This is a genomic window from Octadecabacter ascidiaceicola, from assembly GCF_900185015.1.
Taxonomy (GTDB): domain Bacteria; phylum Pseudomonadota; class Alphaproteobacteria; order Rhodobacterales; family Rhodobacteraceae; genus Octadecabacter; species Octadecabacter ascidiaceicola.
In genome coordinates this window covers 56,041-168,055 of record NZ_FXYD01000002.1, presented here as the reverse complement: position 1 = coordinate 168,055, position 112,015 = coordinate 56,041, and the positions used below count along the sequence as shown (strand labels likewise).

Here is a 112,015-nt window from a genome sequence, read left to right as displayed (position 1 = left end):
TGAAGCAAATCCGCGGTATCGGCAACGACATGGCGCTCGACCCCGGCATCGGCAACTGCGGCAAGGCGGGGCAATGGGTGCCCGTTGGCGTTGGCCAGCCAAGCCTGATGATCGGCGGTCTAACCGTCGGCGGAGCTGCCACATGACCACGTTGCGTCACGCAGAAACAGTCGACCTTGAGTTTTCGGCGCCAACGTCATGACCCCTCGCAGCGCTTTGCCCGAAGACATCAAACCAACAGCGCAACTTTGGTATGATGCTTGGCACGAAACTCAAGCGCCGCATGTTCCAGACACACTGATAGAACAGCGCACTTTGGCCAGCTTTGAAAGCCGCCTCATTAAAATGGGCGACCTTTTGCGTGTCGCAGGTCCCGTTGGAGCCCCGATAGGAATGTGTGCTATCCGCGGGTGCGAGCTGCATCAGTTGTTTGTCGCCCCTGCTGGTCGCGGCACCGGCGTGGCGGCCGCCCTTCTTTCGGACGCAGAACACCGCATGACAATTGCGGGTGAAACCAGCGCTTTCCTTGATTGCCTCATTGAAAACGAACCAGCCAAGCGTTTTTACACGCGCAACGGCTGGGTCGAGCAAGGTGTCGAAGTCGCGCATCTCGACGCACAAAATGGTCCGTTTGAGCTGCCTTGTCTGATTTTCCGAAAATCCCTGAACTATTCATCACCTTAATAACCTTCCGTTAACCTGCCTCATCTAGACCTGATCTAGCAACAGGCGGAGAACAGGATGACTCGGAGCAATAGTTCTTCCACTCACCCCCCACTCCCACCCACCACGGAAGATGATCGCGTTGACCATCTCCGTCTGTTGCGCTCTCGTCGTGTCGGCCCCGTAACATACCGCCGATTGCTGGCTGAACATGGCTCTGCCGCCGCCGCGCTTGAGGCATTGCCCAGTATAGCGCGCGATGCTGGTGTTTCTGACTATAGGGTGTGCCCCGAAGGGGTCATACACGCTGAACTCAAGGCCGGGCGCGCGGCCAAAGCGCGGCTTGTCTTCGCGGGGGAGGATAGTTTTCCCGCTGCATTGGCCGAAATTGAAGATGCGCCAGTTATGCTTTGGATGATCGGCAATCCGGATATCTTAAAGCGTCCAATGGTTGCCCTCGTTGGCGCGCGTAATGCTTCGTCCCTTGGAACACGGATGGCTCGCAAACTCGCGCAGGAACTCAGCGCTGCGGGTTTTACGGTTGTGTCGGGACTTGCACGGGGCGTTGATACGGCGGCCCATGACGGATCGCTTAGTTCAGGTACCATTGCTGTTGTGGCTGGCGGTGTCGATGTGATCTATCCGGCTGAAAACGCAAATCTTGCGCAAAAAATTGGAAAGCAAGGGTTACGTATTTCGGACCAACCGATAGGAATGCATCCGCACCCGCGCCATTTTGTCGCTCGCAACCGCATTATTTCGGGCATATCCCTAGCGACAGTCGTTGTCGAAGCCGCTGCTAAGTCGGGCAGCATGATCACAGCACGGACAGCCCTAGATCAAGGCCGCGATGTGCTGGCTGTACCCGGCCATCCATTCGACGCCCGTGCCGCAGGTTGCAACATGCTGATCCGTGATGGCGCCGTTTTGGTACGTGGCGTGAAAGACATTTTGGACCACCTCGGCGACCCAACAACACAGGCTCCCGAGCTCCCGCTCGACACCCCCGAACAACCGCGTACACTGCGCGAAACCGCGCTACTGCACACCGACATCCTCGAACGCCTGAGCCCTGCGCCGATGGCCGAAGACCAATTGATGCGCAGCCTGTCCGCGCCCGCAACGGCCGTCGCGCCGCTTCTGGTGGATCTCGAACTTGAAGGAAAAGTCGTGCGTCAAGCAGGCGGAATGCTGGCGCGTGCCATCTAATTTCGCAAAGCGAAAAGCACTCATTTACAGTTGGTCGAAGATGCTGCATTGACAATCCCTCAAGCCCACCCACATTTTGCCCAACCATTACCGAAGTGTGTTTTGAAAGGATTCCCATGCCTGTTGTTGTCGTCGAGTCTCCGGCTAAGGCCAAGACAATCAACAAGTATTTGGGGCCTGACTACACAGTCTTAGCCTCATACGGGCACGTTCGGGACCTGCCACCGAAAGACGGCTCCGTTGATCCGGACAACAACTTCGACATGCTTTGGGAGGTCGCAAGCGACTCGAAAAAGCACATCAAGGCCATCGCAGACGCGCTTGCGAACGACAACGAACTCATCCTCGCGACCGACCCCGACCGCGAAGGGGAAGCTATTTCTTGGCACCTTGAAGAGGCCTTGCGCAAACGCAAGTCGATTAAGAAAGACACGCCCGTTTCGCGGGTGGTGTTCAACGCCATCACCAAGGCGGCCGTGACCGAGGCCATGAAAAACCCACGCGTTGTTGACCAACCCTTGGTTGACGCCTACCTCGCGCGGCGGGCCTTGGACTACCTCGTTGGTTTCAAGCTCAGCCCCGTTTTGTGGCGCCGCCTGCCCGGTGCAAAATCCGCCGGCCGCGTGCAGTCCGTCACGTTGCGCATCATCGTTGAGCGTGAGATGGAAATCGAGGCGTTCAACAACCGCGAATACTGGTCCGTTAAGGCGAAACTACAGACGCCGCGCAACCAAAGTGTCGATGCCCGGCTGACTGTTCTGGCTGGAAAAAAGCTGGACAAGTTTGACCTCGAGAACGCGACGCAGGCGGAATTGGCACAGCAAGCCGTAGAATCCCGCGATCTTTCCGTCAATAAGGTCGAAGCAAAGCCCGCCAATCGCAACCCGTCCGCGCCGTTCATGACATCTACGTTGCAGCAAGAAGCCAGCCGAAAGTTTGGTTTCGGTGCGCGTATGACAATGAACGCAGCCCAGCGTTTGTACGAAGCCGGCCTTATCACCTATATGCGTACCGACGGCATCGACATGGCCCCCGAGGCCGTAACCGCAGCGCGCGAGGCGATTGCCGCGAAATACGGCCAGGATTACGTCCCTGCCAGCCCGCGCATCTACAAAAACAAAGCGAAAAACGCCCAAGAAGCGCACGAATGTGTACGCCCGACGGACCTGATGAAGGATGCCGAAACCGCAAAAATCGCTGATCCGGATCAGCGCAAACTTTACGATCTGATCTACAAACGCACCATTTCAAGCCAGATGGAAGCGGCGCGGATGGAACGCACAACGGTTGATATCGGGTCTGACGATGGACAGGTGGAACTGCGCGCGACGGGTCAGGTTGTATTGTTTGACGGTTTCTTGCGCGTTTATGAAGAAGGCCGCGACGACGTTGAAGACGACAAAGTCACGGATGACGACGACAAGCGCCTCGCGCAGATGGCTGAAGGCGAAGCGGTTTCCAAAACTTCCGTCACGCCCGAGCAGCATTTCACGCAGCCGCCCCCCCGCTACACCGAGGCCACGTTGGTCAAACGGATGGAAGAACTCGGCATCGGCCGCCCGTCCACCTACGCCTCTATTGTGACCACGATTCAGGATCGCGAATACGTCCGTAAAGACAAGAACCGCCTTATCCCCGAGGATAAAGGCCGCCTCGTCACGGCGTTCCTGACCAACTATTTCCGCAAATATGTGGGCTATGACTACACCGCATCGCTGGAAGAAGACCTCGACCACGTGTCTGCTGGTGATGCCGACTATAAAAAGGTATTGGCTGACTTCTGGGGCGATTTCAAAGTCACGATCGACGAAGCGATGGACAACTCCATCACCGAAGTTCTTGATAAGATTAACGAAGTTCTCGCGCCGCACATCTTCCCACCGAATGAGGAAGGCACGGACCCGCGTCTTTGCCCCAACTGTGGCAATGGGCGACTTTCCATGCGCACTGCCCGTTCTGGTGGCGCATTCATCGGCTGTTCCAACTATCCTGAGTGTAAATACACCCGCGCGTTCGGCCCTCCCGGTGCTGAGGACGCGTCCGGCATCCCACCCGAAGGCAAAATGCTTGGTGAAGACAATGGTGACAAGATCTGGGTCCACAAAGGGCGTTTCGGCCCCTATGCCCAGCGTGGTGAGGTGACGGAAGAAAACAAAAAACCGAACCGCCAGTCCATTCCCAAAGAATGGCCGCCTGAGGAAATCTCGCTTGAGACAGCTGTTAAACTGCTGTCCCTACCCCGTTTTATCGGCAAGCACCCCGAAGATGGCGTCAATGTTTTCGCAAATATCGGGCGCTATGGCCCTTACCTGAAACACGCTGAATCCACGTCGGATCGCGGTGGCACAAACGCTAACCTCGAAAGCCTTGAGGATGTGTTTACGGTCGGCATGAACCACGCGGTTGAACTTCTGGCCGCCAAGGTTGCCAGCCGCGGCCAACGTGGCAAAGCCGCTGTTCCGGTCCGCGAATTGGGCGAACACCCAGACGTCGGCGGCCCTGTTAACGTGTTTGACGGCAAATATGGCCCCTACGTTAAATGGGACAAAATCAACGCAACGATCCCCGACACGATCGAAGTCGCTGACCTAACACTGTCCCAAGCGGTAACCCTCATCGAGGAACGCGCTGCAAAGGCCGGTAAAAAGGTCGCCCGCAAAGCACCTGCAAAGAAAAAGCCTGCCGCAAAGAAAGCTGCTGCGAAAAAGCCGGCCGCCAAAAAGAAGGCCGCACCAAAAAAGAAAGCGATGTAGGTGTTACGCGTCGCAAACTGGGCAATGGCCGGAGGGCTAACCGGGTTTTGCGTCAAAGGCATTTTGCATGCCAGCGATCAGCTCATGCTTGAGGCCAGCCACAGCAGTTGGCTGGAGGCGAGCTTGATCTGGGGTTTCAAGGGCGCGCTGATCTGCGGGGCAGCCGGCCTACTGGTCACTTTGATCCTGCGCGGCTTTCGCTCCTGACACGATGACCGCCGCAGCGCAGCATTGGCATTGACACCCCCGCCCCGCCCCCTAACAATGGGGTGAATTTAACGGGGGTTTCATGAAGAAAATCTATCCAAACGCCGCCGCAGCTCTCGACGGGCTGCTTCGTGACGGCATGTTTATCGCAGCGGGCGGCTTCGGGCTGTGCGGCATTCCTGAACTGCTTCTCAGCGCGATCAAGGACGCTGGCACCAAAGATCTGACATTCGCATCCAACAATGCGGGCGTCGATGATTTCGGCATCGGCATCTTGCTGCAAACGCGGCAGGTAAAAAAGATGATCAGCTCATACGTCGGTGAAAACGCCGAGTTCATGCGCCAGTATCTGTCAGGTGAGCTAGAGCTGGAATTTAACCCGCAAGGCACATTGGCCGAACGCATGCGTTCCGGTGGCTGCGGCATTCCAGGCTTCTACACCAAAACCGGTGTTGGAACGGTGATCGCCGACGGCAAAGAGCACAAAGACTTCCCGACTGGTGAAAACGGCGCCCCAGAAACCTACATCATGGAAAACGGCATCTTCGCCGACCTCTCCATTGTGAAAGCTTGGAAAGCAGACGAAACAGGCAACCTCGTATTCCGCAAAACCGCCCGCAACTTCAACCCACCCGCCGCCATGTGCGGCAAGACTTGCGTGGTCGAGGTCGAAGAAATCGTGCCAACAGGCTCGCTTGACCCTGACAGCATCCACCTGCCGGGCATCTATGTGCACCGGATCATTCAGGGCGACCATGAAAAGCGCATCGAACAGCGCACCGTTCGGGAGAAAGCATAATGTGGGACCGTAACCAAATGGCCGCCCGCGCGGCAGAAGAACTCGAAGACGGCTGGTATGTGAACCTCGGGATTGGCATTCCGACACTAGTGGCGAACTACGTCGGCGATAAGGACATCACGCTTCAGTCCGAAAACGGCATGCTCGGCATGGGCCCCTTCCCGTTTGAGGGCGACGAAGACCCAGACCTTATCAACGCTGGCAAACAGACCATCACAGAACTCAACCGCACTGCCTATTTTGACTCAGCGCAGTCCTTCGGCATGATCCGTGGCGGCAAGATCGCGGCCGCGATCCTTGGCGCGATGGAAGTCGATGAAAAGGGTGACCTCGCGAACTGGATGATCCCGGGCAAGCTCGTCAAAGGCATGGGCGGTGCGATGGACCTCGTGGCTGGCGTTGGCCGCGTGATCGTCGTGATGGATCACACCAACAAACACGGCGACAGCAAACTCCTTAAGGAATGCACCTTGCCGCTGACAGGCAAAGCTGTCGTTGATCGCATCATCACCAATCTTGGTGTGCTGGATGTCGTTGAAGGTGGCCTTAAAATCGTCGAATGCGCCGATGGCGTATCCGAAGACGAACTGCGTGCCGCGACCGAAGCAACGATCGTCTAAACAAACAGGGCTCTTGCCCTTGCTTTTGTTTCAAAAATATCCCCGCCGGAGGCTCCTACATCAGCCCCGGCGCGGACCATTCCGGTTCTCGTCACGTTTCCCAAACTGTGTCTGGAACGCGCGGAAGCGCACATTTTTCTCAAACATCGCTAAAACCGTTTCCGAAATGACGACAAAGTCATAGTCTCGCCCTATTCTGTCGCTAATCGCGAAATGATGACGATGAGCAGTATAAACACAACTGAGGAAATCTCAGCACAGCCGACAAAAGGACCCGCAAGACGGTGGCGTGATATCGCCCTGCTTGGGGTGCTCTTTGCGTTTGTGATTGCGGGCCTTGTCGGTCTGGCCGCAGCAACAGGCTGGGAAGAAACCAAACATCAGCTGATGCAGCTGACCCTTTTGCAAATCGTGATCCTGCTTGCTCTCAGCCTTGTGAATTACCTGTTTCGTGGCGCCCGTTGGCACCTGTTTTCCAATCGTCTTGGCCTTCCCACGACCCTCATTCAGGATTTGCGCCATTTCTTGGGCGGGTTCGCCATGTCCGTCACCCCCGGTCGCGTGGGTGAGCTGATCCGCATGCGTTGGCTCAAACGTGAAACGGGTTGGGCCGTTGAACGCACCGCTCCATTGGTTCTGATGGACCGTGCATCGGACCTTGCGGCGATGGCGCTAATCCTCGCAGGTGGCATTGCGCTGTCTGCTGGCGGCATCGCGATGGCAATGCCCGTCGCGCTCCTCGCATTGGTCGCAGCGTTCATCGCCACGCGCCCCAAACTCCTCGCGGGTTGCGTCACCCTTCTTTATCGCACCGTCGGCAAATTCCCACGCCTGATGGCCCGCGTACGCACGGCTGCACGCTCCCTGTCCGTCTTTTCCAGCGGCCCCATTATGGCCGCCGCCCTCGCCCTTGGCCTGATCGGTTGGATCGCTGAAGGCTACGCCTTTCATCTGCTGTTAATGTGGATGGGCGCCGACATCGGCTTTGCCAAAGCCATCGCAATCTTCACCTTCTCCACCCTCGCGGGTGGCTTAACAGGTGCACCGGGCGGTGTTGGCGGTGCCGAAGCCGCTATGGTCGCGCTCCTCTCGCTTGAGGGCATCCCCCTCGAAGTTTCCATTCCCGCCACGGCCGTTATTCGCCTCACCACCCTCTGGTTCGCAATCCTGATCGGCGTTGCGGTGTTCCCGATGGCCGAACGTATCTCAAAAAAGGCCATCGCCGTATGATCTGGGCCAAAGACCAAACCTACTCCGGCTGGGGTCGCGCCTTGCGTGCGAAAGGCGACATCGCCACCCCTGACGCCGTCGAAAAACTCAGCAACGTTGGCCCCGCCATCGGCAATCGCCGTTCTTACGGTGATGCGCCGCTGAACTCTGGTGGCAAAGCCATCGATATGACAAAGCTTGACCGCATCATCGCGTTTGATCGCGAAACAGGCTTACTAACCGTTCAGTCCGGTATCACACTAGGCGAACTTACCCGCGTCTTCGCGCCGCAAGGCTGGATGCCCGCGGTCGTTCCCGGCACGGGCTTCGCAACAGTTGGTGGCGCAATCGCAATGGATGTCCACGGCAAAAACCACCATCTCGCAGGCAGCTTTTGCCAGCATGTGACAGCGATTACGCTTATCCAAGACAAGCCCCGCAAAATAACACCAAAGACTGGAGCTCTCTGGCTCGCCACCTGCGGCGGTCTTGGGCAAACAGGTCTTATCGCGCAGGCGACCCTGCAACTTGTCCGCACGCGCGGCGATATGATGTTGGTGACGGAACAACGCGCAAGCGATTGGGACGAGCATCTACACTTGCTTGATAACTCGCAGGCACCGTACACAGTAGGATGGATCGACGCGACCGCAACCGGTGAAGATCTGGGTCGTGGCATCGTTGAAGAAGGCGAAACTTGCAAAGGCCTGCGCCCTACCGCACGCGGCACCAAAAAAGTTCCGTTCAATGCGCCGCACTGGGCGCTTAGCAGCGCAATCGTGAAGCTGTTCAACGCGGCGTACTATCGCCGCGTCCCGAAAACGGGCCGCACCGTGGTGCGCACTGTGCAGGACTTTTTCTTCCCGCTAGATAAAATCCACGACTGGAACAAGCTTTACGGAAAACGCGGCTTTCACCAATTCCAATGCGTCGTACCGTTAGATCAATCCGAAGCGCTGCGCACGATCATGCAAACCATCGCCACTTCCGGCCTCGCCTCCCCTCTTGCTGTGTTGAAACGTATGGGTGAAGGGCGCGAAGGCTATTTGTCTTTCCCGATGGAGGGCTACACGCTTGCTGTGGACTTCCCCAATCGCCCTGCCGCACGCGCGCTTATCAAGCGCCTTGAAGCTGCGACCCTGAACGCTGGTGGGCGACTGTATCTGGCAAAAGATGCGCTTTCCACGGGGCCCGCGATTAAATCGATGTACCCAGATCACTCCAATTGGGCGCGCGCAGTCGCCAAGGCTGACCCAGATGGCCAGCTGCAAACCGACATGACGCGTCGCCTAGACCTAAGGACACCTCAATGACCGATACGAATACAAACCAAACCTGGATTATCCTCGGCGCCAGCTCGACCATCGCAAAGGCCTTCACACGGTCGGTTGCGGAACAAGGGGCGCATGTAATCCTAGCGGGCCGCCGTATGGACGACCTGAAAGCCACGGCAGATGACGCAACAGCCCGCGGCGCGCGCGATGCAACTCCGGTGATCTTTGACGCCCGCGTTGCGGATACATTCCAAGCGATCATTGATCTGGCTAGCGCACAAACAGGAACCATAAACTGCGCCGTGTTCGTTGGTTCAATGCCTGCGCAAGAGACAATTGATGCGGACCCTACCCTTGTCGACGGTACAATCGCCGACAGTTTCACCGGACCCGCTCGGTTCTTGCAGATGCTAGCCCCTGTTCTAATTGAACGCGGCACAGGTTCAGTTGTCGGAGTCGGTTCCGTTGCAGGTGATCGCGGGCGTGTCGGCAACTATGTCTATGGCGCGGCTAAAGCGGGCTTTGCGACATACCTGTCCGGCCTTCGTAATGCTTTGGGACGCCACGGTGTGCATATTCTAACAGTTAAACCTGGCCCAGTGGATACTGCGATGACACAGGGCCTCGGCAAGCAGCCCTTTATGACAACTGCTGACGCAGTAGTTCAAGACATACACAAGGCGCTGAGTAAGAAACGCAATACGCTGTACACAAAGTGGATTTGGTGGCCAGTGATGACAATCATCAAGCTTATTCCAGAGCCGATCTTCAAAAAGATGTCGATCTGATCTTCGATCAGCACCTGCGGCAAGCGTAAAGGGGGCTAGCCCCCGTCCTTCGGACTCCCCCAGGATATTTGTGAAACAAAGGCAATGAAATGCCCGATGAAACCAAAAAGGTAACATCGGGCTTGGGAACAAGCTCAGCTTGCCTCCGTTTACGGCCATCGGCGTCCCCGCCTGTACCGCATAGCGACATCTAACTAAGCTTGGTTAAGGCAGAGTTACTTGCTGTTGCCTTTGTTTCCTAAATATCCCCGCCGGAGGCTCCCCCGCCCGCCGCAGGCGTGAAGCTGTTAAGCTGAGGACATCTACCCAAACAAACGCCCGTACCACTCGGACCACAGTCCTGCCGCGTAAAAGAGCAGGGACAATGTGATGAGTAAGAACCCAATCCCTCGAACATCGCTCATTGCGAATACGATGGGGTCATAGTCCATGCGTCCCAAGTAGCCCAATTTGATCATCCGATAGAGCCAAGCTGCAATCGGCAGGAGGGCGACCCACAACAACCACTGGTCAGGATAGAGCGCGAGTGCTTGGTCTGAATAGGAGTATAGGAAGAAAATCACCAAGGCCCCGACCATACCCACAGCGGACATGTTAAGAAGATCCCCCATGTCACGGCGCGCATAGCCACGGCCTGGCAAAGGGTTTTCGTCCTTTGCCAGCGCGAGTTCGGTCATTCGTTTGACGCACCCCAAAGAAATGAATATTGGGAAAATGAAGATCAACATGAAGACTGAGGCATCAACGCCACTCGCCGCCGCTCCGGCGACCACGCGCAGGGTATAAAGTGATGCCAAAACCATGATATCGATCCAACGCATGCGTTTCAGGCGTAATGAGTAGGCGAGTGAGAGCGACATATAGAAAGCGACAACGCCAAACATATGTGTCGACAACATTGCAGCGACGCCTAGGGCGATCAAACCAAGGGCGGCGCATGTGAGCATTCCTATCGGTATTGGCACCGTTCCGGCGGCAAATGGGCGCTTACATTTCTTTACATGCAGCCGATCTGCTTCGATATCGAGTAAATCGTTGACGATATATATACAGGACGCCGCAGCGGAGAAACTGATGATGCCAAGACACACGGCTAAGAAGGTTTCCAAGAAGAAGGCATGTGCTGCAATCATCGGCAAGAACAACAGCACATTCTTAACCCACTGATGTGGGCGCATGGATTTCAGAACTGCACGCGGGGACCAGCCGCCGTTAACCTTAACGACGTTGGAAAGCCCTTTGGCCCCGCCCCCTGCATTGCCGACAACAATCGCGCAGTCGCTATGGTCCCAGATTTTTCGGTCACTCTTGTCGTTGCCTGCGTAATCGAAGCCTTTTTCGCCGTAGGCCGCCACAAGAGCACCGGCTTTAGCCGTGCCTTTAAGGTTAACGCCATTCTCTGACGCGAAAACGCGCTCAATACCGTAGTGGTCTGCCAATGGCTGCACCAGCGAGATGTCAGAGGCCGACGCAATCGCGACTTCGCGCCCAGCGTCTTTCGCCTCAACTGCCATTGCAGCGATGTCACCGTTTACGGGCAACAGGTCGACACGCAGCGGCGCGACCCGTGCGATTTCGGCTTTGAAAGCGGCCCGATCCCCTATCAACGAGAACGCCTTTAGTGTCGCGGCAGGATCAGTTCCAAGCCCTTTCCAGATACCCTCAAGCAGCATATCGGTACGCAAAAGGGTGCCGTCGGCATCCAGAACAAGTGGTTTGGTGGACATGTTAATCCCTGTTCACGTTAAAGACGCATCCATCTGTGACCAGTTCGGGCGGCGTGATGCATAGGCCCCGCGCAACTTCCCATGCGGCCAAAACCTTAGGAACATAGGCGCGCGTCTCCGGATACGGGGGGATACCGTTGTTATTGCGCACAGCACCTTCGCCAGCATTATACCCTGCCAATGCAAATATAACGCCGTTATCGAATTCATTGAGCAACCAGTCGAGGTAGGCTGTGCCGCCTTTAATGTTTTCCTGCACGTCAAACGCGTCAGTCACGCCAAAGCGTGCAGCGGTTGGTGGCATCAATTGCATTAACCCTTGTGCTCCGGCCCCGCTTACGGCGTCCGAGCGCCCAGCGCTTTCAACAGAGATAACAGCCAAAACCAGCGCTGGGGAAACGTCTGTACCAATAGTGGCTGTTAAGATTTCCACACCGTAACGATCCGCCAGCTCCGTCATGCCCTGCAAACGGGGTGAAGGAATGGCCTCACCGCTTGGTGCAGTGTCCAATGCGGCAACTGCGGCCTCTAGGCTCAGGCTGCTGGCATCGTCCAACGATGGGGAAATTGCCTCCCAATACCAGTCCGTCCCGCTTGGTGCGGGGGCCAACCCTGCAATTGCGGGCTGTCCGGGTGTTCGGGGCGTTGCTGTCGCGGCTCCAGCGGCTGCGGGCGCGGATGGGCCCGATGGCGCGCTTGGCGCAACCTGCACCGTAATACGGTTCGTCGCGCCAGCTTGTGGCACGCCAACACGTCGAAAGGTGAAATCGTTTTGCAAACGATGACTTTCCGCCAAAATAGATGTGGCGGTTGTCGCCCCACAAAGGGCAACTAGAACTGACATTATAATGCTGCGCCGCATTTGTGCGGTCTCCGCCTGCTTCTTGTTATGACTATTCTTAACCCGATTGTTGGCCAGTAATCTACTATTTCGTAAACAATCGAATAACCAACGCAGCACTAGACACGAATTTGCAACGATCAAACAACGTATCAAATTAAATTTAAAAGTTAAATTGATTGATTTCAATACTTTAGTAGATTTATGGGCGAAAAGTTAATTGGATGCAAAATTGCACGAATGCTGTCCAATTCTCGCCCCAATCGAAGTGCAAAAACTCCTCATCCAAGACGGAGACACACCAACGAGACGACGGTGTAACGAACCTCCGGCTAGATACTGAAACTGAGAAAACCCTGAGGAGGGACTACAATGCTTAACTTTATCAAAAACTTCCGCAACGACGAAGACGGTGCTGTGACTGTAGACTGGGTTGTTCTGACAGCCGCAATCGTGGGCCTCGGCATCGCTGTTCTGTCGTCTGTTGGCCAAGGTACGACTGCTCTGGGTGACAAGATTTCTTCCCAGCTGTCCGCACAGTCAATCGTAACGTACTAATTCGTCGATTTCGACAAACACACACAAATCTACATTTTTGGAGACTACACATGCTTAACTTTATCAAAAACTTCCGCAACGACGAAGACGGCGCTGTAACTGTTGACTGGGTCGTACTGACTGCAGCCATCGTTGGTCTCGGCATCGCTGTTCTGTCGTCTGTTGGCCAAGGTACGACTGCTCTGGGTGAAAAGATTTCTTCCCAGCTGTCCGCACAGTCAATCGTAACGTACTAATCTACGTTTCGATCTGAAAGAAAGGTCGCGCCCGAGGGCGCGGCCTTTTTTATTTGGTAACAGGGGCTTATGCGCCCACAAAGCAACACAACCCCAGCCCTTTTTCGCCACAATCTTCGTTTACTTAAGGGTAAGTCAGAAACGCCCCTACAAGTGGAGCCACCATGTTAAAGTACTTAAAATCATTCCGCGCGCGCGAAGATGGCGCTGTCACTGTCGATTGGGTTGTTCTTACTGCCGCAATCGTTGGTTTGGCCGTCGCCTTGATCGCGATGATTGCCGCCGGTGCGACAGATACATCTACTAGCATCGGGGCACGCTTGAGTTCACAGGACATCGTTACGCACTAACGCGTAAAGACGGCACTCAAAATTCCCCAGCATGAACAAGAGTGCGGCACAATGTAGCCGCATTCTTTTTGTACTATTGTATTTAGTAAAACCGTGCCGGCAGGAACTGGCACAAACTCCGAAAGGAAAGACAATGCGAGCAGTATTCGGACTTGTCCTTATCGTCGGCATGGGCCTCGCGGGCTTTGCCATCTATATGGTGCAAGGATATTTTCAGGAACAGAACAACAATCTAAACCTGCAACGCGCAGCTTTAGCGCAGGCCGTCCCGACAGTGGATGTCTTCGCAGTTAACCGTGTTATGGAGCACGGCGAACAGATTACGGCAGAAGATATTGTTTTGATCAAATATGCAGAACCATTCCTCCCAGAGGGTGCATTTCGCACCGAAGAGGAATTGTTCTCAAACGGTCCAGAGGAATTGCGTGTAGTAACGCGCCAAATGGAACCGAATGAAGTTATTCTGGCTGCGAAAGTCACGGAACCAGGTGAAGTTGCCGGTATTAGCGCCCTTCTCGCCCGTGGTATGCGTGCCTTTACGATCGAAGTTGACGTGTCTTCCGGCGTATCTGGTTTCCTTAACCCTGGTGACCGTGTTGACGTCTATTGGACCGGCCGCATTGAAAATGGCGGGAACGGACACAGCAGCGAAGTTACGAAGCTAATCCAAGAAGGCGTACAATTGGTCGCCGTAGACCAAACGTCCGAAAGCGGTCGTACCGGTGCAACAATTGCGCGGACTGTTACAGTTCAGGTTTCCCCGAACCAAGTAGCCGCACTTGCCCAAGCTCAAGCAACTGGCAACCTATCATTGTCACTTGTCGGACGTTCCGATGACACCGTTTCAGGTGCGATCGAAGTCGACCAAGCTAGCCTTTTGGGAATTGTGCAGCAAGCACCCGCACCAGAGATCGAAGCAGAACAAGAGTGTTCCATCCGTACTCGTCGCGGTGCCGAAGTGATCGACATTCCGATCCCTTGCACAAACTAAGCTGACGCAACCGCAACAGCTAACCAACTGATTTGGCTTCGTTCAATTCGTACGTGTCCCGCCCGCAGGAATGTATAAATTGCACAAATCCAACCTAAACAGAAGCAGACGCCCTGGCCCCGCCGTTGGCGTCTGTTTCAGTTTAAATCGAAACCTACAAAACCCACCTGTTGCCAGTTACCCACATAAACAATGCACCCCAACACATTGATTCTTGCAAATAATGCGGATTTGGCGCAGGTTCAATCTAATGACGGGCAAAAGCCCGCTTCGGGCGTGACATTAGAGGCAGGTCACAATGACACAGAATAGATTTATCAAGGCAGCCCTAACTGGGTTGGCTCTTACATTCACGAACCTACCGGCTCAGCTTACCGCTGAGACCCTTCAAGTTATGCGGGGCGCTCCTTCCAGCGCGCTCAACGTGCCAATGAACCGGGCGGTCGTTGTAGAGAGCGACGTTCCATTTACCGAACTTTCGATCGCGAACCCAACGATTGCTGACATCTCGTCGCTTTCGGATCGCACGATTTATGTTCTGGGTAAGGAACCGGGTCGTACCACACTTACCCTTTTGGGCGGTGACGGACGTCTTATTACAAACGTCGAAGTTCACGTGACCCCAGATATCGCAGAATTCAAAGAACGCCTCGAGCAGATCCTGCCTGGTGAAAACATCGAAGTTCGCACCGCGAACGACGGTATCGTTCTTTCCGGCACTGTTTCTTCCGTTGCGCGCCTTGATCGCGCGTTGCAGCTGGCCAACCGCTACGCACCCGACCGCGTTTCCAACCTCATGAGTGTTGGCGGAACGCAGCAGGTCATGTTGCGCGTCCGTTTCGCAGAAATGCAGCGCTCGGTATCAAAATCCCTCAGCTCCTCGCTTTCTTTGGGCGGCGACACTTTGGGCGGCGATCTTGGCCTATCTGCGGGAACAGGGACAACTGTTGGCTCTACAGCGCAAACATTGGCGCTTAACGGGACAACACCCGCAAGCAACAGCAACTCTGGTGCATTCCTGTTTGGTTTCAACGCAGGTGGCGTGGAAGTTGGCATCCTTTTGGAAGCCCTCGAAAGCCGCGGTGTTGTTCGCACCCTTGCGGAACCGAATTTGACAGCCCTTTCCGGCCAAGAAGCAAGTTTCCTCGCTGGCGGCGAGTATCCCGTACCAATTTCACAGGACTCGGGCTCAGTTACTGTTGAATATAAGCCATTCGGTATCGAATTGGACTTTATTCCGCGTGTGATTGATGGCGACATAATCAATCTCGAACTTAAGGCTTCCGTAAGCTCGCTTGATCCAACCAACGGTTTCTCGCAGAACGGCTTTAGCATTGCAGCGTTCAAAACACGCGAAACATCAACAACTGTTGAAATGCGTGATGGCGAAAGCTTTGCAATCGCTGGGCTTTTGTCCGACGACTTCGTTGATCTGTCTGGTCAGGTTCCGTGGGCGGGTGATATCCCTGTTCTCGGCGCATTGTTCCGGTCAGCTCAATATAGCCGCCGACAAACAGAGCTGGTTATCATCGTAACGCCGCATCTTGTAACACCGACCCGTGGCGAAGCCCTTGCGCTTCCAACGGACCGTGTGCGCCCTCCGACCGAACGTGATTTGTTCCTCTTTGGTCGCGTCGCGGCAGAGAACGCACCACAACAAGGCGGCGCCGGTGAGGTTGCACGACAGGATTTCAGCGGCTCATATGGCTACGTATTGGACTAAATGATGGGAATCGGGGCAATGAAAACGACAGCAGCAATAACTGCAACGGTGCTTGTCCTAACGGGCTGTAGCAATACCAGCGGTCAGGCACAGTGGCGCAATTTCAACACCCGCGAAGCTGGGTCTGAAATTGATACGGGCTACTTTGGCAACGCGACCATGAACAACACTCAAGTCCACTCGGGTCAATCGAGCTTTACGATCAACCTGAACCGTCGCTTCGCTTCTGAAGTGAATACAATGGTGACTTTCCCGTTTAATTCCACGGTTCTAGACGCACAAGCACGTGCAACCCTCCAGCAGCAAGCCTCCTGGATCCGTCAATTCCCAGAAGTGCGCTTCAAGGTTTTCGGCCACACCGATTTGGTCGGCTCAACGTCCTATAACCGCGGTCTTGGCCTACGCCGCGCAGAAGCCGCCGTTCTTTACCTGACAAGTCACGGGATTGACCGCAGCCGTCTTGAGGCTGTTGTTTCCTTTGGTGAAACTCAGCCACTTATCGTAACTGAAGGCCAAGAACGCCGGAACCGTCGCACCATAACAGAGGTTTCTGGCTTTGTGCAGTCGCACCAAACAGTTATGGACGGGCAATACGGCGCAATCATTTTCCGTGAGTACGTTGATAGCGCAACGGCAAGCTCCACGGTTGGCAGTGGCGGTGGTGGCGGAGGATTGCAACCTGGCCCACCAGCTTAACCCTTCTGACAGTTGCGGCGATACTAATCTAAGAGTTCAGGGGCCTTTCGGGGCCCCTTTTTCATTTTTGCGGGTGCACGGATCTGGAAACAACCCTCCGGTTATTTCGCTACCGTCGCTAATTACCGCACAAATGGGCAGATGTGGCCCCATTCCTGCCCCCTTTCCTCAACATAAACACACCTGACAAAGCCCTAAGTGCGATTTGATTCTGAGGGCAAAAGACGGAAGCGGACGCAAAACAAACGCGGCGTTTAATTGGGTAAGAGGACCAAAAGGCAATGAGTAGTACGCATATGTTACAGCCTGAACCACAGCCGATCACTGCATGCACAGTGAGTCGCGATGTACAGAACTTCGATCTTTTGATCGAAGACATGGAAACGTGCCTTGGCGAGAGCTGGGGTGATTTGGGTTTCGGTGATGCCTTGCCGTTCCTTGAGCAGCCTGAAGCCGCTGATCTCGAGTTCATCGCAATCGCGCTGGATGAGGAAGATGAAGGTGATTTGTCCGTCATCTCCGAGATCGTCCGCGCCGCAAAACAACGCAATATCAAAGTATTACTGATCGCTGAGGACGTATCCCCGGCATCTCTGCACGGGTTGCTGCGCGAAGGTGGCGATGAATTCGTCCCCTACCCGCTTCCTGAAGGTGAACTTGCCCAAGCAATTGATCGTGTTTTGACACCGCCAGAACCTGCGGCCGTTGCGCCTGAGATCCAGAATAAACTCAAAGCAACGGGCGACCACAACGGTGTGGTGATCCCGGTTCAAGGCATGTCCGGCGGCACAGGTGCCACGACTTTGGCCGTGAACCTCGCGTGGGAACTCGCCAATATGGAACCACCAAAGATCAAAGGCGTTGATGCGCCACCAAGCCCACGGGTTTGTATACTTGATCTCGATTTCCAGTTCGGTTCGGTGTCCACCTATCTGGACCTGCCTCGCCGCGAGTCGGTTTTCGAGATGCTGCAAGACACTGAAAGCATGGACAGCGAAAGCTTCATGCATTCCCTTCTGTCGTTTGAGCAGAAGTTGCAGGTTTTGACAGCCCCAACAGATTTGATCCCGCTGGACCTGCTCTCACCAGAAGACATTGACCGTGTTATCGAAATGGCACGTACGAATTTCGACTACGTGATCATCGACATGCCAAAGACAATGGTCGAATGGTCCGAAACCGTTCTGCAAAAGGCGCACGTTTACTTCGCGACGCTTGAGTTGGACATGCGGTCGGCACAGAACACGCTTCGCATCAAACGCGCCCTCCAGAGTGAGCAGCTGCCGTTCGAGAAACTTCGTTTTGTTTTGAACCGCGCCCCGAAATTCACAGATCTGAATGGTAAAAGCCGCATTAAGCGTCTTGCTGAAAGCCTCGGGATCAACATCGAGGTGCAACTGCCTGACGGCGGTAAGGCAATCGCCCAGAACGCCGATCACGGTGTTCCAATGGCAGAAGGCATCGCAAAAAACCCGCTGCGCAAAGAGATCGCGAAGCTTGCTAAATCCGTGCACGAGGTCAATTCGACCGACGTTGTAGCAACCGCATAAAGGAGAGAATGAATGTTCTCTAAGTACAAAAAAGTAGACCCTTTGGTTGCTAAGGCGACTGGCGCACAGGCAACTGACGGCGGCGCAGACAATGTCACCGAACTGCCAACCGCCGCACCAGAGGCACCGCGCAAGTCCATCATGAAAGCAGCGCCAGTTCAGGCGGTCGCAGCCGCTGGCGACAAAGAAAAAAAGCGCAAAGAGCGTCTCGGCGACATTAAGCTGGAACTGCACAAGGCGCTATTGGACAACCTGAACCTCGCCGCGCTTGAAAACGCGACAGATCAGGACCTGAAAGCAGAAATCCAATCAATCGCCCAAGAATCTCTGGACGAAATGGGCGTGGTTCTGAACCGCGATGAGCGCCAGACACTCACTAAAGAGCTATTCTTCGAGGTCAAAGGCCTCGGCCCACTCGAAACGCTGCTGCAAGATGAAACTGTGAACGATATTCTCGTGAACGGTCCGCAGCAGATCTTCGTGGAACGCGATGGTAAACTGCAACTGACGGACGTGACGTTTAAGGATGAAAAGCACTTGTTGCGGATCATCGACAAAATCGTTTCCGCAGTTGGTCGTCGTGTTGATGAATCCAACCCCTACGTCGATGCGCGCTTGCAGGATGGTTCACGTTTCAACGCCATGGTTCCGCCAGTTGCGGTGGACGGGTCGCTGGTTTCCATTCGTAAGTTTAAGAAGGACAAGCTGGGGATCGACGATCTGGTGAACTTCGGTGCCTTTACCGAAGAAATGGCCGCATATTTGCAGGCCGCCGTTTCTACCCGCCTGAACGTCATCGTGTCCGGCGGTACAGGTTCCGGTAAAACAACCACCCTGAACGCCCTGTCGTCCTTTATTGATAACGACGAACGCATCCTGACGATTGAGGATACAGCGGAACTTCAACTGCAACAGACGCACGTTGGCCGGATGGAAAGCCGCCCACCTAACGTTGAAGGCAAAGGCGAAGTCTCCCCGCGCGACTGTTTGAAAAACGCCCTTCGTATGCGTCCTGACCGCATCATCGTTGGTGAAACACGTGGCGAAGAAGTTATCGATATGCTTCAGGCCATGAACACCGGTCACGATGGTTCGATGACAACAATTCACGCCAACTCTGCGCGTGATGGTGTGTCCCGTCTAGAAAACATGATCGCGATGGCGGGTATCGAAATGCCGCTAAAGGCGGTTCGCTCCCAGATCTCATCAGCGGTGAACTTAATCGTGCAGGCCTCGCGCCTTCAGGATGGTTCGCGCCGCATGACGTCCATTACTGAAATCACCGGCATGGAAGGCGACGTTATCTCTATGCAGGAAATCTTCAAGTATCAGCGCGTTGGCTTGACACCAGACAACAAAATCATCGGCCACTTCACGGCCACCGGAGTACGTTCGCACTTCTCAGAGCGCTTCAAGCTCTGGGGTTACGACCTACCCGCCGCAATCTTTGAACCTGTAGCAGCCCAATAAGGTACTGAAAAAATGACTATTTCAGCAGAACCAATTATCTACGGCCTGATCTTTGTGGCCTGTATCGTATTGGTAAACGGCATCTACCTCGTTGCCTTCGGCAAAAGCATTAACTTCAACAACAAGGTGAACCGTCGCCTTGATTTGTTGGAGAAAGGTGGCAACCGCGAGGAAGTTCTGGACCAACTCCGCAAGGAGATGAGCCAGCATATGAGTTCAAAGAACATTCCTTTGTACTCGCTGCTGGCCTCCAAAGCCCAGAAAGCCAACATTGCCTTTACCCCTGCCCAGCTGATGATGCTGATGGTGGTGTTGTGTGGTGTTGCTTTCATGGGTCTCACTGTCGGCACGGCGACGTCCCTGCCAATCCGCGCAGCCGTTTCCGTTGCGATGGGCGTTGGTGGTATTTTCTTTTGGGTCAACGGCAAAGCCAAAAAGCGCATTTCCATGATCGAAGAACAACTGCCTGACGCGGTTGAATTGATGGTGCGCTCTTTGCGTGTCGGTCACCCGTTCAGCTCTGCTGTGGCGATCGTGGCCCGCGAAGTACCCGATCCACTTGGCACTGAAATGGGCGTGATCTCTGATGAGGCGGCTTATGGTCGTGACATGGGCGAGACCCTTAAACAAATGGCCGAACGTATCGACATGCAGGATATGCGCTTTTTGGCGGTGGCCGTGACCATTCAGCAAACCGCTGGTGGTAACTTGGCTGAAATTCTGCACGGCTTGGCGCAGGTTATTCGCGCACGTTTCAAACTGTTCCGCCGTGTGAAAGCGATCACCGCTGAAGCCAAATGGTCTGGTATGTTCTTGTCCGTGTTCCCGCTGGGCGCACTTGTCATGATCAACCTGCTTCAGCCAAACTACTACGACGCCGTTAAAGAAACTTCCGCGTTTATCCCTGCCTGTTTGGTTGTCGCTGGTTTCTTGGCAACGAACGTATTCGTCATGCGTCGTCTCGTGAACATTAAGGTGTAATTGATATGGCTTTCTTAGACACCATCAACGCCAAACTGACCGAGCTTCTTGGTCCATTCGGCCCCCTTATCGCCATCCTGATGTTGGGTGTGCTGCTGATCTTGCTGGTGCTTCCGGCAATGTTGCAAAAGCAGGACGACCCGCTGGACAGGCTGAAAGCCTCTGCGAATTCCGGTTCGCGCAACAGCCCTGAAAAGCTGCGCGCCAGTCAGGGTACAGACAAACTGGATAAATACTCCAGCTTTCTGGAACCACAGGACGAGGAAGAATACTCTGCGATCCGCCTCAAACTGATCCAAGCGGGTTACCGCACGAAGTCTGCCGTGAAAACCTACCACTTCGCGCAGTTCGCCCTTGGTATCACGCTGCTTTTGCTGGGCGTTGCCTATGCGGTTTACAAATCTTCCACGGGTGATCCGTCAACCAAGGACACGATCATGGCGATCCTTGGGCCAGGTATGGCTGGTTACTACCTCCCGAAATGGTGGGTTGGTAAGCGCCAGAAGGAACGTCAGGAAGAAATGGTTAACGGCTTTCCTGACTCTCTGGATATGATGCTGGTCTGTGTTGAAGCGGGTCAGTCCCTCGACCAAGCCATCATTCGCGTTTCACACGAACTAAAGTCAGGCTTCCCTGCACTGGCTGAAGAATACGAAACCGTCAGCAACGAAATGAAAGCCGGTAAGGACAAAACCCAAGTTCTGCGCGATTTTTCCGAACGTACAGGCGTGTCCGACATTGCGTCCTTCGTGACTGTTTTGATCCAGTCGACCCAGTTCGGTACATCCATTGCCGAAGCGCTGCGCGTGTTCTCTGCGGAAATGCGGGATAAACGGGTAATGCGCGCCGAGGAAAAGGCCAACACGCTACCGACAAAAATGACACTCGCAACGATGATGTTTACGGTTCCTCCGCTTCTTATCATCCTCATCGGGCCGTCCATCTATAATATCTACGAGACACTTCAAGCCGCCAACTTCTAAAGGCCCACATGCGAAGACTTGTAGCTATACTAACCGCGATAAGCGTCCTCACCGGCTGTGGTGAGGGCGCTTTTGCGCCAACTGAAGGCGAGCGCGTCTTCGCCCCAGGCGTTTCTGGTAATTCCAGCATTGATGGTCTTGAGGTCGGGCATCGCCTGATGGCTGCGGGTGAATACGACTTAGCCCTGCGCGCCTACACCCGTGCCGCTGGCCAACAAGGACTGAATGTTGATACATTGTCGGCACTTGGGTCCGCCAACCTTAAGCTCGGGCGCCTTAACCAAGCCGAAAGCCTATTGCGCCGCGCCGTAGAACAAGACCCAGCCTTCCCCGCTGCGTGGAACAATTTGGGTGTTATTTTGATGGAACGCGGCAAAACCAGCGAAGCGGCACAGGTTTTTCGTCGCGCATTTGCCACGGATAACGGCAATTCCGACGAAATTCGGGACAACCTGCGCTTGGCGCTCGCAAATTTAGAAAATCCGTTTAATACTACTCAGCAAGAGAACGAACCGTTCCAATTGGTGCGGCGGGGCACCGGCGACGTGCTGCTCCTGTCGACACTGTAGAGGTAGAGCAGTAAAAGGACGCAACAAACATGCGCCATCCTATCGTTATTTCCGCAGCCCTGATGGGTACGTTGGCATTAGCCGCGTGCGATCAGTCTGGCGAAGCACAAGTCGAACGCGCGTTGCAAGACGTGAACGTTGTCGATGAAACCAACCTCAATGATGTGATGTTGACCGTCGCGGACCCAAATGAGGCCGTGAATTACTTCTTCCGCGCGTCGACCAATGACCCGGGCCGTATTGACCTGATGCGTGGCCTCGCGAAATCCCTGATCCGCGCCCGCCGCCCTGCTGAAGCAGCCGCTGCTTGGAAGGACGTTGTTGATCACGAAGATTCAACTCTGAATGACCAGATCAACTACGCAGATGCCTTGATCCGCACCAATGATTGGACCGCTGCAGAAGCCGCCCTCGATGCAATTCCACCGACCCATGAAACATTTAAGCGGTATCGCCTTGAGGCGATGGTCGCAGACAGCAACGAAGAATGGGAAAACGCGGATAGTTTCTATGAAACGGCTGTGGGCCTCACAACATCCCCTGCTGGCGTCCTCAATAACTGGGGCTTTTCTAAGCTGACACGCGGTGACTATTCCGGTGCGCAGCGTTTGTTCACCGACGCCCTGCGCAATGACCCAGACCTGTTTACCGCCAAGAACAACCTCGTTTTGGCACGCGGTGCGCAACGCAACTACGACCTTCCGGTTATCCAGATGACCCAGATCGAACGCGCACAGTTGCTGCACACACTGGCACTCACAGCGATCAAGCAGAACGATTTGACCATCGGTCGCGGTCTACTTCGTGAAGCTATCGACACGCATCCGCAGCACTTTGAAGCCGCGGTACGGTCGCTTCGCGCGCTTGAAGACAATGTGACGAACTAAACGTGTTCGCCTTTCCTGAAGTCTCGGTCACAGTCACGCAATCCATTGCGTTCCTGATTTTCGTGGCACCCTTGTGCATCTATGTTGCGTGGAACGATCTACGTGCAATGAAGATCCCCACATGGTCCACCGACGCCCTTGCAATCATATTTGTGGTCGTGGGCATTTTTGTGATGCCGTTTAGCGATTATTTGTGGCGTTACGCACACTTCGGGGTTGTTCTTATAGTGGCGATCCTTTTGAACACGATTGGTGCGATGGGTGCAGGCGATAGTAAATTTCTGGCATCGGCGGCACCTTTTGTGGCCTTAGACGACGCTGGATTTGTCCTTATGCTACTTGGGGCCGGTATGGCGGCGGGTCTTGCGATCCATCGCATCGCCAGATCGATCCCAGCGGTGCGCAATATGGTTCCAGATTGGGAAAGCTGGGCACAAAAGAAGCGCTTCCCAATGGGCTTTCCAATGGGTGCGGTCCTGATCGTTTACCTCGCGATCCCGCTGTTCTGATCAGCCCAATTCGTACAAGATATAAAGCTCGGTCCGGCGGATTTCCGTCGCCTCGATCGGTACCTCACGTTCTTCAAACGCCGTCAGGATCAATGCCTGCAAGTCTTGCGCCACAGGGCACAGCGGCACCAACAGGTAATCCGCGTCCTCAATCCCCGGAAGACCGCCGTAGTACCAAGGCGCGCCGTTTTCCATTGGTTCCAGATCGCCAAACAGCCAGTGGCTAGAGAACAAGTCGGCCGCGAACAAGGAACGCCCATCGGCAAGACCTGCATCTTCCAGATCGCGCACCATCGCTTCAAAGATGATCGGCAAGCCGAGTTCAACCGTACAATTAGGGATCGTTTCGCCCATGAATGTCGGCTGTTCGTCGCGGTTTTCGTAGGGTTCCAGCCCTGCCACGACACCGTCCAACGCAACCCGCGCATCCACGCGGTTCACCCGCAGATCAAGGCCCTGTAGGTCACGGTGAATGCCACCCCGCGACATGATCGGCGCATAGTCAGCCTCAACCACATTCATATGACGAAACGGGCTATAGGCGAGGTTAAAGAACGACGGCGCCGTCAGCGCGAGCGCCGCCACCGCCACAGCCCCAAGCGCGTCGCGCATGTTCCACCCCCAGCCATTCACAATCTCGCCCACGTCTTCGCGCAGTGCCAGCAACAGAACGGCCAGCAACAACAACCATTGCGGGTCATTGCCGAAATTCTGGTAGGTGACGTAAAAGAACCCAGGGATTAGCAGCAAAAGCACCAAACCACCGGTTTCAACCCCCGCTTGGCGCAGGAAAATAACACCTGCAACCACCGCCAGTGATCCACCAATATAGGCTGGCGCACCCATCACCGCAGACAGCTTTTCACCCGGCGCGGAACGCACCTCGGACCCTGCCACAGTCAGCAGGTCTTGCGCATAGGCGAACCAGAACTCGAGCCCCGTAAACAGCGTAATCGCGCCCGCAATAACAAGGCCGGTAATCAGGCCAACGACAATCGCCCGCTTTTGACCCGTCAGGAACAACGCCAGCAAAATCGGGGCCGCAAAAGAAACGAAATAGGTCATTTTGATCATGACCATCACGCAAATCATTGCGCCAACAATCACTCCATCGACCGTGCCACGCCCCGTTTTGGGCGGGATAAGGGCGGTCACAATCGCGATGAACGCCGCCGCCCACGCCAAGCGGTTATAGTGCATCGACATGGAAATGGAGCGTTGGGATTCCCCGTGGACCAGCGCCAGCAGAAGTACCAACACAAACAACCCAAACATCGCGCCAAGAACAGGGGACAGGCGCGTGCGCGCCAACCATATGATCGCAGGGGAAAACAGAACCGCCATAATGACTTGCGACCAAAGCACCGCCATTCCGATGCCCATACCCGCCTTGACCAAAACCGCAATCGGCCAGAACGCCAACGCGCCAATGGGGGTCATGAAATCCAGATGTGGAACCTGCCCGTCGGCCATGCGGAACACGATCTGCATTAAATGCATCGTATCGCCTTCGTGACGCCCAATATAAAGTCCACCCTTCAGAACAGCCGCCCCACCCATCGCCGCAAGGACGGCGAAAAGGAAACTTGTCACCACAATTGTATTAGATTTTGTCATTTGCCTGCCTCTGGAACGGTTTTGTCCCTTTTTTCGACACAATAGTCAGGCACACCGTCATTGCAAACCTTTCCCTTTGTGCGGCTGTCTTGCTGCGTAAAGGGGCGAAAAGGCCACAGAAACAACGCGCCCCTCATCAATCGGGGCATAAATTACGGGCAGACAGACATGAATATGCAAACCTCAAACGTCATGGCGCCGCCAGCACCCAAGACCCTTGAAGGAATGTCGCTTTCACCAGTGATGATGCGCGACATCCTGATCAAAACGATGTTTCGCACCAACCTTGAAAACGTCAGTGCAATTGCAAAGGTCATCTGCTTGCCCATCAACGTGACCCAGCAATTGGTCGATGGCATCCGCGAGCAAAACATGTGCGAAGCCACAGGTACGCTGAACGCCAATAACGGTAACGAAATGGGCTACCAGCTGACCGATGCGGGCAAAGCACGTGCGCTGGACGCATTGGCGCAATCCGAATATTTCGGCTCAATGCCCGTGCCGCTTGAAGTCTACCGCGAGCAGGTTCAACGCCAATCGATCCGCAACATCCAAGTCACCCGTGACCAGCTGATCAACGCGATGGGCCACTTAATTTTGCCACCTGACCTGCTGGACCAGCTTGGACCAGCCGTTGGTGCGGGTCGCTCTATCCTGATGTACGGCCCTCCGGGTAACGGTAAGTCCGCGATTTCAAACGGTATTCGCGACGCCCTTGGCGACAAGATCTATATCCCGCGCGCCATTGAATACTCCGGTCAGGTTATCACCGTTTATGACCCGATCGTGCATTCCGCCGCCGAAGAAGACGTAGACGATCCGAATTCACTGCGTCGTACATCTGGCCGCTATGACACCCGCTACGTGAAATGCGAACGCCCGACTGTTGTGACCGGTGGTGAATTAACCACATCCATGTTGGACCTTGTCTACAACCCAACTGCGCGGACCTATCAGGCACCGTTGCAGCTGAAATCCTCCGGCGGCATCTTCATCATCGATGACCTTGGACGCCAAGCCGAACCGCCACAGGCCATCGTGAACCGTTGGATTGTTCCACTGGAAGAAAACCGCGATATTCTGGCGCTGCAATCCGGTGAAAAGTTCGAAGTTCCGTTCGATACGCTCGTGATCTTTTCCACCAACTTCCACCCGAACGAGATTTTCGATAAAGCGGCCCTGCGTCGTATCTTCTTTAAAATCAAGATCGACGGCCCCGACCAAGAAGGGTTCTTAAAGATTTTCGCGATGATGGCCCGCAAAAAGAAAATGCCGTTGGATGAAAAGGCCTTGGTGCATCTTTTGCAGAAGAAATATCCAACGATTGATAATATCTACGCGAACTATCAGCCGATCTTCCTGATTGATCAGATGATCTCGATCTGTGAATTTGAAGGTATTCCTTACCAGATGACCCCTGATCTGATTGATCGTGCTTGGGCGAACATGTTCGTTAAGGAGAGTAAGATCGTCCACTAGGACTTTCGCCTCCCTCGTTAACGCGGGAGGCGGCGACTTACTCTGTTAGAGGCCCGTTTTGGCGGAATGTGCCCAAACGCGCTCGCCATTTTAACGGGGCGAGTTGCGTCTCTCGTTCCGTAGGCGGTATGCCTCAAGCGGTTAGCATTCCTGCTTTGATAAGATTAGGGCGATACTTGGGGCCAATTGGAACTGTCGTGCCACAAGGCAATTCAACAACCTCCCTCCCCTCGGCTTGCTTAACTCCGACAATTGATGCCGTGGCAACCCAGTGCGACCGGTGAACACAGAGCCCCGGTTCTACGTCGATTTCAGCCACCGCATCGCGCAGTCTCATCAGCAATCGGTGCTCGGACCCATCCGAAGTGATAACGCGAATGTGATGATTATCTGAGTATACCCGCGCCAACCTCGCCCCAGATGGCGCCTCAACCCGGTCCAATAAGCGGTCACGTCGCGATTTATCCATATTTGCGACATCTCGTTGGATCAATCTTCGCGATCCAACGGTCACGACACCGATTGCAAATGTCACCACACTGATGGCCGCCCACCCAACAAGGTCAGTTTCGGTCGGCCAAAAGGTGGAATTTAGGGTCGCCACCATTGGGCCGAAGATGATCGCAAGCGAGCTAATCACCATTAGATCTTCCAACCAGGCCGGATCTCCTTTGATGACGATGCGCCAAAGAACACGCAAAAACAACGCAAGTACCATCGAAAGTAGGATGACACCGCCCCAATACGAGATGCGTATTGGCAATGTCAGCTCTTCATAAGTGCCAAATGGCCCAGCAATTGAAACAATAAACGTCGTCGCAACCCAGACGACGAGATGAACCCGTGTCACGACTTCTTTTCTGATGGCATTGATGCCCTCAATCACGTCCTTCAAAACACCCACCTTCCACTCAACCCACACACAAGAATCAATGCTCTCGCATCCGTTCTTACTTACGCTTTTGAAAAGAATGTAGAAAGATGGGTTAGGCCGTCAAGCCTTCAGGTTCGGTCAGTCCGTTTGCACGGCAACAGGCGGTCAAGGTGTTCGCCAAAAGGCACGCAATCGTCATGGGGCCTACGCCACCCGGTACAGGCGTAATAGCCCCTGCAACGGCCGCACAGCTGTCATAATCCGCATCCCCTACAAGACGTGTTCCGCCTTCCGGCTTGTCGATCCGGTTGATACCTACGTCGATCACCGTCGCCCCGGGCTTGATCCAATCCCCAAGAACCATCTGAGGCCGACCAACGGCCGCCACAACAATATCAGCCTGACGCACAACGCTCGGCAAATCCTTGGTGCGCGAATGCGCAATCGTCACAGTGCAGCTATCACCCAGCAAAAGCTGCGCCATCGGCTTACCAACAATGTTTGACCGCCCGATAACCACAGCATTCAACCCAGACAGGCTGCCATGATGGTCGCGCAACATCATCAATGACCCGAGCGGTGTACACGGCACCATCGACTTCTGCCCCGTCCCCAAAAGCCCCACATTCGAAATATGGAACCCGTCAACATCCTTCGCTGGATCGATAGAATTGATCACCAAATCACTGTTGAGGTGCCCCGGAAGCGGAAGCTGCACAAGAATACCGTGGATCGTCGGGTCGTCATTCAGCTTTTGCACCATCGCCAGCAACTCAGCTTCGGACACATTTTCATCCATACGATGCTCAACCGACTTCATGCCGACTTCGACCGTCATTTTACCCTTGGATTTGACATAGACTTGGCTCGCGGGGTCTTCGCCGACCAGCACAACAGCAAGACCAGGCGTGATGCCGTGCTCTTCCTTTAGCTTCGCCACATGCTCAGCCACTTGGCCGCGCACCTTGGCCGCAAAGGCTTTCCCGTCAATCACTGTCGCTGTCATCGCTTAATCCCCAAACTCTGATCTTAAATTCCAATTCCCGAAACGGGAGGGTGGGCGGGGCGCCTTTGGCGAATGCCAAATAGCGGCGCCCTCCCCGTGTACTTAGAACAAGCCTTCGATTTGTCCATCTTCATTCAAATGAATGTTTTCAGCGGACGGTACCCGCGGCAGGCCTGGCATGGTCATGATCTCACCACACACCACCACAACGAACCCTGCACCGGCAGACAAACGCACCTCACGCACTGGGACAGAATGGCCTGTTGGCGCACCGCGCAATGTCGGATCAGTCGAGAACGAATACTGCGTTTTCGCCATACAAACCGGCAGGCTGCCATAGCCTTGATCTTCCCACAGCTTCAGCTGATCGCGGATCTTCTGATCCATCAGTGCTTCATCAGCGCGGTAGATACGCTTTGCAATCGTCTGGATCTTTTCCGCCAAAGGCATTTCGTCACGGTAAAGTGGTGCAAACTGGCTGACGCCACTGTCAGCAATTTCTGCCACGCGGGTCGCCAACTCTTCGGAACCTTTGGAACCGTGCTCCCAGTGCTGGGACAAGATGGCTTCGGACCCTTGTGTTTCCACATAATCCTTAACCGCTTGCACTTCTGCGTCGGTATCTGTGACGAAGTGGTTGATCGCAACAACCACCGGAACGCCAAAGGACTTCAGGTTGCCAATGTGGCGGCCAAGGTTTGCACAGCCTTCATTCACCGCATCCACGTTTTCCGCGCCAAGGTCAGCCTTGGCAACACCACCGTTCATCTTCATCGCGCGCACGGTCGCAACCAGAACCACACAATCAGGGCTCAGGCCCGCTTTGCGGCACTTGATGTTCAGGAATTTCTCAGCGCCCAAGTCAGCACCGAAACCGGCTTCTGTCACAACGTAGTCCGCAATCTTCAACGCCGTCGTCGTCGCAATAACAGAGTTACAACCGTGCGCGATGTTCGCAAACGGGCCGCCGTGAACGAACGCAGGGTTGTTTTCCAATGTCTGCACAAGGTTCGGCTGCATCGCGTCTTTCAGCAGAACAGTCATCGCACCGTCTGCTTTAATGTCGCGCGCAAATACAGGTGAGCGGTCACGACGATACGCCACGATCATGTCGCCAAGTCGCTTTTCAAGGTCTTTCAGGTCCTTGGCCAAGCACAGGATCGCCATAACTTCGGACGCCACTGTAATGTCAAACCCAGCTTCGCGTGGGAAGCCGTTGGCCACACCACCAAGGGACGCCGTGATCTGGCGCAACGCGCGGTCGTTCATGTCAACGACACGGCGCCACACAACGCGGCGCACGTCGATTTCTAGCTCGTTACCCCAGTAAATATGGTTGTCGATCATCGCAGACAGCAGGCTGTGCGCTGATGTGATCGCGTGGAAATCACCTGTAAAGTGCAGGTTCATGTCTTCCATCGGAACGACCTGAGCGTAGCCACCACCCGCAGCGCCGCCCTTCATGCCGAAGTTCGGCCCAAGGGATGCTTCGCGGATACAAACAGCGGCCTTCTTGCCGATGCGGTTCAGACCGTCACCCAAGCCAACGGTTGTTGTTGTCTTACCTTCACCCGCAGGTGTCGGGTTGATTGCTGTCACCAGAATTAGCTTGCCGTTCTTATTTTTCTGAACGCCATTGATGAACGCTTGGCTCACCTTTGCTTTGTCGTGGCCATAAGGCAGCAGGTCATCGCTGCTGATGCCCAGTTTCGCGCCAATCTCCTGGATCGGTTTCTTGTTCGCTTCGCGTGCGATCTCGATGTCGGTTTTGTAACCCATTGTCTTCTCCAAGTTAGGCGCGGCTGCGACTGAATCAATTGTGGTCCACACTAATCACGGCCCTGTCGGAACTCAGGCCGCGATTGCGACATTTTCACCGCCAGAATCGTCGGTGAAACCGTCACACTCAAATGTATCAATGAATTTTTTCGATCCGACAATTGCTGTCGTGAAATTTTTTGACTTTTTTTCACGACAACGATTGTCGAAACCGCTCGCTGCTTATGGCGCCCAAGCAGGCTGGTCCGGTATGTGCAACGTCAACGTGTCGCCAACCGCCATGCGCCCTTCCGCTGCAACCCACGCACAAACACCGCGCAGGTTCTTGGCGGCTGGCTTGAACGCCTTGGCCGCATCGCCGTGATCCACGACCAATGATTTCGCAGGAAACTGACAGGGACGGTTTTCCATATCGACCGTCAAGGTGGCCCCGCTTGGCGCCTGCAAACGCGAGGACGGCGGAATATGCGTGAAATCGGGAATGCCTTTCACCACCATTGTCGCACCAAGCCGCCGCGGGTCCAGCGTTTCAACGCCCAACTCTGCGGCAATCAGATCGATCTCTTCTTGGCTTACAATGCTTAACTGGCGTTCGTTCTTGATCTGCGTGCCCTTAGGGTATTGTGACTTCACGCGGCTACAAGATTCCCGTGTAAGCCCCGCGTGAAACGCGCCGGCCACCCCACCAAATGTCAGATCGAGCATTGCGCGTTCCGGCGACAGCAGCTCATTTCGATCATCGGTCATAACCGATCCCAGCCAGACGATTTCAGCAGTGTAATGAGTGGGCTTCAGTGCAGGCATGGCGGTCTCCTTTGTTGGGGAAACTGACGCAGGAACGCGCCACCCTCAACACAATTCTTGTGACGTGAAGCTTCACGGGATCGGATATGTCAGCTTTTGCGCAGGACGAAAAACAACCGATTAAAAGCAAACAACACGCTGCCATCACGTTCCTTTGGATAAGCAACGTCCAAGGCCTCGTCATACGCGGCAAGAAACGCAGCCTCGGCGTTCTGTGTTAGATTTTCGACATAGGGACGCATCACCGTGCTTTGCGTGAAATGGCGCACGGGGTGCCCCTCATCAACGGCTGGCAGTGATTGCAGGTATTCACTTTCCCAAACATTGGCCTCTCCTGCGCCCTGCAGCAGGCGCATGTAAACCTGTGGCTCGGCCACGGGGGCCGTGAAATCACTCTCCCCTGCCACTTCGCGTATCAAGGCATGGCTTGGCGCTGCATACTGTCGCGGCATTTGCACGGCCAGAACGCCCCCTGATGGCAACAGCCCAACCAGTCGCGCGATTAACGCCGGATGATCCGGCAGCCAATTCAAACACGCATTGGAAAAGATCAACGCCGGCGGCGTGTCTGGCGTCCATGTCGCTACATCTGCCTGCAAAAGAGCGTCATACCCTTCCGCCTTCGCCAGCATTGCCTCTGACGTATCAACACCAATCAGCTTTCGCGATCCAAAACATTGTCGCAGCGCTGGCCCAACGGCCCCATTCCCACATCCAAGATCAACGACATCCCCGTCGGGCAACGCCCCGATCTGTGCCAGCAGATCCAAGGCAGGGCGCAAACGAAGACCCCGAAAGCGGGCGTAGCTCTCGGGGTCCCAGTCGTTATTGCGCTCCGTTACCAATTTTAAGTGGTTTCCGGATTTAGATCGCCCTTTGGCTTGCGTGGCTTGGTCTTTGGTACCGCCGTGACCGAGCTGCCGGACGTCGGTGGAATGTCCAACCCGTCGTCTTCGTCATCACGGTTCAGGGTCTCACCCGCCATGACGCGCTTAATCTCGGCACCTGTCAGCGTTTCGTATTCCAACAGACCTTGGGCAAGCCGTTCGAACTCGTCCTTTTTCTCGGTCAAGATTTCCATCGCCTTTTGGAAGCCTTGGTCGATAAACGCCTTAACTTCGTCTTCGATGATCCCTTTGGTGTCAGCCGAAACCGAGAAGCCAGCGGTATTACCCTGATAGCCTTCATGGGCCTCAGCGTAGTCAATGTTGCCGACCTTATCGGACATACCCCAACGCATGATCATCGCACGCGCCAGCTGGCTGGCCTGCTGGATGTCACCGGCTGGGCCGTTGGACACTTGGTCTTCGCCGTACTTGATAACTTCAGCAGCCTTACCCGCCATCGTCATCGCAAGGCGCTGGTGGCACTCGTCGCGGAACATGTTCAGACGGTCCATTTCCGGCAGGCTCATCACCATGCCCAATGCACCACCACGTGGAATGATCGTCGCCTTATAGACGGGGTCACACTTCGGAAGCGTAATACCGACAACCGCGTGGCCCGCTTCGTGATAGGCGGTCATTTCTTTCTGCGCGTCCGTCATGATCATAGAACGGCGCTCGGCCCCCATCATGATCTTGTCTTTCGCGGCCTCGAAATCGGCCATCGCCACAAACCGTCGCCCAACACGCGCCGCCGTCAACGCAGCCTCGTTCACAAGGTTCGCAAGGTCCGCACCGGAAAACCCAGGGGAGCCACGTGCAATGATGCGCAGATCGACGTCAGGGCCAAGTGGCACCTTACGCGCATGCACGCCGAGGATCTTTTCGCGGCCTTTGATGTCTGGGTTGCCAACAGTGACGTTGCGGTCAAAACGACCCGGGCGCAGCAACGCTGGGTCCAACACGTCTTTACGGTTGGTCGCGGCCAGAATGATCACGCCTTCGTTGGATTCAAAACCGTCCATCTCAACCAGCAATTGGTTCAATGTTTGCTCACGTTCGTCGTTGCCGCCGCCCATGCCAACACCACGGGCACGGCCCACAGCGTCGATTTCGTCGATGAAGATAATGCACGGCGCGTTCTTTTTGGCCTGCTCGAACATGTCGCGCACACGGGATGCACCCACACCAACGAACATTTCAACAAAGTCGGAACCGGAAATCGTGAAGAACGGAACACCCGCTTCACCCGCAATCGCGCGTGCCAGCAGCGTCTTACCCGTACCCGGAGGGCCAACAAGCAGCGCACCCTTTGGAATTTTACCACCAAGGCGGCTGAACTTCTGTGGGTTGCGCAGGAATTCTACGATCTCTTCCAGCTCTTCCTTGGCTTCATCAATGCCCGCAACATCGTCAAACGTCACACGGCCTTCTTTTTCGGTCAGCATCTTGGCTTTGGATTTGCCAAAGCCCATCGCGCCACCTTTACCGCCGCCTTGCATGCGGTTCATGAAGTAAATCCACACACCGATCAGCAGCAGGAATGGCAATAGGCCGACAAGGAATGTCGTCAGGCCCGACTGCTCTTGGGATTCAGCAGTCAGTGGAACACCGTTTGCGATCAACAGGTTCGTCACTTCGGCGTCTTCCGGCAGGATCGCGAAATAGGTGCGGTTGTCTGACCCGCGATACCGGATCGTCTCGCCGTCGATATTGGCTTCCGCAACCGCGCCTGCCTCAACAGCTTGCACAAACTCGGAATACATCTTCTCGTTGTTGGCCGTTGCGCTCTGCCCTTGTCCGAACAGGTTGAACAGCGAAATAACAAGAACGAAAAGAACGACCCAGAAGGCCAGATTGCGTGCATTGCCCAAAGCGCGACACTCCTTTAGAAAATCATTTGGTGCACAAACCACGGTTTGGTTACCACGTCCATAAGATAGAGCCTAAAAAGCCGAGTTCAACGGGAAAGCAAGAAAGACTGGAAATCCGCGACAATGCGCGCGCTAAATCCGTTTTGTAGCCCCGCAATTGGCGCCGAAATGAGCGTTTCACCGTCAAACACCGCTGGTGAGGCCATAAGCGAGGCCCGCGGCAAGCCCACGTCGCGCCAATCGGGAACGTCCTTGAGAGATTCTCCAAGAGCGCGGATGGTCAGGTTGGGCGCATGCGGGCCGTCTATGGCCCAGCGGTTGTCCCAAGTCACATCTGACGGTCCGACCAGATCCTTCACCGCGTTGAATTCACGCGCAACGCGCACCTTCTGGTTCACTATGCCTTCGGGTCTCTCGATCGTGACAAGACATCCAGCCACGGTGTAGGTGTCTTGTTCAATCAGCGCCCGGAGCATACCGTTGTACGCCTTCTCGCGGGGCGGATAACCTGTTCCAGAGACATACCGCAGGGCAGCGTTGAGCAGCCTGCGTTCAATTTCACCGGCGACCGGAGGATCGGCGTTCCGCGTCACGATCAGGTCGCAACAATCTGAGGTCACAAGGAGTTTAGCAGCTTCGGCGGTAGTGTCTTCCAACGCCGTTCGCGCCATCTTCAATCGGTGCGCAGTCGACTTAATCTCTTCGACACCGATGCCCTCATCTTCCAGCAAGGACAGGATTCTGCGCATTCGCGGACGGTCATGATTCTCGTCAACATTAGTCGGGTCCTCAACCCAGGCCACACCGTGACGGCGCAGATAGTCTCGCAATCTGTCACGCGTCTGCTGCCAGAATGGTCGCGCCCAAACGATACCATGCCGGTTGAACCGGACATCCATGGCGGCCAGACCATCAACACCCGCCTTGCGGGCAAGGCGCATTAGGAATGTTTCCGCAATGTCATTTGCCGTATGACCCAAAAGAATGCCACCAATGTCGCGTTCCTTGGCCCAATCGGCCATCAGCCTGAAGCGCGCTTCACGGGCGGCAGCAGCGATATTCCCCTTTGCAGCAAGGCCATCCCATTTCAGGATCGTATGGGGAATGCCTTCTTGTTCACAGTAGTGCGCCACCCCCTCTGCCTCATCGGCAGCCTCCGAACGCAATCCATGATCTACAGTAACGGCCTCAATCTTTGTACCTGACAGCGCGGCACAACTTATAGCCGCATGAAGCAACGCCATGGAATCTCCGCCGCCCGAAACCGCGACTCCGATCCGGTCAGGTTCATCCATGAAGAACGCGGTGCTGACGAAGTGGATCAAATGGTAATCAGGCCCAAAGGTCTTGAGCTGCTCGACGGTCAGCCGCACCCGAGCGTCGCCATCGCATTTGCGGCCTCGCCAACTTCCGGCGTTCCGGGGAAGCGCGTTGCGACTTCGCCCAAGGTGACGCAGGCGTCCTGTTGTTGGCCCAAGGCCGCCAATGATTTGCCGAGTTTGGTCAATGCGGCAGGCGCAATCGACCCTTCAGGGTTACCGCTAAACGCCGCCAAATAAGCGCGCGCGGCATTGGTTGTCTCCCCCAACTGCTCAAACGCCTGGCCGCGCAGAAAATGCGCGTCTGCGGCTACTGGGCTGCCCGGATAGCTCTCATTGAAGGTCGCAAGGAGGTCAGCGGCGCTGCGAAAGTCACCAGAGGCGAGCGCCTCCTGCGCCCGCGTGAAATCTTCTTGCTCGCCAATTGCAAGGGACGGGCCGGAATTCGGAACCGTCTCAACCGCGGGGGCGACGGGTTCAACATCAACACCGCCAAGGGACGGCGTGTCGCCAAGGGTGCCAATATCGCAGCCCGCTTCAAGTTCGCACAGGCGGAATTCAAGATCGCCAATGCGGTTGGTGCCATCGCGCGTGATCCGTGTGATACGGAATTCCAGCTCTTCTGTCTTAGACGTCAGGCGGGTCAATTCTGCTTCGATAGAATTCAAACGATCCAGAGGCGTCGACCCTGTCGCGCCTTGCCCTGCTTGACCTGATGCAACCAGCTCGTTTCGCAATGCTGTCACATCGGAATACAGAGTCGTTAGCTCTGTGCGGATATCGGCAAGCGTTTGATCTTGCGCAAAAGCCGCCCCTGCAGGGACGGCTATCGCCATAATTAGTGCAATCGTTCGAAACATGTCTTCCCCCAGAAAGAACTTAGCTGTTCTGACCAATAGAAATGATGGTCACAGCGCGGCGGTTTTGCGCATAACAGCTTTCGGCGGAACAAACCTCAAGCGGGCGTTCTTTGCCGTAAGATACGGTGCGAATGCGGCTTGCGGCCAGCCCTTTGGAAATCAGGTACTCACGCACGGCATTGGCGCGGCGTGCGCCCAACGCGAGGTTATATTCACGTGTGCCTTGCTCATCTGCGTGGCCTTCAATGACCGCTAGATAATCAGAATTTGTCGCCAGCCATCCGGCCTGCCCGTCCAACGTCGCGCGGCCAGCCGCTGTCAGCGTGGATGTATCAACTTCAAACAACACACGATCGCCAATTGTCTGACTAAAGAACTGCGGGCTGGATGGGTCGTTTGCGCCGCCAAGACCAGTTTGGTCAATCGTGGTCGGCGTGTTCAAGGCGTTCTGCGCGCTCAGATCAACCGCATCGGCGTTGTCAAATCTGTCAGCGTTTGTACAGGCGCTTAGCGTCAAGGCGCCAATCACCAGTGCGGCTTTGATAAAATGTTTCATGGGTCTGTCCCGTTATATTTTTGTTTGCTCGTTACGCCGACTTTAACACGGCTTTTCACAATTGAGAATCGCGAATGCGTGATAACGCATCTATTACCGCTGCAAAGGCCCCCAAGACGGGTCAGACCCGCCTTGCGGCGTGCTAACGCGGCGCAGGTTGCGGCCCGTGATATCCACAGAATATAGCGCCGTTGTGCCGTCCGCCCCTTGGGTTTCACGGCCAAACATGATGACGCGACCGTTCGGCGCCCATGTCGGACCTTCATCAAGGAAGGACGACGTCAGCAGGCGTTCTTCGGTGCCATCCGTACGCATCACGCCAATATGGAAACGGCCCGCTTCTTGCTTGGTAAAAGCGATCAAATCACCGCGCGGCGACCAGACAGGCGTGCCATAACGCCCATTTCCAAAGGAAATTCGCTGCGGCTCGCCCCCGTTAGCGCTCATCACATACAACTGCTGCGTGCCGGATCGGTCGCTTTCAAACACGATCTGGCTTCCATCAGGGCTAAAGCTTGGTGCAGTTTCGATTGCAGGCGTGTTGGTCAAACGGGTATTCTGCCCCGTTGCCAAATCCGTGCGGTAGATGTCTGTGTTACCGCCATTGATCAGGCTGTAAATCACCTGACGCCCATCAAGGCTAAAGCGCGGCGAAAACGCCATGTCACCCGGCGCCGTCGTCAATTGCTGACGTCCGACCGTCGCCACATCCAACACGTTGATGCGCGGAAATCCGCTTTCGTAACTGGTATATAGCACCCGATCGCCCGTCGCGGAGAACCGCGGCGCCAGCACAATCGCGCTGCTGTCGGTCAAATACTGAACATTTGCACCGTCGTAATCCATGATTGCCAGACGTTTTGCGCGGTCATCCTTAGGGCCTGTTTCGGCGACATAAACAATGCGGCTGTCAAAATACCCGGCCTCACCGGTTATACGCGAATACACGGCATCGGCCACTTTATGCGACATGCGACGCCAGCCATCGGTGGTCCCTGCAAACTGCAGCCCCTCACCCATTTCAGCGCCGGAAAACACATCATACAAACGGAACTTTACCGTCACTTGGCTGCCATTCACTGCCACTGCACCGGTAATCAAAGCCTGCGCATTGATCGCACGCCAGTCGGAAAATTCAATCGGGCTACCGAAACCGGCTGGCGTGGAAATAAACGCCGAACTCTGGATTTGCCGGAACAGACCCGTGCCGTTCAAGTCTTCCGCAATAACGCGGCTGATATCGGCCGCCATCTGTTCAGACCCTGCAACTTCGGCTTCAAAACTCGGCAATGCAAAAGGAAGCGCCTCAATCACACCATCGCGCAACGTCAGGCGCAGCGGTTCTTGCGCCTGCGCTGGGGCTACGACAGTCCCGAGTGAAACAAGTGCGATCATCGTCGCGGCGAAGGCGGTCATAAGTTTGGTCATCATGGCGCGTATACTCACTTTATTATCCCTCTTTTCAACGGGGAGTTTTTTGCTCGGCGGATCACTGCAGACCGCAACGTCGGTCTAAACGGCTTGCTCACCATTATTCACTCACAGGCACAAAGTAGGGAAAACTGATCTCAACGTGGCGCCACTGCGAAAACAAATCGAGCGGCAAGGCGTAACTTGGCTGCCCACAGCGTAAAATCGCGCGGCGTGCGGCCTCAAACCCTTCGGCCTCGCCCGCGCGGCCCGTCGGGTTCAAAAGCTGGATACTATACTCGGCGGGCCGTGCGTTCGGTGTCATTTCAAACGAGACGGACACAAATGCCACTCCGCCGTTCGTTTGCTGACCCAAATTCAGACATGACGCAATCTGCGCCTTAAAGTTCTCGGCCCAGGCGATATTAGCGCCATTCGGGTCACCCATGACCTCCTCGGTGCCGTGATCCGCAGCAACGCCCGCAGCCCAGACTGATAAAACAGCTGCCAAAACTCTCATTATCGTTGCCTCATTGCGGTTGGATCGACCGTCAGAATGATTCGCTGCCATTGCTCGTATTGGTCACGCGGCAAATCATAGCCCGTGTCACCGGTGCAGCGCAGCAAGGCGCGGCGCGCTGTATCAAAGGCGGTTTGCGCATCCGCCGCGCTGCCGCCGGTATAGCCTTCCAGAGCCACAGATCCGCTCACGGGGCGGCCATCTGGTGTCATGTCAAAGGACATCTCGATGATGGTGTTTTGCGCACCCGTAGACAGGCTGCCGGTGTTCCAGCAGTTCCCAACTTGGCGCAGGAAGCCCGATTTATTGCCATCCGACAATTGCCCACCAGACAGACCCGGTGTTGACGTGGATGACGGCTCGGGCGTGGTTGTTTCATCAGCGCCCGCTTCGGCCAAAGCCGTGGCAACCGGATCAATTGCATCCTCAGACGGTGTTTCGGCAACTGGCGCAGGGCGGTTTGGCCGCGTTTGTGGGCGCGATGAAATCTCAGGCGCAAACGCGGGCTCTTCTGCTTCCGTCACAATCTGATCCGCAGCCACATCAAGTGCTGTGGTTTCTTCGTCAGGTTCAACAACTTCTTCAACAGGCGCATCAGTCGATTCCGTCGGTGCTTGCGCCACCTCGGGCGCAATCGTCACGTCCGGTTCAGGTGGTGCAACAATCTCAGGTGCGACACGCGTCGCAGGGCGTGGCACGGGGCGCGTACTGATGCCAATTTCAGCCGACGGCGGCGGCGCAACAATCTGCGGTGTATCGGGAACATCAGGCGCTACGTCTGTCACGACCGTTTCCGGCACCGTCAAATCTGGTGCCTCTGGCGGTGTTTCGGGTGCAGGTGGCTCAACGGGAACCGGCGTTTCGGCAACCTCTGGCGGTGTTTCGACCTCTGGCGCGGGTGGCGTGACATCTTCAACGACGGGCGGCTCAATCTCGGCAGGTTCGCTCGGCGGCTGATCCGGCTGCACCCCTTGGGTCATCGCCGCGAAATCTTCACCAGATACCACAGACACTTCCGTCACCTCAAACGGCAACGGCTCCGAGGACATGCCCCAGCCGACAACCATCCACACGACTAAAGCCGCGTGTCCCGTGCCTGAAAGATAGGTGCCGACACTCATGTGTGCTTACCCGTCTTGCCCGTCCAACGTCGGACCACCAATGTCTGTCACCAGACCAATGTTGTTAAATCCGGCTGCGTTCAATGCGCCCATAATCTGCGCCACTTCGTTCCACGCATTCACGCCATCAGCGCGCAAGAAAATCTGATCACTGTCACGCTCCGCAGCAATTCCGCGTAAACGCGTAACCAGTTCGGCGCGATCAACTTCGGTCTCCTGAATGAACACGCCACCCTCAGCGTTCAGCGTAATCGTCAATGGCTCTTCTTGCGGCGTTGGCAATGCGCTGGCAGCGGTTTCTGGCGTTTGCACAGGAACCCCAACGACTGACAAAGGTGCCGCCACCATAAAGATAATCAACAACACCAACATAACGTCCACGAACGGAGTGACGTTGATCTCGCTCATCGGCATTGAGCGGCGACCCCGACGGCGCGCGCGTCTACCGCCCCCGCCGTCCGCTTGTTTCATAACACCCGCGCCCATTTAGCTGTCCAACTGACGGCTAAGGATCGTCGCGAATTCATCGGCAAAGGCCTCATAGCCGCTAACAATGCGGTCCGCATCCTTGCTGAGCTTGTTGTAATAAATAACTGCTGGGATCGCCGCGAATAGGCCAAGGCCCGTGGCAAGCAGCGCTTCGGCAATACCGGGCGCAACCACGGCAAGGTTGGTGTTCTGTTGTTCAGCAATCTCGATGAACGCGTTCATGATACCGATGACAGTCCCGAACAATCCAATGAACGGAGCCGCCGACCCAACCGTGGCCAGCACAGTCAGCCCGCGTTGCAGGCTTTCGGTTTCCTTGGCAATTGCCACATCCATGTTGCGATCAATACGGGACGTCGCGCCCGCAATCAGCCCACCGTCTTGGCGGTGCGAACGGCGCCATTCCAACATACCGGAGGCGAAAATCTTTTCCGACTGGCCCTTCGGCGTCGCGCCAATCTTGTCAAACAGCTCATCCAGTGGGTTGCCAGACCAAAAGGCCTCGTCAAACACCCGCGCTTCGGCGCGTGCTTTGCGGTATTGCACCCATTTGTCGACGATCACCGCCCAGCACCACACGGATGCGACGAGGAGAATAATCATGACAAATTGTACGGGAATAGTCGCGTGGGCAAACATGCCCCACAAAGTGAAATCTGGTTCCATAACGCCTGCTCTGCTCTATCGGGCCGGTTTTCGGCCTCTGATTAAAACCAGATGTAGCGCAGCTTGCACAGGATTGCCAACCAAACGCGCACAAACCGGCGCTAAGGCGCGTTTTCAGTGAAGATTTCGGCGAAAAGCCGCCGGAAGTCGGGCTGGTGCCCCTGCGTCATTGATCGCAACGATGGTCACAAGCGCGCTAAACAACGCCACGCCATCCCGCTCAACCACTTGGCGCACAATCAAACGCGCGCCTGTCACGACCTCAACATCCGTTGTCACGACAAGCTCGTCATCATAGCGCGCCGGCGCGTGATAATCCGCCTCCACACGACGTACCGCAAACACGATCCCTTCGTCTTCTTTCATTGCGACCTGATCTATTCCCAGCTCGCGCACCCATTCGCTGCGGCCACGCTCAATAAACTTAAAATAGTTGGCGTAATAAACGATGCCGCCAAAATCAGTGTCTTCATAATAGACGCGAACGGGAAAACGATGGGTCATGACGGAACCTGTAATCTTGCCGCCAAACGCAACGCATGGCTGGCATCCTGCGCCACGGCTGGCATTACGGGATCATAGACCGCGCGGATTACCTCTGCGATGTCGGGGCGCAAAACTGTCTTGCCATCGGCCATGGCCAGCGGGGTTGTCGAATTGAACGCAACATCCGACCACAAGACAATCGCCTGCACCGCCTGCCCGAGTGCCAATGCTTCGGCTGGCACCTGCTCCAACGCAGCGTCCATGCGCAGGAAAATGAAACACGCCTTAATCGCGCCGTCCTCGTCAAAGCGGAAAATCCGGTACTGGTTGGCATCCGCCTTGATCAGCCGCGTCACGACGTCGCCCAGTTCCGGCACCAAACGGTCCAGATCAGGCACGCCCGTCAGCTCATCCCAGTCGCGGCAAAACAGCATCATGACGTTAACGCCCAATTCGGCGTCCAACTCATCCATCCGGTGACCCGCCATCAAGCAAACCACCTCAAACGCGCCCTTCAACAAGGCTACAGTGTCGTCCTCAACCCCAAACACCACAGGCACAATCGGGCGCCCCCAACGGGCGCTCAGGTAACTGCCGTCAGCACGGGTAAAAAGCGGTTCAATATCAGAGGCATTCATCATGGCGCCTTGTTACGCCATTCACAATTGATGGAAAACCCCGCGTCTATGGCCGCTTTGCGGACAAATAAGACCTTAGCCATTTCTTTCGCTATGTCTGCTTCTATCTTTCCGCGTAACTGAACTGCCTGAATCGCAAGGCGAGTGAATTTTCACTTCGCATAAAAACCGAAGTGAGGTAATCCGAACCGATGACAAATTTATCTATAATATCTGAAGTGATTGCAGACACCATCGCTGAGGAAATCATCCGAGGAGTGCAGCCGCCTGGCGTGCGATTGGCCCAGGATGCAATCGCATCTCGTTTTCAGTGTAGCCATGTACCCGTTCGGGAAGCTCTGCAGCGACTGGTTCAGATGGAACTTGCAACATCGGAACCACGCAAGGGGGTTAGAGTTGTCGCCCTCGCTTCATCCGATCATGTCGAAATTCAGGAGATGCGATTGGCACTTGAACCACTCGCGCTTCGTCGAGCTGTAATTCAAGTTCAGGGTAAGACCCTGAGAGAAATAGAAGATTATCGGCTGTTATGTGATGACGCAAAGGATGCAATTTCATGGGAAAGAGCCAATCGTGCTTTTCATATGGCCATTCTGAGGCCATGTGGCCGTCATCGGCTGCTCAAACAGATCGAAGAACTCCAACGCTTATCTGCAAATCGGTTTCATACCAAGTGGCAACAAAAATGGGCTCAGTCTTCTGATCGCGACCATGCGAATATTGTCCGTGCAATGCGGGCTGGGGACGCTGATGCGGCATGTGCGGTCTTGGAACGGCATCTGAAGCGGGCCTAGTAAAGAGGGATAGCGACTTTACTATAGATAATTTTGATGAAATTATGCGTCGAATCAAAAATTATCTATAAAGGGCCAAATATGTCTCAAGCAATCGCTAATCCGCAACAGAGCGCCATTGGAAATGTTGCCACAGTTGCGCTCGCCGTTGGGTTCATCACCTTATCTGCAAAGATTTCTATTCCTTTTTGGCCCGTTCCGATGACGATGCAGGTCGCGACTATCTTGCTTGTCGCGGGGTTGGGTGGGCTACGCTTTGGAGTTGCAAGTGTCGGCGCGTATCTAGCTGCAGGTGCTGCTGGGCTGCCGGTTTTTGCTGGCACGCCAGAAAAAGGCGTCGGATTAGTCTATATGTTTGGCCCAACAGGTGGGTATCTATTTGGCTTCCTGGTTGCAGCAATTTTGGTTGGTTGGGCAACTGATCGATTTGGTCGCCGCCTAGGATCGCTTTCAATGCCCCTTGGCCTTGCCCTGATCTATGCTTTGGGCGTAGCTTGGTTGGCGCAATTTGTACCAAACGATAAGTTATTCGCATTTGGTATAGCGCCCTTCCTCTTTGGTGACCTATGCAAAGTTGCCTTGGCTGCATTTTTGGTCATAGCGGCTCCTGCGACTCTTACCCGCTGGGTACGAGGTCGCGACTGATGCTGGATAGGATGAATACAGTCGATAGTCAGTTGGCTAACAAAGCAGAGGCGCTGCTCCGTGCGCCCTTGCTGACGCTTGTACATGAAGCCGCTGCGGTGCACCGGGCACACCATGACGTGGAAGATATCCAAAAGGCGAGCCTTCTCAGCATAAAGACAGGCGGCTGCCCTGAAGACTGCGCATATTGCCCGCAATCCGCACACCATAAAGAAGTTGGGCTGCAAAAAGAACACTTCATGGATCCCCAGGCCGTCATCGACATAGCCAAACAAGCCCAATCAGCCGGGGCTGAAAGGTTCTGCATGGGAGCCGCTTGGCGCAAAGTCCGCGATGGGGCAGAATTCGACGCCGTCTTAGACATGGTGCGCGGCGTTCGTGATCTCGGGATGGAGGCCTGCGTTACCCTTGGAATGCTTCAGCCACACCAGGCGCAGGCACTCGCTGATGCCGGGCTGACCGCTTACAATCATAATCTTGATACCGGGCCGGATTATTACGCTGAAATCATTGGAACACGGACGTATCGTGACCGGCTTGAAACTCTTGATCATGTACGTGCCGCAGGGATCACGATTTGTTGTGGCGGTATCATCGGGATGGGTGAAAGCCTGCGCGACCGCGCTGATATGCTCGCGGTTCTAGCAAGCTTTGATCCACACCCTGAAAGCGTTCCAATCAATGCGTTGATCCCAGTACCCGGCACGCCATTAGGCCACCTTTCGAGAGTCCGCCCACCCGAAATGATCCGCATGGTCGCAACCGCCCGCATCTTGATGCCAAACACACGCGTGCGCCTTTCTGCGGGACGCGACGGGTTTTCTGTCAGTGATCAGGTCCTGTGCTTCCTTGCTGGGGCAAACTCGATCTTTTATGGCGACATCCTGCTGACCGCCCCGAATAGTGGGCTTTCACTGGATGATGCATTGTTCGAAACATTGGCAAGCATTCCGATCGAATAGGGTGGATCAATGCCCGCGTGATCATGAGCAGGGCTTGGTCTGCAGATACATGCTATTGCGAGCATGCGTTCAAATCGCAGCATTTGGGCCTATGGGCTGATTTACCTCTTTGGGGTTGATTGCGCTTCGAGCCGCTGATCCTATCAGACGAAGCGAGCGGAGAAGGCGGGCGATACATCTACAGGGCCCCAGACGAAACCAGAGATTTTCTTCGGTTGAAGTCATCAGTAATGGTCGCCGCGAGTGCTCTCGCGGCTTCGCTTCCGTCATACCGCTTGCGGGGGGGGGGCTATGGCGCGATTGCAGTGCTTTCACTTGTTGGAGCGATCCCACTTCTGTTCTTGCGAATTCCGATCCCTGCGCAAAGACCAGCGTTGGAAACCACATCACGGTTCGCATCATTGGCAGTGCTTCGTCAAATACCTGTGCTCAAGGCGGTATTGATCGGGGCAATATCCCAAGGTGTGATGATTTTCATGATGGTGCCTACCACACTGGCGATGATCGGGTGCGGATTTAGCGAAGCTGTGGCAGGCGATGTCATCCGCTGGCATTTCATAGCCATGTTTGCACCCAGCTTTATCACGGGGTTTCTGATCAAACGCTTTGGCACCAGACCGATTGTATCGATTGGCCTGTTCTTTCTGGCCCTCGCGGCGATCACAGGCACAAGCGGTCTAGCGGTCGGGCAGTTTTACGCATCGCTCATCCTGCTCGGGCTTGGCTTGCAAAACGATCCAGCAACAACCGAACGCAAACACACGCGCTGGACCTGCGGAGAAGTGGACAGCCAGGTGGCCAAACTTCGTTCAGTTGACCCACGTGATCGATGAAGGACGTTGCCCGTTATCCTAGCCGCACCTTCGCCGCAATGTTTGGTTAGCTGCCGTTCGACCAGAATGCAGCATTGTGTAAAGGAGGGCATCATTCCAGCAGTTCGCCGCACCCCAACACAACCGCCCAAGCCACGCCCCACTACCCCCCAAACATATCACCCTGACCTTTAGGCGCCGCCATCCCCAAATGGGCCCACGCCTTTTGCGCCAACATCCGGCCGCGCGGGGTGCGTTGGATCAGGCCTTGTTGCAGCAAATAAGGTTCAATCACTTCCTCAAGCGCATCCCGCGCCTCAGACAGTGCCGCTGAGAGGGTCTCGATCCCCACAGGGCCCCCCTGATAGTTCTCCGCGATCAAGCGCAAATAGCGCCGATCCGCACCGTCCAGCCCCAGATGATCCACACCCAAACGCGTCAACGCGCTGTCCGCAATCTCCTGCGTGACAGTTCCATCCCCTTCAACGATTGCGAAATCCACAACGCGGCGCAGCAAGCGCCCCGCAATACGCGGCGTGCCCCGCGCGCGTTTGGCAATCTCTTGCGCGCCATCAGGCGTCGCAGGGGCGCCCATCAAACGCGCTCCACGGGTGACAATCTGGTGCAACTCGTCAGTTGTATAGAACTGTAACCGCGTCGGAATGCCAAAGCGGTCGCGCAATGGCGTCGTCAATAATCCCATACGGGTCGTGGCACCGATCAGTGTGAACGGCTGCAGTTCAATGCGCACCGTACGCGCCGCTGGCCCTTCCCCGATCACTAGATCCAGTTCGAAATCCTCAAGCGCGGGGTAGAGCACTTCCTCCACCGCCGGATTCAGCCGATGAATTTCGTCAATAAATAACACATCCCGCGCTTCAAGGTTCGTCAGGATCGCGGCTAAATCCCCCGCCTTGGCCAACACAGGCCCAGACGTCATGCGAAATCCGACGCCCAGTTCCCGCGCCATGATTTGCGCCAGCGTGGTTTTCCCCAAACCGGGTGGGCCGTGGAACAAGGTGTGATCCATCGCCTCACCACGCCGCTTAGCGGACTCTATGAAAACCTTCAGGTTCGCCCGCGCTTCAGCTTGGCCAATAAACTCATCCAACGCCTGCGGGCGCAATGCACGATCATTGTCCTCGGACTGGCGTTGAGGCTGCAAGGATGGGTCCGGTTCATTCATATCTATCTTATGCCTTACTGCTGCGCACTCGACCAGCGGTGCGCAAGGAAACCCATTTATCTAGCTTAACAGGGCGCACTTCGCCCTACCCTTTCGGTGCCAACAATTTCAACGCCGCGCGGATCAGCGTTGGCGCATCTGCACCCCCATTCTCACCGGCCGCTTGCGCCACCGCACTGGCTGCATCAGACGGCCCATACCCAAGGTTGCCAAGCGCAGACAGTGCATCTGATTGCGCCGCGCCGCTGGCCTCAATCGGAGCGCTAACGGGTTCAAGGACGGCGTCGTCCGCCGCGTCAGCGGCGGGCGACGCCCCCCCGCCCGCCGCAGGCGCAGCTCCGGCCACCGTACCAGCCATGGCCATCACGCTGTGGGCTTTGTCTTTTAATTCCAGAATGGCCTTCTTTGCGGTCTTCGGCCCGACACCCTTAGCCGTCGCCACAGCCGCCCAGTCGCCCAAGGCAATCGCTCGGCTTACGCCATCTGCGCCCAATGCCCCCATAATCGCCATCGAAGCTTTCGCCCCAATGCCTTGGACGGACATCAGCAACCTGTGCCATTCCTTTTCCACCAGCGTCGTGAACCCGAACAGCTGCAACAAGTCTTCACGGACCAGCAAATCAGTATACAACGCGACCGCTTCGCCAACACTCGGCAATGACGCCATCACGCGGTCACTAACATAGACAATGTAGCCGACACCCTTGACGTCGATCAGAACATGGTCGGCTGCGCGGTATTCCAGTCGCCCCGCGATCCGGCCGATCATGCCACTACTCTCGCTGCCGCGCGCGCCGATTGAAGATGATGGGCATGACAAATCGCGATCGCCAAAGCGTCCGCCGCATCCGGCCCTGCCAAATCAACGCCGGGCAATTGCAGTTTCACCATATGCGCGATCTGCGCCTTATCCGCATGCCCGACACCGACAACAGCCTTCTTAATCGCATTCGGCGCATATTCCCCCACCGCCAGCCCAGCGCGTGCGGGCACCAGCATCGCGATGCCGCGCGCTTGGCCGAGCTTGAGTGTCGCGGCCCCGTTTGAGTTCACAAATGTCTGCTCCACGGCGGCCTCCTCTGGCTTATGCGCTGCAATCACCGCGCCGAGCTGATCATGAAGCGCCAGCAACCGCACCGCCAAATCACCCTTGCCTGACTTGCAAACACCATTTGCGACGTGGCTTAAGCGCGAACCATCTATGTGAATCACCCCCCAACCCATGTTCACCAACCCTGGATCAATGCCCAAAACCCGCATGCTCGCCCTCGTTTTCTTATTCGTTAATTACTCGTTAGCACAAAACGCGAACACCCGCCTAGCCCTTTTGACATTTTCGCCACAGGCGCATTAACCACCTTCGCCACATTCGGAGTTCAAAAACGTCACCGCCCATTCTGAAACCGACGTTTCCTAGGGTCAATTCGCGCCTTATTTTAAAGGCTTTGCCCAATTCTCAAGACATGCAGAAACTGCATAACGCCTATGTTTAAATGACACTGGTTTGCCGCGAAAAGAGATCCTAATTGCGCTTTAGAACGACGATCAATCTTTAACGGCGCCAGCCCACATTTTCAGGAGACTTCACCATGGCAGCCATCGCTTTCCGCACTGCAAACGCAAAATCCGGTTTTTCCCTTGTTGCTTTGATTGGCAACCTTGTTTCCTGGAATGACCGTCGCATGACACGCAATTCCCTAAACAAATTGACCAACCGTGAACTGGACGATATCGGCCTGGTTCGCGGCGACATCGAAGACATCGCTAAGGGCAACCTTATCCGCTAATCGCGACGCGGCTTTCAGCCCATCGACAGCGCGAAAAATACAAAGGCCGCGTCCATTTCCATGGGCGCGGCCTTTTCGTGTTCCTGAGGAAGAAACGAACTCGTTACTAAAAATCGCGCCCTAGCGCTGAAAGAAAAACTGCTTGAGATATCCACCAACTGCGACAGTCACCGGCTCTTCTTGCATCAAAACAGCGCCAGCCCGTTCAATCGCGGAACCGGACCGCAGTGCTTCGACCTTTTCTGCGTAGTTACCTGCGCCAAGCTGTGCAAACAGCAACGACTTAAATGCAATGAACAGGGCAGCAATGAGCAACACGCCTTTCAGTGGTACGCGCGGACGTACCAAACGTGGGCGGGATCGGATCAAACCGTCCTTGCCAACACGGTGAACGACACCATTGCGGCGCATGCGTTCGTGGTTGCGAACAACTCGGTTCAAGCGTTTGTCTAAAGAAGCATCGATCGTCATTTGGCAGCCTACTTATTACTCGGCCCCCACCGAACGCGACCAATTTCCGCTTCAATTGCGGCGAAAATGTGGCAACCCCCTCAATTTAAGGGAAAAACAGCTTCAAATGCGGTTTTACTATGTTTCTTTACGTAGGGTTAATGTCGACCAGTCACCAATCTGATCGTGGTGCACCAAATTGTATCCATTGCGTGCATAAACACCAATGATTTCATCTGCCTGTTCGTTCAAAAGCCCCGACAGAATCGCGAATCCCCCCGGCTTTGCGTTCGTCGCCATATCCGGCGCGAGCATAATCAGCGGCCCCTTAAGGATGTTGGCGAAAATCAAGTCAAATGGTGCGGCTTCAGCCAATGCACCATCTTCAAACCCGGCCGCAGTCACACACGTCACAGCGCCAGCCATGCCATTGGCCGCCATATTCGCCTCAGCCACGTCCACCGCCACAGGGTCAATATCGCTGGCGATCACCTTCGCATCTGTAGTCCGCGCCGCCGCAATCGCCAATACCGCCGTCCCGCAGCCCACATCGGCCACGTCTTCAAACACTTCGCCATCGTTTAGCAACCGATCAAACGCCCGCAGGCACCCCAACGTCGTCCCGTGGTGCCCTGTGCCAAATGCCATCGCCGCATCAATCAACAACCCAACGCGGCCCTCTGGTAGCTCGGCTGCGTCATGCGATCCGTAAACAAAGAACCGCCCTGCCTCGACGGGGGGCAGTTCGCGCTTCACATGGGCGACCCAGTCGGTTTCCGGCACCTCAGACACCACGAAGGGCTTTGCCCCAAACGTCGCCGCCAATAACGCCAGCGAGGCTTCATCCGGCGCATCTTCAAAGTACCCGCCAACTTCCCAAAGGCCGCTGTCGTCTTCCACTTCAAAGACACCCACGCCCGTTGGTGCTGGGTCCATATTCTCCATCGCGTTGCTCATCGCTTCTGCGGCTGGTTTGCCCATCATCGTGGTCAGTGCTGTGAACGTCGTCATTTTCTACTCCGCAAGTTGCGCCCGCAGGCGTACAAATATCGTTTCATTTCCCTCAACCGGATGGCGGGGAATCAATAAAGACAGGATCAATGATACAATCGCCATCCCTGCAGCGCACAAAAACACCAAACCCGGAGATGTCAGCCACAAGTACCCCAAAATTGCAGGCAAGAACACGGCCCCAATATGGTTGATCGTAAAGGCCACCGCCGCTGTCGGCGCAATATCTTTTGGGTCGGCAATTTTTTGGAAATAGGTTTTCAACGCCAGCGCAAGGCTGAAGAAAATCGCATTGGTTACATACAATGCCGCCGCAAGTGTTTCGCCCCAATCAAGGTAATACAGGCCCGCGTAAAGCAGGAAAATCACAGCCAAACCGATATATTCAACAACCAGGGCAAAGCGCTCCCCAAGCACTTGCACCACGCGCCCAATCAAAGGCGCAGTCACCATCGTGGTCACAAGCGTGATTAACAGCAACGATGTTATTTCGCTCACTTTATAGCCGAACTTTTCGACCATCATGAAACCTGCAAACACAAAGAAGATCTGCCGCCGCGCGCCGGACATGAATTGCAGCGCATAATACAACCAATACCGTTTCCGCAGAATAAACCGCATGTGCTGCGGATTGGGGCTTTCAAACTGCGGATACGCGAACATGCAAAACAGCGCGGCTGCGGCGGTAATCCCACCGGAAATCCAGTAAACCAGCGAATACGACAGGTCGTACCTTTCCCATGTCAACACAATCAGCACATAGGCCAGAAACGTCGCCCCTGACCCCGTCGCAATAATCCAACCCAGCGTTTGGGGCGCACGCGCCTTGTCGATCCATTGCAATTGCAGGCTCTGGTTCACCGTTTCATAGTAGTGGAACCCGATGGAACTTAGCATCGTGATCACCAAAATGCCGCCCATTGATGGGAACTGCGCCGTCAATGCCGTCGCGACCCCCAGCAAAACAAGCGACACCACCCCAAGCACCTGCTCGCGAAACAGCATCAACAAAACAATCACGCCAATGGCAAGGAACCCGGGAATTTCACGTATGGAATGCAACCATCCAATATCAGCCCCATCAAAACCCGCCACTTCAATGACAAAGTTATTCAGCAGAGCCGACCAGGTCGAAAATGCAATCGGCATCATCGCTGCCAGCAAGAACAAAAGCGTGACTGGCCGGCGCCAAAGAGGCAGATTTTGCGCATCAGAGAGGGTGACGGATTTCATACATCGGCTCTACGCCTGCCCACGGCATTTGTCGAACCCGCATTTCAATGTACACTTGTGGCAGGAGACTCCGATGGCTGAGAAGATCGAGATCGCAAACATCAATACCCCCGGCGACACCGCGAATGACACCAAAAACGCCACCAAAGTCCACCTTCCCGAAGACCTGTTTCCGGCGGGTGCCACCTCAGGACGGTGGCAAAAAACTGTGCAGCTCGACCTTGAAGCCAAAGGCATGATAAAATGCGCTGATACAAAACCACTGCGTTTCCACCTGACCTGATCCAGACTTTCCTCGAAAGTCTGTCCCAAATTCTCTCAGAGAATTTGGGCGCTCGTTAGAAACGTCTTAGTAGAAACTTTGCGGATCAATATCGATCGCCATGCGCAACTCGCCACGCAGTTTGAACTGCCCAGCCCATGCGGCAAGCGCCTGTTGCAAGGGCGCTGACTTTTCGGCCTTCACCAGCAGACGCACTCTGTGCCGTCCGCGTATCCGCGCAATCGGCGCAGGCGCGGGTCCGAAAACTTGCGCACCAATTTTACGCAACGGCCCATCCATCCGTGCCATTTCAGTGCCGAGGTCAAACACCTCTTGCACGTTGGTCGAACTCAACACGATCCCCGCCATGCGCCCATAGGGCGGCACACCCGCCGCGCGGCGCTCGCCTGCTTCCGCTGCCCAAAACGCCTCCTCGTCGCCACCCAAAATCGCGCGAATAACGGGATGTTCTGGCTGAAACGTCTGCAACACCGCCTCGCCAGCAATCTCAGCCCGCCCCGCACGCCCAGCCACCTGACGCATCAGTTGAAACGTGCGCTCAGCGGCGCGCAAATCTGACCCCTGCAATCCAAGGTCCGCATCAATCACCCCGACCAGCGTTAGTTTCGGAAAATTGTGCCCCTTGGCAACCAACTGGGTGCCGACAATCACATCCGCTTCACCGCGCGCGATGCTCTCAATATGTTCTTTCAACGCCCGCGCTGACCCATAAAGGTCCGACGATAGCACCGCGATCTTGGCATCCGGAAACAACGCCTGTGCTTCCTCTGCCATGCGTTCCACTCCGGGGCCAACGGGGGCCAAACGGTCCTCTGCTTCACAGCTTGGGCAGACGGTTGGCATCGGTTTCGTCTCACCGCATTGATGGCACATCAGACGTTTCAGAAAGCGGTGCTCGACCATCGTTGCATCACAATCATCACAGCCAATCTGGTGCCCACAGGCCCGACAAATCGTGACAGGCGCATAGCCGCGCCGGTTCAGGAACAGCAACGACTGCTCGCCCTTTTCTAATCGCGACTGCACCTTCTTTTGCAAACTCGGCGACACCCAACGACCACCTGGCAAATCCTCGATGCGCATATCAATCGCGGACATGTCCGGCAGCACCGCGTCGCCATACCGCGATGCCAACGTCACCCGCGCATATTTGCCCGCCTCGACATTGGCCCAGCTTTCCAAGCTTGGCGTCGCGCTCGCCAACACCACCTGTGCGGAATTCAAGGACGCCCGAAGCACCGTCATATCGCGGGCATTATACAGCACCCCGTCTTCCTGTTTATAGGACGTGTCGTGTTCTTCATCGACCACGATCAATCCCAAATCGCGATAGGGCAAAAACAACGCAGACCGCGCACCCACAATCAGTTGTGCTTCCCCCTGCCCAACCATGCGCCAGCAGCGGCGACGTTCGGTCATCGTGACACCGGAATGCCATTCTGCAGGCTTCATCCCGAACCGCGCCTCAACCCTCGTGATGAATTCAGACGTCAACGCAATTTCAGGCAACAACACCAAGGCCTGCCGCCCCACACGCAAACATTCCGCCACGGCTTCAAGGTACACCTCGGTCTTACCCGACCCCGTCACCCCTTTCAGCAAAGTCGTGCCATAGGCACCTGACCGCACAGCCTCGCGCAGAACCTTCGCGCCTGCGGTTTGGTCTTCGGTCAGGTCTTTGCTGCCATAATCAGGGTCCAACCGCGGATAGGGCAGATCGCGTGGGCTGTCCTCTTCGGACACCGCGCCCAGTTTGACCAACCCCTTCACCACGGATGACGTCACCCCCGCCGTGTCCGCGACTTCTTTTAATGTGAACGCCAGCCCGCCGTATTCGCGCAGCACATCCAAAACTTTAGTGCGGGCCTCGGTCATCCGGTCCGGCTCAACGCTGCCCAAACGATAAACCTTGCGCATCGACGGCGCATCCCCAAGCCCCGGCGCGCGGGTCGCAAGGCGCAGCATCGCGTTCATCGGGGTCAGTGTGTAATCAGCGGCCCGTTTCAGAAACTGGCGCATCTCATCGGCCATCGGCGCCACATCCAGCACCCGAATAACCGAGCGCACCTTCTTGATGTCCCAGTCCCCCTTGCCGCTGCCCCAGACCACACCCAAAACCTTGCGCGGGCCAAGAGGGACCTCAACGAAGGCGCCCAAATGGCACCCGCCTTCTGGTGCTTTATAGTCCAACACACGGTCCAGCGGTTGCGTGGTTAAAACGCCGACCAACTCACCTTCATGGAAGAACTCCTGACTCATGCGGCGGCTTTGCGCATCGTGGCCGTCAACACGCCCATGCCAATCAACACACCACCGCCCAGTCGGGTCATCCAGCCCAGCACGGCGGGCTTGCGGATGGCTGTGCGCAGCCGATCCGCCAACAGCGCATAGATCATGACATTCACCGCAGCGAGACCAACGAAGGTCGCGATCAAAATTGCAAACTGTGGAGCCAATGCCGCGTCTTGGCGGACGAACTGCGGCACAAAGGCGATGAAAAATACAATGCCTTTGGGGTTCAACGCCGTCACGACACAAGCGTTGCGAAACACTGCGCCCGCGCTCAACTGAGGTGCCTCATCGATTTTGCCCAAGGTCGCGCCGCCAGCACTGCGGATCATGCCGATCCCCATCCACACCAAATAGATCGCCCCGACCCATTTAAGCGCCGTAAACGCCGTCACCGACGCCAAAACAATCGCGCCAAGACCAACTAGGGATGTGGTCATGGCGATAAAATCCCCCAGTGCCACGCCCGCAGCAGACGCAATCGCCACGCGTCGCCCTTGCGTTAATGCATAGGTCAGCACCAGCACAATCGTCGGACCGGGGATGATCAACAACACCACGGTTGCCGCCACAAATGTCATCCAGATTGATAGGTCCATGAGAATCCCCTGCAGTCGTCCGAAATGGCATTAGACACCTGCCGCAACTGGCATTCAACCGCCCCTTCCCGAACGAAGTGGTTTGCGCTATTGGGAGGGCAGATTCCTATCACCCAACATCAGCCGGAGCGCAGCCCCATGAAATTCTTCGTAGATACCGCAGACGTCGCCGCCATTGCAGAACTGAACGACCTTGGCATGGTTGACGGCGTTACAACAAACCCGTCCATCATTGCCAAATCCGGCCGTGACATTCTGGAAGTGACTAAAGAAATCTGTGATCTCGTCGACGGTCCGGTCTCTGCCGAGGTCGTATCACTTAAGGCGGATGATATGATCGCCGAAGGCCGCAAGCTCGCGAAGATCGCCGATAACATCACAGTGAAAGTGCCGCTGACATGGGACGGCCTGAAAGCCTGTAAGGTCCTGTCCAGCGAAGGCACCATGGTTAACGTGACGCTGTGCTTTAGCGCAAACCAAGCGTTGCTGGCCGCCAAAGCTGGTGCAACATTCATTTCCCCGTTTATCGGCCGTTTGGACGATATCAACCTTGATGGGCTTGAGCTGATCGAAGACATCCGCACCATTTATGACAACTACGGGTTTGAGACACAGATCCTCGCGGCATCGATACGCAACGCCAACCACATGTCTGAATGTGCGAAAATTGGTGCCGACGTTGCAACTGCGCCGCCAGCCGTGATCAAGGCGATGGCGAACCACGTGCTGACCGACAACGGTTTGGCCGCGTTCATGAAGGACATCGAAAAAGCGAATATCAAAATCGTCTAAGATTTCGCCTGCGGCGGGCGGGGGCGCACCAAAGGTGCGCAAGAAAGAAAGAGGGGGCCAGCCCCCGTCCTTCGGACTCCCCCGGGATATTTATGAAACAAAGGCAAACAGCGGGGCGGCATTCTACATGAGTGTCGCCCTGCAACACTTTGGATTCGTCGTAAATAAACCTATCCGCTCGACCAATCTTTCTGCTACATACATCCCCAACAATAAAATGAGACGAGTATGAGCAGCGATCCCCTTTTGACCGATGACGTTCGGTCTAAAATCATGTCCGATCCTTCGGTTCTTTTGGAAGATCAAGATGTTATGCGTGCGCTCGTCGCCGCAAACGAAAGTGCGCAAGGCAGCAATATTGTCGATCTACGCGGTATTGCCATGGAGCGCCTTGAGGCGCGGCTAGATCGTCTTGAGGATACGCATCGCAATGTGATTGCGGCCGCATATGAAAACCTCGCTGGAACAAACCAGATCCACCGCGCGATTTTGCGGATGATGGATGCGACGAAGTTTGAACCCTTTCTGAAAGAGTTGCGCGGCGATGTCGCCGACATTTTGCGCGTGGATGCAGTGCGTTTGGTGCTTGAGTCCGTCACGCCTGAGGCAGACCCCGCAGTTTCCAAGTTGAGCGATGTTTTGTCCGTCGTAGAACCTGGCTTTGTGCGAGATTACATCACACATGGACGCCAGATTACCGCGCGTCAGGTGACACTGCGCCAAGTGAAATCCGATGACACCGCCATATTCGGGGACAAGACTGACTACATTCGCTCCGAGGCCTGTTTGCAGCTTGATCTCGGCGAAGGGCGTTTGCCCGGTATGCTGATTTTTGGTGCAGAAGACCCGCACCAGTTCACGCCACAACAAGGTACTGATCTGTTAACCTTCTTTGCCGGTGTGTTTGAACGCTCTTTACGACGCTGGTTAAGCTGATGATTTCGCCCGCCATGTCCGCCGCCTTGGACAGCTGGTTGGCCCATCAACGCGCCCTGAAAGGCGCGGCGGAAAACACAATTGCTGCCTACCAGACAGACCTGTTGGGATTTCTGAATTTCATGACACTGCACCACGGTGAAGCGCAGGGGCTTGGCCCGATTTCACGCATAACCGTTAGCGATATGCGGGCATGGATGGCGTCAGAACGGGCTCGCGGCGTAGCGGCGCGATCCTTGGCGCGCAGCCTGTCTGCTGTGAAATCCTTTTACCGTTGGCTTGCCGACCGCGAAGGGTTTGAACCGACGGCGGTTTTGTCCACGCGGTCCCCCAAGTTCCAGAAAAAACTCCCTCGCCCACTGGCCGTTGATGCTGCCCGCGCGATGATCGACACGGTTGAGGTGCAAGCCCGCGAGCCTTGGATCGCGGCGCGTGATGTGGCGGTGGTCACCCTTCTATATGGCTGCGGCCTGCGGATATCCGAGGCCCTTGGCCTGACCGCAAAGGATGTTCCCCTTCCCGCAACCCTGCGCATCCTGGGTAAGGGCGGCAAAGAACGCCTCGTTCCGGTGATCCCAGCAGCCCGCGCCGCTGTGAACGCCTATCTCGACGCTTGCCCACACCCGATGGAACCTGACGCCCCAATCTTTCGCGGCGCACGCGGCGGCCCCCTTTACCCCAAGGCCATCCAGTCGGTTATGGCGCAATCGCGCATGCAATTGGGCCTACCCGCCACGGCCACACCGCACGCACTACGCCACAGCTTTGCGACGCATCTGTTGAACGCTGGTGGCGATTTGCGCTCCATTCAGGAACTCCTCGGCCACGCCTCCCTGTCGACAACTCAGGCTTACACCGCCGTCGACACTGCACGCTTGATGGAGGTCTATGACGCGGCCCATCCAAGAGCGGACGGATAAACCTCACTTGCCCTAACGCGCAAGTTGCGCCATGACGTCCCGATGAACAATCAAATCAAAGCCCTCACCGTCCATTTTCTGACCGCCACGGGTGCCGTTTTCGCCATGCTCGCCATGCTTGAAGCTATCCAGAAAGACTGGGCGATGATGTTCGTCTGGCTCATTGTGGCCTTTGCGGTAGACGGAATCGATGGGCCGTTGGCCCGCCACTACAACGTCAAAAAATATGCGCCGCAGTTTGACGGCGTATTGCTTGATCTGATCATCGACTACCTCACCTATGTCTTCATTCCAGCCTATGCGCTTTACGCGTCCGGCCTGATGGACGGATGGTCCGGCTGGGTCGCAATCATTGTAATAACTTTCGGGTCAGCCCTCTACTTCTGCGACACACGCATGAAAACAAAAGACAATTCCTTTTCCGGATTTCCCGGTTGCTGGAACATGCTGATCCTCGTGCTGTTCGCCCTGTCCCCACCATGGTGGGCCTGTTTGGTCCTCGTTGCGGTCCTTTCTGTTGCTATGTTCCTGCCGATCAAATTCATCCACCCCGTGCGCACTGACCGCTGGCGCGCGGTCTCGCTGCCGATGGCCTTAGCGTGGACAGTGTTTGCAGGCTTCGCCGCTTGGGAAAACTTCGAACCTGCAACTGGAGTGTTCTGGGGCTTGATGGTCACGTCTGCCTACTTGCTCGCCGCAGGCGCCGTTCAACAAGTCTTGCACGGCCCCGACGGGTAACTTGCCCTGCTTTCTTTGGCTCTTAAATACTCATCTTTTGGAGCTAGATAAGAAACCCGCCCGCCCCTTCATGACGCAGCAACGCGACCTTGGTTTCAACGCCACCCTTACCAGAAAACCCAGTCAGCCCCTTGGCCCCCATCACGCGGTGGCACGGGATAATCACAGGGATCGGATTGCCGCCACAAGCGGACCCAATCGCCTGCGCAGGTGCACCCAGTGCCTTCGCGATATCTCCGTAAGTTACAGTTTCCCCAAACGGGATCGCTGACATTTGCTCGCACACCGCGCGTTGAAAATCAGAACCCGCGACCTGCAATGGCAAGTCAAAGGCTTTCAATTCGCCGGCATCGTACGCTCTCAGCTGGCGCGCGGCCTCAACCAGCAGTTCGGTTTCGTCCGTACCGTTACCGTCCCAATCCAAACGCACAATCGCGCCGTCCTCCTCCCAAAGGGTGAGTGGGCCGAACTGAGTTGGGATCGTTATACTGGGCATAAACTACTGTTGCGCGAACGTCGCGTCGCGGCAATCCGATTCCTGCTCCTAGAGCGCGACCGCCATCATCGTGGCTTGCATCGTAGAAATCGCGACGCCATCCGCGAATGCTGTCCCGCGTGTCACGCTCAATGTGCGGCCAGATTTCACAACCTCGCCTTCGAAACGAAACACACTGCCTTTGGCTGGGCTTAGAAAGTTGGACTTGAACTCAACCGTCAGCACTTCGCGGTCTTCGGGCATCAACGTAAATGCTGCAAATCCGCACGCGCTATCAAGGACCGTGGTCACAGTGCCCGCGTGTAGAAATCCGTGATGTTGGGTGAACGCTGCGTTGAACGGCATTTCCAACACAATGCGCCCCGGCACGAGTTCGGCAATCGACACGCCAAGCGTGCCCATGACGTCTTGCGTAAAAAAGCCCGCTTCACAGCGGGCTTTCCAGTTTTCGTTACGCGGCTCCATTCAGCGCTCCGTCGCAGCGGCCACAGACACCTTCATGGCTGTGCTTGCCAACGTCCGGCAGAATTTTCCAGCAGCGTTCGCACTTTTCGCCGTCAGACATGCCGAACACAACGCCCACGCCTTCGACATCGTCCAAGGTGAACGCTCCGTCAGGGGCCGCACCTTGTGTGATCGTGATTTGACTGGTGATGCACAGATCCGCGAAGGTGTCCGGGTTGGTGATAACTTTCGCCAATTCAGCGCTCAGATACACCGTCGGGGCCGCCTCAAGCGAGGACCCAATAACCTTTGCTGTGCGTTGCTCTTCCAGCGCACCCGTCACGACACGACGCACAGTACGCACCACTTCAGAACGCGCAGCCAATTCATCGTCGCGCCACTCGGACGGCGTGTCAGGGAAGTCAACCAAATGCACAGACGTGTCATCGCCATTGCGCTCCAACCAAACCTCTTCCATCGTGAACGTCAGGATCGGGGCCAGCCACGTTGTCAGGCGCGCATACAATGCATCTAGAACTGTCAGTGCAGCCAAACGGCGGTCCGTATCCCCATCACAATACAACGCATCCTTGCGGATATCGAAGTAGAACGAGGACAGGTCCAGCGTCGCAAATTCAAAGATCGCGCGGAACACGCCTTGGAAGTCGTACTTGGCATAACCCTCGCGCACCACGCCATCCAGCACCGCCAGCTTGTGCAGGATCAGCTGCTCAAGCTCGGGCATGTCATCGCGCGCCACAGCCTTGGCAGGATCAAAGTCACCCAATGATCCGAGCATATAGCGCAGCGTGTTGCGCAAACGGCGATAGCTGTCCGCCACGCCTTTCAGGATTTCATCGCCAATGCGTTGGTCATTGGTGAAATCAACCTGCGCCACCCACAGGCGCAGAATATCCGCGCCGTATTGCTGCACGATCTTTTCAGGAACGATGGTGTTGCCGATGGATTTGGACATCTTCATGCCCTTCTCATCAAGCGTGAACCCGTGGGTCAAAACCCCGCGATATGGCGCGCGGCCCATCGTGCCACAGCCCTGCAACATGGATGAATGGAACCACCCACGGTGCTGATCCGTGCCCTCAAGATACAGATCGGCCAAACCATCCTCGGACCCGTCTTCACGGTCGCGCAATGTGAACGCGTGTGTCGATCCGGAATCAAACCACACATCCAGAATATCCATGACCTGATCATAATCATCATGGTTGTGATCAGAACCCAAGAACCGCGCCTTCGCGCCATCCTTATACCACGCGTCCGCGCCCTCAGCCTCAAACGCTTCCAGAATACGCGCGTTCACAGCCGGATCGCGCAACAAGAAATCCTCATCCGTCGGCTTTGCCCCAACGCGCGTGAAACAAGTCAACGGAACGCCCCATGCGCGCTGACGCGACAGCACCCAATCCGGGCGCGCTTCGATCATCGCGTGCAAACGGTTACGCCCCTTTTGCGGAGTCCACGTCACCAGCTCATCAATGCTGCGCAACGCACGCTCACGAATGCTCGTGCCATAGGTGTCCTGCCCGTCGCCAACCGCCTTATCAATCGCCGCAAACCACTGCGGTGTGTTGCGGAAGATGATCGGCGCCTTAGAGCGCCAAGAATGCGGATAGGAGTGCTTGATCTTGCCACGCGCCAACAGCCCGCCGACCTCAGCCAGCTTGGACATTACTGCGCCGTTCGCATCGCCTTCCCAATTGCCCTTCTTGGCCTTGGCCCGCAGGATACGCTTGCCGCCAAAGAACGGCAGGTCCTCGCGGAAAGACCCATCATCCATGACGTTGTATGTGATGACTTGCGCCAGCATGCCCAGATCACGGTAAAGCTCAAATTCCTCCATCCCGTGGCTTGGGGCACAATGCACAAAACCCGTGCCTTCGTCGTCGGTCACAAAATCAGCGGCACGGAAATCACGCAGATCGTCCCACTCGCCGTTGCTGCCTTCAACGCCACTCAACGGGTGTTGAAGCTCTAGACCATCCAAGTCATACGCTGAAACTTCGCGCACTCGCTTCCAATTGTTTTCATCCAAACGGGCTTTGGCGAAAACATCAGCAGCCAATTTGTCTGCTATGATAAAGCGTTCGCCGACCTCTGCCCAACATTCATCCGGAGTCGAAACAACTTCATACAGACCGTAGGAATACTGCGCGCCAAAAACGACTGCTTTATTGGACGGAATTGTCCATGGCGTCGTCGTCCAGATCACCACGCTCGTATTTGCAAATTCGGTCACACTAGCATCGGAGGAAGTCACTTCACCGCGACCAGTTCCAGGTAGAGTTTCTGTCGAGACTAAGCTCACTGGAAACTTCACCCAAATCGCAAAGCTCTCTTTGTCGTGGTACTCGACCTCGGCCTCGGCCAGCGCGGTTTCTTCGACCGGCGACCACATCACAGGCTTGGAGCCTTGATAAAGCGTGCCCGTCATCAGGAACTTCTGGAACTCCTCTGCGATAACCTTTTCGGCATGGAAGTTCATCGTCAGATAGGGTTCGTCCCAGTTGCCCTGAACGCCCAAACGCTTGAATTCCTCGCGCTGAATATCGACCCAACCAGACGCAAAATCGCGGCATTCCTGACGGAACTCCACAACGTCCACAGCATCCTTATCGAGGCCCTTCTCGCGGTACTTTTCTTCGATCTTCCATTCGATCGGCAGACCATGACAATCCCAACCGGGGATATAACGTGCATCGCGCCCCATCATCTGCTGGGACCGCACAACCATATCTTTCAGGATCTTGTTCAGCGCGTGGCCAATGTGCAAATGCCCGTTCGCATAGGGCGGGCCATCATGCAGCGTGAACGGCTGGCGCGTCTCGGTCTTCGCCTTTTCGCGCAGCTTTTCGTACACATTCATCTCAGCCCAGCGCCCCAACCAATCGGGTTCGCGCTTTGGCAGACCAGCCCGCATCGGGAAGTCGGTCTTTGGCAGGTTCAGCGTGGTTTTGTATTCAACTTTGTCGGCGCACATGTGGAGCGTCCTTCGGATAGGTTATTTCGGGAATTTGCAAATGGCGGTGCGGATCATAACAGACACCTTGGTCCGACGTGTGGGGGTCACAACGTCGGGGATATAATTCGAATAATCTGGATCGCGCGAATGGTCATAACGGGCTTATAGGCCCGCCCGCCCCTGCGGTAAAGTGCGCCGTTTGCCCATGTGCCAACTTGCATGGCCGTGCAAGATTTCCCATACGATACCCATATGGAACCCATACGGATTCCATACGCCATCCGTACGGAGTTTTTGAGTATGCGTATCGCCATCATCGGGGCCGGAATGGGCGGCTTAACCGCCGCAAGTTTACTGGCGGATCAAGGCCACGACATCACGATCTTTGATCAATTCGACACCCCCAAACCTGTCGGCTCGGGCCTCGTCATCCAGCCCGTTGGCCAACAGGTCTTGGCAGAAATCGGCGCGCTCGAAACGGCCCTGTCTTATGGCAATCGCGTCACCCATATGCTCGGGATCGAAGCGCAAAACGGCAGACGCGTGCTCGACGTCAAGTACGACCTCGTTGATCCCAATGCCTACGGCCTCGCCATCCACCGCGCAGCCCTATTTGATGCCCTCTGGCAGGCGATGCAAACCCGATCAGGCATCACGCTAACAACCGCATCCAACGTCACTTCCGTGCGTCAAGACGATGATAGCATTGAGGTCTTCACAGCCACGAATGACAGCCACGGCCCCTTCGATCTGTGCATCGACAGCTCCGGCGCAGGCTCGCCTCTCTCCCCGATAAAGGCCAAGCCGCTAAGCTATGGCGCCATCTGGGGAACGGTCGATTGGCCTGAGACCGATATCCCCAAACACCACCTCTCCCAGCGCTACGTCAAAGCCTCCCATATGATCGGCGCGCTGCCCATCGGCACATTTCCGAACGACAACACCTTCAAGGCGGCCGTTTTCTGGTCCCTCCCCAGAAACGGTTTCAAAGCATGGCAAGACGCGGGTCTTGATGCATGGAAGAATGAGGCCACAGCCCTCTGGCCCGCCCTTGCGCCCTTCGTGGATCAAATCACCGACGCAGGCCAAATGACAATGGCCCGCTACAGCCACGGCACCCTTAACCGCCCCTACAACAACCGCCTCGTCCACATCGGCGACGCCGCCCACCGCGCCTCACCGCAACTCGGGCAAGGGGCCAACATGGCGCTGCTTGACGCGCTCGCCTTGTCACGTACCCTGAACACACGGCCTATAAAACAAGCACTCCCCGCCTATGCCCGTGCCCGCCGCCTGCACACGAAAATCTACCAAGCGATGTCATGGGCCTTCACCCCAATGTATCAATCCGACAGCGCGCTTCTCCCGCTCATCCGCGACCGCGCCCTATTCCCGATCAGCCAAATTCCACCAACGCCGCGCATCCTCACCAGCCTTGTGTGCGGCACAATGGTCTCGCCAATCGGGCGGCTCTAACCCCCACCTTGCTTTTGTTTCATAAATATCCCGGGGGAGCGTAGCGGGGGCTGGCCCCCTCCGATATCAAAACCCGTATCACAACAAAAAAGGGCCACCTAACGGCAGCCCCAATCTATCAATAATACTGCGCGGCAACGCCGCTCCGCTTACTTACCTTCAAGCGCTTCGATGCGGGCCAATAGGCTGGCATTCTCTTCACGCGCCTTCTGCGCCATTGTGCGCACGGCTTCGAATTCTTCGCGGGTCACAAAATCACGGTCCGCCAACCAGCGGTCCACCATAGACGACATAGCGGTCTGCGCTTCATCCTTGGCACCTTGGGCCACGCCCATCGCGTTGGTCATCAATTGTGAAATGTCGTCAAAGACTTTGTTACGGGTCTGCATGGCGTTCTCCATTCTGTTATCCGCTATATGGGCACGCTTTGGCCGCAAAACAACCCCGCTGACCAGTTGACATCGTCGCACCCTGCGTCACAACAGGGCGCATGTTAGCAGCCATTCCCTTCCCCAATATCTCGCCCGAGATTTTCAGCATTACCCTTTTCGGGTTCTCTTTCGCGCTGCGTTGGTATGCGCTGGGCTATATCGTCGGTATCATCATCGGTTGGTGGATCGCTGTGCAGGCCAGCAAACGCCTGACCCTCTGGCGCGACGACACCTCCGCCCTCACCCGCGATCAAATCGAAGACCTTCTAACATGGGTCATCATCGGCGTCATCGCTGGCGGGCGCATTGGCTACGTGCTGTTTTACGGCGACGGCCAGTTCGCAAAAGACCCGCTATCGGTCTTTCGCGTTTGGGACGGCGGCATGTCGTTCCATGGCGGCTTTATCGGTGTCTGTGTCGCAGTCATCATCAGCGCACGCCGTTATGGCGCCGCTTTGGGCGATGTCGCAAATGTCCTTGCCCTCACGGCGACACCTGCAATTTTCCTCGTGCGGATCGCCAACTTTATCAACGCCGAACTCTGGGGCCGCGCGACGGACCTGCCTTGGGGGGTGAAATTCCCATCCATGTGCGTCGACCCTGCGCGTCAGCTTTGCACGACCGTGGGCGAGTGGTTCTATTATGGCGATGAACCTGCCCGCCACCCCAGCCAGCTCTATGAAGCCGGCCTCGAAGGGCTGCTGGTCGGGTCCATCATCATGTACCTCGCGTTCAAACGTGGCTGGTTAAAGCGCCAATGGTCCCTCGTGGCGGTGTTCCTTATGGGTTACGGGCTGTCGCGGTTCTTGGTGGAATTCGTGCGCCAACCAGACGCGCAATTCACGTCTCCGGATAACCCCATCGGCTGGGCCTATGACTTTGGCGCATGGGGCCTGACCCAAGGACAAGCACTTTCCATCCCGATGATCCTCGGCGGCTTGATCGTCATCCTCCTCACCCGTCGCAAAGCATGAACAAACTGCACGACCTCATAGCCGCGCGGATCGCGACGTCTGGCCCGATCACATTGGCCGACTATATGGCCGATGCGCTAATGCACCCCACGCTTGGCTATTACGCCACCCGTGATCCGCTTGGCGCTGCGGGGGATTTCACCACCGCCCCGGAAATTTCCCAGATGTTTGGCGAATTGATCGGCTTGTCGCTGGCGCAGGCATGGCTTGATCAAGGCCAGCCGAGCGAATTTGCCCTCGCTGAACTTGGCCCCGGCCGCGGCACATTGATGGCCGACATCCTGCGTGTAACGGCCCGCGTTGCGGGGTTCAATGACGCAGCACAGGTGCACTTCGTTGAAACCTCCCCGACCTTGCGCCGCGAACAAGCCACGCGGGTTCCGAGCGCCACATGGCACGACAACATCACAACCCTGCCCGACATGCCCCTGTTCCTTGTGGCCAATGAATTCTTCGACGCCCTGCCGATCCGCCAATTCCACCGCGACGACAACGGCTGGCGCGAAGTACAGGTCGGGGTTCAAGACAACGTCTTGGGTCCCGGGCTGTCTGCCCCTGCAAACATCGCACTCATGGATCACCGCCTCACCGACACCAAGGTCGGCGACATTGTTGAACACTGTCCCGCCTTGCCCGCCATCACCCAAAACATCGCCACCCGCATCGCGGACCACGGGGGCGCGGCGCTGATCATTGACTATGGTGATTGGCATTCCCTTGGCGACACCCTGCAAGCCTTGCAAAACCACGCACCCGTTGATCCATTTGCAAACGTTGGCACGGCCGACATCACTGCGCATGTTGACTTCGAAACCATCGCCACCAACGCAAGCCCCGCCAAACACACCCGCCTCACACCGCAAGGGGTGTTTCTGGAGCGCCTCGGCATCACCCAGCGCGCCCAGACACTTGCCAAAAATCTGCGCGATGATGCCCTTGATCAGCACATTGCCGCACACCGCCGCTTGACGCACCCGTCAGAAATGGGTTCGCTGTTCAAAGTACTGGGGCTCTACCCTGACGGGGCCCTGCCACCTGCGGGACTGGAACCATGACCCTAGAAATCATCACCGCTGACAGCCTGTCCCCGTTTCGCCACGGCTTCTTTACCCGTCGCGGCGGCGCGTCTTCCGGCGTGTTCGAAGGCCTGAACTGCGGCACCGGCAGTTCCGACCAGCACGAAGCGGTCACCATCAATCGCACGCGCGTTGCTGATGCAATGGGCGTGGTGCCGGACGCATTGATGGGCGTGTATCAGGTCCATTCACCGGACGTTATTACCGTCACCAGCCCCAGTACCGACCACCCCAAGGCGGACGCGCTGGTCACGGCAACGCCGGGGATAGCGCTGTCGGTCTTGTCTGCTGATTGCCAACCCGTCCTGTTTGCCGATGCAACCGCTGGCGTCATCGGCGCGGCCCATGCCGGTTGGAAAGGGGCGCTTGATGGCGTGCTGGAGTCCACCCTCGACGCGATGGAAGCCCTCGGCGCAACGCGTGAAAACATCTCAGCCGTCATCGGCCCGTGCATCAGCCAAACCGCCTATGAAGTCGGACCAGAGTTCTTTGAAGACTTCATCACAAAAGACCCCGCCTTTGCGCGATTCTTTGCGAATGGCGAAAACGGCAAGTACCAGTTCGACCTTCCCGCGCTAGGTTTGCACCGCTTACGCGAAGCAGGCGTTGGTCAAGCCGAATGGACGCGCCACTGCACCTACGCGGATCCGGACCGCTTCTATAGCTACCGCCGCACGACCCATAATAAAGAGGCCGACTACGGCCGGCTGATCGCGGCAATCACCCTTGGGCCAGCAGTCTGATCTGGACTGAAATGCGGCAGGCGGTGCCATGTCTCTGCCAAACTCAACCGGAAACAATCCCACCCTTCAGAGGCGGACTGTCCACAAACCTACGCATTTCCCTTATTTAACGCGCCTTCAAGGCCGCGATGGGTAACGCCACATTCATCGCGCCCTATCCCCCAAATTTTTTGAAATTTCCACCAACCAGCCAAACTCATGCCGCTTTGCCACGTCATCTTGATCCTATCGAGCAAGAAGACAAACATGAGGAAAAAGCCCATGACAAAGACACCACGTTGGATGCAATCCACAATTGCAGAAGCCAAAAAATGCAACACCAAGATGCCTTGGGAACGTGGCCTGCGCCGCGAAGCGTTTATCGCCAGCCGCCGCGCGGTTGCGGCACTTGCTGAAATGGAAATGCGCACGGTTCGCCCAGCCGCATAATCCAAGCTACATCGCCGGCGCCCTCCCTCGCTGGCCTGACAATCGCCGTCCCGTCGCATTCTGCGGGGCGGCGATTCTCGTTTTGGAGGCTTTGCACACCTCTGTCAGAATCGCGAAATATGGCGGCTGCGTTTTCACCCGCTCAACAATCCGCAGGTATTTGCGTTGATTGACCCCGATTTCTGCCCGAAAAGTCGAAATGTTTGACCCATCTCGGCATTTTAGGACACATTCCAATCAACGAAACGCTCCTCAGATGTTGTTGGCGGGGGCCAACAGATGATGTGACCAACCTGATCGGTGATCGCATGATGAACACGACCCCCACAGCCCGCGCGGCCCTCGCGCAGGTAAAACGCAAAGTTCCGGTGGCCTCCTCAGCCCGGTTTACTCAGCAAGACGGACGACCTCAGCGCGCACAGCAACTCATGCGCCGCTACGAGGTCGTCCATCTGCTTCCCAATGGCGACATTGACGATTTCACCCGCATCGCACCGGCCCATCGCGCTTTCGAAGACAGCTTTGGCTCGCTCGCTCGCGGCGCTCTTTTGAAAACTGATCGTGGTGAGGTTGCCGTCGAAGACATCCTTCCCGGTGACAAAGTAAAGACCGTAACAAACGGCTTCCAAACGGTTTATTGGCGCGGCGCGATTACGTTGGTTCCGAATGCACCGCAGCAAGACCAGCGTATGAGCAAGCTCGTGCGTGTTGCGGCTGACGCGCTGGGTGCTGGCCGTCCGATGCCTGATCTACTGCTCGGCCCTTCCGCACGACTTTACCAAAAATCACCAACACTTCAACGCGTTACGGGGCACACTGCGGCTTTCGTTCCGGCAACCGATTTTATCGATGGCGTGAACATTGTCGAAATTCAACCACAAGCACCTGTTCAAGTATTCCAACTGGGCTTCAACGCCCACGAACGGATCGCGGTGAACGGTGTTGAAGTAGACAGCCACAATCCCGGCGCACGCCATGAATTCGGTCTACGCGGTGATATGCTTGAACTCTATATGGGGCTGTTTCCGCACATGGCGCGTATTGAAGACTTCGGAATGCTGATGCATCCGCGCCTGTCTTTACATGACCTGGATTTCGGCGTGGTCGCCTAAGGTTTAAGCGTCGCGTTTCAGGCGTTCCTCGAGAACATCAAACGGCACACCCGGTTCGTCCTTTGCGCCGCGAATAACCAATGAAGTCTTCACGCTCGCCACGTTGTCGGCACTGGTCAGTTCTTCTGTTAGGAAGTTCTGGAATGTGCGCAGATCAGGTGCCACGCATTTCAACACAAAATCAACTTCCCCGTTCAGCATGTGACATTCACGCACAAGCGGCCAGCCAGCGCATTTATTCTCGAACGCACTGAGGTCGATCTCGGCTTGGCTCACCAGCCCGACCATCGCGAAAACTTGCACTTCAAAGCCAAGCTCACGTGCGTTTACATCCGCATGGTAGCCGCGAATGAAACCCTGCTCTTCCAAGGTCCGCACACGGCGCAGACATGGCGGCGCTGAAATGCCGACCCGTTTCGCCAATTCTACGTTGGTCATTCGACCGTCCGCTTGCAGCTCTGCAAGAATCATCCGGTCGATCTCGTCTAGCTTCTGTCCTGGCATGGTTGCGCGCGTCCCTTAGTGTTTGGCGCGATTCATACGCTCGCGCCCATCCAGACGCAACAATATTTCGCCACTCCGCAATTTTCCTGCGTACCAACGATCCAACGCGATCCCCCTTTTCCCTGCTTGCATCGCTGCTTATATGAACAGCAACAAAGGGGACCCTCATGGCCGATACACGCAAAACCAAAGTTCTTATCATCGGCTCCGGCCCAACCGGCTACACGGCGGGCGTCTATGCCAGCCGCGCCATGCTGGAACCAATCCTCGTTCAGGGCATCGAACCCGGCGGCCAGCTGACCACAACAACCGAAGTTGAGAACTGGCCTGGTGATTCAGAGGTCCAAGGCCCCGACCTTATGCTGCGCATGGAAGCCCACGCCCGCGCGATGGGTACCGAAATCATCGGCGATATTATTTCCTCCATCGATTTTTCTAAGCGCCCCTTCGTGTGTCAGTCTGACAGCGGCACCGTCTACGAAGCCGACGCGATTATCCTCGCGACGGGTGCCCGCGCCAAATGGTTGGGTCTTGATACCGAAGAAAAATTCAAAGGCTTCGGCGTATCGGCCTGCGCCACGTGTGATGGCTTCTTCTATCGCGGTCAGGAAATCGTTGTCGTTGGCGGCGGCAACACCGCCGTTGAAGAGGCACTGTTCCTCACCAATTTCGCATCCAAAGTCACACTGGTACACCGCCGCGATGAGTTGCGCGCAGAAGCGATCCTGATTGACCGCCTGATGAAAAATCCGAAGATCGAGCCGCTCTGGGATAACCAGCTTGAGGAAGTCTACGGTGGTGAAAACCCGCTTGGCGTTGAAGGGATCAAAACCAAAAACGTGAAGACTGGCGAAATCACCGACATCCCAGCCAAAGGCGTCTTCATCGCCATCGGCCACGCACCTGCGAACGAGCTGGTCAAAGACCACTTAGAAACCCACATGGGCGGCTATGTTGTCACCAAACCGGACAGCACTGAAACCTCCATCCCGGGAATCTTCGCTGCGGGCGATCTGACCGACCACAAATACCGCCAAGCCGTGACTTCCGCGGGCATGGGCTGCATGGCCGCGTTGGAAGTCGAACGTTGGTTGGCGGAGCAGGAATAAGATCGGCGACAAAGACACGTTTTTGAGTTTAGGGTGAGAAGTGGAGATTTCTGCGTTGGACAAGGCGAAGCCAAGTGCTCGCAACGAATGTCTGCTTTGAGCCCATTGATGACATCCTTCCGCAGTGCAGCTAATGTCCGCTCCAACTAAGTTGATTGGGAAGGTTGAAAAATTTGGAACTCGAACTTTGGCTGGCTTTCGTCGCCACATATACCGTAATTTCCATCGTTCCCGGCCCCAGTGTTTTAATGGTTACAGGACAAGCGTTGTCGCGCGGAGGCAAGGCGGCGTTTCTGTGCATTTTAGGTGAATTGACCGGTGGTGTTGTCCTTGTCGGCCTATCTCTGTTCGGAGTTGGTGCAATTTTGGCCGCATCATCCGAGTTGTTTCAAATTGTCAAATGGGCTGGCGTTTTCTATATGGCATATCTTGGCTACCGTCAGATCATCGACGCCCGTCAGAACGGCGTAGATTCCCCACAGGAACAAAGTGAACAGGGTGGGATGTCGAGCGCACGAGCAGGCTTTTTCACGGCGGTTCTGAACCCCAAGGCCATCATATTCTACGTAGCATTCCTCTCTCAATTTCTTGATCCAAATGCTAATATCTATTCTCAATTCGCGATAGTCGTTGCGACTTCCACCGTGATTGTCGGGGCTGTTCTAGGCGGGTATGCAATACTTGCCGCACAAGCTCGAAAGACTTTCCAGAGCGCCAAAGCCCGTCGCCGTTTTGGATACACTGGCGGAGGCTTCTTGATTGGGGGAAGTGCGTTCATGGCTGCAACTCGCTAGTATCGAAATACGCGAAATGGTTTTTCGAAGCAGACACTGACTCCCAAACCAGAGCGGGTTGCTTCGTCCCGCTTAGCAGACATTTCCATCACAGTAACAATTAGTTTCCATACGTGCGCTTGGTTTGTTCTTGCGTGAACAAACTTTCTTTCTATGTTCACACCTGAACAAACAATGAGTCGCCCGCAATGGCTATGTCGCCCGCCAAAATCACCTCCGAACAGGAGGATCAAATGTTCCGCCTGCTGCGGCAGCTGGATATCGCACCGGATGCGTCCCAGCGCGCGTTGGCGCAGGCGATTGGTGTGTCTTTGGGCCGCCTTAACGCGTTGTTAAAACAAGCCACCGATGCAGGTCTCGTGAATATCGAAGATCGCAACGGCCCCGACAAACGCGCACGCCACACCTATGCGATTACCGCTCGTGGTGCTGGCGAAAAGAACCGCCTCACAACCCAATTTCTCAACCGAAAACTCGCTGAATATAACGCGCTGCACGCCGAATTGACCGGCAGCGCATCTAGTCTCACGCCTATTAGTAACAGGAACACCCTTATGGAAAACAACCTCGCCCCCATCCCTGAGCTGTTTGTCTCTTACGAGTCCGCTCAGAAGCTGAAAGTCGAAGCCGCAGACCTCGTTAGCCACGACCTGACACCGCGTCAGATCTGCGATCTGGAACTGCTGATGAACGGCGGCTTCAACCCGCTTAAGGGCTTCCTGACCGAGGCTGACTACGATGGCGTCGTCGACAACATGCGACTGACAACGGGCGAACTTTGGCCAATGCCGATCACTCTGGACGTGTCCGAGGATTTCGCAGCTTCCCTTGAGGCTGGCCAAGACATCGCCCTGCGCGACCAAGAAGGCGTTATTCTGGCAACAATGACTGTCACAGACAACTGGGTGCCGAACAAAGCCAAGGAAGCTGAAAAAGTTTTCGGCGCTGACGATGACGCCCACCCTGCTGTGAACTACCTGCACAACCAAGCGGGCAAAGTTTACCTTGGTGGCCCAGTCACTGGCATCCAACAGCCGGTTCACTACGATTTCCGCGCACGCCGCGACACACCGAACGAATTGCGTGCTTACTTCCGCAAAATGGGCTGGCGCAAAGTGGTTGCGTTCCAAACACGTAACCCGCTGCACCGCGCGCACCAGGAACTGACATTCCGCGCCGCACGCGAAGCGCAGGCCAACCTGCTGATCCACCCTGTTGTAGGCCTGACCAAGCCGGGCGATGTTGACCACTTCACACGTGTTCGCTGCTACGAGGCAGTTCTGGACAAGTACCCACAGTCAACTACAGCAATGTCCCTGCTAAACCTTGCAATGCGTATGGCTGGTCCACGCGAAGCCGTTTGGCACGGTTTGATCCGCAAAAACCACGGCTGCACGCACTTCATCGTTGGTCGTGACCACGCAGGCCCAGGTTCCAACTCTGCTGGTGAAGATTTCTACGGCCCGTATGACGCACAAGACTTGTTCCGCGCCCACCAAGAAGAAATGGGCATCGAAATGGTCGACTTCAAACACATGGTTTGGGTTGATGAGCGTGCGCAATACGAAGCGATCGACGAGATCGAGGACAAAGATAAGGTCACGATCCTCAATATCTCAGGCACCGAATTGCGCCGCCGTCTGGCCGAAGGTCTGGAAATCCCTGAATGGTTCTCCTTCCCTGAGGTCGTCAAAGAACTGCGCAAAACGAAGCCGCCGCGTTCAAAGCAAGGCTTCACAGTCTTCTTCACGGGCTTCTCCGGTTCCGGCAAATCCACAATCGCCAACGCCTTGATGGTGAAACTGATGGAAATGGGCGGCCGCCCTGTGACGCTTCTGGATGGTGACATCGTTCGTAAAAACCTGTCTTCCGAGCTGGGTTTCTCAAAAGAGCACCGTGATCTGAACATTCGCCGCATCGGCTACGTTGCATCCGAGATCACCAAAAACGGTGGTATCGCGATCTGTGCGCCAATCGCACCATACGCAACCACCCGCCGCGCGGTGCGTGAAGACGTCGAAGCGTTCGGCGCATTCGTTGAAGTCCACGTTGCAACGTCGATTGAGGAATGCGAACGCCGTGACCGCAAGGGCCTCTATAAGCTTGCGCGCGAAGGAAAGATCAAAGAGTTCACAGGTATTTCAGACCCTTACGATGTTCCAGCGAACCCTGAATTGTCTGTTGAAACCGAAAACGTTGAAGTCGACAACTGTGCTCACCAAGTGATCCTTAAGCTAGAATCAATGGGCTTGATCGCGGCTGAGTAACAGCGTTTGCCTGCCACTCAGACCTCAAAGCTCAAAAGAAAGGGCGCCCCATTTCTACGGGGCGCCCTTTTTAGTGAAGTGGCCCGTGTTTAAAACACCAACGCCAATTCTAACTCTTAATGCACCGTTACCGGCTGCATGTCGTTCTGACGCGCCAGAATAAATGCCATGTCGCGATCAGCAACCAAAGCCAATTGCTGCCCTTCGCTGTCATGCACTGCAAACAACTGTTCACGGTCCCCTGCCGCTTCGCGCACCTCATCGGGCAGCCCTGCAACATCAACGGATTTCACGTAAACCACGCGATCCCCCATATCGGCAAAATTGTATTTCGCATCCATACCTTACCCCTTCCTGATGTTGATTTTCTGAACCACCGAATCCGGCACAGCGCGTGTCAGATCGACGTGAAGTAGCCCGTTTTCCGTAACCGCCTCGCCCACATCGACCCCTTCGGCCAACACAAACGATCGTTGGAATTGCCGTGCGGCGATTCCGCGATGCAAGAACACGCGGCCCTCGCTGTCGTCGCGCTGGCGTCCACGGATCACCAGCTGATTGTCCTCAACAGTGATCGCCAATTCGTCATCGCCAAACCCCGCCACGGCCAACGTAATGCGGTATGAGGTCTGCGAAGTTTGTTCAATATTATAAGGGGGGTAGCTGTCATTTCCCGACTTGGCGGTGCGTTCCACCAGCCGCTCCAGCTCTTCAAACCCGAGAAGGAACGGATGCGTTCCCAACGTCAATTTTGTCATGCGACACGTCCTTATCTTAAGCGACCGTCAATCGTGCAGCCCCATTATGGCGACTACTTCAAAAATATGGGGGCCAATGCGGCGCGATGCAAGGTCACGAGGCACGGTTTTCCTTTGATAAATCACGTTTCGCGCTTACATTCTCGGTGCAAGCCACCGCAGACCAAATTGATCGGACAGATAATGAACAGCAGCGCGCGTATGGAACAGCTTGAGGTTTTGCGCGTACAGCTCGGGGTTCTGCGCCAAGAGCACCGCGATCTTGATGACGCCATTCACGCACTTCAAGACACCGGCAAGGCCGACATGCTGACAATCAAGCGCCTCAAAAAGCAAAAGCTGGGCCTTAAGGACAAAATCGCCGTTCTAGAAGACCGCATTACCCCAGATATTATCGCCTGATTGCACCCTGACGTGCGGGCGCTATAACGGCCCTTGTAGATATAAGGCAACAATCATGACCCCTACCGTTGGCATTATCATGGGCAGCCAGTCCGACTGGCCCACTATGCGCGAAGCAGCGACGCTTCTGGATGAGTTCGGCATTTCCTATGAGGCCAAAATCGTCTCGGCCCACCGCACACCGGATCGTCTTTGGACCTATGGCAAAGAGGCCGCTGGCCGTGGCCTTCAAGTGATCATCGCAGGCGCAGGCGGTGCCGCGCACCTGCCCGGTATGATGGCGTCTAAAACCCGCATCCCCGTGGTCGGCGTTCCAATCCAGACCAAAGCGCTTTCTGGCGTCGATAGCCTCTATTCCATTGTGCAAATGCCCAAAGGTTTCCCCGTCGCGACAATGGCCATCGGCGCTGCTGGCGCTGCCAACGCGGGCCTCATGGCGGCTGGCATTGTCGCGCTGCAAGATCCAGATCTCGCCCAGCGCCTAGATGCTTGGCGCGATGCCCTCTCAGCCTCAATTGCGGATGAACCGACCGATGACTAATCCCCTCAAAACCGGCGCGACCATTGGGATCCTTGGTGGTGGCCAGTTGGGTCGCATGCTGTCTGTTGCAGCGTCCCGTCTTGGCTTCAAAACCTGCATCTTTGAACCGAACGCAGACTGCCCAGCCGCCCACGTGGCCCATACGCACATCATGGCAGACTATTCCGACACCGTCGCGCTGACCAAATTCGCCAACGCCTGTGATGTCGTAACCTATGAATTCGAAAACATCCCAACCGAAGCGCTTGATCTGATCGAGGCCCTCACCCCGATCCACCCCAACCGCAATGCGCTCGCGACCTCCCAAGACCGTTTCTTGGAAAAGAACTTCCTCACCCGCATCGGCCTGACAACCGCGCCTTTCGCCGCCGTCGACACCGCCGAAGCGCTTGAGCAAGCGATCGACCAGATCGGCACACCCGCGATCCTGAAAACCCGTCGTTTGGGCTATGATGGCAAAGGCCAGTCGCGCCTGATGTCACCAGATGACGCAGACCAAGCCATCGCAGACATGGCCGGCGCGCCCGCCGTCTATGAAGGCTTCATCGACTTCTCGATAGAGGTTTCCGTCATCGGAACACGCAGCAGCGACGGTGCGATCTCCTGCTTTGATCCCGGTGAAAACGTCCACAAAGACGGCATCTTGCACACCACCACCCTGCCCGCCGCACTGACGCCTTCGCAGCGCACAGATGCGGTTCTACTTACGGCCAACATCCTGAACGCTCTAGACTACGTCGGCACCATGGGTGTTGAACTTTTCGTCACGCCGAACGGTTTCATCGTCAACGAAATCGCCCCACGCGTTCACAACTCCGGCCACTGGACGCAGGCCGCCTGCACGGTGGATCAGTTCGAACAGCACATCCGCGCGATTGCAGGCTGGCCCTTGGGCGATGGCAGCCGCCATTCAAACGTGGTGATGGAAAACCTGATCGGCGACGACGTGGACCGCATCCCTGGGATCGCGAAAACCAACACCGAAATCCATCTCTACGGCAAAGCCGACGCCAAGAAGGGCCGCAAAATGGGCCACATCAATACAATCACAGGCCCCGCCAGCTAAACCCGCGCCGCCTTTGCCTTTGTTTCAAAAATATCCCGGGGAGCGCGCAGCGCGGGGCAGCGCCCCTCTTATTGCAACCCGAACATCACGCCACTCAGGGTCAGGCTCCGGTCAAACTGACCCTCGCTCAAGAATTCCATCGCTTGGCGCATCACAAGCGGATTGTTCATCATAAACGTATGGGTCACCGGCAATGTCAGGTGGTCAGCCATCCCCTCCAGCCGCGTTGACGCCACCGAAACCTTCCCGTCATCCGCCCCGTCAATCAGGCTGGAATAATAAGCGTTCAATGATCGATCTCCGGCGATAATACCCAACTCATATCCTGGCCAAACAAGACTCAGCGGCTCTCCGTCCGTAGCAAGCTCCATCCCGGCAGGTCCATTTATCCACTCAAACGGCTCCAATCTTCCAAGAACGTCAACCAATTGCGATCCGTCATTCGGAGGCCCTAACATAACAACGCGCCCCATCATCACTGGCCTCGCATCTGCAAGGTAGACACGCACTAGAATGCCGCCCATCGAATGGGTCACGAAATGCACCCGTCGATTGCCGCAGGCCGCCACCGCTTGCGGGACATTTTCGGCAACCAAAGTCTGAATGTCTGCGCTGGTGGAGGGATAGCCGTTGTTGACGACCACATACCCCTCAAGCTCCAACAATTCCTCAAGCGCTAAAAACGACGTCTCCGTACGCGCCAACCCGTGCAACAACACAACACAGTCCTCAGCCGCCGCTGCAAGCGGGGCAAGAACAAACCAAAACGCTATAAATAGTCTTTTCATATCCCCAACATAGACTGTCTGGCCGGATTAATAAGGTCTGGCTTGCCTGACTTTTCGCCGCAGGCCAAGCTACTCTTATGACACAGTCCCAAACCCGCCCTGTCCGCATCGCCGCCCGCGCGATTTTGCTGTATGAAGATAAGCTCCTGCTGGTGAACGCCTACAAAAACCGCGGCGATTTGTGGTGCGCCCCCGGTGGTGGCGCTGAGCCCCATCAAAGCCTCCCTGAAAACCTCGCCCGTGAGGTGATGGAGGAAACGGGGCTGACGGTTAGCGTCGGTGCCCCTTGCCTGATCAACGAATTTCACGACCCGCATGGAACTTTCCATCAGGTCGAAATCTTTTTTCGCTGCACGCTGGTCGCGGGTGCGCTCGACCCCACGTGGCAAGACCCTGAAAAAGTGGTATCGTTCCGCCGCTGGGTGACCCGCGATGAGCTATCGACCCTAACAGTGCGACCGAAATCTATGGCGGCGGTCGCATGGGGCGACGAGGGTGCGGTGGTCTATGATCACCTCGAAGCAATTTTACGCTAGCCGCCAGATTTTCACCGAAAATCTGTTCAAAAATTCTTAGAATTTTTGCGCCACTTGAAAAGGCAAAAGGCGCCCCAATTGGGACGCCCTTCTTTTTCGTATAAGCGGTTAGACTTCAAAGCTCTCATTGTCTCGTTGAGACAACTCCCGCTTTGCAGTCTGATCACAAACCCAAGGGGTTTGTAATTACATCATGCCGCCCATGCCGCCCATGCCGCCCATGTCTGGCATGCCGCCACCGGCGCCGCCGTCTTTAGATGGCTTGTCTGCAACCATGGCTTCAGTTGTGATCAACAGACCAGCAACGGATGCCGCGTCTTGCAACGCTGTGCGTGTGACTTTCGCAGGGTCGATAACGCCGAAACCGAACATGTCGCCATATTCTTCTGTCTGTGCGTTGAAACCAAATGCTTTGTCATCGGACTCGCGGATTTTGCCAGCAACGACGGAACCGTCAACACCAGAGTTTTCAGCGATCTGACGCAGTGGCGCTTCGAGTGCCTTGCGAACAATGTTAACACCGATTGTTTGGTCAGCGTTTGCGCCTTCCAGACCTTCAAGACCCTTAGCGGCCTGAACCAGCGCAACACCGCCACCAACAACGATACCTTCTTGAACAGCGGCACGTGTCGCGTTCAATGCATCATCAACGCGGTCTTTGCGCTCTTTAACTTCGATTTCGGACATACCGCCGACGCGGATAACAGCAACACCGCCAGCCAATTTGGCAACGCGCTCTTGCAGCTTCTCTTTGTCGTAATCGGAAGTTGTTTCTTCGATCTGGTTACGGATCTGTGCAACACGTGCTTCGATCTCTGCCTTATCGCCAGCACCGTCAACGATTGTTGTTTCGTCTTTGGTGATGGAAACGCGCTTTGCGGAGCCCAGCATGTCGATTGTAACGTTCTCAAGCTTCATGCCGAGGTCTTCGGAGATAACCTGACCGCCAGTAAGGATCGCGATGTCTTGCAACATGGCTTTACGACGATCGCCGAAACCTGGTGCTTTAACAGCAGCGATTTTCAGACCGCCGCGCAGTTTGTTAACTACGAGTGTCGCCAAAGCTTCGCCTTCAACATCTTCTGCGATGATCAGCAAAGGCTTGCCAGACTGGATCACGGACTCAAGCAGTGGAACCATTGGCTGCAGGGAAGAAAGCTTCTTCTCGTGCAACAGGATGATTGCGTCTTCGAGTTCTGTCGTCATTTTGTCAGGGTTCGTGACAAAGTAAGGGGACAGGTAACCGCGGTCGAACTGCATGCCTTCAACAACGTCAGTCTCAGTTTCGAGACCTTTGTTTTCTTCAACAGTGATAACGCCTTCGTTGCCAACACGCTGCATAGCGTCTGCAATCTGGCCACCGATTTCAGCTTCGCCGTTCGCAGAGATTGTACCAACCTTTGCAACTTCAGCGGAGTCAGCAACCGGACGAGCCGCACCAACAATAGCTTCAACCACTTTGGATGTCGCAAGGTCGATGCCGCGCTTCAGGTCCATTGGATTCATGCCAGCTGCAACAGCTTTCATGCCTTCTTTGACGATGGCTTGGGCCAGAACTGTCGCAGTTGTTGTACCGTCGCCAGCTTCGTCGTTGGTACGGGAAGCAACTTCCTTAACCATCTGTGCGCCCATGTTTTCGAACTTGTCTTCAAGCTCGATCTCTTTGGCAACAGAAACACCATCTTTGGTGATACGTGGTGCGCCGAAAGATTTTTCCAGCACAACGTTACGGCCTTTAGGGCCGAGTGTTACTTTAACCGCATCTGCGAGAATGTTCACGCCGCGCAGCATTTGGTTACGGGCGTCTGTCCCGAATTTTACGTCTTTAGCAGCCATTGATTAGCTCCTTTGAATATTTCGAATAAGGGTCAGGTCCGATTAGGACAGGATACCCATGATGTCGGATTCTTTCATCATCAACAGCTCTTCGCCGTCGATAGTGATTTCTGTGCCGGACCATTTGCCGAACAGCACTTTGTCGCCAGCTTTAACAGCCATTGGGACAAGCTCGCCGCTGTCTTTACGTGCGCCTTCGCCTACAGCGATAATTTCACCTTCAGCTGGTTTTTCTTTTGCTGCGTCTGGGATGATCAGGCCGCCAGCGGTCTTTTCTTCACCTTCTGTGCGACGCACAAGAACGCGATCGTGAAGCGGAGTAAAAGCCATGTTTGAGGCTCCTTGCTTTGCAATTTCAATTCATTAGCCTCAGTTTGAGGCCATTAGCACTCACACCATGCGAGTGCTAGCAGCGGATTGGTATGCAAACCCCAGATACGAGTCAACAGCGCGTTTTGAGATTCTGGTGAGGCTTCGAAAAACGCATGTTTCCAGAGACTGGTCTCCAAGCCTGAATTGTCCGCTATGCGGGACAAAGCCGCCGCTGAATTCTAAATCGTATATGTCCGCTTTCCAGAAAAATCACTTGGAAGGAAACTCGGTTTCTTGCAAGTGTGCATCGTGCGCCGGGACGGAGAGGGCCCTTGGCCTGGACCGTCAATTTAGGGAAATTCGTAAGTTCTTTATGATGGGGAGACTTTTGCCATCATCCGGCACAACAGGGTCAATAATGTTCACGATATAACCACCCAGTTTTGCCTTTGAATCACGCTGTCTCACATTAGCGAGATTTACTTCACGGCGCTCATCGGCAACGGTTTCAACAATTTTCAAGACTTGGGCAACTTCAATGCAGCCAGAGTCGTCCACTCGAGCCCAGAAAGTAAATTCTGACCCGTGTTTCTGCTTCGCGGCCTCAACATATGCATCAGTGATGACTGCGGAATTCCCTGAGCAACTCCACTCCAAATTCGTCGGTGCTATCATAACTGGAGCTCCACCACTGGTTTTCCGTTTTTCATCAACCTCTTGCACAGCATTTCGATATCCTTGTTGTTGGAACGAAACGCGCGGGCAGGTTTTGGTACAAAATGGGGCTTGGCGAGGTCAGGAAACAGATAGTTCAGCTCTTTGACAGCATCTGGCCCAAGCGTCTTCAATGCTTGCGGTCCAAGAAAGAGGGTTTCTGCAAATGCGCCGTGAGCCAGAACGATGCTGTGTTCTTCTAACGCGAAATGGAAATACGTGACCTCTTTGCAGTGCTCTTGAACTTCAACTCCATCTAGGATGGTCAATTTCTTGGCGGGAACAAGGGATTCCGGCGTGCCAAACACGCGCATCGCAACTTTAGAGCGCACAAGTATGCGATGTTGTGGCGAAACCATTAGGTCATCTTGCGGCATGGCATTGCCCAAAGAATTCTTACGAAAAACGATGGGCTTATTTTCCGGATGAGCAGTCAATTCCTTCGCTGTCAGCTTTCGCGACCCAATCCATTTGATCGGTTTTGCATTTCCATCGCTGGTCAAAACCAGATCCCCGGTTCTGAGGTTCTCGACCTTTACGTCTCCGTCAGGTGTCGCGATGCGCGTGCCATCAGCAAAACAAACCACCAATGAGATATTGTCGAGGATCGTTCCTTCTGAGTTGTCGCTGCCTTGCTCCGTGAAGCGGAGCGTATAGGTGTCTGCCGTGGGAAACTGGAAGTTGAAGGTGAATGTGTCGAAACTGCCAGACGAGGTCGGCGTAACACTTTGTGTGAAAACAACCGTCCCACTGGAATCGAGGACTTCGACTAGAAACGGATCATTGCCGTTAGCGGTCGTATTGCGTCCGCCAGCATCAAAACTCAGTTCCGCATTTCTGCCAGCAATGTCGACAACAAAGCTCTGTTCCAAGACTGAGGTTGCACCGCTGTACCCGTCAAGCTCAACTATAGTATTCGTCGTAGACGCTCCAGAATGGTAGAAATTATGGGCGCCGGCCTCAATTTCGATGCCGCTCCAGGCACCAAAGCTGTTTGTGACGACATAGCTTCCGCCTGCACCAGGATCTTCAAAATCACCACCAACGATAAGCTCTGTAGGCATAATTCACTTTCCTCTAACCGGCTACTGCCCAATTTCCCGTGCAAAAAGCCGCTAACTCGACGCTGACCAAAATGTTTGAATGATATGGCGATTTGTTGGCCAGGTTGTGACCATTTGGCGATTTGTCGCCTTTAAAAGCGTACTCGCGATTTGGGAAAAGCTGCCATTTACGATTCCTGCAGCATCAAGCAATATGGGCTCAATGCCGACATTTGCCGCGAATGTACGGACACCCTTTGGCCTAAACCTCACCCCAATCTTTGATCCCTTGCTGGCCCTGCACCGTCAGCCCGTAGACACCCTTTTCGATCTTTTCAAACCAGCCGTAATGGTTGTCCCGCATGATCGAGGTCGCGGTCTTCACGCCAGTGGCCTTAGCGACAATCGCGCCCTTTTCGGCCCCTGCATTCACCAGATACAACGCGCATTTTAAAGCGTCTTGGCGATAGCCCGTCACGATCCCATGGCGCGTAGCGCCCCCTTCGTTCGGATCACCATCCAAACGGTCAAACTCGCGCAGCATCTTGGTTTTCTTTTTCTTGATCTTGCGCGCGGCATAAGGCCCCGGGTCGGCCAAGGCCTCAACAAACCCATCGCGCAGCCGCACTGTCAAAACACCAAGCCCCAGCCGCCGCGCCAATTTCACGTTGGACCGAAGCGCCTTGGTTTTCCCACCTGCAGGCACGGCCACGTAAACCTCATCCGTCACCGCCAGCCGATCAATTCCCTGATGAAACAGCGCCAGCGAAAACCCGAGCTTTAGCTCAACCACCACCAGTTCATCGCTCCGCCGCCCAACAACATCCGCCGCCCCGACTTCGCCTTTCACGTCATACCCTTGCCGCTGAAGATAGGCTTTCACGGGGGCGTATAGGTCTGCTTCGCGGGATTTACTCATGTCCGCCAGATTAACAACATTTACACCCATGAACCAAGCCACCAAACTACGGCTATGACCCGCGATGACATCATGGCCTTCTGCGCCTCCCTGCCCCAATCGACCCACGTCGTCCAATGGGGCAATTCCGACGTCTGGAAAGTCGGTGGCAAATTGTTCGCTGTTTTGGGCTGGAACGACGGCGAAACAGCGGTAACGTTCAAGGTCACCCCCATCGCCTTCGAAGTCTTGCCAGAAACGCCCGGCATCCGCCCTGCGCCCTACCTCGCCTCGCGCGGGATGAAGTGGCTGCAAGACACCCGTTCACCCGGATTGTCAGACACAGAACTGCAAAACCACATCGCCTATTCCTACGAGATGGCCATCGCCGCCCTCACCAAGAAAAAGCGTGCCGAACTGGGGTTGTGAGACCTTCGCGCGACACATAGGCGCGTTGCGTTTGCGGTGGGTGACAACGCGAAATACCCCGCCTATAACGCGGCCAAATCGACGCTTTGAAAGGTGTATCACCCCATGACCACTCTCGTTTTCGGCCACAAGGCCCCCGACACAGACTCCTTAGGTTCCGCGCTTATCTGGGACTGGTTCCTGAACCACACAGGTACACCTGCAAAAGCCGTTTTGCTTGGCACACCAAACACCGAAGCGGCGTTTGTTGCTGAAAAATGGGGCTTCGCACAACCTGACATCATCGACGACGTTGCCGACGATCAGGACTGCGTCATCGTTGACACAAACAACCCAGCTGAGCTGCCAGCCAACATCAACGGCGCGAACATCACCGCGATCATCGACCACCACAAACTGGTCGGCGGTCTGGAAACCAAAGGCCCGATCGACATCACAGTGCGCCCGCTGGCCTGCACCGCGACCATCATGCACGACCTGATGGGCGAACACGCAGCACACATGCCAGACAACATCAAAGGCGTGATGCTTAGCTGTATCCTGTCTGACACGCTGGAATTCCGCTCCCCGACAACAACCGACACAGACAAAGACCTCGCCCTAGCACTGGCTGGTGAATTGAACCTGAACGTGACTGATTACGCATCCGAAATGTTCGCGGCGAAATCTGATGTCTCAGCCTTCACTGACGCGGAACTGCTGCGTATGGATTCCAAAGAATTCACCGTCGATGGCACCAAATTCCGCGTCTCCGTTCTGGAAACCACAGCGCCGGCCATCGTGCTGGACCGCAAAGCGTCCATCATGAACTCCATGACAGACGTTGCAACCGAAGATGGCGTTGACCAAGTTTTGCTCTTCGTCGTCGATATCCTCAACGAAGAAGCCACATTGCTGGTGCCAAACGATATGGTCAAATCCGTCGCAGAAAAATCATTCGGCGCCACCGTGTCCGGCGACAACGTTGTCCTGCCTGGCATCATGAGCCGCAAAAAGCAGATCATCCCTTCCCTGAAGGTCTGATTCTTAACAATCGATGAATAAAGGGCGTCGACCATTCGGTTCGGCGCCCTTTTTTTCTGCACGCGCGGTATGTACAGGGTGTGTACAGCTTGTGTACGCGTTGTGCACGGGTTGTGCCCGCTAACAAAAGGTAAATCCATGTCCCAAATCGTTAACACCTTCACCGAAATTTCCGATCAATATGACGTAGCTTTCGTTGACCTTTGGGGCTGTATGCACAACGGAATTACCCCGTTTCAGGACGCGATTTCCGCGATGGCGTCTTACCGTGAGCGCGGTGGCAAAGTCGTGCTGGTCACCAATTCCCCGCGCCCTTGGGACAGCGTTGCGCAGCAGCTTTTGGACATGGGCATGGCGCAATGCTGGGACGCAATCGCGACCTCCGGCGATTCTGCACGCGCAGCTATGTTCCGCGGTATTGTTGGCGAAAAGGTCTACTTCATGGGCGAAACACCCCGCGATGACGACTTCTTCAAACCCCTAAAGCTCATCAAAAATCCTGTTGATATTCAAAAGGTTCCGCTTGATCAGGCCGAGGGCATCGTTTGCTGCGGCCCTTTTGACACCCAAGCGGACGTGGATGTGAACCGCACCGATTTCCTTTATGCGAAAACCAAGGGGCTAAAGCTGCTGTGCGCCAATCCCGATATCATCGTTGATCGTGGCGAAACCCGCGAATGGTGCGCGGGCGCGCTGGCGGCTTTGTATACGGAAATGGGGGGTGAAAGCCTCTACTTCGGCAAACCTCATCCCCCGATCTATGACCTCGCCCGTCGTCGGTACGCAGCCTTAGACGGTTCGTTAACAGATCCACGTATAATCGCCATCGGTGACGGGATTCGCACAGACATTTTGGGGGCCCAACAAGAAGACATCGACAGCCTTTTCATCACCGGCGGCCTTGCCGCAACGGAAACCAAAACGGCCGATCAACCGGACCAAGCGTTGCTAAATGCTTATATTCAAAGCGAAAAAGTCACACCAACCTATGCGATTGGATTTCTTCGATAAGTTAAGAATGCCTTGACAAATGCTGCACTTGCAAAGTAACAATATTTCAACCTAACTGGTATAGAAGAATTTTTGTTACTCGATGGATGACAACATGCTCGACAATGATTACCGCGGAACCATCTGTATTGAAGATATCGAAATCGGTATGTCGCGCTCCTTGCGCAAGATGATCACCGACCGCGATATCGAAATGTTCGCCGAAATTTCGACGGACCATAATCCTGTGCACCTCGACGATGACTATGCCAACGAAACTATCTTTGAAGGCCGCATCGCTCACGGCATGCTGACGGCGGGCCTGATTTCTGCGGTTATCGGTGAACAGCTCCCGGGCCACGGCACGGTTTATCTCGGTCAGTCCCTTAAATTCATGGCCCCCGTGCGCCCAGGCGACATGGTGGATGCCGTTGTTACGGTCACAGACATGGACATCGGCAAACGCCGCGTGACGATGGATACCCACTGCGAAATCGATGGCAAGAAGGTCCTGAAAGGCGAAGCTGTGGTTCTAGCGCCATCGCGGAAATTCGACTGACTTGATCCTGACGCGCGGGCGGGCTACGCAACCTCATGCGCATCATACGAGACCCATATTTCATTGCCCCTGAAGATCGCGGCGCCGCTGCGGCCATTGGCAACTTTGACGGCGTTCACCTTGGCCACCAAGCGGTCATCGACCTGACCCGCAGCGTCGCAAATGGTGCACCCCTTGGCATCCTGACGTTTGAACCCCACCCGCGCGACTACTTCGCACCGGACGCTCCGCCATTCCGATTGATGAATGCCGACTCCAAGGCAAATCGCCTTGAAAAATTGGGGGTTGAGCGGCTGTACCAAGTACCGTTTAACGACGCGCTCGCCGCCCTTTCACCCGAAGAGTTCGCGCAATCGATCATCACGGATCGCCTCGGGTTGACCCATGTGGTCGTTGGTGAAGACTTCTGTTTCGGCAAAGGCCGCGCAGGAACGACACAAGACTTGATCGCCTTCGGCGAGGAGATGGGTTTTGGCGTAACGATTGCCCCGATGCTGTCCACGGCGGCTGGCGACGTATCATCCACCGCGATCCGCCAAGCGCTCGCTGATGGAACCCCGCGCATCGCCGCTGAAATGTTGGGCCATTGGCACCGGATCGTCGGCCCTGTCGTCACCGGCGAACAGCGTGGCCGTGACCTTGGGTTTCCAACGGCCAACATGTCTATCGACGGGCTGCACCCGCCAAAGTTTGGCGTTTATGCGGTTAAGGTCGACGTCCTAGAAGGACCACACGAAGGCACGTACAACGGCGCCGCGTCTATCGGTATCCGCCCAATGTTTGATGGGGACGTGCCGAATTGCGAAAGCTATCTCTTTGATTTTTCGGGTGATCTTTACGGCGCACGGTTAAGCGTTGCCTTGGTTGAATACCTGCGCGGCGAAGAGAAATTCGACAGTCTTGATGCATTGGTCACGCAAATGGATGCCGATTGCGCCCGCGCCCGCGAGATCCTTGCAGATGTCTGACCCGATTGATCGCACTGACATTCGCCCTGAATTCTGGTCCAACGTCCCGCTCGAAAAGATGACCCAAACCGAATGGGAAGCGCTGTGCGATGGCTGCGGAAAGTGCTGCCTGAACAAGCTAGAAGACGAAGACAGCGGCGAGGTCGTTTTGACGCGTGTTGCGTGTAAGCTGCTCGACGATAGCACCTGCTATTGTTCGCTATATCCCAAACGCCACCAATATGTCCCTGAGTGCATCGTTCTCAGCCCGAAGACCATCGAAGACAACATGTACTGGCTGCCCAAAACCTGTGCGTATCGACTTGTCTATGAAGGCAAAAACCTGTTCCACTGGCATCCGCTCGTATCGGGTTCGGCCACATCCGTGCATGATGCTGGCGCGTCGGTTCAGGGCCTCACGGTATCGGAGGCCAACACCCCCGAAGACGACTGGGAAGACCATATAATTGAGGAGCCACTCTAATGTTTTTCGCCTCTGACAACTCCGGCCCTGCCCATCCAAAAGTGCTGGATGCATTGATGCGGGCCAACGAAGGGTTTCGTTTTGGCTATGGGGCGGATCCAGAAATGGACCGCGTGCGCGACATGATACGCGACCTGTTCGAGGCCCCTGAAGCCGCGGTCTATCTGGTGTCCACGGGGACGGCGGCGAACTCGATCGCGCTGGCGACTTTGGCGCAGCCTTGGGAGACGATTTTTTGCACTAAGCTGTCCCACATCAACGAAGACGAATGCAACGCGCCTGAATTCTACAGCGGTGCGAAGCTGACATTGGTGGGCGATGAGAACGCCAAGATGACCCCCGCAACTCTGTTGGCAGCGATTGAAGATGAAGAAACACGTGGCGTCCACGGACCGCAGCGTGGGCCTGTGTCCATCACGCAAATCACTGAAAAGGGGACAGTTTATACGCTGGAAGAACTGTCTGCGCTGACCGCCGTCGCCAAGAAATTCGGCCTTAATACGCACCTCGACGGTGCACGTCTCGCCAATGCCATCGTCACGCTAGGCTGTACACCGGCCGAAATGACTTGGAAGGCGGGCATCGATTGCGTTTGTTTTGGTGGAACCAAGAACGGGTTGATGGGTGTTGAGGCCGTAATTTTCTTTGACCCAAAGCACGCGTGGGAGTTTGAATTGCGCCGCAAACGCGGGGCGCATTTGTCGTCCAAGCACCGCTACCTGAGCGCCCAGATGGAAGCGTACCTGACCGACAACCTGTGGCATGACCTCGCGCGCAAAGCCAACGACGCGGGCCAACGGTTGGCAGACGGATTGCGCAAGTCCAACGTGGTCACTTTCCCTTATGAGCCCGAAGCGAATCTGATGTTCTTTGAAGCACCGCGCGGCCTGCACAAAAAGCTGCAAGTGGCGGGCGCTGAATACTATGTCATGGGATCACTAGATGGCGCGGACGACGAACACGTCTTGGGTCGTCTGGTCTGTGATTGGTCCATCGGGTCAGAAGGTGTCGACGCTTTCCTAGCGGCCTTGCAAAACTGACGCGACCTGCGCGATGTGGGTGATTGGCACCATATGCCCTGCCCCTTCAATCACGCTGCGCTGCGCCTGTGGTAAGGCGCCCGCCAACCCATCCAAGATCGCTGACATGATCGGCTGACTGTTTGATCCTTCGATCAAGTCAACTGGGCATGTCACCCTGTCTAACTTGCCTAGAACACCATGAACGTCGTCCTCAATCGCGGCGGAGGCTGCTGGGATCAGATGTATCTGTGCCGCCAACATGGCACGCATTTTGGCCGGTAAATCATCCCACGCTGGCCCCGTGCCCCACATCGCCACAAAAAGCTTTGCAGCGGTTTCACGGTCCCCTTCGGTCCATGCTTTTACAAAGGCCGCAAAGGCCGCGCGGTGCGTTTCAATGGCTTCTGGGTCGGTTGCGGCGGCGAACATCACAGGCTCGATCAGCGTCAAACGTGACACCAAATCAGGACGCTCCGCCGCCAACCGCAGGGCGACCGTTGCGCCAAAGGAATGCCCGATCAGATGCGCAGGGCCGTCAAGCAATTGAGCGGCAATATCAACGACATCCGTTTGGTAGTCGCTCCCGTTCCACTCCGCACTACGCCCATGCCCCGGCATGTCAAAGTAGATGTTGCGCGCAGGCGGCAAGGCCCGCGCAAGGGGTATCAGGCTCTCGTGGCGCGCAAGGGAGCAATGCACGAACAATCGGGACGAGCCTTCGCCCTCCGCGAGGGTAAAAACCTCTTGGCCCGCGAGCGATTGCAGCATTTAGAATTCGCCGGACAGATGACGATCAAGGTCGTCCAGACGGTCTTGGCCCCAGAAGCGTTCGTCCTTGTCCGAGATAAAGAACGGTGCACCGAAGACACCTTTCGCAACGGCTTCTTCTAAATTGCGGGCGTAGGTTTCTGCGCCTTCCAAAAGGCCACTGTCCGCCAGTGCCGGATCAAACCCGGTTTCTTCCAAGCACGCGCGAATTACGTCGTCTTCCGCGATGTTCTTGTCATCCGCCCATACGCTGCGCGTCAGTGCGTTAACCAAGCTGCCGACGTCGCCGCCAGCGTTTTGCGCCGCGATGATCGCGTAAGAAGACGGCGCCATATTGGTTGGCCAGAATGCCGGTTGTTGCGTGAATGGCAGTCCAGAAACAATCGCGCGGCGGCGCATGTCTTGCAGTCGGTATTCCTGACGGTTCGGGTGACGGTCCTTGGGTGGCAATCCGCCCGTACGGCCGAACAGGGCCATGATATCGAGCGGTTTGTAGGTGACGGTAGCGCCGTGTTTTTTCGCGATCCGTTCAAACTCTGGCCCTGCCAAATAGGTAAATGGAGAGATGGTCGCAAAATAATAGTCAATATTCGGCATTTGAGGCTCCTTAAATTGCGCTGCTTTGTTGGTGCGACCCTACGGACGTGCTACCCCGTGTCAACGCTGCGAATCTGCCACATCGGGACCCTGCCAAATGCCAAACCTCATTGAACCAAAACTTATCTCCGGAAACGCCAATATGCCATTGGCCGAAGCCGTCGCCAAACGCATGTCTATGCATCGCGGCATCAACGTCGGGCTGGTAGATGCGCGTGTAGAACGGTTCAACGACGGTGAGATTTTCGTAGAGGTTTATGAAAACGTGCGCGGCGAGGATATGTTCATCATCCAGCCCACGTCGAACCCTGCCAACGATAACCTGATGGAATTGCTGGTTATTTCTGATGCACTACGTCGTTCATCGGCAGATCGCATTACTGCAGTGATCCCTTACTTTGGATACGCCCGCCAAGATCGCCGATCAAAGGCGCGTACTCCGATCACAGCAAAGCTGGTTGCGAACATGCTGGTTGAAGCCGGCATAGAACGCATTCTGACACTTGATCTGCACGCGACGCAAATTCAGGGCTTCTTCGATATCCCAGTGGACAACCTTTATGCGTCCCCTGTCTTTGCGCTTGATGCGATGCACCATTTCAGCGGCCAGATGGACGAAGTCATGGTGGTATCGCCTGACGTTGGCGGCGTGGCCCGCGCACGCGACCTCGCGCAGCGTATTGGCGCACCACTATCCATCGTCGACAAGCGCCGCGGCAAACCTGGTGAAGTCGCTGAAATGACTGTCATTGGTGATGTCAAAGACCGTGTCTGCCTGATCGTTGACGATATCGTTGATACGGCTGGCACGCTCTGTAAGGCGGCCGAAGTTCTAATGGAGCACGGCGCAAAGGAAGTGCACTCCTACATCACACACGGCGTGCTTTCCGGCCCCGCGATTGAGCGGATCGGCAGTTCCGTCATGAAGCATCTGGTTATTACCGACACGATTGAACCAACCGAGGCCGTCAAAGGGTGTAAGCAAATCCGTATCGTGCCAACAGCGCCAATGTTTGCGCAGGCGATCTTGAACACATGGAACGGCACATCCGTATCGTCCTTGTTTGATCACAAGACGCTGCAGCCAATTTACGAGAACATGTATACTGGCGTCTAATAGACGTCCCATTCATCCGCTTGACGTAACTCACCAATCGCCTGCCACGCAACGCGGACGCGGGCGATTTTGGTGTCGCCCCATGTGCGAAACACGATGGCAAAGCCTTCGTTGGTAATGTCTTCGGCTTGAACATCCGCACGGGCGTTCGTATCGCTCGCCATATCCCACATGGACAGATGCACCTGCACAGTCGGGGACGAACGGAAGCTTTCGGAAAATTCAACATGCGCACGGGTTTGGCGCGCGCCATCGCCCGTCCACATGACACCATCATGCTCAAAATCGGAGAATAGTACCACTTCACCGTGATCCACTCCGATGAGGTGGTTTCTAAGTCGTTTCATGTCTTACCGTTGGCGTTTGAAGACCATTCCCTATCCGTCTTCTACCCTAGATGGAAAAGGTGGCAAGTTTAAGCCAAAGTTTCACTTTCTGACGAGATCAAGATTGGGCTTGGCTGCGTAGCCGCATGACCAATGGAAGCATCAAAAAAATAAGGGCCCCACCCATTAGGAACGGCGCACCGGGTAAATAAATACCCTCAGTGTCGACATAACTTTCGAATACCCAAGTTGCACACAGCGGGGCCAAGAATGCGGCAATTGAGGCAAGGGACGCGATTACCCCCTGTACAAGGCCTTGTTGGTCTTCGCGTGCGTTGTTGGACGCCATGGCAGTCATCATCGGCGGCGAAAGATCAGACAGCGCTGCAAATACCAGAACAATAACAAGACCCGTAACGGTTGAGATCACGCCAAATCCGACAAAGCCGATGAGCGCGGATATCATGCCGATTTGCAGCGTACGAAACTCGCCCAATCGGTTAATCATAATTGGCATCAACCCTCCCTGCACCCCCGCCAGCAGTATGCCGTATCCTGCAAGAGAGACCCCGATGAGAAGCGTTGACCAATCAAACAATTCTCGGGTGAAGAACGCCCAAAGAGTCGGGTAGACCATATTGGCGAACTCAAAAATAAACAGGCAGATCAATGGAACCGCTAAGTTTGGAATCTTGAACGCCTGAATAATTGCGCCAAACGGATTGAGGTTTCGCACCCCGAACGCGCGGCGTTTTTCCGGTGCAAGGCTTTCTGGAAGGACGAACAGGCCAAAGGCCACATTGCCAGCCGATAGCGCAGCAGCGATCCAGAACGGGGCGGTTATGTGCCAACCCGCGGCAATGCCCCCGATTGCAGGCCCAAGAACGAAACCTATCCCAAACGCGGCGCCAATCATGCCAAACCGTGCAGAACGTTCTTGCGGCGTTGAAATGTCCGCGATGTAGGCCGTGGCGGTTGTATAGGTTGCCCCAGCAATCCCTGCCAAAATGCGCCCGATAAGCAGTACCCAAAACACGCTCGCGAGCGCCATGATCACGTAGTCAACCGCCAGTACCAAAAGTGCCGCGATCAGAACAGGTTTTCGACCGTAAGCATCTGATATACTTCCGATAATCGGGGCAAAGATGAATAGCGCACCCGCATAGGATGCCATAAGGATGCCTCCCCAAACAGCACCCTCCCCCGTGCTGCCTGCTCCGACGCGATCCATGAGGTCCGGCGTGATCGGAAAGACAAGACCGATGCCGATAGCGTCGATCATCAGGGTGACTAGGATGAAGATATAAGCGCGGTTTTGCATCGCGCTACGTGACGCGATTGGATGGTGTCTGGCAAGCGTTAATTGTGCACGGTCATGTTAGATATGAGGCCGCGCAGTCAGTGGTTAACTATTTAGCCCACGCGAAAGTCTTGTCGCCCTTGCTAAATCGGAAAATGTCAAAGACATCAAAGACAAGGCTAATGCCAACCGTCACCACAACAAACGCGAGCCATATCGTTAACGCCATTGAATGTTCATATGAGACCATCCGTATGACTAACCAAGGCAGCATTAGAAGCCATGGAATATGACAAAGACCAATTAGACGAGAAAACTTCATATGTTTGTGGATTTGTCCGGCGGCGATCAACACCACCATCACCGTTAGAAGGATCACCAAACCCTCTGGGGTGCGAATGAACAACAGCCCGCCGATCACCTGCGGGATATTAAGAAGGCCGCCCCAAATGCCGATGAAACCACCAAGAGCCCTAATGTCGCGTATCATCTTGAAGGGATCGAGAAGCAAGTTCACATGAATACCTCCTGAGGGGCCATGCCGCAGTATGGCGCGGACCTAACGGCTCGTACAAACGAAAAATGGCGCCCCGTTTGGGACGCCATTCTTCAATTCTAATTGTCTGATCGCTTAAGCGACAGATGCTGCCAGTTCGGTCATGGTGTTGCGAACTGCGTCCGCTTCGTCCACGCCGTTGCCGGACTCTTTGGCCGCTTCGAAAGCAGCCGTTGCGTCAGCAACCAGCTTTTCCATCTGCTCAGCCGTGGCTTCGGACTTTGGGATAGCTTTTTCAGCCAGCACGGAAACACCCGTGCCAGTGATTTCGGCGAACCCGCCGGACACGATGTATTCTTCGACGCCACCTGAATGGGTGACGGCGAGAATGCCAGGGCGCAGCGTGGTGATGGTTGGGGCATGGTCGGCCATAGCCGTCATGTCCCCGTCCGCACCTGGGATCTGAACTTCTGTTGCTTCCATTTCCGCCAAACGGCGCTCAGGAGACACGAGATCAAATTTGAAGTCTGCCATGTGATTGGCTCCTTAGGTCCGAGGGTTAAGCTGCGTCTGCAGCCATTTTCTCGGCTTTTGCTTTCACGTCTTCGATGCCGCCGACCATGTAGAACGCACCTTCTGGGAGGTGGTCATACTCACCGTCAACAACCGCTTTAAAGGACGCGATTGTGTCTTCCAGTGGAACCTGAATACCATCGGAACCGGTGAAGACCTTTGCAACGTCAAACGGCTGGGACAAGAAGCGTTCGATCTTACGCGCACGTGTCACAGTCATTTTGTCGTCTTCAGACAATTCGTCCATGCCCAAAATCGCGATGATATCCTGCAAAGATTTGTAACGCTGCAAGATTTGCTGAACGTCAGTCGCAACCTTGTAGTGCTCGTCGCCAATGATCAGTGGATCAAGCAATCGCGATGTGGAACCGAGTGGGTCAACCGCAGGGTAGATACCCTTTTCGGAGATCGCACGGTCAAGAACGGTTGTCGCATCCAAATGAGCAAACGATGTCGCCGGCGCAGGGTCGGTAAGGTCATCCGCAGGAACGTAAACGGCCTGAACGGACGTAATGGAACCGCCTTTAGTGGAAGCAATACGTTCTTGCATCGCACCCATGTCAGTCGCCAGTGTTGGCTGGTAGCCAACCGCGGAAGGAATACGACCCAGAAGCGCGGACACCTCGGAACCAGCTTGTGTAAAGCGGAAGATGTTGTCCACGAAGAACAGAACGTCAGAACCTGTGTCATCACGGAACTGTTCCGCAAGGGACAGACCAGTCAGAGCGATACGCATACGCGCACCTGGAGGCTCGTTCATCTGACCGTATACGAGAGCAATCTTGGACTGCTCCAGATCGTCAGGAACGATAACGCCGGATTCGATCATCTCGTGGTAAAGGTCGTTACCTTCACGTGTACGCTCACCCACGCCCGCAAACACGGACACACCGGAGTGCACTTTCGCGATGTTGTTGATCAATTCCATGATGAGAACTGTTTTACCAACACCCGCACCACCGAAGAGCCCAATTTTACCACCCTTCGTGTAAGGCGCGAGAAGGTCGATGACCTTGATGCCTGTCACGAGGATTTCTGTCGCTGTGGACTGGTCTTCGAACTTTGGGGCTTCGCCGTGGATAGAACGGCGGGCTTTTGTGTTTACTGGGCCTTGTTCGTCAACAGGATCGCCTGTGACGTTCATGATACGGCCAAGTGTTGCGTTACCAACTGGAACAGAGATCGGCGCATCTTGGTCGACAACTTCTTGACCACGAACGAGGCCTTCTGTTGCGTCCATCGCGATGGCGCGAACTGTGTTTTCACCAAGGTGCTGCGCCACTTCGAGCGTCAGATCCTTGCCGTTGTTGCTTGTTTTCAGAGCGTTCAGAATTGCTGGCAGATCGCCATCAAACTGAACGTCCACGACAGCACCAATCACCTGTGTGATTTTGCCTTTTGAGTTTGCCATTGTCGTTTCTCCGGTTCTCTTACAGCGCTTCCGCGCCGGAAATGATTTCAATCAGCTCGTTTGTGATGACGGCCTGACGGGATCGGTTGTATTGGATCGTCAGCTTGTCAATCATCTCACCAGCGTTGCGTGTCGCGTTGTCCATAGCTGACATACGAGCGCCTTGCTCGGATGCGCCATTTTCCAACAGGGCCGCAAAGATTTGGGTCGCAACTGCGCGCGGCAGCAAGTCAGCCAAGATGGCCTCTTCGCTTGGCTCGTAGTCGTAAAGCGTGCCATCTTCGTTTTCTGCGCCTTCCGGTGCTTCGAACGGGATGATCTGCTGTGCGGTCGGGATCTGGGTCACAACGTTCACGAACTTCGCATAGAAGATCGTTGCAACGTCGAATTCTTCACCGTCAAAACGGGCCAGAACATCACGTGCGATGTCTTGGGCGTTCTCATAGCCCACGCGCTTTACCTCAGTGAGGTCGACGTGGCCGATGAAGTGGCTTTCCAGATCACGTTTGATCGCATCGCGGCCTTTTTTACCGACTGTGATGATCTTCACAGTTTTACCGGCTGCGACAAGCTCAGCGGCGTGTGCTTTGGCCTTCTTGGCAATGTTGCCGTTGAAACCACCACACAAACCACGCTCAGCCGTCATAACGACCAGCAGATGCACGTTGTCGGACCCTGTGCCGGACAGAAGACGCGGTGCGCCTTCTCCGCCAGCGGCAGAAGCCAAACCAGCCATTACAGCGTTGAAACGTTCCGTATAAGGACGGGACATTTCAGCCGCTTCCTGCGCACGGCGCAGCTTTGCAGCTGCAACCATTTGCATGGCCTTCGTGATCTTGCGGGTCGATTTGACCGACTCGATCCGATTTTTAAGGTCCTTAAGGTTAGCCATTTGGCGTCATCCTTCCCTTAAGCGAAATCAGCTGCGAACGGATCGAGAGCTGCTTTAAGTTTGTCGGCTGCATCGCCCTTGATCTTCGGATCGTCGTTGGTGATCCATTCAAGAACATCCGCGTGGTTTGCGTGCATGTGCTTCAAAAGCGCAGCTTCCCACTCGCCTACTTGGGACACGTCGACGTTGTCGAGGTAACCGTTTGTACCGGCGAAGATGATGACAACGATTTCAGCGTTGGTCAGTGGCGAGTACTGCTTTTGCTTCATCAGCTCTGTCAGACGTGCACCACGGGCCAGCAACTGCTGTGTTGCCGCGTCGAGGTCGGAACCGAACTGCGCGAAGGCAGCCATTTCACGGTACTGAGCAAGCGACAGCTTAACCGGACCAGCCACAGAGGACATAGCTTTGGTTTGCGCGGACGAGCCAACACGAGAAACGGACAGACCAGTGTTAACCGCAGGGCGGATACCTTGGTAGAACAGTTCAGTTTCAAGGAAGATCTGACCGTCGGTGATGGAAATCACGTTAGTCGGAATAAACGCAGAAACGTCACCGCCTTGTGTTTCGATGACTGGCAGAGCAGTCAAAGAGCCGGAACCGTTGTCTTCGTTCAACTTGGAAGAACGCTCGAGCAGACGGGAGTGAAGGTAGAAAACGTCACCTGGGTAAGCTTCACGGCCTGGTGGGCGACGAAGAAGCAAGGACATTTGACGATACGCAACCGCTTGCTTGGAGAGATCATCGTAGATGATCAAAGCGTGGCGGCCGTTGTCGCGGAAGTGTTCCGCCATCGCAGTCGCAGCGTATGGTGCAAGGAACTGCAGAGGAGCAGGATCAGACGCTGTCGCAGCCACAACGATGGAGTATTCCATCGCGCCAGCTTCTTCGAGCTTCTTAACCAGCTGAGCAACTGTAGAACGCTTCTGACCGATCGCTACGTAAACGCAGTACAGCTTGCCGTTCTCGTCTTTCGCAGCATCGTTGTAAGACTTTTGGTTCAGGATCGTGTCGAGCGCGATCGCTGTTTTACCAGTCTGACGGTCACCAATGATCAGCTCTCGCTGGCCACGGCCAATCGGGATCATCGCGTCAACGGACTTCAGGCCAGTCGCCATTGGTTCGTGAACAGACTTACGTGGGATAATGCCCGGCGCTTTAGCATCAGCAATCGCACGTGTCTTTGTTTTGATCGGGCCTTTGCCGTCCAGCGGATTACCGAGGCCGTCAACAACGCGGCCAAGCAGGCCGTCACCGACAGGAACGTCCACAATCGCGTTTGTACGCTTAACTGTGTCGCCTTCTTTAATGTCTTGGTCGGAACCAAAGATAACAACACCGACGTTGTCGGCTTCAAGGTTCAGCGCCATGCCCTGAATTCCACCTGGGAACTCGACCATTTCGCCGGCTTGAATGTTGTCCAGGCCGTACACGCGCGCAATACCGTCACCGACGGACAGCACACGGCCGACTTCTGCAACTTCGGCTTCTTTGCCGAAGTTTTTGATTTGGTCCTTGAGGATCGCGGAGATTTCCGCAGCTTGGATCGCCATTACCGGGCCTCTTTCATGGTGTTCTGGAGAGCGTTGAGCTTCGATTTGACCGACGTGTCGATCATCTTGGAGCCAACTTTAACGACAAGACCGCCGATGAGAGTTTCATCAACGGACGCATTGATAATCACGTCAGAGCCAACGGACGCCTTAAGCGTTTTCGCCAGCTTGTCGGATTGGGCTTTGGTCAGGGCTTTGGCAGACACTACATCAGCAGTAACTTCGCCCTTTTCCTTTGCAATCATTTCACGCAGCGACGTGACCAATTGCGGTACCGCGAACAAACGACGCTTGGACGCCATAAGCGCCAAAGTGTTTGTCATGGTTTTTGAGAGTTTCATTTTCTTGGCAACGGCCCCGATCGCAGCGCCCTGTTGGTCGCGGCTATATAGTGGGGACGAAATCAAATCGCTCAGGTCGTCGCTGCCGGCAAGGGCGTCAGACAAAGCGTTAATATCTGTTTCAAGACCTTTAAGGCCTTTTGCGTCTTTGCTCAGGTCAAAGACGGCTGTGGCATAGCGAGATGCGATGCCGGAGGAAATCGAAGCTGATTCAGACACGTCCACCCTTCCGATGTCTTTGCCCCGACCCTTCTTTCAAAAAGGCTATGGGGCGTCACATTAAAGCCCCACACACTTGCGGGGCAGTTAATTCTGGGCGGATGTAGCAGAGGGTTTCGGTTGGGGCAACCGCCTTGAAGCGCAAAACGTTAAGGCTTTGCGTTTCAGTACACCTTTGCATACCGAATTTATTTACGGCGGTTTCAGACACCGTTACCGCTCGCAAATGCGCATTCTCTAGTCTTTGCAACCAGATGGGTGCAAAACGTAGCGTCGCCACCCTTAGTTTTCGTTCGGTAAAACGCAATAAGGTGCGGCGTTTTGGCACAAACTGAGCATCCAATTGAAAGAACCGAGAATCCGCCAATCGCGCGTCTTAACCTAATCGTTAGAAGGTGTTGCTGATTCTGACACGCTAGACGCTCGGCGTCCTAACCAATCATCGGCTTCAGGATGTGCCTTTTCGTGAATAAACCTCAGACCGCTCTGCATTAGACAGGTTTCACCACCGGCCCGCCCATCCCTTCAAGTACGCGTAACGGCCGTTTAACGGCCTGTGCCAGTCCGGGGCGTTTGGGTTGGGGGACTTGTTTGGTGACTTCGACCATCAACACGCCACCTGCTGCGAACACCGGAATATGCCGCCCAGCGCCCTCCATCGTCTTGGCAAATCGACGCCAAATCTTGCGCGAAGACGGGGGCTGATAAAGCGTTGAAAGCGTTTTGGTCGGGATAAGGCCAACATCCCGTAATTGCTTTTCCAACTGACCTAGCGAATACGGTCGCCCAAACCCAAACGGCGTAGCATCTGAGCGTGACCAAAGCCCCGTCCGGTTCGGCACGACAAACACCGCCCTGCCCCCCGGCCCCAACACGCGCCAACATTCATCAAGCAGCGTCATCGGGTGATCCGACGTTTCCAACCCGTGCATCAAAACCAGCTTATCCACGCTTCCAGACGCAAGCGGCCAAAGCGTGTCTTCACACAACACGCTGACGTTCGGGCCATCGGCAGGCCACGGCATCACCCCTTGCGGCCCCGGCATCAACGCAATCACGCGACGCGCATCCCCCAAAAACGGGCGTAAAAGTGGCACCGCAAAGCCGTAGCCGGCTACCGTTTGCGCCTTTGCCTCAGGCCACAACCGCACGAGTTCATCGCGCACAACCTTTTGGGCCGCACGCCCCAACGGACTGCGGTAGTAGAATTCGCGAAGATCATGCACATCTAAATGCATTGAAGCCCGACTCCGAATAGGCAAAACTTAGACCGACCATAGCAATCAAACAGGACAACGCCATGCCCCTCGAGTTGATCACCATTCCTTGCTTAGAAGATAACTACGCCTTCTTGCTGCACAATGCCGAAACTGAGGAGACTTTGTTGGTGGACGTACCCGATGCGCCACCCATTCAAGCGGTGCTTGATGCGCAGGATTGGACTTTGACGGATGTTCTGTTGACGCACCACCATTGGGACCACGTCGATGGCCTTGATCCGCTGTTGAAATCAAGCGGTGCGACGCCGCGCATTATTGGGGCTACCGCCGACGCCCACCGTTTGCCTGCGCTGGATTTGGCGGTGTCTGACGGAGACAAAGTGGTGATTTGCGGCGAAGAAGCCGCCGTGTTTGACGTGTCTGGTCATACGCTGAACCACATCGCCGTGCATTTCCCGAAATCAGCAGTCCTGTTCACCGCAGACAGCCTTATGGCGCTGGGGTGTGGTCGCCTGTTTGAAGGCACGCCTGCGCAAATGTGGGACAGCCTGTTGAAATTGCGTGCCCTGCCCGACGATACCCGCGTGTGCAGCGGTCATGAATATACAGAAACGAACGCCCGTTTCGCTCTCACTATTGAACCGGAGAATTCCGACCTTATCTCTCGTGTTCAACAAATCACGGCGGCGCGTGCCAAAGGGCAAGCAACTGTTCCATCAGATTTAGGCGTCGAAAAACGCACCAATCCCTTCCTTCGGGCTGATGTTTCTGCCCTGCAAGCTGCCCAAAACATGACAAACGCTGATCCTGCCGAAGTTTTTACCAAAGTCCGCAAAGCACGGGATTCTTTCTAAACCCGCCGATTTTCACTGCAAATCCCGCCAAAACAGAGTCTTAGACAGCACATTTCACCGCCAGTAACGGCAATGTAACAATTTTTCCCTTGAAGATGGCCTCAATAAGCCAAAACTTAACCATAAGCGGCCACGGTCTAGACGGGACTCGCCTTGACAGACCCTCGATTAAAAGGAGCACCTAACGTGCCATCATTTTCCACGACGCTTGAGCAGTCCATTCATTCTGCCTTGGCCTTGGCCAATGCACGCAAACATGAACTCGCCACGCTTGAGCACCTGTTGCTCGCGCTGGTCGACGAACCCGATGCAGCACGCGTCATGAAGGCCTGCTCCGTTGACCTGAACGAGCTTCGCAAGACCCTTGAGGATTTCATCGAAGACGACCTGTCGACGCTGGTAACAGACGTTGAAGGCTCCGAAGCCGTGCCAACAGCCGCCTTCCAGCGCGTGATCCAACGTGCCGCGATCCATGTGCAATCTTCTGGCCGCACCGAAGTCACAGGCGCAAACGTGTTGGTCGCCATCTTTGCTGAACGCGAAAGCAATGCCGCCTACTTCCTGCAAGATCAGGACATGACCCGCTATGACGCGGTGAACTTCATCGCGCACGGCGTCGCTAAGGACCCCGCATACGGTGAAAGCCGCCCAATCACCGGCGCGCCAACACTGGACGAAGAAGCTGAAACAGCTGCCGAGTCCGATAAGGACGAAAGCGCGCTGTCGAAGTATTGCGTCGACCTAAACGCGAAAGCCGAAAAAGGCGACGTAGACGTGCTGATCGGGCGCGACCACGAAGTTGAACGCGCAATCCAAGTGCTGTGCCGCCGCCGTAAGAACAACCCGCTGCTGGTGGGTGACCCGGGTGTTGGTAAAACGGCCATCGCTGAAGGCCTCGCCCAGAAGATCACCGAAGGAAACGTTCCCGAAGTGCTCGGCGAAACCACGATCTTCTCCCTCGATATGGGCGCTCTGCTGGCTGGCACGCGCTATCGCGGCGACTTTGAGGAACGCCTTAAGGCCGTGATGACCGAACTGGAAGATCACGATGACGCCGTGCTGTTCATCGATGAAATCCACACCATTATCGGTGCCGGTGCGACATCCGGTGGTGCGATGGATGCTTCCAACCTGCTGAAACCTGCCCTCGCCGGTGGCAAACTGCGGTGCATGGGGTCAACGACCTACAAAGAATTTCGTCAGCACTTCGAAAAGGATCGCGCATTGGCGCGTCGTTTCCAGAAAATCGACGTGAATGAACCGTCTGTTGAAGATTCCGTCAAAATCCTCAAAGGCATCAAAACGTATTTCGAGGATCACCACGAAATCAAATACACCGCCGATGCGGTCAAATCCGCTGTTGAGCTTGCGTCCCGTTACATCAACGATCGCAAACTGCCTGACAGCGCGATTGATGTCATCGACGAAGCGGGTGCAGCCCAACATCTGATCCCGGCCTCCAAACGTCGCAAGACTGTTGGCACCAAAGAGATCGAAGCTGTCGTGGCAAAGATTGCCCGCATCCCGCCGAAAAATGTGTCCAAGGACGATGCCGAGGTCCTTAAGGATCTGGAATCAAGCCTTAAACGCGTGGTGTTTGGCCAAGACGACGCAATCGTCGCGCTGTCTTCCGCAATCAAACTTGCCCGTGCTGGCCTGCGTGAACCAGAAAAGCCCATCGGCAATTACTTGTTCGCAGGGCCAACAGGCGTGGGTAAAACCGAAGTCGCCAAACAGCTGGCCGACACGCTTGGCGTTGAACTACTCCGCTTTGACATGTCCGAATACATGGAGAAACACGCGGTTTCCCGTCTTATCGGTGCCCCTCCCGGCTATGTCGGGTTTGACCAAGGCGGCATGCTGACTGACGGCGTCGATCAGAACCCGCACTGCGTGTTGCTGCTAGATGAGATGGAAAAAGCCCACCCTGACGTCTACAACATTCTGTTGCAGGTGATGGACCACGGTAAACTGACGGACCACAACGGACGCACCACAGATTTCCGCAATGTTATCATCATCATGACATCCAACGCAGGCGCATCCGAAATGGCGAAAGAAGCGATCGGCTTTGGCCGTGAACGCCGCACGGGTGAAGACACCGCTGCAATCGAAAAGACGTTCACTCCGGAATTCCGCAACCGTCTGGATGCAGTGGTTTCCTTCGCACCGCTTGGCAAAGACGTGATCCTGAAGGTGGTCGAAAAGTTCGTTCTGCAACTCGAAGCGCAACTGATGGATCGCAACGTAACGATCGAACTGACAAAACCTGCTGCCGAATGGCTGGCAGACCGCGGCTACGATTCCAAAATGGGCGCGCGCCCCCTTGGCCGCGTCATTCAGGAACACATCAAGAAGCCGCTCGCGGAAGAACTGCTGTTTGGCTCGCTTGCCAAGGGTGGGCATATCATCGTTGGCGTCAAGAAAGGTGAACTTGATCTCAAGATAGAGCCTCCTGAGAAGGTGCGTATCTCAAAAGATAAACCGCCACTTCTCGCAGCGGACTAATGCGCACATTTGCAGTGCTTTTAGCCTGCGCCGCCCCAGCAGCGGCGCAGGATTTCCAAATCGGTCTCCCCATCGACTGCGTCTTGGGTGAAACCTGCTATATTCAAAATTACGTGGACCGCGATCCGTCCGAAGCGGCATCCGATTTCCAATGTGGCTCCCTCAGCTATGACACTCACAAGGGAACTGACTTCGGCCTGCCCTCGCTGGCGGCGATGGAAAGTGGCGTAGACGTCCTCGCCTCAGCGGCTGGTACAGTACGCGGCGTGCGTAGCGACATGCGCGACGTGATTTACACATCCGACCTTGCAGGGGAAATCAACGGACGCGATTGCGGAAATGGCGTAGTGATAGCACATGAGGACGGGTGGGAAACTCAATACTGCCACATGAAAGAAGGCTCCGTAACTGTCCTAAGTGGCGATCACGTTGAAGCCGGAGATGTCCTAGGCGAGGTCGGGCTGTCCGGCCGTACACAGTTCCCTCATGTACACATCTCTGTCCGTAGAAATGGTGCTGTTGTCGACCCCTTCGCACCGAACGGCCAAATCACTTGCGGTGAACCTCCGTCGGAAACGCTTTGGGCACAACCAATCGCAACACCAGAAGGCGGCATTTTAGACATCGGCTTCTCCAATTCCGTCCCAGAATACACCACTATCAAATCGGGAACAGCATCAGTACAAACCTTGACCCATAACGCACCCATCGTCCTTTGGGCTTTCGCATTTGGGGCCCGCGTTGGCGATACGGTCACCATCTCGTTTGACGGACCAGACGGCCCTCTGTTCCAAACCGACGATGTTCTCGATCGCCAACAGGCGTTGTTTATGCGCGCTGGCGGCCTCAATCCTCCTGATGCGGGCTGGTCGGTCGGGACTTACACTGGCCTTGTCATTCATGCCCGTGACGGGGTCGTGCTAGACCGCCAATCCACGACGATCAGCCTGCACTGACGATTTGTCTTTGCCATAAGCTCCCGGTCGGGGGCGCATTTCGCAACGACGTACAAACGACGCCGCGATTGGCTCAGTTTGTCCAAAACAGCTAAGGAACCTGCGCGGCGCAGCCGCTCAATCAGATCACCGCTCGGTTAGCTTTAACTCAATGCGGCGGTTTTGGGCGCGGGCGACATCTGAATTGTCAGGGTTAATTGGTTGGTACTGACCAAATCCATTCGCCGCCAAGCGCTCTGGCGGAATGCCCAGGAAATTGACCATATACAGCACAACAGAAAGCGCCCGTGCCTGGCTAAGTTCCCAGTTGTTGGCGAACTGCCCAGCACCTGACAGCGGGACGTTGTCCGTATGCCCGTCCACACGGATCACCCAATCAATATCCTCAGGTATGTCCCCCGCCACGTCGCGCAAAATACCCGCGACCTTTGCGATCTCGCGCTGGCCTTCATCTGAAAGCGCTGCGGCACCTTGTTCAAACAAGACTTCGGACGAGAACACGAACCGGTCCCCTTCGATTCTCACACCTTCGACATCTTCAAGAACTTCGCGCAAAAGCCCCAAGAAATCAGAACGATAACGCTCCAACTCAATCGCTTCTGCTGCCAGACGTTCCAGCTCCGCTTCTTCCAGAACCCGTGCGCGACGCTCGGCAAGCAAGGCGCGTGCCATCGCTGTGTTCAGGTCCTGGGTGAGGGTTTCGATTTGTACGTTGGCGGTAGCGTCCTGTTCATTCGCCAAGTTAAGAAGACCCTGCAGCCGCTCCAGTTCCCCTCGCAGACCAGCCACTTGTTCATTTAACAATGTTACCTGTCTTTGGCTTTCAGCCGATAGCGCCTCTTCCTGCGCAAGCGCCTCATTGGCGAGTGCGAGCAACGCTTCTTGCCGATCAACAACTTCCTCAGCCGCACCCGATTGCGCTTGTGCAGCAGCAAGCAATGTCAGCGTATCCTCTGCCCGCTGGCGTTGTTCTTCGAGGGCAAGGGTCATCGCAGTCAGTTCGGTATCTGCATTGGCAAGACGTTCGCGCAGGGCTTCGGCGGCAGCGGCGTCAGCTAACTTGGCTGCCTCAAGCTCGCTGATTTGGGTGGAAGATGCAGTATTATCAGCCTCAAGTTCAGCGATCATTGCATCAAGGGCATCAGCACGTGCTGCGGCAAGTCGGGCGGCCTCAACTCCTTCGTCAATTTCGTCGCGCGCCTGCGCGAGGGCGAGGTTTAGTGCTTCTTGCGAACTCATAAGCTCCGCTTCTCGCGCCTCCAAACTGGCAATCGCGCCTTCTGCGTCACGGCGTTGCGCCAGCAACCCAGCGACCTGCGCTTCAAATCCGGTGATTTGGGATTGGGCGTTGGAAACATCTGCGATCAGCGCGTCGCGCTCCCCTGTTAGCCGCGCAATGGTTGCGTTTTGCTGTGCGACTAGGCTTTCGCTTTCTGCCAATTCCGCCTGTAAGCCAGCTAATTCGCCCGACAAAACACCGACCTGTGCGCCAAGCGCCGCGGATTGATCTTGTTGGATACCAAGTGCGTTGGTCAGCGCCAAAACATCCGCCTCAAGGCTATCAAGTTGCGCTTCTTGGCCTGTTATCGTTTCGCGCAGCACAAATTGCAGCACCATAAAGATAGTCAAGACGAACATAAGGACCAACAGCAGGCCCGTCATTGCATCCACAAAGCCGGGCCAGATGGACGCTTGGAAACGTGCGCCTGTTCTGCGGCTCAGCGCCATGACCTAGGATCCGTCCGAATTTGACTTACGCGCTTCGCGGTTGCCTTGGCGCACGGCCTTGGTCAGCCCAGCCATATCAGCGCGTAGGTCCTGGATGACCTCTTGGCGGCCTGCCGCCATGTCCTCAAGGATGCGCAACAGCCCGACATCAATCGAGCGCAATCGCATGCGGCTTTCTGCGTCTATGCCTTCCATGCCTGTGTCTTTCAACGCCGCAATCAGCCCTTCTTGGGCATCGGCGACACGGGTCAGCTGTGCATTTGCCTCGTTATTTGAAGTCTGCTGCGCCAGTGTTTCAACTGCACTAGCAAGCATGCCGATGCGTTCGTTAGCTTCGGTTCTGCTGGCTTCTGAAGCGGCAAACATGGATTGCATCCGCTCCATTTGTTCAACCATATGGTCCACAACACCTGCCATTGCGACTTCGCTTCCGCTGGCGTCATCGCCCGCTGCTAAACCAACGCGGGTGATCGTGGACATCCATTCTTCGAGCTCGCGGTAAAAGCGGTTCTGGCCGTGGCTCGCGAAGAGCTCCAACAAGCCCACAACCAAGGATCCGGCAAGGCCCAACAGAGACGACGCAAAGGCCACGCCCATACCACCAAGTTGGCTTTCGAGGCCCGATTGCAGACGTGAAAACACATCCCCGCCGCTTTCGCCCTCGTCCGGCGTTAAGGACTGGATGGTTTCGACAAGGGCGGGAACTGTCGTTGCCAAGCCGTAGAATGTCCCCAAAAGGCCAAGGAAAATCAGCGTGTTGACGATATATCGCGTGATCTCACGGTCTTCATCAATCCGCTGGGACACGGAATCCAAAATGGAACGGGACGAACTGGAAGACAATTGCATCCGCGATCCGCGTGAGCGCAACAAGGTTGCGAGCGGTGCCAATAATCCCGGTGCCTTAACGATATCCGCGCCAAGTTGTTCGCCTGCAAAACCTTCGATCCAGCTGACCGATTTGATCAACTGCCAGACCTGCCAGAAACAGGATAAAAGCCCGATCAAAAAGACGAAAAAGATGAACCCGTTCAGATACGGGTTTGCCATAAACACAGGCCCGACGCGCGGAAATGCTAGGATGGCGCCGGCGCAGACCAAGCCAATCACGACCAGCATCGAAATGATCTGGCGCCAAGGTTGGGAAAACTGCGGCTCGGCCTTTTGGTCCCCTGTTGCCATGGGATCAGGCACCTCTTTGTTGTTTGTTAGGCGTCACTTTAGGGGCTAGCGCGCCATTTCCCAAACAAATTTATGCGAGTTCGCGCACGCGCCGTACAAGCCATGCCATATCAGGGTCATCGATACCCATTTCGACCAGATGATCGGCCGTATTGAACAGATATTCAGGGTTCGGCCCGCGCCCGCCAACTGAGCGCGCAATCATCTGTGCTTGGCGTTCTAGGTCAAACTGGCAGTATTGCTCATGGGTGCGGTTAATGACGTAGGCCAAGGCTTGAACATCACGCCCATCCTTTAACGAAAGCGGTACGTGAGCTTCCTCATAAGCGGATGAAATCAGCTCTCGTTCGCGCAGTTCAGCCAACACGCGAACCTCGTCTGTTTTAGCCACGCGGAACGCGACACCAACACAGGTACTTTCAGCTTCATCCAGCGCCAGCACCAATCCCGGTTCTTCGACCGTTCCACGGTGATGGATCGACAACATGCAAAAGCTGCGGTGATAGCCTGAAAGCGTCGCTGTCACGGCTTCCGCTGGCTCGAAACCGGGGTTCCAGAGCAATGATCCGTATCCAAACACCCACATTGTCATCTTTTATGGCCCTTCTGCTTGCGCTCCTCTAAACACCAATAAACACGTCCTTGAAAGACCGAAAACATGCGTAAACTGATTGCCCTTGTTGTTATCTCAGCCACTCTTTACGGTGGCTACTGGTTCGTCGGACGCTCGCAAATCCAATCAAAGCTCACGGAAGCCTTGATTGAGATCAACGCCGGCGACTACGACCTGACGTATGACACGCTCAGCACCAAGGGTTTCCCGTCGCGGTTTGACACGACGATTACCAATCTAGAGTTCAGCGACCCGCTGTCCGCAACCAGCTGGACCGCGCCGATCTTTCAACTTTTTGCCCTGTCTTACCGCCCCAATGAGGTCATCGCCGTTTTCCCGCATGAGCAAACCCTGACCGTGGCCGGGGAGGTTTTCACCCTACTTACCAATGACATGCGTGCATCAGGCAAAGTGCGTGCGAGCGCGGCGCTGGCATTTCAGACCGCCACGATCGAAATGGACTACCCGCGCATCCGCACTGAAGAAGGCGCGGAACTGGCGATGGCAAGCATCCTTGCCGCTATGCGCCTGACACCGGAAACGGTCCAAACCTACGATCTGTTTCTTGAAGCGCGTTCGATTGAGCTGCCCGAAGACGTACGCCGCCTTATTGATCCGCAAAATCTACAGCCGCCAATCATTCAGAGCCTTCGTTTTGATAGCGACATTGATTTAACCGCGCCCATCGAATTGAACGGCAATACCGCCAGCCCGATTGAACTGTCAGCCGTAAGCATCAAGGAATTCGCGCTTGCTTGGGGGGAGGTTTCCGTTTCCGCAATTGGCGATGTAACACCTGATGAAATGGGGCTGCTGAACGGATCCTTCAGCATTTCAGCACGCAACTGGCAGCAGATTTTGGATCTCGCCGTGGCGACAGGCGCAATTCCTGAGGAGCAGCGTTTGCTGATCGTCGGGATGGCCTCCAACATCGACGAGACGCCCCATGTGCCAGACACGCTGACAACAACGCTGTCGATTACCGATGGGCAGATGATGCTTGGGCCGATCCCGCTAGGTGTCGCGCCATTGCTGCGCTAGTTCAGCGGCAATAGCTGCCGGAACGATAGTCTGCGGTGTCAAAATGGAAGTGATCGCGGTGATGGCGGTCTGCTTCGGGGCCGAGGACCGTTCCGAAGGGACCACAGGCCGCTTGCCACATCTGGCGTAGCTGCGTGGCGTATTGTCCGTTCCATCCAGTCAGAACCGTCATTTCGGACCCATCGGCCAGCCCGATACCTGCAATATCAATCGCGTTACCAAAGCTATGCTCAGACAGGCGTGCGCCGGATTGGTTGTTGCGGCTACGGCACGCGTAATGCGCCACAACACGTAAGGATTCCACGCCACCTCCGGTGTCCCCTACTGTGGGGCGAACGCCATCTTCCACCCATGTTTTCAATGCCATCGCGGTCGAGCAATTGATTGTCGCCGGCGTTGAAAGTGTCACACCGGACACCGAAGTCAGACGTACCGCGCCTTCAACGCCGCAAGCGCCCGCGCCTTCGACTGTGCCGATTGTTTCACCGAACAACGCCGGATCACCGCACACGTTTCCGGGGCCGACCTGCGCAACCGTTTCAGGTTCGTCGCGCGAACAGGCACTCAGCACCAAGGCGATGCCCAATACTGCCGTTAACACCTTCATGGTTTCGGGTTACGGCCAAAGTTTGGCGCGTCCGTATCTTGGCCCGCTTCGATAATGCCGCGGCGGATGCTGCGAGTGCGGGTGAAATAGTCGTGCAAATGCTCGCCATCGCCCTGACGGATCGCGCGTTGCAACGCGAACAATTCTTCGGTGAAGCGGCCCAGAATTTCCAGCGTCGCGTCTTTGTTGTTCAAAAACACATCGCGCCACATGGTCGGATCAGACGCAGCGATACGGGTGAAATCACGGAAACCCGCCGCGGAAAACTTGACGACTTCGGTGTCTGTCACGCGGCTCAGGTCATCGGCGACACCGACCATTGTGTACGCAATCAAGTGCGGCGTGTGGGACGTGACGGCCAGCACCAGATCATGGTGATCCGCGTCCATCTCATCGACATTCGAGCCCAACGCTTCCCAGTATTTACGCAATTTCGCGGTCGCATCTGCGTCAGCGCCCTCAGGTGTCAAAACACACCAGCGGTTATCAAATAGTTCCGCAAAACCGGAACGCGGGCCGGATTGCTCGGTACCCGCAAGCGGGTGGCCCGGAACGAAATGCACGCCGTCTGGGATATGCGGCCCAACAACGTCGATCACCGCGCGTTTCACGGAACCCACATCGGTGACGACAGCACCCTTTTTCAACGCGCCAGCGATTTCACGGCTGACGGCATCCATCGCGCCGATTGGCACGCACAATACAATCAAATCTGCCCCTTCGCAGGCCTCTGCTGCGCTATCACAAACGCGGTCGCACAAGCCGATTTCACGGGCGACATCGCGTGTTTCGCTAGAACGTGCATATCCGATCACTTCGCCAGCGATACCGCCACGTTTCATAGCCCAGAACATTGACGACGCAATCAGGCCCAGCCCGATAAGCGCCACACGGTCATACATTACGGTCATGCGTTTTCGTCCTTTTCGGGGTTCACGAATTGCCCGATGGCATGGACAGCACGGCGGCATGATGCCTCGTCGCCCACAGTAATACGCAGGCCTTCAGGCAGGCCGTAACCGCCCACGTAGCGCACCAGAATGCCCTGCGCCGCCAAGTGATCGTTGCAGGCTTTGGCTTCGTCCGCCGAGGCAAAACGCACCAGAATAAAATTCGCGCTTGAGGGATCAGACGGCAGGCCCATATCGGCTAGTGCAGCGGCCATCCATTCGCGCTGTTTGGCGTTTTCGGTGCGGCATTTCTCGGTGTGAGCGGTGTCACGCATCGCGGTTTCAGCTGCGGCCAAGGCAGGCGCGGACAGGTTGAACGGCCCACGAATGCGCATCAGCACATCGATAATCGGCTTTGGCGCGTAGCCATACCCGATCCGCAGGCCGCCTAGCCCGTAAATCTTGGAAAAGGTTCGCGTCATGATGACGTTGTCGCGGCTTTCGACCAGCGCTTTACCACCATCAAAACCCTCAACGTATTCAGCGTAGGCACCATCCAGAACCAACACAGCGCCTTTAGGCAGCCCGTCCGCCAAGCGTGCAAGCTCAGCTTCATCGATCATGGTGCCCGTTGGGTTCGCTGGATTGGCAATGTAGCAGACCTTGGTTTTCTTGGTGCAAGCCGCAAGCAGCGCATCCACGTCAACGGTGCGGTTCTTTTCCGCCACAACGACCGGCTTGGCCCCGTTGGCATTGGCGTAAATCGGGTACATGGCGAAGCCATGTTCGGTGAACAGAACCTCGTCGCCCCTCCCTGCAAAGGCCTGCGCAATCATCATAAGGACTTCGCCGGACCCGTTTCCGCAAATGATACGTTCAGGATCAAGACCCCAGACATCGCCAATCGCTGCGCGCAAGGTCGCGTGATCGGTCGATGGATAGCGGTGCAATTCGTGGGACGCACGAACCATAGCGTCCTTGGTGGCATCCGATGGCCCGAACGGGTTTTCGTTCGAGGACAATTTCAAGATATTCTCAACCCCGTCCACATGGCTTTTCCCACCTTGATACAAGGCGATATCCATAATGCCGGGTTGTGCTTTGATCTTACTCATCGGTCCATTCCGTATTGCGTCCCCGCCCTTCTAATGGGGCAAGGACGCAGAGGCCAGAAGCGTTACTTCTTTGTTGCTTCTTTCATCTTCAATTTCGCATGGGCCGAAATCCAATCCATCCCCGCAAGGATGATACCCGATCCCACGAAGCTCATGTGAATGGTGACCAGCCAATATAGGTTATTGGATCCCATTTCTTCGAATTCGACCCCATCCATCGTGCCTATTTCCATGAACCGCTTCAGCAAATGGATCGCTGAAATCGCAACAATCGATGCGATCAGCTTCATCTTCAGGCCAGAATAGTCGACTGTCCCCATCCAATCGGGTTTGTCTTTGTCGTCATCCAGATCGAGCTTGGAGACGAAGTTCTCATAGCCAGAAAACAGAACGATCAGCAGCAAGTTCCCCGCCAACGTCAAATCGATCAACGTCAGCACAACCAAGATGCCCTTGTCTGCCGACATCGTTAGCACTTGCGGCATGTAGTAAAGAAGCTCACGGCAGAAAATCACCATCAACATAGCAAGGCTGAACACCAAGCCGAGGTACATAGGCGCCAACAGCCACCGAGATGCGAACAGCCCGCGTTCAAAGGATTCCTCAATCGAGAATTTTTCGTCTTGTTGGTTTTCGTCTGACATAAGCCCTTACCCAAAAGTTGTTGTTTGCAAACAATTAGCGGGCCAAGGACTCTCCTCGCAACGCAAGATGCTCCCATTACCCGCTCTCGTTGTATTTCTGTGAAATCTGAATCAAAAAAGCCGCACCAAAAGGTGCGGCTTTCCGAATTTCAAGCTCTGAACTGGATTAGTTCTGAGCGTAGTATTCGATCACGAGGTTTGGTTCCATCATGACTGGGTAAGGAACATCGCCAAAACCAGGTGTGCGCACGAATGTCGCTGTCATCTTGTTGTGGTCAACTTCCATGTAGTCTGGAACGTCACGCTCAGTCAGGGCAACAGCTTCGAGAACGGCAACGTTCTGCTTGGAGCTGTCACGAACTGCAATCACGTCGCCTTCTTTCACGCGGTAGGAAGGGATGTTTACCTTCTTGCCGTTCACTGTGACGTGGCCGTGGTTCACGAACTGGCGTGCAGCGAATACAGTTGGAACGAACTTGGCGCGGTAAACAACAGCGTCCAAGCGGCGCTCAAGCAAACCGATCAGGTTTTCACCTGTGTCGCCTTTTACGCGTTCAGCTTCTGTAAAGATGCGGCGGAATTGCTTTTCTGTCAGGTCGCCGTAGTAACCCTTCAGTTTTTGCTTCGCGCGCAGCTGCATGCCGAAGTCGGACAATTTGCCCTTACGACGCTGACCGTGCTGGCCGGGGCCGTATTCACGACGGTTTACAGGGGATTTCGGACGACCCCAGATGTTTTCACCCATCCGGCGGTCAATTTTGTACTTGGCAGCGGTACGTTTAGTCATACGCTGATCTCCTTCGTTAGAGTGCCCATTGTGGGCTATGAAGGGCGTTGTCCTTTGGGCGAACCCCGACAGGTACTCCCTTGCGGGAACCACCAACACCAATGAAGTCGCTCCATTACGACCGGTGCAGACATGAGTCAACACATCTAACCGTCGGATTGCTAATAAACTTGGGCTTAGGCCGCGTCGTGACGCAGAATTGCCGCTTCTGTCGATGAGGTCACACGCCGCGCGTAGGCGCCATAGGAATTCACGTCGGTCTGAATGTCAGGAACCTGCGCAAACAAACGTGCGCGGTCATCGTCGCCCAGGTGCTCAAGCCCTGCACTCGCTGGATGAAAGCTTTCACTTTCAACACCATTTGCGAACACCACTTCGTGGTTTGGCAACAACATATGAATATAGTGAACTTCGCGCATTGAGCGGTCCACATAGATGGAGTGATCATTCACCAAGTCTCGCGCCGTTACCAAGACTTCCTCAGTATTGAACAATGCACGCGCACGCGCGCCTTTGATCATCACGCGGTGATCGGGGCTGACCAGCAGGCCAGCGTCTGGCACGTCGTTATCAAGTGACCCAGCCCGCAAGCGAACCGGGCAGAGGTGCGGCATGGCATAAAGGCGCGCGCCTGTTACGCGGCGTTGCCCTGTCCATAACACTTCTTGGCAACCATTGTCCTTTGTTTGGACCTTGGTGCCTTCGCCAATATCCTCAACCCGCATCAAACCTTCTTCAGTGCGGATCATCGTGCCGGGCGTGAAGCAAATCACGCCGCCAGCAGGATCATCATTTTGATCACGGGATTTCAGATCTACGGTGTGGTTTACAATCCACAAATCAGCAGTACGCGGTGGGATTTCCCCTACGAACATGCACAAACGCGCGGAAGGCGTTGCACCTTCGATCAGCGTCACGGTCCACGTGTCGCGCCCGTCTGTGACTGTAAAACTTTGCTCAAACGCAGGGCCTTCAACCTCAACGAGGTCTAGCCGTGATGTCTTGACCTCGACGGCCTTCAACAGCCGACGCACAGACATCGCTGCGCGTTTGCGAATGTCAGCTTTGCCAGCCGCATCGCCCAATGGTAAAATATCTGCGGGTCCGTCCACCCGTACCGCTTCGCCCGTCCATGACCATGCCGTGCCAACCCGCAAGTTTTCAAGCGGTGCTGACCAGAACCCATCGAGTTCCGTTTGTGACCAGGAGATGACGAACGTGCCTTTAAAGCCCGTTTTCATGCCCGTTACTGCCTCTGTCTTTGCCCCGCCTCTGCGTGCAGGGTTCTGATCAAAAGGTTAACAGGCAGGAATCATGGCAATCAAGTCACTTTAAGGTCGAGCGTTAACTATTTATTTAGAAGTTGAAATTCAGTTTCAGTGATCCGACGAGTTGACCCTCGGGTTGGCCGACATATTCTTCGCTTAAATAGGTAACGCCGTAGAAGTACGAAAGGCTATCGCCAAGACGCCAGTGAACACCGGCGCGTGCACGGAAACGCTCGTCTTCGGCGACGGTGCCAAAACTTGCCGGGAAATACGCGCTATCATCGACAACCGCATAGTCTGCACCAAGGACAAATCCGGTCCCTGCGCGCTCGCTCTCAACCCCTGTATATAGTTGCCCAGTCGGGCTGTCCCGCAACCAGAGGTCATTTTTCAGGTTTCCACCGATCAAAATAT

120 protein-coding genes (2 of these 120 running past the window's edge) are annotated in these 112,015 nt (G+C 55.5%); 59 read left to right on the top strand and 61 right to left on the bottom strand.

Features of this window, described 5'->3' with window-relative positions; genetic code table 11:
* From tldD to OCA8868_RS06120, 10 genes are all read left to right on the top strand, one after another.
* Positions 1–146, top strand: the end of a protein-coding gene (gene tldD, locus OCA8868_RS06165) for a metalloprotease TldD (protein ID WP_093995707.1). It extends 1,276 nt beyond the left edge of the window; the window shows 146 of its 1,422 coding nt (coding positions 1,277–1,422); its start codon lies beyond the left edge, outside the window; it ends in the stop codon at positions 144–146.
* 52 nt (positions 147–198) lie between these two features.
* Positions 199–684 carry a GNAT family N-acetyltransferase gene (locus OCA8868_RS06160; protein ID WP_093995706.1) on the top strand — a complete coding sequence of 162 codons (486 nt, stop codon included), beginning with the start codon at positions 199–201 and terminating at the stop codon, positions 682–684.
* 57 nt (positions 685–741) lie between these two features.
* Entirely contained in the window at positions 742–1,872 is a 1,131-nt protein-coding gene (gene dprA / locus OCA8868_RS06155; RefSeq protein ID WP_093995705.1) for a DNA-processing protein DprA, read from the top strand.
* Positions 1,873–1,988: 116 nt separating this feature from the next.
* On the top strand, positions 1,989–4,625 hold the full coding sequence (gene topA, locus OCA8868_RS06150; protein WP_093995704.1) for a type I DNA topoisomerase: 2,637 nt from the start codon (positions 1,989–1,991) through the stop codon (positions 4,623–4,625).
* On the top strand, positions 4,626–4,832 hold the full coding sequence (locus OCA8868_RS06145) for a hypothetical protein (RefSeq protein WP_143849545.1): 207 nt from the start codon (positions 4,626–4,628) through the stop codon (positions 4,830–4,832).
* Positions 4,833–4,914: 82 nt separating this feature from the next.
* Complete coding sequence (locus OCA8868_RS06140; RefSeq protein ID WP_093995702.1) at positions 4,915–5,631, top strand: CoA transferase subunit A; 717 nt, start codon at positions 4,915–4,917, stop codon at positions 5,629–5,631.
* Positions 5,628–6,251 carry a 3-oxoacid CoA-transferase subunit B gene (locus OCA8868_RS06135; RefSeq protein WP_093995701.1) on the top strand — a complete coding sequence of 208 codons (624 nt, stop codon included), beginning with the start codon at positions 5,628–5,630 and terminating at the stop codon, positions 6,249–6,251. Before OCA8868_RS06140 ends, OCA8868_RS06135 begins: the two co-directional genes overlap by 4 nt.
* Before the next feature lie 222 nt (positions 6,252–6,473).
* On the top strand, positions 6,474–7,481 hold the full coding sequence (locus tag OCA8868_RS06130) for a lysylphosphatidylglycerol synthase transmembrane domain-containing protein (protein ID WP_093996169.1): 1,008 nt from the start codon (positions 6,474–6,476) through the stop codon (positions 7,479–7,481).
* On the top strand, positions 7,478–8,773 hold the full coding sequence (locus OCA8868_RS06125; RefSeq protein ID WP_093995700.1) for an FAD-binding oxidoreductase: 1,296 nt from the start codon (positions 7,478–7,480) through the stop codon (positions 8,771–8,773). Before OCA8868_RS06130 ends, OCA8868_RS06125 begins: the two co-directional genes overlap by 4 nt.
* Entirely contained in the window at positions 8,770–9,522 is a 753-nt protein-coding gene (locus OCA8868_RS06120) for an SDR family NAD(P)-dependent oxidoreductase (protein WP_093995699.1), read from the top strand. Before OCA8868_RS06125 ends, OCA8868_RS06120 begins: the two co-directional genes overlap by 4 nt.
* Positions 9,523–9,824: 302 nt before the next feature.
* Here OCA8868_RS06120 and OCA8868_RS06115 read toward each other — a convergent pair whose 3' ends face one another.
* On the bottom strand, positions 9,825–11,249 hold the full coding sequence (locus OCA8868_RS06115; RefSeq protein ID WP_093995698.1) for a UbiA family prenyltransferase: 1,425 nt from the start codon (positions 11,247–11,249) through the stop codon (positions 9,825–9,827).
* A gap of 1 nt (position 11,250) precedes the next feature.
* Positions 11,251–12,111 (bottom strand): lytic transglycosylase domain-containing protein, encoded by an 861-nt coding sequence (locus tag OCA8868_RS06110; RefSeq protein WP_093995697.1) that lies wholly within the window; start codon positions 12,109–12,111, stop codon positions 11,251–11,253.
* Between the two features lie 351 nt (positions 12,112–12,462).
* On the opposite strand from OCA8868_RS06110, the gene OCA8868_RS06105 reads away from it, so the two are divergent.
* From OCA8868_RS06105 to OCA8868_RS06045, 13 genes are all read left to right on the top strand, one after another.
* Positions 12,463–12,648 (top strand): Flp family type IVb pilin, encoded by a 186-nt coding sequence (locus tag OCA8868_RS06105; protein WP_093995696.1) that lies wholly within the window; start codon positions 12,463–12,465, stop codon positions 12,646–12,648.
* Positions 12,649–12,698: 50 nt separating this feature from the next.
* Positions 12,699–12,884: a Flp family type IVb pilin gene (locus OCA8868_RS06100; RefSeq protein WP_093995695.1), complete on the top strand. Its 186-nt coding sequence runs from the start codon at positions 12,699–12,701 to the stop codon at positions 12,882–12,884.
* 164 nt (positions 12,885–13,048) lie between these two features.
* Positions 13,049–13,234 carry a hypothetical protein gene (locus tag OCA8868_RS06095; protein ID WP_093995694.1) on the top strand — a complete coding sequence of 62 codons (186 nt, stop codon included), beginning with the start codon at positions 13,049–13,051 and terminating at the stop codon, positions 13,232–13,234.
* A 133-nt stretch (positions 13,235–13,367) separates the two neighbouring features.
* Positions 13,368–14,225 (top strand): Flp pilus assembly protein CpaB, encoded by an 858-nt coding sequence (cpaB, locus tag OCA8868_RS06090; RefSeq protein ID WP_093995693.1) that lies wholly within the window; start codon positions 13,368–13,370, stop codon positions 14,223–14,225.
* 298 nt (positions 14,226–14,523) lie between these two features.
* Positions 14,524–15,948: a type II and III secretion system protein family protein gene (locus tag OCA8868_RS06085; protein WP_093995692.1), complete on the top strand. Its 1,425-nt coding sequence runs from the start codon at positions 14,524–14,526 to the stop codon at positions 15,946–15,948.
* Between the two features lie 18 nt (positions 15,949–15,966).
* Positions 15,967–16,644 (top strand): OmpA family protein, encoded by a 678-nt coding sequence (locus OCA8868_RS06080; RefSeq protein ID WP_093996168.1) that lies wholly within the window; start codon positions 15,967–15,969, stop codon positions 16,642–16,644.
* Between the two features lie 281 nt (positions 16,645–16,925).
* Complete coding sequence (locus tag OCA8868_RS06075; RefSeq protein ID WP_093995691.1) at positions 16,926–18,194, top strand: CpaE/TadZ family protein; 1,269 nt, start codon at positions 16,926–16,928, stop codon at positions 18,192–18,194.
* A 12-nt stretch (positions 18,195–18,206) separates the two neighbouring features.
* Positions 18,207–19,664, top strand: a complete 1,458-nt coding sequence (locus OCA8868_RS06070; protein WP_093995690.1) for a TadA family conjugal transfer-associated ATPase — start codon at positions 18,207–18,209, stop codon at positions 19,662–19,664.
* Positions 19,665–19,676: 12 nt separating this feature from the next.
* Entirely contained in the window at positions 19,677–20,645 is a 969-nt protein-coding gene (locus tag OCA8868_RS06065) for a type II secretion system F family protein (RefSeq protein WP_093995689.1), read from the top strand.
* 5 nt (positions 20,646–20,650) lie between these two features.
* The gene (locus tag OCA8868_RS06060; RefSeq protein ID WP_093995688.1) at positions 20,651–21,628 is read left to right on the top strand and encodes a type II secretion system F family protein; all 978 of its coding nucleotides are present in this window, start codon (positions 20,651–20,653) and stop codon (positions 21,626–21,628) included.
* 8 nt (positions 21,629–21,636) lie between these two features.
* The gene (locus OCA8868_RS06055; protein ID WP_093995687.1) at positions 21,637–22,197 is read left to right on the top strand and encodes a tetratricopeptide repeat protein; all 561 of its coding nucleotides are present in this window, start codon (positions 21,637–21,639) and stop codon (positions 22,195–22,197) included.
* Between the two features lie 29 nt (positions 22,198–22,226).
* Entirely contained in the window at positions 22,227–23,084 is an 858-nt protein-coding gene (locus OCA8868_RS06050) for a tetratricopeptide repeat protein (protein ID WP_093995686.1), read from the top strand.
* A gap of 2 nt (positions 23,085–23,086) precedes the next feature.
* Positions 23,087–23,593, top strand: a complete 507-nt coding sequence (locus tag OCA8868_RS06045; RefSeq protein WP_093995685.1) for an A24 family peptidase — start codon at positions 23,087–23,089, stop codon at positions 23,591–23,593.
* Here the strand turns inward: OCA8868_RS06045 and OCA8868_RS06040 are convergent, their stop codons facing one another.
* A complete protein-coding gene (locus OCA8868_RS06040; protein ID WP_093995684.1) occupies positions 23,594–25,210 on the bottom strand; it encodes a hypothetical protein in 1,617 nt (538 codons plus the stop codon).
* 168 nt (positions 25,211–25,378) lie between these two features.
* On the opposite strand from OCA8868_RS06040, the gene OCA8868_RS06035 reads away from it, so the two are divergent.
* Complete coding sequence (locus OCA8868_RS06035; protein WP_093995683.1) at positions 25,379–26,689, top strand: DUF8689 domain-containing protein; 1,311 nt, start codon at positions 25,379–25,381, stop codon at positions 26,687–26,689.
* A gap of 133 nt (positions 26,690–26,822) precedes the next feature.
* Here the strand turns inward: OCA8868_RS06035 and OCA8868_RS06030 are convergent, their stop codons facing one another.
* The 16 genes from OCA8868_RS06030 to OCA8868_RS05955 all read right to left on the bottom strand — a co-directional run bounded on the left by OCA8868_RS06030 (position 26,823) and on the right by OCA8868_RS05955 (position 41,978).
* Entirely contained in the window at positions 26,823–27,575 is a 753-nt protein-coding gene (locus tag OCA8868_RS06030) for a LytTR family DNA-binding domain-containing protein (protein ID WP_245848125.1), read from the bottom strand.
* 100 nt (positions 27,576–27,675) lie between these two features.
* Positions 27,676–28,569: a bifunctional methylenetetrahydrofolate dehydrogenase/methenyltetrahydrofolate cyclohydrolase FolD gene (gene folD, locus OCA8868_RS06025; RefSeq protein ID WP_093995681.1), complete on the bottom strand. Its 894-nt coding sequence runs from the start codon at positions 28,567–28,569 to the stop codon at positions 27,676–27,678.
* A 102-nt stretch (positions 28,570–28,671) separates the two neighbouring features.
* Positions 28,672–30,348 (bottom strand): formate--tetrahydrofolate ligase, encoded by a 1,677-nt coding sequence (locus OCA8868_RS06020; protein ID WP_093995680.1) that lies wholly within the window; start codon positions 30,346–30,348, stop codon positions 28,672–28,674.
* Positions 30,349–30,570: 222 nt separating this feature from the next.
* Positions 30,571–31,152 (bottom strand): MOSC domain-containing protein, encoded by a 582-nt coding sequence (locus OCA8868_RS06015; protein ID WP_093995679.1) that lies wholly within the window; start codon positions 31,150–31,152, stop codon positions 30,571–30,573.
* Positions 31,153–31,241: 89 nt separating this feature from the next.
* The gene (locus tag OCA8868_RS06010; protein ID WP_093995678.1) at positions 31,242–31,997 is read right to left on the bottom strand and encodes a methyltransferase domain-containing protein; all 756 of its coding nucleotides are present in this window, start codon (positions 31,995–31,997) and stop codon (positions 31,242–31,244) included.
* A gap of 2 nt (positions 31,998–31,999) precedes the next feature.
* Positions 32,000–33,910, bottom strand: a complete 1,911-nt coding sequence (ftsH, locus tag OCA8868_RS06005; protein WP_093996167.1) for an ATP-dependent zinc metalloprotease FtsH — start codon at positions 33,908–33,910, stop codon at positions 32,000–32,002.
* Between the two features lie 86 nt (positions 33,911–33,996).
* On the bottom strand, positions 33,997–35,283 hold the full coding sequence (gene tilS / locus OCA8868_RS06000) for a tRNA lysidine(34) synthetase TilS (protein ID WP_093995677.1): 1,287 nt from the start codon (positions 35,281–35,283) through the stop codon (positions 33,997–33,999).
* On the bottom strand, positions 35,274–36,089 hold the full coding sequence (gene ybgF / locus OCA8868_RS05995) for a tol-pal system protein YbgF (RefSeq protein ID WP_093995676.1): 816 nt from the start codon (positions 36,087–36,089) through the stop codon (positions 35,274–35,276). The genes tilS and ybgF overlap by 10 nt, the downstream gene beginning before the upstream one ends.
* Before the next feature lie 19 nt (positions 36,090–36,108).
* Positions 36,109–36,645 carry a peptidoglycan-associated lipoprotein Pal gene (gene pal / locus OCA8868_RS05990; RefSeq protein ID WP_093995675.1) on the bottom strand — a complete coding sequence of 179 codons (537 nt, stop codon included), beginning with the start codon at positions 36,643–36,645 and terminating at the stop codon, positions 36,109–36,111.
* Positions 36,646–36,738: 93 nt separating this feature from the next.
* The gene (gene tolB, locus OCA8868_RS05985; RefSeq protein WP_370737992.1) at positions 36,739–38,040 is read right to left on the bottom strand and encodes a Tol-Pal system beta propeller repeat protein TolB; all 1,302 of its coding nucleotides are present in this window, start codon (positions 38,038–38,040) and stop codon (positions 36,739–36,741) included.
* Positions 38,041–38,176: 136 nt separating this feature from the next.
* On the bottom strand, positions 38,177–38,575 hold the full coding sequence (locus OCA8868_RS05980; RefSeq protein WP_093995673.1) for a hypothetical protein: 399 nt from the start codon (positions 38,573–38,575) through the stop codon (positions 38,177–38,179).
* Positions 38,575–39,696, bottom strand: coding sequence for a cell envelope integrity protein TolA (gene tolA, locus OCA8868_RS05975; RefSeq protein ID WP_093995672.1), 1,122 nt, complete (start codon positions 39,694–39,696; stop codon positions 38,575–38,577). The genes OCA8868_RS05980 and tolA overlap by 1 nt, the downstream gene beginning before the upstream one ends.
* A gap of 6 nt (positions 39,697–39,702) precedes the next feature.
* Positions 39,703–40,182, bottom strand: a complete 480-nt coding sequence (locus tag OCA8868_RS05970; RefSeq protein WP_093995671.1) for an ExbD/TolR family protein — start codon at positions 40,180–40,182, stop codon at positions 39,703–39,705.
* On the bottom strand, positions 40,183–40,851 hold the full coding sequence (tolQ, locus tag OCA8868_RS05965; protein WP_179214792.1) for a protein TolQ: 669 nt from the start codon (positions 40,849–40,851) through the stop codon (positions 40,183–40,185). It abuts the gene before it with no gap.
* A 114-nt stretch (positions 40,852–40,965) separates the two neighbouring features.
* The gene (ybgC, locus tag OCA8868_RS05960; RefSeq protein WP_093995670.1) at positions 40,966–41,355 is read right to left on the bottom strand and encodes a tol-pal system-associated acyl-CoA thioesterase; all 390 of its coding nucleotides are present in this window, start codon (positions 41,353–41,355) and stop codon (positions 40,966–40,968) included.
* Complete coding sequence (locus OCA8868_RS05955; RefSeq protein WP_093995669.1) at positions 41,352–41,978, bottom strand: hypothetical protein; 627 nt, start codon at positions 41,976–41,978, stop codon at positions 41,352–41,354. Before OCA8868_RS05955 ends, ybgC begins: the two co-directional genes overlap by 4 nt.
* A 188-nt stretch (positions 41,979–42,166) precedes the next feature.
* Here OCA8868_RS05955 and OCA8868_RS05950 point away from each other — a divergent pair, with 188 nt between their 5' ends.
* From OCA8868_RS05950 to OCA8868_RS05935, 4 genes are all read left to right on the top strand, one after another.
* The gene (locus tag OCA8868_RS05950; protein ID WP_245848069.1) at positions 42,167–42,769 is read left to right on the top strand and encodes a GntR family transcriptional regulator; all 603 of its coding nucleotides are present in this window, start codon (positions 42,167–42,169) and stop codon (positions 42,767–42,769) included.
* 81 nt (positions 42,770–42,850) lie between these two features.
* Complete coding sequence (locus OCA8868_RS05945) at positions 42,851–43,414, top strand: biotin transporter BioY (protein WP_093996164.1); 564 nt, start codon at positions 42,851–42,853, stop codon at positions 43,412–43,414.
* Positions 43,414–44,376 carry a biotin synthase BioB gene (bioB, locus tag OCA8868_RS05940; protein ID WP_093995668.1) on the top strand — a complete coding sequence of 321 codons (963 nt, stop codon included), beginning with the start codon at positions 43,414–43,416 and terminating at the stop codon, positions 44,374–44,376. Before OCA8868_RS05945 ends, bioB begins: the two co-directional genes overlap by 1 nt.
* A 215-nt stretch (positions 44,377–44,591) precedes the next feature.
* Positions 44,592–45,209, top strand: coding sequence for an MFS transporter (locus OCA8868_RS05935; protein WP_143849541.1), 618 nt, complete (start codon positions 44,592–44,594; stop codon positions 45,207–45,209).
* 142 nt (positions 45,210–45,351) lie between these two features.
* Here OCA8868_RS05935 and ruvB read toward each other — a convergent pair whose 3' ends face one another.
* The 3 genes from ruvB to ruvC all read right to left on the bottom strand — a co-directional run bounded on the left by ruvB (position 45,352) and on the right by ruvC (position 47,634).
* Positions 45,352–46,374 (bottom strand): Holliday junction branch migration DNA helicase RuvB, encoded by a 1,023-nt coding sequence (ruvB, locus tag OCA8868_RS05930; RefSeq protein ID WP_093995666.1) that lies wholly within the window; start codon positions 46,372–46,374, stop codon positions 45,352–45,354.
* Positions 46,375–46,459: 85 nt separating this feature from the next.
* Positions 46,460–47,143 carry a Holliday junction branch migration protein RuvA gene (gene ruvA, locus OCA8868_RS05925; protein ID WP_093995665.1) on the bottom strand — a complete coding sequence of 228 codons (684 nt, stop codon included), beginning with the start codon at positions 47,141–47,143 and terminating at the stop codon, positions 46,460–46,462.
* The gene (gene ruvC / locus OCA8868_RS05920; RefSeq protein WP_093995664.1) at positions 47,140–47,634 is read right to left on the bottom strand and encodes a crossover junction endodeoxyribonuclease RuvC; all 495 of its coding nucleotides are present in this window, start codon (positions 47,632–47,634) and stop codon (positions 47,140–47,142) included. The genes ruvA and ruvC overlap by 4 nt, the downstream gene beginning before the upstream one ends.
* Positions 47,635–47,963: 329 nt before the next feature.
* On the opposite strand from ruvC, the gene OCA8868_RS05915 reads away from it, so the two are divergent.
* Entirely contained in the window at positions 47,964–48,161 is a 198-nt protein-coding gene (locus OCA8868_RS05915; protein ID WP_093995663.1) for a DUF1127 domain-containing protein, read from the top strand.
* A 120-nt stretch (positions 48,162–48,281) separates the two neighbouring features.
* Here the strand turns inward: OCA8868_RS05915 and OCA8868_RS05910 are convergent, their stop codons facing one another.
* From OCA8868_RS05910 to OCA8868_RS05900, 3 genes are all read right to left on the bottom strand, one after another.
* The gene (locus OCA8868_RS05910; protein ID WP_093995662.1) at positions 48,282–48,632 is read right to left on the bottom strand and encodes a hypothetical protein; all 351 of its coding nucleotides are present in this window, start codon (positions 48,630–48,632) and stop codon (positions 48,282–48,284) included.
* A gap of 117 nt (positions 48,633–48,749) precedes the next feature.
* Positions 48,750–49,622, bottom strand: coding sequence for a 50S ribosomal protein L11 methyltransferase (locus OCA8868_RS05905; RefSeq protein WP_093995661.1), 873 nt, complete (start codon positions 49,620–49,622; stop codon positions 48,750–48,752).
* A 3-nt stretch (positions 49,623–49,625) separates the two neighbouring features.
* Positions 49,626–50,855, bottom strand: coding sequence for an MFS transporter (locus OCA8868_RS05900; protein WP_093995660.1), 1,230 nt, complete (start codon positions 50,853–50,855; stop codon positions 49,626–49,628).
* 73 nt (positions 50,856–50,928) lie between these two features.
* Here OCA8868_RS05900 and OCA8868_RS05895 point away from each other — a divergent pair, with 73 nt between their 5' ends.
* Entirely contained in the window at positions 50,929–51,138 is a 210-nt protein-coding gene (locus tag OCA8868_RS05895; RefSeq protein WP_093995659.1) for a DUF6958 family protein, read from the top strand.
* Between the two features lie 66 nt (positions 51,139–51,204).
* Here the strand turns inward: OCA8868_RS05895 and OCA8868_RS05890 are convergent, their stop codons facing one another.
* Both OCA8868_RS05890 and OCA8868_RS05885 read right to left on the bottom strand, forming a co-directional pair.
* Positions 51,205–53,397, bottom strand: coding sequence for a primosomal protein N' (locus tag OCA8868_RS05890; RefSeq protein WP_093995658.1), 2,193 nt, complete (start codon positions 53,395–53,397; stop codon positions 51,205–51,207).
* Positions 53,394–54,026 carry a LysE family translocator gene (locus tag OCA8868_RS05885; RefSeq protein ID WP_093995657.1) on the bottom strand — a complete coding sequence of 211 codons (633 nt, stop codon included), beginning with the start codon at positions 54,024–54,026 and terminating at the stop codon, positions 53,394–53,396. The genes OCA8868_RS05890 and OCA8868_RS05885 overlap by 4 nt, the downstream gene beginning before the upstream one ends.
* A gap of 138 nt (positions 54,027–54,164) precedes the next feature.
* Here OCA8868_RS05885 and fsa point away from each other — a divergent pair, with 138 nt between their 5' ends.
* The 4 genes from fsa (at position 54,165) to OCA8868_RS05865 (ending at position 57,412) form a co-directional block, all read left to right on the top strand.
* Positions 54,165–54,818 carry a fructose-6-phosphate aldolase gene (gene fsa, locus OCA8868_RS05880; protein WP_093995656.1) on the top strand — a complete coding sequence of 218 codons (654 nt, stop codon included), beginning with the start codon at positions 54,165–54,167 and terminating at the stop codon, positions 54,816–54,818.
* A gap of 228 nt (positions 54,819–55,046) precedes the next feature.
* Positions 55,047–55,754 (top strand): DUF484 family protein, encoded by a 708-nt coding sequence (locus OCA8868_RS05875; protein WP_093995655.1) that lies wholly within the window; start codon positions 55,047–55,049, stop codon positions 55,752–55,754.
* A complete protein-coding gene (locus OCA8868_RS05870) occupies positions 55,754–56,674 on the top strand; it encodes a tyrosine recombinase XerC (protein WP_093995654.1) in 921 nt (306 codons plus the stop codon). Before OCA8868_RS05875 ends, OCA8868_RS05870 begins: the two co-directional genes overlap by 1 nt.
* A gap of 42 nt (positions 56,675–56,716) precedes the next feature.
* Entirely contained in the window at positions 56,717–57,412 is a 696-nt protein-coding gene (locus OCA8868_RS05865) for a CDP-alcohol phosphatidyltransferase family protein (RefSeq protein WP_093995653.1), read from the top strand.
* Positions 57,413–57,455: 43 nt separating this feature from the next.
* On the opposite strand, the gene OCA8868_RS05860 is transcribed toward OCA8868_RS05865, so the two are convergent.
* The 3 genes from OCA8868_RS05860 to ileS are packed head-to-tail and all read right to left on the bottom strand — an operon-like array spanning position 57,456 to position 61,350.
* On the bottom strand, positions 57,456–57,908 hold the full coding sequence (locus OCA8868_RS05860) for a methylated-DNA--[protein]-cysteine S-methyltransferase (protein ID WP_093995652.1): 453 nt from the start codon (positions 57,906–57,908) through the stop codon (positions 57,456–57,458).
* A gap of 48 nt (positions 57,909–57,956) precedes the next feature.
* Positions 57,957–58,373 carry a PaaI family thioesterase gene (locus tag OCA8868_RS05855; RefSeq protein WP_093995651.1) on the bottom strand — a complete coding sequence of 139 codons (417 nt, stop codon included), beginning with the start codon at positions 58,371–58,373 and terminating at the stop codon, positions 57,957–57,959.
* Positions 58,360–61,350, bottom strand: a complete 2,991-nt coding sequence (gene ileS, locus OCA8868_RS05850) for an isoleucine--tRNA ligase (protein WP_093995650.1) — start codon at positions 61,348–61,350, stop codon at positions 58,360–58,362. The genes OCA8868_RS05855 and ileS overlap by 14 nt, the downstream gene beginning before the upstream one ends.
* A gap of 282 nt (positions 61,351–61,632) precedes the next feature.
* On the opposite strand from ileS, the gene OCA8868_RS16875 reads away from it, so the two are divergent.
* Positions 61,633–62,808: an FAD-dependent oxidoreductase gene (locus OCA8868_RS16875; protein WP_093995649.1), complete on the top strand. Its 1,176-nt coding sequence runs from the start codon at positions 61,633–61,635 to the stop codon at positions 62,806–62,808.
* Positions 62,809–62,957: 149 nt separating this feature from the next.
* Here OCA8868_RS16875 and OCA8868_RS05840 read toward each other — a convergent pair whose 3' ends face one another.
* Positions 62,958–63,197, bottom strand: a complete 240-nt coding sequence (locus OCA8868_RS05840) for an accessory factor UbiK family protein (RefSeq protein WP_049833660.1) — start codon at positions 63,195–63,197, stop codon at positions 62,958–62,960.
* 101 nt (positions 63,198–63,298) lie between these two features.
* On the opposite strand from OCA8868_RS05840, the gene lgt reads away from it, so the two are divergent.
* The 5 genes from lgt to OCA8868_RS05820 all read left to right on the top strand — a co-directional run bounded on the left by lgt (position 63,299) and on the right by OCA8868_RS05820 (position 67,573).
* A complete protein-coding gene (gene lgt, locus OCA8868_RS05835; protein ID WP_093995648.1) occupies positions 63,299–64,213 on the top strand; it encodes a prolipoprotein diacylglyceryl transferase in 915 nt (304 codons plus the stop codon).
* Positions 64,210–65,268 (top strand): class I SAM-dependent methyltransferase, encoded by a 1,059-nt coding sequence (locus OCA8868_RS05830; RefSeq protein WP_093995647.1) that lies wholly within the window; start codon positions 64,210–64,212, stop codon positions 65,266–65,268. The genes lgt and OCA8868_RS05830 overlap by 4 nt, the downstream gene beginning before the upstream one ends.
* The gene (pgeF, locus tag OCA8868_RS05825) at positions 65,265–66,032 is read left to right on the top strand and encodes a peptidoglycan editing factor PgeF (RefSeq protein WP_093995646.1); all 768 of its coding nucleotides are present in this window, start codon (positions 65,265–65,267) and stop codon (positions 66,030–66,032) included. Before OCA8868_RS05830 ends, pgeF begins: the two co-directional genes overlap by 4 nt.
* A gap of 261 nt (positions 66,033–66,293) precedes the next feature.
* Complete coding sequence (locus tag OCA8868_RS16615; RefSeq protein ID WP_179214791.1) at positions 66,294–66,461, top strand: hypothetical protein; 168 nt, start codon at positions 66,294–66,296, stop codon at positions 66,459–66,461.
* A gap of 284 nt (positions 66,462–66,745) precedes the next feature.
* Complete coding sequence (locus OCA8868_RS05820) at positions 66,746–67,573, top strand: Hint domain-containing protein (RefSeq protein WP_245848066.1); 828 nt, start codon at positions 66,746–66,748, stop codon at positions 67,571–67,573.
* A gap of 3 nt (positions 67,574–67,576) precedes the next feature.
* Here the strand turns inward: OCA8868_RS05820 and OCA8868_RS05815 are convergent, their stop codons facing one another.
* Complete coding sequence (locus OCA8868_RS05815) at positions 67,577–68,077, bottom strand: Lrp/AsnC family transcriptional regulator (RefSeq protein ID WP_093995645.1); 501 nt, start codon at positions 68,075–68,077, stop codon at positions 67,577–67,579.
* A gap of 167 nt (positions 68,078–68,244) precedes the next feature.
* Between OCA8868_RS05815 and trxB the strand changes: the two genes are divergently transcribed.
* The 3 genes from trxB to OCA8868_RS05800 all read left to right on the top strand — a co-directional run bounded on the left by trxB (position 68,245) and on the right by OCA8868_RS05800 (position 72,247).
* Positions 68,245–69,186, top strand: coding sequence for a thioredoxin-disulfide reductase (gene trxB / locus OCA8868_RS05810; protein ID WP_093995644.1), 942 nt, complete (start codon positions 68,245–68,247; stop codon positions 69,184–69,186).
* A gap of 173 nt (positions 69,187–69,359) precedes the next feature.
* Entirely contained in the window at positions 69,360–69,980 is a 621-nt protein-coding gene (locus OCA8868_RS05805; RefSeq protein WP_093996162.1) for a LysE family translocator, read from the top strand.
* A 233-nt stretch (positions 69,981–70,213) separates the two neighbouring features.
* The gene (locus OCA8868_RS05800; protein WP_370737986.1) at positions 70,214–72,247 is read left to right on the top strand and encodes a bifunctional sulfate adenylyltransferase/adenylylsulfate kinase; all 2,034 of its coding nucleotides are present in this window, start codon (positions 70,214–70,216) and stop codon (positions 72,245–72,247) included.
* A 116-nt stretch (positions 72,248–72,363) separates the two neighbouring features.
* Here the strand turns inward: OCA8868_RS05800 and OCA8868_RS05795 are convergent, their stop codons facing one another.
* Both OCA8868_RS05795 and OCA8868_RS05790 read right to left on the bottom strand, forming a co-directional pair.
* Positions 72,364–72,588: a DUF1150 family protein gene (locus tag OCA8868_RS05795; protein ID WP_093995642.1), complete on the bottom strand. Its 225-nt coding sequence runs from the start codon at positions 72,586–72,588 to the stop codon at positions 72,364–72,366.
* A 3-nt stretch (positions 72,589–72,591) separates the two neighbouring features.
* The gene (locus tag OCA8868_RS05790) at positions 72,592–73,005 is read right to left on the bottom strand and encodes an Hsp20 family protein (RefSeq protein WP_093995641.1); all 414 of its coding nucleotides are present in this window, start codon (positions 73,003–73,005) and stop codon (positions 72,592–72,594) included.
* 183 nt (positions 73,006–73,188) lie between these two features.
* On the opposite strand from OCA8868_RS05790, the gene OCA8868_RS05785 reads away from it, so the two are divergent.
* The 3 genes from OCA8868_RS05785 to OCA8868_RS05775 are packed head-to-tail and all read left to right on the top strand — an operon-like array spanning position 73,189 to position 75,014.
* Positions 73,189–73,407, top strand: coding sequence for a YdcH family protein (locus tag OCA8868_RS05785; RefSeq protein WP_093995640.1), 219 nt, complete (start codon positions 73,189–73,191; stop codon positions 73,405–73,407).
* A gap of 55 nt (positions 73,408–73,462) precedes the next feature.
* Entirely contained in the window at positions 73,463–73,948 is a 486-nt protein-coding gene (gene purE / locus OCA8868_RS05780; protein ID WP_093995639.1) for a 5-(carboxyamino)imidazole ribonucleotide mutase, read from the top strand.
* Positions 73,941–75,014 carry a 5-(carboxyamino)imidazole ribonucleotide synthase gene (locus tag OCA8868_RS05775; RefSeq protein ID WP_093995638.1) on the top strand — a complete coding sequence of 358 codons (1,074 nt, stop codon included), beginning with the start codon at positions 73,941–73,943 and terminating at the stop codon, positions 75,012–75,014. The genes purE and OCA8868_RS05775 overlap by 8 nt, the downstream gene beginning before the upstream one ends.
* Before the next feature lie 68 nt (positions 75,015–75,082).
* On the opposite strand, the gene OCA8868_RS05770 is transcribed toward OCA8868_RS05775, so the two are convergent.
* A complete protein-coding gene (locus OCA8868_RS05770; RefSeq protein ID WP_093995637.1) occupies positions 75,083–75,802 on the bottom strand; it encodes an esterase/lipase family protein in 720 nt (239 codons plus the stop codon).
* 77 nt (positions 75,803–75,879) lie between these two features.
* Here OCA8868_RS05770 and OCA8868_RS05765 point away from each other — a divergent pair, with 77 nt between their 5' ends.
* Positions 75,880–76,338 (top strand): NUDIX domain-containing protein, encoded by a 459-nt coding sequence (locus OCA8868_RS05765; protein ID WP_093995636.1) that lies wholly within the window; start codon positions 75,880–75,882, stop codon positions 76,336–76,338.
* 186 nt (positions 76,339–76,524) lie between these two features.
* Here the strand turns inward: OCA8868_RS05765 and groL are convergent, their stop codons facing one another.
* The 5 genes from groL to OCA8868_RS05740 form a co-directional block, all read right to left on the bottom strand.
* Entirely contained in the window at positions 76,525–78,174 is a 1,650-nt protein-coding gene (gene groL / locus OCA8868_RS05760; RefSeq protein ID WP_093995635.1) for a chaperonin GroEL, read from the bottom strand.
* Positions 78,175–78,216: 42 nt separating this feature from the next.
* Complete coding sequence (locus tag OCA8868_RS05755) at positions 78,217–78,504, bottom strand: co-chaperone GroES (RefSeq protein ID WP_093995634.1); 288 nt, start codon at positions 78,502–78,504, stop codon at positions 78,217–78,219.
* 327 nt (positions 78,505–78,831) lie between these two features.
* Positions 78,832–79,161, bottom strand: coding sequence for a NusA N-terminal domain-containing protein (locus OCA8868_RS05750; RefSeq protein WP_093995633.1), 330 nt, complete (start codon positions 79,159–79,161; stop codon positions 78,832–78,834).
* Entirely contained in the window at positions 79,158–80,264 is a 1,107-nt protein-coding gene (locus tag OCA8868_RS05745; protein WP_093995632.1) for a Hint domain-containing protein, read from the bottom strand. Before OCA8868_RS05745 ends, OCA8868_RS05750 begins: the two co-directional genes overlap by 4 nt.
* A 241-nt stretch (positions 80,265–80,505) precedes the next feature.
* Positions 80,506–81,162, bottom strand: a complete 657-nt coding sequence (locus OCA8868_RS05740; RefSeq protein ID WP_245848064.1) for a DUF2161 domain-containing phosphodiesterase — start codon at positions 81,160–81,162, stop codon at positions 80,506–80,508.
* A 54-nt stretch (positions 81,163–81,216) separates the two neighbouring features.
* Here OCA8868_RS05740 and OCA8868_RS05735 point away from each other — a divergent pair, with 54 nt between their 5' ends.
* The 7 genes from OCA8868_RS05735 (at position 81,217) to OCA8868_RS05705 (ending at position 86,613) form a co-directional block, all read left to right on the top strand.
* Positions 81,217–81,570: an MmcQ/YjbR family DNA-binding protein gene (locus OCA8868_RS05735; protein WP_093995630.1), complete on the top strand. Its 354-nt coding sequence runs from the start codon at positions 81,217–81,219 to the stop codon at positions 81,568–81,570.
* A 105-nt stretch (positions 81,571–81,675) separates the two neighbouring features.
* On the top strand, positions 81,676–82,593 hold the full coding sequence (locus OCA8868_RS05730; protein ID WP_093995629.1) for a manganese-dependent inorganic pyrophosphatase: 918 nt from the start codon (positions 81,676–81,678) through the stop codon (positions 82,591–82,593).
* Between the two features lie 138 nt (positions 82,594–82,731).
* Positions 82,732–83,604, top strand: a complete 873-nt coding sequence (locus OCA8868_RS05725; protein WP_093995628.1) for a TIGR01459 family HAD-type hydrolase — start codon at positions 82,732–82,734, stop codon at positions 83,602–83,604.
* Positions 83,605–83,698: 94 nt separating this feature from the next.
* On the top strand, positions 83,699–84,142 hold the full coding sequence (locus OCA8868_RS05720) for a MaoC family dehydratase (RefSeq protein ID WP_093996161.1): 444 nt from the start codon (positions 83,699–83,701) through the stop codon (positions 84,140–84,142).
* Between the two features lie 35 nt (positions 84,143–84,177).
* Positions 84,178–85,110, top strand: a complete 933-nt coding sequence (locus tag OCA8868_RS05715) for a bifunctional riboflavin kinase/FAD synthetase (protein ID WP_093995627.1) — start codon at positions 84,178–84,180, stop codon at positions 85,108–85,110.
* Complete coding sequence (locus tag OCA8868_RS05710) at positions 85,103–85,573, top strand: YcgN family cysteine cluster protein (protein ID WP_093995626.1); 471 nt, start codon at positions 85,103–85,105, stop codon at positions 85,571–85,573. Before OCA8868_RS05715 ends, OCA8868_RS05710 begins: the two co-directional genes overlap by 8 nt.
* Positions 85,573–86,613, top strand: coding sequence for a threonine aldolase family protein (locus OCA8868_RS05705; RefSeq protein WP_093995625.1), 1,041 nt, complete (start codon positions 85,573–85,575; stop codon positions 86,611–86,613). The genes OCA8868_RS05710 and OCA8868_RS05705 overlap by 1 nt, the downstream gene beginning before the upstream one ends.
* On the opposite strand, the gene OCA8868_RS05700 is transcribed toward OCA8868_RS05705, so the two are convergent.
* Entirely contained in the window at positions 86,593–87,363 is a 771-nt protein-coding gene (locus OCA8868_RS05700; protein WP_093995624.1) for an alpha/beta fold hydrolase, read from the bottom strand. The two genes, OCA8868_RS05705 and OCA8868_RS05700, sit on opposite strands and share 21 nt — an antisense overlap.
* Positions 87,364–87,960, bottom strand: a complete 597-nt coding sequence (locus tag OCA8868_RS05695; protein ID WP_093995623.1) for a 2-hydroxychromene-2-carboxylate isomerase — start codon at positions 87,958–87,960, stop codon at positions 87,364–87,366. It lies immediately after the preceding gene.
* A 97-nt stretch (positions 87,961–88,057) separates the two neighbouring features.
* Between OCA8868_RS05695 and OCA8868_RS05690 the strand changes: the two genes are divergently transcribed.
* Positions 88,058–89,077 carry a ribose-phosphate pyrophosphokinase gene (locus tag OCA8868_RS05690; protein ID WP_093995622.1) on the top strand — a complete coding sequence of 340 codons (1,020 nt, stop codon included), beginning with the start codon at positions 88,058–88,060 and terminating at the stop codon, positions 89,075–89,077.
* Here the strand turns inward: OCA8868_RS05690 and OCA8868_RS05685 are convergent.
* From OCA8868_RS05685 to OCA8868_RS05645, 9 genes are all read right to left on the bottom strand, one after another.
* Positions 89,074–89,424 (bottom strand): H-type lectin domain-containing protein, encoded by a 351-nt coding sequence (locus OCA8868_RS05685; RefSeq protein ID WP_093995621.1) that lies wholly within the window; start codon positions 89,422–89,424, stop codon positions 89,074–89,076. The genes OCA8868_RS05690 and OCA8868_RS05685 overlap by 4 nt on opposite strands.
* Before the next feature lie 97 nt (positions 89,425–89,521).
* The gene (locus tag OCA8868_RS05680) at positions 89,522–90,724 is read right to left on the bottom strand and encodes an MFS transporter (RefSeq protein WP_093995620.1); all 1,203 of its coding nucleotides are present in this window, start codon (positions 90,722–90,724) and stop codon (positions 89,522–89,524) included.
* 88 nt (positions 90,725–90,812) lie between these two features.
* Positions 90,813–91,220 carry a hypothetical protein gene (locus OCA8868_RS05675; protein ID WP_093995619.1) on the bottom strand — a complete coding sequence of 136 codons (408 nt, stop codon included), beginning with the start codon at positions 91,218–91,220 and terminating at the stop codon, positions 90,813–90,815.
* A 114-nt stretch (positions 91,221–91,334) separates the two neighbouring features.
* The gene (locus tag OCA8868_RS05670) at positions 91,335–91,733 is read right to left on the bottom strand and encodes a F0F1 ATP synthase subunit epsilon (RefSeq protein ID WP_093995618.1); all 399 of its coding nucleotides are present in this window, start codon (positions 91,731–91,733) and stop codon (positions 91,335–91,337) included.
* Positions 91,734–91,758: 25 nt separating this feature from the next.
* Positions 91,759–93,183: a F0F1 ATP synthase subunit beta gene (gene atpD, locus OCA8868_RS05665; RefSeq protein WP_093995617.1), complete on the bottom strand. Its 1,425-nt coding sequence runs from the start codon at positions 93,181–93,183 to the stop codon at positions 91,759–91,761.
* A 19-nt stretch (positions 93,184–93,202) separates the two neighbouring features.
* Entirely contained in the window at positions 93,203–94,075 is an 873-nt protein-coding gene (locus OCA8868_RS05660) for a F0F1 ATP synthase subunit gamma (protein ID WP_093995616.1), read from the bottom strand.
* Positions 94,076–94,092: 17 nt separating this feature from the next.
* Positions 94,093–95,628, bottom strand: a complete 1,536-nt coding sequence (atpA, locus tag OCA8868_RS05655) for a F0F1 ATP synthase subunit alpha (RefSeq protein ID WP_093995615.1) — start codon at positions 95,626–95,628, stop codon at positions 94,093–94,095.
* Complete coding sequence (locus OCA8868_RS05650) at positions 95,628–96,188, bottom strand: F0F1 ATP synthase subunit delta (protein ID WP_093996160.1); 561 nt, start codon at positions 96,186–96,188, stop codon at positions 95,628–95,630. The genes atpA and OCA8868_RS05650 overlap by 1 nt, the downstream gene beginning before the upstream one ends.
* Before the next feature lie 491 nt (positions 96,189–96,679).
* Positions 96,680–97,426 carry a class I SAM-dependent methyltransferase gene (locus tag OCA8868_RS05645; RefSeq protein WP_093995614.1) on the bottom strand — a complete coding sequence of 249 codons (747 nt, stop codon included), beginning with the start codon at positions 97,424–97,426 and terminating at the stop codon, positions 96,680–96,682.
* A 62-nt stretch (positions 97,427–97,488) separates the two neighbouring features.
* Here OCA8868_RS05645 and gloB point away from each other — a divergent pair, with 62 nt between their 5' ends.
* The 3 genes from gloB to OCA8868_RS05630 all read left to right on the top strand — a co-directional run bounded on the left by gloB (position 97,489) and on the right by OCA8868_RS05630 (position 101,726).
* Entirely contained in the window at positions 97,489–98,262 is a 774-nt protein-coding gene (gloB, locus tag OCA8868_RS05640; protein ID WP_093995613.1) for a hydroxyacylglutathione hydrolase, read from the top strand.
* A 186-nt stretch (positions 98,263–98,448) separates the two neighbouring features.
* Positions 98,449–100,770, top strand: coding sequence for an ATP-dependent Clp protease ATP-binding subunit ClpA (clpA, locus tag OCA8868_RS05635; RefSeq protein ID WP_093995612.1), 2,322 nt, complete (start codon positions 98,449–98,451; stop codon positions 100,768–100,770).
* A complete protein-coding gene (locus tag OCA8868_RS05630) occupies positions 100,770–101,726 on the top strand; it encodes a M23 family metallopeptidase (RefSeq protein WP_093995611.1) in 957 nt (318 codons plus the stop codon). The genes clpA and OCA8868_RS05630 overlap by 1 nt, the downstream gene beginning before the upstream one ends.
* A gap of 126 nt (positions 101,727–101,852) precedes the next feature.
* On the opposite strand, the gene OCA8868_RS05625 is transcribed toward OCA8868_RS05630, so the two are convergent.
* The 3 genes from OCA8868_RS05625 to OCA8868_RS05615 form a co-directional block, all read right to left on the bottom strand.
* Positions 101,853–103,454: a peptidoglycan -binding protein gene (locus tag OCA8868_RS05625; protein ID WP_093995610.1), complete on the bottom strand. Its 1,602-nt coding sequence runs from the start codon at positions 103,452–103,454 to the stop codon at positions 101,853–101,855.
* A gap of 3 nt (positions 103,455–103,457) precedes the next feature.
* Positions 103,458–104,636, bottom strand: coding sequence for a biopolymer transporter ExbB (locus OCA8868_RS05620; RefSeq protein WP_093995609.1), 1,179 nt, complete (start codon positions 104,634–104,636; stop codon positions 103,458–103,460).
* 70 nt (positions 104,637–104,706) lie between these two features.
* Complete coding sequence (locus OCA8868_RS05615) at positions 104,707–105,228, bottom strand: gamma-glutamylcyclotransferase (protein ID WP_093995608.1); 522 nt, start codon at positions 105,226–105,228, stop codon at positions 104,707–104,709.
* A 66-nt stretch (positions 105,229–105,294) separates the two neighbouring features.
* Between OCA8868_RS05615 and OCA8868_RS05610 the strand changes: the two genes are divergently transcribed.
* On the top strand, positions 105,295–106,290 hold the full coding sequence (locus tag OCA8868_RS05610) for a DUF2125 domain-containing protein (RefSeq protein ID WP_093995607.1): 996 nt from the start codon (positions 105,295–105,297) through the stop codon (positions 106,288–106,290).
* A 1-nt stretch (position 106,291) separates the two neighbouring features.
* Here OCA8868_RS05610 and OCA8868_RS05605 read toward each other — a convergent pair whose 3' ends face one another.
* The 7 genes from OCA8868_RS05605 to OCA8868_RS05575 form a co-directional block, all read right to left on the bottom strand.
* Positions 106,292–106,897: an extensin-like domain-containing protein gene (locus tag OCA8868_RS05605; RefSeq protein WP_093995606.1), complete on the bottom strand. Its 606-nt coding sequence runs from the start codon at positions 106,895–106,897 to the stop codon at positions 106,292–106,294.
* Positions 106,894–107,808: a prephenate/arogenate dehydrogenase family protein gene (locus OCA8868_RS05600; RefSeq protein WP_093995605.1), complete on the bottom strand. Its 915-nt coding sequence runs from the start codon at positions 107,806–107,808 to the stop codon at positions 106,894–106,896. The genes OCA8868_RS05605 and OCA8868_RS05600 overlap by 4 nt, the downstream gene beginning before the upstream one ends.
* Positions 107,805–108,902 (bottom strand): histidinol-phosphate transaminase, encoded by a 1,098-nt coding sequence (gene hisC, locus OCA8868_RS05595; RefSeq protein WP_093995604.1) that lies wholly within the window; start codon positions 108,900–108,902, stop codon positions 107,805–107,807. The genes OCA8868_RS05600 and hisC overlap by 4 nt, the downstream gene beginning before the upstream one ends.
* A gap of 62 nt (positions 108,903–108,964) precedes the next feature.
* Positions 108,965–109,546, bottom strand: a complete 582-nt coding sequence (locus tag OCA8868_RS05590) for a TIGR00645 family protein (protein ID WP_093995603.1) — start codon at positions 109,544–109,546, stop codon at positions 108,965–108,967.
* A gap of 166 nt (positions 109,547–109,712) precedes the next feature.
* Positions 109,713–110,333, bottom strand: coding sequence for a 30S ribosomal protein S4 (gene rpsD, locus OCA8868_RS05585; RefSeq protein WP_093995602.1), 621 nt, complete (start codon positions 110,331–110,333; stop codon positions 109,713–109,715).
* A gap of 176 nt (positions 110,334–110,509) precedes the next feature.
* Positions 110,510–111,574, bottom strand: coding sequence for a Hint domain-containing protein (locus OCA8868_RS05580; RefSeq protein ID WP_093995601.1), 1,065 nt, complete (start codon positions 111,572–111,574; stop codon positions 110,510–110,512).
* Positions 111,575–111,689: 115 nt separating this feature from the next.
* Positions 111,690–112,015 carry the end of a lipid A-modifier LpxR family protein gene (locus tag OCA8868_RS05575; RefSeq protein WP_093996159.1) on the bottom strand. The gene runs 586 nt beyond the window's last position, so only the last 326 of its 912 coding nucleotides appear in the window; its start codon lies beyond the right edge, outside the window — the gene reads right to left on this strand; it ends in the stop codon at positions 111,690–111,692.

What these genes read in the sequence shown, in the direction of transcription:
- OCA8868_RS06160 (WP_093995706.1), top strand. Translation starts at nt 199, where the DNA reads ATGACCCCTCGCAGCGCTTTGCCCGAAGACATCAAACCAACAGCGCAA.
- dprA (WP_093995705.1), top strand. Translation starts at nt 742, where the DNA reads ATGACTCGGAGCAATAGTTCTTCCACTCACCCCCCACTCCCACCCACC.
- topA (WP_093995704.1), top strand. Translation starts at nt 1,989, where the DNA reads ATGCCTGTTGTTGTCGTCGAGTCTCCGGCTAAGGCCAAGACAATCAAC.
- OCA8868_RS06140 (WP_093995702.1), top strand. Translation starts at nt 4,915, where the DNA reads ATGAAGAAAATCTATCCAAACGCCGCCGCAGCTCTCGACGGGCTGCTT.
- OCA8868_RS06130 (WP_093996169.1), top strand. Translation starts at nt 6,474, where the DNA reads ATGAGCAGTATAAACACAACTGAGGAAATCTCAGCACAGCCGACAAAA.
- OCA8868_RS06125 (WP_093995700.1), top strand. Translation starts at nt 7,478, where the DNA reads ATGATCTGGGCCAAAGACCAAACCTACTCCGGCTGGGGTCGCGCCTTG.
- OCA8868_RS06120 (WP_093995699.1), top strand. Translation starts at nt 8,770, where the DNA reads ATGACCGATACGAATACAAACCAAACCTGGATTATCCTCGGCGCCAGC.
- OCA8868_RS06115 (WP_093995698.1), bottom strand. Translation starts at nt 11,249, where the DNA reads ATGTCCACCAAACCACTTGTTCTGGATGCCGACGGCACCCTTTTGCGT.
- OCA8868_RS06110 (WP_093995697.1), bottom strand. Translation starts at nt 12,111, where the DNA reads ATGCGGCGCAGCATTATAATGTCAGTTCTAGTTGCCCTTTGTGGGGCG.
- OCA8868_RS06105 (WP_093995696.1), top strand. Translation starts at nt 12,463, where the DNA reads ATGCTTAACTTTATCAAAAACTTCCGCAACGACGAAGACGGTGCTGTG.
- OCA8868_RS06100 (WP_093995695.1), top strand. Translation starts at nt 12,699, where the DNA reads ATGCTTAACTTTATCAAAAACTTCCGCAACGACGAAGACGGCGCTGTA.
- OCA8868_RS06095 (WP_093995694.1), top strand. Translation starts at nt 13,049, where the DNA reads ATGTTAAAGTACTTAAAATCATTCCGCGCGCGCGAAGATGGCGCTGTC.
- cpaB (WP_093995693.1), top strand. Translation starts at nt 13,368, where the DNA reads ATGCGAGCAGTATTCGGACTTGTCCTTATCGTCGGCATGGGCCTCGCG.
- OCA8868_RS06085 (WP_093995692.1), top strand. Translation starts at nt 14,524, where the DNA reads ATGACACAGAATAGATTTATCAAGGCAGCCCTAACTGGGTTGGCTCTT.
- OCA8868_RS06080 (WP_093996168.1), top strand. Translation starts at nt 15,967, where the DNA reads ATGAAAACGACAGCAGCAATAACTGCAACGGTGCTTGTCCTAACGGGC.
- OCA8868_RS06075 (WP_093995691.1), top strand. Translation starts at nt 16,926, where the DNA reads ATGAGTAGTACGCATATGTTACAGCCTGAACCACAGCCGATCACTGCA.
- OCA8868_RS06070 (WP_093995690.1), top strand. Translation starts at nt 18,207, where the DNA reads ATGTTCTCTAAGTACAAAAAAGTAGACCCTTTGGTTGCTAAGGCGACT.
- OCA8868_RS06065 (WP_093995689.1), top strand. Translation starts at nt 19,677, where the DNA reads ATGACTATTTCAGCAGAACCAATTATCTACGGCCTGATCTTTGTGGCC.
- OCA8868_RS06060 (WP_093995688.1), top strand. Translation starts at nt 20,651, where the DNA reads ATGGCTTTCTTAGACACCATCAACGCCAAACTGACCGAGCTTCTTGGT.
- OCA8868_RS06055 (WP_093995687.1), top strand. Translation starts at nt 21,637, where the DNA reads ATGCGAAGACTTGTAGCTATACTAACCGCGATAAGCGTCCTCACCGGC.
- OCA8868_RS06050 (WP_093995686.1), top strand. Translation starts at nt 22,227, where the DNA reads ATGCGCCATCCTATCGTTATTTCCGCAGCCCTGATGGGTACGTTGGCA.
- OCA8868_RS06040 (WP_093995684.1), bottom strand. Translation starts at nt 25,210, where the DNA reads ATGACAAAATCTAATACAATTGTGGTGACAAGTTTCCTTTTCGCCGTC.
- OCA8868_RS06035 (WP_093995683.1), top strand. Translation starts at nt 25,379, where the DNA reads ATGAATATGCAAACCTCAAACGTCATGGCGCCGCCAGCACCCAAGACC.
- folD (WP_093995681.1), bottom strand. Translation starts at nt 28,569, where the DNA reads ATGACAGCGACAGTGATTGACGGGAAAGCCTTTGCGGCCAAGGTGCGC.
- OCA8868_RS06020 (WP_093995680.1), bottom strand. Translation starts at nt 30,348, where the DNA reads ATGGGTTACAAAACCGACATCGAGATCGCACGCGAAGCGAACAAGAAA.
- OCA8868_RS06015 (WP_093995679.1), bottom strand. Translation starts at nt 31,152, where the DNA reads ATGCCTGCACTGAAGCCCACTCATTACACTGCTGAAATCGTCTGGCTG.
- ybgF (WP_093995676.1), bottom strand. Translation starts at nt 36,089, where the DNA reads ATGTTTCGAACGATTGCACTAATTATGGCGATAGCCGTCCCTGCAGGG.
- pal (WP_093995675.1), bottom strand. Translation starts at nt 36,645, where the DNA reads ATGAAACATTTTATCAAAGCCGCACTGGTGATTGGCGCCTTGACGCTA.
- tolB (WP_370737992.1), bottom strand. Translation starts at nt 38,040, where the DNA reads ATGATCGCACTTGTTTCACTCGGGACTGTCGTAGCCCCAGCGCAGGCG.
- OCA8868_RS05980 (WP_093995673.1), bottom strand. Translation starts at nt 38,575, where the DNA reads ATGAGAGTTTTGGCAGCTGTTTTATCAGTCTGGGCTGCGGGCGTTGCT.
- tolA (WP_093995672.1), bottom strand. Translation starts at nt 39,696, where the DNA reads ATGAGTGTCGGCACCTATCTTTCAGGCACGGGACACGCGGCTTTAGTC.
- OCA8868_RS05970 (WP_093995671.1), bottom strand. Translation starts at nt 40,182, where the DNA reads ATGGGCGCGGGTGTTATGAAACAAGCGGACGGCGGGGGCGGTAGACGC.
- tolQ (WP_179214792.1), bottom strand. Translation starts at nt 40,851, where the DNA reads ATGGAACCAGATTTCACTTTGTGGGGCATGTTTGCCCACGCGACTATT.
- ybgC (WP_093995670.1), bottom strand. Translation starts at nt 41,355, where the DNA reads ATGACCCATCGTTTTCCCGTTCGCGTCTATTATGAAGACACTGATTTT.
- OCA8868_RS05955 (WP_093995669.1), bottom strand. Translation starts at nt 41,978, where the DNA reads ATGATGAATGCCTCTGATATTGAACCGCTTTTTACCCGTGCTGACGGC.
- OCA8868_RS05950 (WP_245848069.1), top strand. Translation starts at nt 42,167, where the DNA reads ATGACAAATTTATCTATAATATCTGAAGTGATTGCAGACACCATCGCT.
- OCA8868_RS05945 (WP_093996164.1), top strand. Translation starts at nt 42,851, where the DNA reads ATGTCTCAAGCAATCGCTAATCCGCAACAGAGCGCCATTGGAAATGTT.
- bioB (WP_093995668.1), top strand. Translation starts at nt 43,414, where the DNA reads ATGCTGGATAGGATGAATACAGTCGATAGTCAGTTGGCTAACAAAGCA.
- ruvB (WP_093995666.1), bottom strand. Translation starts at nt 46,374, where the DNA reads ATGAATGAACCGGACCCATCCTTGCAGCCTCAACGCCAGTCCGAGGAC.
- ruvA (WP_093995665.1), bottom strand. Translation starts at nt 47,143, where the DNA reads ATGATCGGCCGGATCGCGGGGCGACTGGAATACCGCGCAGCCGACCAT.
- ruvC (WP_093995664.1), bottom strand. Translation starts at nt 47,634, where the DNA reads ATGCGGGTTTTGGGCATTGATCCAGGGTTGGTGAACATGGGTTGGGGG.
- OCA8868_RS05915 (WP_093995663.1), top strand. Translation starts at nt 47,964, where the DNA reads ATGGCAGCCATCGCTTTCCGCACTGCAAACGCAAAATCCGGTTTTTCC.
- OCA8868_RS05910 (WP_093995662.1), bottom strand. Translation starts at nt 48,632, where the DNA reads ATGACGATCGATGCTTCTTTAGACAAACGCTTGAACCGAGTTGTTCGC.
- OCA8868_RS05905 (WP_093995661.1), bottom strand. Translation starts at nt 49,622, where the DNA reads ATGACGACGTTCACAGCACTGACCACGATGATGGGCAAACCAGCCGCA.
- OCA8868_RS05900 (WP_093995660.1), bottom strand. Translation starts at nt 50,855, where the DNA reads ATGAAATCCGTCACCCTCTCTGATGCGCAAAATCTGCCTCTTTGGCGC.
- OCA8868_RS05895 (WP_093995659.1), top strand. Translation starts at nt 50,929, where the DNA reads ATGGCTGAGAAGATCGAGATCGCAAACATCAATACCCCCGGCGACACC.
- OCA8868_RS05890 (WP_093995658.1), bottom strand. Translation starts at nt 53,397, where the DNA reads ATGAGTCAGGAGTTCTTCCATGAAGGTGAGTTGGTCGGCGTTTTAACC.
- OCA8868_RS05885 (WP_093995657.1), bottom strand. Translation starts at nt 54,026, where the DNA reads ATGGACCTATCAATCTGGATGACATTTGTGGCGGCAACCGTGGTGTTG.
- fsa (WP_093995656.1), top strand. Translation starts at nt 54,165, where the DNA reads ATGAAATTCTTCGTAGATACCGCAGACGTCGCCGCCATTGCAGAACTG.
- OCA8868_RS05875 (WP_093995655.1), top strand. Translation starts at nt 55,047, where the DNA reads ATGAGCAGCGATCCCCTTTTGACCGATGACGTTCGGTCTAAAATCATG.
- OCA8868_RS05870 (WP_093995654.1), top strand. Translation starts at nt 55,754, where the DNA reads ATGATTTCGCCCGCCATGTCCGCCGCCTTGGACAGCTGGTTGGCCCAT.
- OCA8868_RS05865 (WP_093995653.1), top strand. Translation starts at nt 56,717, where the DNA reads ATGAACAATCAAATCAAAGCCCTCACCGTCCATTTTCTGACCGCCACG.
- OCA8868_RS05860 (WP_093995652.1), bottom strand. Translation starts at nt 57,908, where the DNA reads ATGCCCAGTATAACGATCCCAACTCAGTTCGGCCCACTCACCCTTTGG.
- OCA8868_RS05855 (WP_093995651.1), bottom strand. Translation starts at nt 58,373, where the DNA reads ATGGAGCCGCGTAACGAAAACTGGAAAGCCCGCTGTGAAGCGGGCTTT.
- ileS (WP_093995650.1), bottom strand. Translation starts at nt 61,350, where the DNA reads ATGTGCGCCGACAAAGTTGAATACAAAACCACGCTGAACCTGCCAAAG.
- OCA8868_RS16875 (WP_093995649.1), top strand. Translation starts at nt 61,633, where the DNA reads ATGCGTATCGCCATCATCGGGGCCGGAATGGGCGGCTTAACCGCCGCA.
- OCA8868_RS05840 (WP_049833660.1), bottom strand. Translation starts at nt 63,197, where the DNA reads ATGCAGACCCGTAACAAAGTCTTTGACGACATTTCACAATTGATGACC.
- lgt (WP_093995648.1), top strand. Translation starts at nt 63,299, where the DNA reads ATGTTAGCAGCCATTCCCTTCCCCAATATCTCGCCCGAGATTTTCAGC.
- OCA8868_RS05830 (WP_093995647.1), top strand. Translation starts at nt 64,210, where the DNA reads ATGAACAAACTGCACGACCTCATAGCCGCGCGGATCGCGACGTCTGGC.
- pgeF (WP_093995646.1), top strand. Translation starts at nt 65,265, where the DNA reads ATGACCCTAGAAATCATCACCGCTGACAGCCTGTCCCCGTTTCGCCAC.
- OCA8868_RS16615 (WP_179214791.1), top strand. Translation starts at nt 66,294, where the DNA reads ATGACAAAGACACCACGTTGGATGCAATCCACAATTGCAGAAGCCAAA.
- OCA8868_RS05815 (WP_093995645.1), bottom strand. Translation starts at nt 68,077, where the DNA reads ATGCCAGGACAGAAGCTAGACGAGATCGACCGGATGATTCTTGCAGAG.
- trxB (WP_093995644.1), top strand. Translation starts at nt 68,245, where the DNA reads ATGGCCGATACACGCAAAACCAAAGTTCTTATCATCGGCTCCGGCCCA.
- OCA8868_RS05800 (WP_370737986.1), top strand. Translation starts at nt 70,214, where the DNA reads ATGTTCCGCCTGCTGCGGCAGCTGGATATCGCACCGGATGCGTCCCAG.
- OCA8868_RS05795 (WP_093995642.1), bottom strand. Translation starts at nt 72,588, where the DNA reads ATGGATGCGAAATACAATTTTGCCGATATGGGGGATCGCGTGGTTTAC.
- OCA8868_RS05790 (WP_093995641.1), bottom strand. Translation starts at nt 73,005, where the DNA reads ATGACAAAATTGACGTTGGGAACGCATCCGTTCCTTCTCGGGTTTGAA.
- OCA8868_RS05785 (WP_093995640.1), top strand. Translation starts at nt 73,189, where the DNA reads ATGAACAGCAGCGCGCGTATGGAACAGCTTGAGGTTTTGCGCGTACAG.
- purE (WP_093995639.1), top strand. Translation starts at nt 73,463, where the DNA reads ATGACCCCTACCGTTGGCATTATCATGGGCAGCCAGTCCGACTGGCCC.
- OCA8868_RS05775 (WP_093995638.1), top strand. Translation starts at nt 73,941, where the DNA reads ATGACTAATCCCCTCAAAACCGGCGCGACCATTGGGATCCTTGGTGGT.
- OCA8868_RS05770 (WP_093995637.1), bottom strand. Translation starts at nt 75,802, where the DNA reads ATGAAAAGACTATTTATAGCGTTTTGGTTTGTTCTTGCCCCGCTTGCA.
- OCA8868_RS05765 (WP_093995636.1), top strand. Translation starts at nt 75,880, where the DNA reads ATGACACAGTCCCAAACCCGCCCTGTCCGCATCGCCGCCCGCGCGATT.
- groL (WP_093995635.1), bottom strand. Translation starts at nt 78,174, where the DNA reads ATGGCTGCTAAAGACGTAAAATTCGGGACAGACGCCCGTAACCAAATG.
- OCA8868_RS05755 (WP_093995634.1), bottom strand. Translation starts at nt 78,504, where the DNA reads ATGGCTTTTACTCCGCTTCACGATCGCGTTCTTGTGCGTCGCACAGAA.
- OCA8868_RS05750 (WP_093995633.1), bottom strand. Translation starts at nt 79,161, where the DNA reads ATGATAGCACCGACGAATTTGGAGTGGAGTTGCTCAGGGAATTCCGCA.
- OCA8868_RS05745 (WP_093995632.1), bottom strand. Translation starts at nt 80,264, where the DNA reads ATGCCTACAGAGCTTATCGTTGGTGGTGATTTTGAAGATCCTGGTGCA.
- OCA8868_RS05740 (WP_245848064.1), bottom strand. Translation starts at nt 81,162, where the DNA reads ATGAGTAAATCCCGCGAAGCAGACCTATACGCCCCCGTGAAAGCCTAT.
- OCA8868_RS05735 (WP_093995630.1), top strand. Translation starts at nt 81,217, where the DNA reads ATGACCCGCGATGACATCATGGCCTTCTGCGCCTCCCTGCCCCAATCG.
- OCA8868_RS05730 (WP_093995629.1), top strand. Translation starts at nt 81,676, where the DNA reads ATGACCACTCTCGTTTTCGGCCACAAGGCCCCCGACACAGACTCCTTA.
- OCA8868_RS05725 (WP_093995628.1), top strand. Translation starts at nt 82,732, where the DNA reads ATGTCCCAAATCGTTAACACCTTCACCGAAATTTCCGATCAATATGAC.
- OCA8868_RS05720 (WP_093996161.1), top strand. Translation starts at nt 83,699, where the DNA reads ATGCTCGACAATGATTACCGCGGAACCATCTGTATTGAAGATATCGAA.
- OCA8868_RS05715 (WP_093995627.1), top strand. Translation starts at nt 84,178, where the DNA reads ATGCGCATCATACGAGACCCATATTTCATTGCCCCTGAAGATCGCGGC.
- OCA8868_RS05710 (WP_093995626.1), top strand. Translation starts at nt 85,103, where the DNA reads ATGTCTGACCCGATTGATCGCACTGACATTCGCCCTGAATTCTGGTCC.
- OCA8868_RS05705 (WP_093995625.1), top strand. Translation starts at nt 85,573, where the DNA reads ATGTTTTTCGCCTCTGACAACTCCGGCCCTGCCCATCCAAAAGTGCTG.
- OCA8868_RS05700 (WP_093995624.1), bottom strand. Translation starts at nt 87,363, where the DNA reads ATGCTGCAATCGCTCGCGGGCCAAGAGGTTTTTACCCTCGCGGAGGGC.
- OCA8868_RS05695 (WP_093995623.1), bottom strand. Translation starts at nt 87,960, where the DNA reads ATGCCGAATATTGACTATTATTTTGCGACCATCTCTCCATTTACCTAT.
- OCA8868_RS05690 (WP_093995622.1), top strand. Translation starts at nt 88,058, where the DNA reads ATGCCAAACCTCATTGAACCAAAACTTATCTCCGGAAACGCCAATATG.
- OCA8868_RS05685 (WP_093995621.1), bottom strand. Translation starts at nt 89,424, where the DNA reads ATGAAACGACTTAGAAACCACCTCATCGGAGTGGATCACGGTGAAGTG.
- OCA8868_RS05680 (WP_093995620.1), bottom strand. Translation starts at nt 90,724, where the DNA reads ATGCAAAACCGCGCTTATATCTTCATCCTAGTCACCCTGATGATCGAC.
- OCA8868_RS05670 (WP_093995618.1), bottom strand. Translation starts at nt 91,733, where the DNA reads ATGGCAGACTTCAAATTTGATCTCGTGTCTCCTGAGCGCCGTTTGGCG.
- atpD (WP_093995617.1), bottom strand. Translation starts at nt 93,183, where the DNA reads ATGGCAAACTCAAAAGGCAAAATCACACAGGTGATTGGTGCTGTCGTG.
- OCA8868_RS05660 (WP_093995616.1), bottom strand. Translation starts at nt 94,075, where the DNA reads ATGGCTAACCTTAAGGACCTTAAAAATCGGATCGAGTCGGTCAAATCG.
- atpA (WP_093995615.1), bottom strand. Translation starts at nt 95,628, where the DNA reads ATGGCGATCCAAGCTGCGGAAATCTCCGCGATCCTCAAGGACCAAATC.
- OCA8868_RS05645 (WP_093995614.1), bottom strand. Translation starts at nt 97,426, where the DNA reads ATGCATTTAGATGTGCATGATCTTCGCGAATTCTACTACCGCAGTCCG.
- gloB (WP_093995613.1), top strand. Translation starts at nt 97,489, where the DNA reads ATGCCCCTCGAGTTGATCACCATTCCTTGCTTAGAAGATAACTACGCC.
- OCA8868_RS05630 (WP_093995611.1), top strand. Translation starts at nt 100,770, where the DNA reads ATGCGCACATTTGCAGTGCTTTTAGCCTGCGCCGCCCCAGCAGCGGCG.
- OCA8868_RS05625 (WP_093995610.1), bottom strand. Translation starts at nt 103,454, where the DNA reads ATGGCGCTGAGCCGCAGAACAGGCGCACGTTTCCAAGCGTCCATCTGG.
- OCA8868_RS05620 (WP_093995609.1), bottom strand. Translation starts at nt 104,636, where the DNA reads ATGGCAACAGGGGACCAAAAGGCCGAGCCGCAGTTTTCCCAACCTTGG.
- OCA8868_RS05615 (WP_093995608.1), bottom strand. Translation starts at nt 105,228, where the DNA reads ATGACAATGTGGGTGTTTGGATACGGATCATTGCTCTGGAACCCCGGT.
- OCA8868_RS05610 (WP_093995607.1), top strand. Translation starts at nt 105,295, where the DNA reads ATGCGTAAACTGATTGCCCTTGTTGTTATCTCAGCCACTCTTTACGGT.
- OCA8868_RS05605 (WP_093995606.1), bottom strand. Translation starts at nt 106,897, where the DNA reads ATGAAGGTGTTAACGGCAGTATTGGGCATCGCCTTGGTGCTGAGTGCC.
- OCA8868_RS05600 (WP_093995605.1), bottom strand. Translation starts at nt 107,808, where the DNA reads ATGACCGTAATGTATGACCGTGTGGCGCTTATCGGGCTGGGCCTGATT.
- hisC (WP_093995604.1), bottom strand. Translation starts at nt 108,902, where the DNA reads ATGAGTAAGATCAAAGCACAACCCGGCATTATGGATATCGCCTTGTAT.
- OCA8868_RS05590 (WP_093995603.1), bottom strand. Translation starts at nt 109,546, where the DNA reads ATGTCAGACGAAAACCAACAAGACGAAAAATTCTCGATTGAGGAATCC.
- rpsD (WP_093995602.1), bottom strand. Translation starts at nt 110,333, where the DNA reads ATGACTAAACGTACCGCTGCCAAGTACAAAATTGACCGCCGGATGGGT.
- OCA8868_RS05580 (WP_093995601.1), bottom strand. Translation starts at nt 111,574, where the DNA reads ATGAAAACGGGCTTTAAAGGCACGTTCGTCATCTCCTGGTCACAAACG.